The sequence below is a fragment of the Flavobacterium bomense genome (assembly GCF_003970355.1).
The window spans coordinates 57,672-152,181 of sequence record NZ_RYDJ01000007.1 but is presented as its reverse complement, the minus strand read 5'-3'; the positions used below and the strand labels follow the sequence as shown (position 1 = coordinate 152,181).

The following is a 94,510-nucleotide window of genomic DNA, read 5'->3' as shown; positions in this document are numbered from 1 at the left end:
CCAGTATTTTAAAGAACTTCTAAACCATTACCTCACTATAATTATATTCTAATTGGTGTTCGGTAAACTTGTTTGCGCGTGCAAAACTACACCCTTTATTCGCTTTTACAAGCTTTTTAATCCCTTTTTTTTATCCTTTTCTTAACTTTGTCTTTAACTAGCTGATATCTCGTTTTTTGAAGATCAAAGTTTTTTAAATAATCCTAATTCTTAACTCCCCTTTTAATCCGTTTCAATCCTAAATCACCTTTTTATCTATCCTCACAAAGCTTTAATCTCCATTCCCTTTTTTGAAACCTATCCAAATCACGCTTTATTACACTTTTTATGCGCTTCCTTCTTTTTCATTTACTGAAAATTAACGCCACCATACACTATCCTAACAAAAAATCGCAACACAGTAAACGATTTTATACTATACCATATATAATGACTGAACAGCTCTTTGCTTTGCTTTGCTTTACTATAACACATACAAGCTACAATTACTTGCGGCAAAACAACAAAATATTCTGGTTTCCAAATCTTCGCGTTAGGGATAGTAGTGGAAAGTCAATAAAAAAACTGAAATTGCATCATTATTTAGTCAGTAGCATCTTCTAAAACTAGTAAAACAATCTCATTAACAAAAAATTCATGTCGTTAAAAATAATACACACCGCCGATTGGCATCTTGGACAAACCTTTTTGCAAAAATCAAGAATAGAGGAACACCAATATTTTATAGAGTGGTTGTTAAAAACCATACAAACGCAGGCTATTGATGCCATTATTATTGCAGGTGATGTTTTTGATGTTTCGAGTCCTTCGGTAGAAGCTATAAATAAATACCATTATTTTTTATTGGAGGCTTATAACTTAAATGTACAGGTCATCATTATTGGTGGGAATCATGATTCGGCGTCTCGATTAAATTCTTATAAAGATATTTTCAAAATTTTAAATGTAAGTATTGTCGGTGGAGATCTGAACAATGTGGGAGAATTAATCCCAGTTTACAAACGCGGAACAACAAATGCCGCAGCCGTTATTGCCGCAGTGCCTTACCTTCGTGATGGTGATATTCGTAAAATTATCGAGGGCGAAACCGTCAATGAAGCCCATGGTTTATTTACATCGGAAGTAAAAAAGCACTACGATAATTTGTTGAAACAGGCAAAAACGAATTATCCAGGTGTACCCGTTATTGGCACGGCGCATTTGTATGTAACCGGCTGTATTCTAAGTGAACCCGCCGAAAAAAGAATGCATTCTTTAGTGGGCACACTCGGACAAATCCCATCGAGTGTATTTTCAGCCGGATATGATTATATTGCCATGGGGCACATTCACAAACCTCAGATGGTCCAACATCCGGATAATGTGATTGCAAAATATGCCGGTTCCCCTATTCCACTCAGTTTTAACGAACGCAATGATCTTAAAGAAATAACTGTTTTGACGATTGCCGATAATAAAATAGCCCATGAATCTCTGTCCATACCTTTGCAAAGGAGTGTGATACGATTTGAAGGAAAGGCTGATGAAATTATTGAAAAAATAAAATTACATAAACCGTCACAAGTATTGCCAACTTGGGCAGAAATCATAATTACTGAAGCTGTCAATTTTATTGACTTTAATAACGAGATAAATGATTTATGTATTGATAGAAAAATAGAAATTTTGAACCGAACTACTAAGTATACCTCAATTAATAATCAATCAATAAGAGAAGAATATATTGCCGGTACCGATAATAATCCTTTGGATAATATCCCAAAAATCTTTACTATAAGATGCGAAAAGAAAGGAATGAATGAAGAAAGTATTGCCGGAATAATGCCGTTGTTTATGCAGATATTGAATGAAATTAATAACACACATTAGGTTTTCAAAAACATTTTTTGACCCAAGCGATAACCCACCGGCGAAGCATTACAGAATTCTGTCCGATTTCAATAAAAAAATAGCATCTTCTTATGAAATCGCTATGATTCCAAATCACAAACAGGAATGAAGAATGGCGATACCATATTCCTTTAAAAAGCAAATATTATCTTAGTATGAAAATTTTAAAAATAAACATCAACAACATACAGTCTTTGAAAGGGGTTCAACCCGAAATTAATTTTACCGATGGAATTTTAGCCCATGCGGGTTTGTACGCTATTACCGGTCAAACTGGTGCTGGAAAATCGACCATTTTGGATGCAATTACTTTGGCGTTATACGGTAAAATAAATCGATATGGTAATGACAAACCGAGTTCTGAAATAATCACCAGCAATCAAAAAGAAGCTTATGCAGAGGTTACATTCGAAGTAAATGACATCGTTTATTTGGCCAGATGGGCAGCTTCATTCAATAAAAATAACAAAATAAATGCGACGGATGACAGAAAATTGTCTAGAAAAGAGAATGGTGAATTTCGGTTAATTGCCGAAAAAGTATCAAACGTCAATCCAATGATAGAAGAAATTATTGGGCTAAAATACGAGCAATTTACCAAATCCATTTTATTGGCTCAAAATAATTTTTCGGCATTCTTAAAAGCAAAACCGGATGAACGTGCCGAAATGTTGAGCAAAATAACGGGAACACAAATTTATGAAGAAATCTCGAAGAAGGTTTTTGAGCATACAAAAGCCTTTGAAACTGAAATTAATAACCTAAGAACCACCATAAACGGAAATATTTTAAATGAAGAAGAATTAAATGCTATTGCCGTTTCATTTGAAGAAAAAGAAAATACGATTAAGGAAATAGAACCGAAATTAACCCGAATTCTGGCGGAAATTGCTTGGTTGTCGGCTGTTGAAAACACGAAAACAGAAATCAATCAGCATAAAAATTCGCTTGAATTGGTGAAGCAACATTTTTTAGATAATATCGAATTATATCAAAAATTAGAGCATTACAGCAAAGCAACACTAATTGAAAAAGATTGGCTAGCTTTTCAAAACAGTGAAAAGGAGTGCACTAAAAATACCGTAAACACGCAAAGAACGACTGATGAAATTGAAAGTCTAAATAAAAATTTGGCTACCATTGCACCCGAATTAGAATCTGCAATCAAAAAACTAGAAGAAACTCAAAAAGAGCAATTACTTAAAAAACCATTAATTGAAAGTGCCAAAACAACTTTTGGAGCGATTGCAAATAATAATGAAACCCTAAAACAAAATGCTAAAGATTTAGTAACAGCAAAAAGCAATTTCGATTCAAACCTAGAAGATTTGAAGGCTCAAACATCCAAAAAATCAATCTTAGATTCTGCAATTGAACAGAACCAAAAAACCATTGTACAACATGAAAAATATGGCTCATGGGAAACAGAGAAGGGAGCTGTGATTTTAAAACGGCAGGATATTGAAAAATCTCAAAAAGAAATTGAATCGTTTAATATTGAAAGTTTACAAAAACAGATTTCTGATTATGATACAAAAAATATTGGGATAGAAAAGTTATTGCAAAATACAAGACACGAAAACACTACATTAAAATCGGAAGTTGATTTATTAGAATTACAAAAAAAGGATTCAGATACCTTAGAAAATTTATCGAAACTAAAAGACAATACAAAAACCGATTTAGAAAACTGGAAGAAATTATTAGAGTATTTTCCAAAATTAGAAAGTCAAAATGATCAATTAAGACTAAATTCTGCCGAATTAATTACCGCTAATTTATCCAGGGAAACTTTAGAAACAGCAATTTTTGACAAAAAAAAATCGCTGGGGATCTTACATGAAAATAAAAACTTAAAACAGTTATTGGCGAGTTTTGAGGAACACCGACACAATTTAAAAGAGGACGAAGATTGTCCGTTATGCGGTTCTAAAGAGCACCCTTATGCCATGAATTTACCTGAAATATTTTCTAAAAATGATATTGACGATGAAATCAAAGATCTAGATTACGAAATTAAATTAAAGGAAAATGAAAAGGAAGAAGCTGTAAAAAAAGTGGCAAGTTCCAGTCAACAAATCATAAACACGAATGCAACTATTGCTGAAATGCAGGAAGCTATTGCTAAATTAAAATACGTTTTACAAGTTGAAAAAGAGTTGAAAATGGAGGATATTGAAGCTGCAATTCTCAATTTGGAAGCTGAATTTGACTTTGTTCAAGCCCGGATTAATAAACTATCGGAATTGAATGCAGCTTATGACCGTGTTAATAAATTGTATTCCAATAAAACCAGCCATTTAAATGAAATTCATTTGTCCGATACTGCCTATCAAACTGCCAAAAAACAAATAGACGAAAAGGAAGTTAACATAGCCGAAAATTTCGCTTTTATAAAAAAGATATTCTATTCATTTGATGAGAATTTAGAAGAAAATGACATCGCAGCCGTTTCTGAAATCGGCAAGAAACTAGGGGACAATTTAAGAAAACTGAATGCCGGTAATGAAATTTTAAAAGCCAATCAGACTGAAATTGTAACCGTAAACAATGCCATAACGGCGTTTTCAACAAAAAATACCAGTTTAGAAGAGAGCGTTTCAAAGTATATAAAAGAAGATGAAGCGCTTAACACTAAAAAAGGTTTGCTAGAGAATGAATTTAGAAATCAAACGGCCAATTTTGAATTGAATTCGCCACAAGAGGAAGAATCCCGTTTGCAAATAAAAGGTAAAACGGAACAAGATTCGGTAACCAAATGGAAAGGTAAAAAGGAAATCACCTTGGCTTCCATCAAAAACAAACACGTTGATGTAGGGCAATTGGTTGCCGAAAAATCAGAACTAGATGATGTATTTCGTTTGGCTACAGCCCAATTGAATGATAAGCTGACTGAAAATGGTTTCGAAAACAGTGTCCAATTACAAGAAGCATTAAACTTAGAAAACAGTGCTTTGTTGATTATACAAAAACAAACTTTTGAGACTAAAAAACAACAAATTGAAGGAGCATTGAATGCTAATTTACTCAAACAAGAGGAACTCAATTCCAATCCTTTAACGGCTAAATTAGTAGAAGATTTAAATCTCCAAAAAGTGGCTTCAGAGCAAGAAAAAACAAAAATAAATCAAGAAATTGGACAATTAAAGGAACAAATTAATAATGACAATAAAATAAAAGAGGAAAATCAGCTGATAATTGATGTAATCAAAACAAAAAACAATGTATTCCAGAAATGGGATTTATTAAATAAAACGGTAGGTTCTTCTGATGGCAAGGCTTTTAAAAAATTCGCTCAAGATTTCACCCTTTCCTTATTGGTGCAACACGCCAATAAGCATTTAGAAACCATGTTCAACAGATATGAACTTTTTAAAGATGACACCTCAGATGAAATGGAATTGCAAATAAAAGACAATAATTTTTTTGGTGAAATTCGCAATATTAATTCGCTTTCTGGTGGTGAAACTTTTTTGGTAAGTTTATCGTTAGCGTTAGGATTATCCGACCTTGCGAGTAAGAATACTAAAATCCGTTCCCTTTTTATTGATGAAGGTTTTGGTTCACTCGATCCCGAAAACTTGAATAATGCATTAGACACGCTCGAGTTGCTTCGCCAAAATGACGACCGCCAAATTGGGATCATCTCACATGTGGAAGAATTGAAAAAAAGAATTACCACTCAAATTCAAGTAAAAAAATATACGAGTGAGTTTAGTACTATTGAAATTGTGGATTAACAACGATGAATTAGCACCAGTATAAAGTACCATTTTGTCGCAAATATCTCGTGTTTTTGCGACAAAATAAAACGATTTAAAATACTGCCAATTCGCATTCTTTTAATTAATCCTCTGCTTCTGTTGTTTTTGAAATCCACTGATTCTCGATTCCCCACTTTTTATTTGGTACAGCAGCAGTTTCAAGGATCAGAGTTCCTCCTTTGCTAATCTCCTCTTGTGTCAACCAATTTCTGTATATTGGCTGGCCGTTTAATTGAGCTGATTGAACATAAAAGTACTCTTTATTATAATTAGACACTTGTATGTGAAATGATTTTCCATTTTCCCAATTTAATTTTACGGACTCAAAGATTGGAGCTGTCAAATAATAAATGGGGCTGCCAATATTTGCCGGAGACAGACCTATACTTCGCATTACAAACCAAGAGGACATCGTACCGGCATCATCATCCATAGTGCGGACATAGGCTTGGGGTTCGTTTTTATAAATCCTCCCAATATAGGAATCAATTCCCTTGCTATTGTCATTAAAATAAGCCTGAACTACAGTATCCAACATAATATTCCGAAACAGTTTTTGTGATTTCCAGGGTTGGGAACTCGCATTATACAGTCCCGGAACTTGTAAATCCGGCTGATTCGCATGGTTGTAATTGTCCTCCGCAAAAAACTGGTCCAATTGGTTTAAAAAGGGAGTTTCTCCGCCCGTTAATTTTTTGAGACCTGATACATCAAAAGGAACGAACCAGCGATACTGCCAAACAGTGCCCTGATACATTCCGCGAGAAGGCATTTTATCGATATCTTTCTGGGATAAATCAGCGAAATCTTTTTCCCAATAGTGCTTATATTCTAACGCTTTATTCAAATACTTGGCACTCAAAACAGAATCGTTGGTGATTTTCAGGATTTCAGAAAGCGCCCAACTGTCATACGAGGATTCCAAAGCCTTATCAGGTGCATTATATTCCAAACGGTCCACTTCGGCGATTAAGGAATCTTTAATAGCATTAAAATTTACAGGATATCCTTTTTTGTAGCCGTCCAATAAAACAACAATCGCATGTTCCGTTCGTACTGTAGGGGAAGATTCGTATTTTGTAGCCCAATTATTCTTCCCATACGGATACAAATTTGCAATAGAATTTACAATAGGTCCAAAACGTTCTGGATAGGCCAGTGAAAGCATAGGCAATTGCTCGCGATAATTATCCCAAATAGCCCAACCGCTGTAGATTGGACTCGTAGATTTTTGAATGGATCCATCAATGGCTTTGTAAGTACTATTGGTTTCCGAAACTAAAAACGGTGCTTGTAATCCGCGGTATAAAAGGGAATAGAATAAAGCTACCCTATCTTTTTCACCATCAACTTCTATTCTGTTCAAATGATGCTCCCAAACTGTCGCAGTTTGTGAAGCCAATTCTTTCAGGGAAATTACTTCTATTTTTGCTTTGGCGAAAGCCGTACTTACAGAGGAAAAACCAACACGGACTCCCATTTCCGTGGCATCTTCGGGTGCAGTAATACGATACTGATGGTCAGCTGTTTTTATAATTGTTACCAAATTAGAGAATTCCAACACATAATAAATACGATATATTCCCTTATCACAAGTGGTTTGAGTATCTATCCAACCACTGATACTTTTGGTTCCAATTTCATGCGCTTCGGCAACAAATCGATTTACAAATGCATGGGATAAATCAATATGCAGCCCTGCTCCTTTTCTAGGAAATTCATATTGATGGAGTCCGAAATTTTGTTTTACACTCATTTGGGCCTGAATCCCATTCTCAAAAGTTACTTTATAAATACCCGGAGAAGCTGATTCCTGTTTTTTGAGTAATTCCGTTTTGTCATCTCCATCTAAAATAGGTTTAATCAAAAGATTCCCTCCACTTCCCAGACACCCGACTCCTTCTAAACGGCTGTGGGTAAATCCGAGAAATTCTTTTGCCAAATGCTCATAACCCGAATGAATATGAGGATAAGTTTGCGGGCCAATACTCATCATATTGAAGGGAGAAGAAGCAGATGGAGACATTTGTCCATGATCTCCAGAACTACCCAAAAAGACATTTACTTTTTCTAATGTCGATGAGGCTAAATTAGCGCTATTATTTCTTAAAGGCTGGCAAGCTACTGTAACGATTGCTAATCCTAGAACGAGTATTTTTTTCATGGTATACATTTACGGATCTAAGGGATCAATTGGATTTTGATGCAAAGATTCCACATTGGGTAGAAATTCTATCGCAGTCGAATTTAGTCTTTTTAAAATAACTGCAGGCAAATAACCCAATTCTTCCATACAACGCGCATTAAAATTTGCATTTCCTACATAATTACTATGGCTACTATTTGTAACGACGATGCTTTTTTTGTCAAGCGGCATTTGATATGCAATCATTAACCTGGTTGCATTACGCAAATTAGTTGTGGTATGCCGGGCAAAAGGATCAATTAGAATATTTTCTTCAGGAATATGATGCACATTCATCAGTTCTTTTTTCATTTCGATCGCCTCACAATAAGTCGCTCTAAAAGGATGGGCATGACCTCCAGAAACAATGATTAGTGGGGCTTTCTTAGCTTCATATTCCAATACTCCTAATTGCAAATTTAATTTTCCAATGGCAGACAATCGGTCTTGATAATTTTCCGGCCCGTTACCTAAAATTAGAACAGAAGCATAATCAAAAGCATCGAAATTGATTTGTTTTATATGAGCGATTGCTTTCTTGTTCTCCTTTTCCTCCAAGGGTTCGTAGCGTTCCACCTCATCCCGATGGTTCATATACATGAGTGCTAAGCTAAAATCTAAGCTTTCCTGAAAAAACAGGGCATTCTCTTTCGGCTTCTTATTATGAAGAAAATCTGACCACATAAAGACCGATCCTTTATAAAATTCAGACTGTACATCATAGGAAACTGAATCCATTTTAGCATATTGCGGGGCTTCCCCAAGGCCATAAACTTTCATAATGCGGTTCATTCCTACGGTACAAACTTGCCATGCTTTTAGTAATAATTCGGTATCTGTACTGTTTTTAAAATTCTCGTATTTCCCAGAAGGACGCAAATTATTTTTTACAAAATCTTGCAGTGCCTTTTCGTCTTTCATCAAAATTAGAAGTTCCTCATCAATACTTAGGATGTCTTTTTCTTTAAACAGATAATCTGTAATCAAGCAGGAAAGACTGTCTTTGCAAGACTTTAGTTTAGAACCAATCGCTTGTTGCTGTTTCTTAAAAATTGTTTTCAAAACAACATTGTTTTCTAGTAATTGACTGACGGCTTTATCGTTTTGAATGGCAGTCAATAAATAAAAATTCTTGTCCTGAATCACCGAACCTGAAATAGACGAAACATACCCCAATTCAAATCCTTTCGCTTTTTGGCAATAGCCTGAAATAGTTACAAACGCTAGTACTAAATAAATTATTTTTCTCATCTTTTTGTATAAAAAATTGGGCAACCTGGTCGATTGCCCAATTTACTTAAATTTATTTTTAAAAACCGTTATTCTGAGTTACTGTGCCTATTGGCAGTGCATCAATATACCGCTGTGGAATTGGGAAATATTCGTTTTTCCCTTTGGTAAAGATCGCATTAGTCAAATGCGTTCTTCTTGTTTTTTCAACTTTCAAATAAGCATTAAGGACAGTATCTGCTTCTCCCCATCGAACTAAATTAAAAAAACGGTGGCCTTCCATTGCCAATTCTAAACGGGTTTCTAAATGTACTGCAGCTCTTGCGGTAATTTTATCAGTCCAAATAGCGTTATAAGATTTAATATTGTAGTTTGCTGCGTTTGCGCTTCCGTCTAAAGTCTTTACATAAGTAGAGGTAGCAGCACGATTCCGAATTTGATTCACTAAAATTCGCGCATCATCTATTTTTCCAATTTCAATAGTGGCTTCTGCTCTCCATAAAACAACCTCTGCATATCGAAGAATGTAATAATTCAAAGCATTTACATACGGCCAAACAGTAACATGAAAAGCAGATTTAGCAGAAACAATTCGCTTTTTAGGAGCAAATGCCCCGTAAGTTGCTAAATCTCTTGCCCAGCTGTCTTGGTATAAAACACCCAAGTCCTTATAAGGAATTCCTGGACGGCCTATTGTGATATCGATACGTGGATCTACATTATCACTAGATACAATGTTGATGTTATTTTCTAAAGGTAAACCAGAAGCGTCCGTTTTAAAAGCATTCACAAGATTCTGAGTAGGACGGTGAAAACCATATTGGGAATAAAATGGACCTCCGGGTGCTGATAAGCGATCTCCAATACTCCCGTTATACGAACTAGGTTGACCATCTTTTACAGAATGCTGTATCGCAAAAATAATTTCCTTATTATTATCATTTTCCGGCAAAAAGAGTTGTTGAAAATCAGCCAATAAACCATAATTACTACTCATTATTTCAGTCGTAGCATCATAGGCTAATTGCCATTTGTTTTGGAAAACATAACATTTAGCCAAATAAGATTTAGCTGCGATCTTGGTTGGTCGCCCTAACTCTGTTTGTGTAACGGGTAGATCGGCATAGGCCAATTGAAAATCGGTTTCGATTTTAGTCCACAATTCCGCTGAGCTGAAAGTCGTATTGGATTTAGCGTAATCAGCCACTGTAGCTGCCGTTTCATCAATATACGGGATACGATTGTATATTTTTTTTAACTCAAAATAAAAATGTCCTCTTAAGAATCGCAATTCTGCCATTCGTTTAACTTTCAAACTGGCTTCAAAATCAGGAGAAGCATTTAACAATCGCATGGCTTCATTTGCCCTTTTCACCCCTTCGTACAGTGCCACCCATTTACGTTCTATATCCAACGTGGTCGAGTTTTCATTGTAAATCTCCATTTGGTGAATATTGTTCTGATCTCCAGTTCCACCACCGCCTTTGTAACTGTCGTCCGAAGTGACATCTCCAAAACTCCAATTCGAACTGGGTGAATTAAGGGCATTTGAGGCTCCGTCAATTTGTCCGTTTAAAACGCTGTACGCGGATATAATGGCGCGTTCTACATTAGCCGGCTTCGTCATTTCGGAAGGATCAACTTCACCGTATGTAACTTCTTCTAAAAATGTATCAGAACAAGAACTCATTTGAAGTCCTAAAGCCAGAAAAGCTACTATTTTTATTGTGTTTTTTATTCGCATCATTTTTAAATTTAAAAGTTTAAATTACAGCCAAAAGTAAATGTTCTTGAAGTGGGATAAATTCCTCTATCGATACCTATATCAAGATTTCGGTTGCTTGAAGAATAACTTTGCAGCCCAATTTGTGGTGTCAAACCGCTATATTTGGTAATTGTAAATACATTACTCGCCTGACCATACAAACGCAATTTCATTCCGGCTAGAACTTCTGGAGCAAAAGTATAACCCATTTGTAAATTGTTTAGTTTAAAATACGAACCATCCTCTACATAATACGAAGAAGGTCGAATGTTGTTATTTCTGTCATCTAAAGACAATCTTGGAATAGAAGAATTAGGATTGTCAATCGTCCAGGCGCCTAATAATGCACTGTCTTTATTATAAGCAGCCTGATTAAAGAAATTAGTTTTGTATTTTGTCAGATTATATATGTCATTTCCAAAACTTCCGTTAAAAAACATTCCTAAATCAAACTGTTTGTATTTCAAATTGATATTAAAACCCAACATGATATCCGGATGGGGAGAACCAATAAAAGCTCTGTCATTATTGTTAATTACTCCATCACCATTTACATCTTTAAATTTAAGATCTCCTGCTTGTGCATTGGGCTGCATCCCATAATCGGCAACTTCTTGTTGACTGCGAAATAAGCCTTCGGAAACAAATCCATAAAAAGATCCAATAGGTTGCCCAACGGCACTTCTGGATATTTCCTGACCAAAATTTACTGTATGCAGGGAAGAACTAGGAATTCCCAAATAGGCAACACTGTTCAAAGTGGTCAATTCATTTTTGTATCCCGTCAAATTCAAAGCAAGATCATAGGAGAAATTACTAATTTTATCGGCATAATTTAAATCCAATTCAAAACCGTGGTTTTTCATTTGCCCATCATTAATCCATTGTCCGTCATTTGTACCTCCATAAGTTAAAGGAATTACATTATAAACGAGAATATCATTAGTCTCTTTGTTGTAATATTCTGCCGTTACATTTAATTTATTATTAAAAAAACCAAGATCCAATCCAATTGTTTTTTGAGTTGTAGTTTCCCAAGATAAATTCGCATTCGAAACTCTCGTTTGTGTCAATCCTGTTGCAATCACATTTTGCCCTCCGATGGCATAATCAGAATAATTATTATTGTTAGAATAACTATCCACCGTAGAATAGGACGGTAATTCTTGATTGCCGGTTTGTCCCCAACTCGCACGAAGTAAAAACGAAGTAAATGTGTTTCCAAAATCAAAAAATTCTTCCTTGTCTAATCTCCATCCACCAGAAATTGCAGGAAAGGTACCCCAATTATTATTGGCTAATCTAGAAGTCCCATCTCTTCTAACTGTGGCACTAACTATATATTTTTGATTGAAATTATAATTCACTCTACCAAAATAGGAGTTCAAAGCCCATTCATTTGCAGTTCCCATATTTAATTGATTTTCAGTGCCATAACTTAAATATCTGAAATTGGGATCTTCATAAAGGAAATTTTGACGAGAAGCACCAAAACCCTCGTAATAATATTTAATCGCTTCTTGTCCTAAAAGCACATCCAGATTGTGTTGACCAAATTGTTTTTGGTAATTTAAAGTATTGGATATCGTAAGTTGATAATTAAAACTATTGCTTGTAGTTAAAGCATTTTTAACATTTTGTGAAAGAATCTCATTAAAAACAGGTGAAAAATTCCTGAAATTATAATTTTGAAAGTCCAGTCCCAAAGAAGTTTTAAATGTAAAATCACTAATTTTCACACTGGCAAACACATTTCCTAAAGCCTGAATTCGCTTTTGTTTGTTTTCTTTGGCCCGCGTTAAACTGCCCAATGGATTCGGAATATCATTGATTGGGTTACCCGCAAAATTTCCGTTAATATCATACACCGGAACAATAGAAGGAAACTGTAAGGCATTGTAAACAATACTTCCCAAAGAGCTATTCGTTCCTGTTGCAACTTGCTCCGAATAAGAAGCCGTAAAATTTTCGCCAATAGTCAGAAAGTCTTTTACTTTATAACTAGAATTAAATCGTGCCGAAAAACGCTCAAAACCAGTATGCTTTATAATTCCTTCCTGATTAAAATAACCAAGTGTAAAAGCGTGTTGACTTTTTTCATCTCCTTTTGACAATGATAAATTATAGGAATGAACTGCTGCAGGTCGCATGATTTCATTAATCCATTTCACATCACCACTTGGAATCGTATTGGCAGCATTGAGAAATGCCGGTATTGTAGGCGAATTAGGATTACTACCATAGATCCCGCTTGATGGAACTTTCCCGTCATTTTTAGTTGCTTGCCAAAGCAAGTCTCCATACTGTTGCGCATTCAACATAGTAGGCAAATTAAATACCGATTGAACACCGGAATACCCATCAAATTGCATTTCAGTTTTTCCAGTTTTACCTCCCTTTTTGGTGGTTATAACGACAACTCCATTAGCCGCACGAGAGCCATAAATAGAAGACGAGGCAGCATCTTTTAATACTTGAAGCGTTTCTATGTCGGATGGATTGATTCCATTTAAACCATTGGAAGCAGGAACCCCATCAATAATTACCAACGGATCATTATTGTTAATAGTGCTAAACCCGCGTACCCGAATAGAAGAGCCTCCGCCTGGGCTATTGTCACTCATGATTTGAACACCCGGCAAACGGCCTTCCAGCATTTCAGTTACATTCGCTTTAGGCTGTGATACAATCTCTTTCATTTTTACAGACGATACTGAACCGGTAACATTTCGTCTTTGTTCTGTACCATACCCCATAACAACAACTTCGTTTAATTGAGAAGCCGATTCCGAAAGCATTACTTTAATTTCAGTCTTATTTTCTATATTGATTTCTTTCGTTTCAAATCCTACATAACTTATAGACAAGACTTTTGTATTTGCTGGAACACTAATCGTAAATTTTCCGTCAAAATCAGTTGTTGTAGCAATAGAAGTCCCTGATACAAAAACAGAAGCTCCGGGTATTGGCAAATTAGATTCGTCTAAAACCAAACCTGTAATTTTTCGATTTTGCTGATTCTTTTTCGGAATACTTTTCGGAATACTTTTTGGAGTAATATCAATAAGCTCTTTTACCAGAACTCCATTTTTTGTGACTTTAAAATCAATATTTGCCTTGGTTTTCAAAACCGCTAAGACTTGATTTAAATCTTGGTTATTTATCGTAATTGAAATTTTCTTTTGAAGAAAATTTTGGTCTGACATATAAATAAACCTATTGTTTATTTGTCGTTCTATAAGAGTAAAGGTTTGCTTTATGGAAACGTCTTTTAGATTTAAATTGATTTTCTCTTTTTTGACTGCAATCTCTTCAATAGCACTTGTATTTGAAGTCTTTGAATAAGATATTCCATTACCAAACAGAAGCAATAAGGATACCGTTAGAATAATTTTTTGTTTCATTTTACCTGTGATTATTTATTGTTATTTTTTACAAACCAAAACTGATCTTAAAATAGCTGGTTTTCTACTAATTATTAAATGGAGTTCAGCAAACCTCTTTTTTTATAGGATTCTAAAGCCCTACTAATATACTTTAGAGCAATAGCGATATGATTTTCAACCGTTTTAGGAGTGACGTTTTGAATTTCCGCAATTTCTTTGTATTTTAATCCATCGATTCTACTGAGTTCAAATGCCTGACGTGATTTTTTAGGAATAATATCTAATATTTCACGTATCAAATTAGTTTTCATTTCTTTTTGTTCATTTTCAATAATCTCCTGCTCCCTACTGGGCGAAAATATAGAGTTTATAGTTTTTGTTTCTTCGATTTGTTGGTGAAATGGCTCTGATTTTCGTATTTTTTTTAAACTATTTTTCACAATTACATAGATGTAAGATTTAGGGTTTTTAATTGTATCAAGAATATTTCTATTGGTCCACAACTGAATAAAAATATCAGCCACTTTTTCTTCAACAAGGCACGAGTTCGATTCATAACTCATTCCAAAACGACATAAAGGCGTGTAATACCTTTTAAAGAAAAGTTCCATCGCCTCGTATTGACCGTTCTGAATTTGCTTAAATAAATAATCGTCTGAAAAGCAATCACTACTAGCCATTTTTGTTGCATTAATTTTCATGGTACTTGGATATCTCGATGTTGTTTTGAATAGTTTTTGTGATGCTTACCCCTGAAATAAACTCCAGAGACGTTATAAATTCATCAATGGTTAGGTTTTTAAAAGCCCCTTTTATATGCTGATTTGCAATGGCAGCATCAGCATCCTTAATGATAAAGTTTACGCCATAGAATTGATTGATTTTCGGGAGTGCATCTTCGAATTTTTCATCATCCAATATAAGTATATTGTCCTTCCAGGCAGAAACCTTATTCACATCAAAATTTCTTTTGATCACTAACTTGGTTTTAGAATTCCAAACTAATTCTTCATTTGGCAATAGGTTAATTTCATCCTTACTTTCTTTAAGCAATACGTTTACTTTTCCTTTTGCCAAAGAAACAGTTTGATCAATGGCATTGCTACTGACATTAAATTCTGTTCCTAAAACTTTCACATCAAAACCATTTGTATGTACAATAAAAGGAGAATTAGTATTCTTCGTAACTTTAAAGAAAGCTTCCCCTTGCAACCAGATGGCTCTTTGTGTACTGAAATCACTGGAATATTTAACTTCACTGCCTGAATTTAAAATAACGGTGCTGCTATCCGGTAACTTAAAAGTTAGCCGCTGCCCTTTAAGGGCAATTTTATGATTGGTATACCCGGAAGGAGTCATTCCTATAAAATAAAAACCCAGACAAAAAACCATAAGAAAAGCCATAAAATAAACAGCCTTCTTTTTGATAGAAATTTTTCCGGATTTTATCTTTTCTGGTTTATTATATTTAGTGATGATTTCCTCAAAAGAAATAGTTCGTATAGGCACTTCACTATTGGGATAATTCATCCAAATGGTTTGAAAATTTTCAAAAACTGCAAGGAGATCATCATCTAAAGAAAGCTCAATTTCAAACACAGATCGCTCTGCTATAGACATTTCGTTGGTAAGATACCGCACACATTTTTTTTCTTTCTGACTAACATTCAACATAAAAAATTCTCTTTACTAATAGGAGTCAAAATAAGAGAAATACCCCTAGTTTTCAATACCATCAAATCGACACGATATCGTTAATGAATTGTTAATCGTCCGGTTTAAATCAGCTTCGAATAGCTGAGCTTGAGAGAACACGCAAAGTCACAGTACTAAAAGAGATATCAAAAAAAAAGCAATAACCTTCATTTATAAAAAAAGATCCATGATTAATACTTTCAAAAGAAACAACGAAAAGATATTTCCCATTGAAAAAAGCCTATAGTATTGCAACTGGGACAATGAATTTTCACCACTGGAAAAGCCAAGTCTTATTAGCGTGAAAAATAGTAAATAAGGGACTTACGTACTAATTAGATACATTAAAAAATACTTCCATTTCATAAAACGGAACAACATAATAAATAGGGTTTTAACAGCAAGACATTCATTTAACTTCTTTTTTTATCGGACAATAATGGTTACTTTTATAAAAATTATTCAGGCTAGCCTACCACCAAAAAAAATGAAATGAAATTAACCAACCTGTTTTTCACACTGCTGATCGTATTTACTAATACCAGTTTTAAACCGGTACCCGCGCAAACGATTGTACCAACACCTGTTCAAAAACCTAGGGAATTGTATCAACTCAAAACCTATATTTTCAAGACAGAACAACAAGAACAAACAACTGACAAGTACCTAAAAGAAGCTTATTTGCCGGGATTAAAAAAACTAGGAATCAAAAATATTGGGGTGTTCAAGTTAAAACCAAACGCCACAGATACCTTAAAAAAAATTGTGGTACTGATTCCGTTTTCCACTTTGGAACAATTCCTTGCACTTGACGAAAAACTAGCTAAAGACAAAACCTACATAACTGCCGGAGCAGCCTATTTGAATGCGGTTTACAATGAACCTTCATACTTAAGAATAGAATCCGTTTTGTTACAGGCTTTTTCAGACCATCCTTTCCTGACAAAACCCGCTTTGAACAGCACAAGATCCAGTCGTGTATACGAATTGAGAAGCTATGAATCAGCCACAGAAGCGATTTACGCCAACAAAGTAGCCATGTTTAACGGAGGAGGAGAAATAAAACTCTTTGATCGATTGGGATTTAATGCAGTTTTTTATGGCGAAGTGATCTCTGGTCCCAAAATGCCAAACCTTATGTACCTCACTACTTTCGCAGATCAAACAAGCCGAGAAGCACATTGGAAATCTTTTGTAGATTCGCCGGAATGGAAAGCCCTAATTGCCATGGAAAAATATAAAAATAATATTTCCCACATCGACATCACTTTTTTGTATCCAACTGATTATTCTGATTATTAGTTTTGCTTCTAGACATCTTGCAAAACCAACTACAGGTGGTTTTCTTTTAATCCTACATAGAAACCAAAAAAAAATAAAATACCTCTCTTATTTTCTGTTGGAATTTGGTTTAATGTTCAGAGGTCTTTCCTTTATGAAAACGGCTATAAAAACTCAGGTACAAGACCTAAAAACGGTTAATGCGCCTTAAATTTATATCAAAAATTTAATGCAATATTTTTTTGATTTTATACTAACTTTCCTTTTTTAAATTTTGACCTTTGTTTACTTATTCCATTTGTACTTGAAATTGCAATTCTGATTTAAATTGGTTATTTTTATCCACAAAATAAAACCACTTTTGAAAAAATATTTAAAGAAAAGTTTAAAAATTTTCCTTTGGATAATAGGATTCCTACTTCTATTGTTCTTAGTCTTGGTTGTGGCCATCCAAACTCCGTCTGTTCAAAATTATGTCAAAGAAAAAGCAGTAACCTATCTGGAAGGAAAAATCAAAACTAAGGTTACTATTAATCGAATAGAAATTGGACTTCCAAAAAAAATAATGCTGCAAGGTGTTTATTTTGAAGATCAAAAAAAAGACACCCTTTTTGCCGGAGAAAAACTAGCTGTAGATATTAGTCTTTTTCAATTGATGAATAATAAAGTCGAAATTAATTCCGTTCAGCTCGAAGGCATCACCACTAATTTGAGTCGGGATTCAAAAGCAGTTTTTAATTTTGATTATATCCTGAATGCATTTGCCTCGCCAGAGGAACAAAAGAGCGATTCGCCACCCATGCAATTCTCTGTATCCGAAATTAAGCTCGACCGAATCCAGTTAACGTATTCCGATGCGATTACCAAAAATTATCTATCTACCAATCTAAATCACTTTGAAACGAAAATTAAAACTTTCGATTTAGAACAAATGAATTTCGAAATTCCAAAGGCTAAAATCAACGGACTACACTTTAAATTAAAGCAAGGTTTGGTTCAGAAATCCGCTGCTAAAGAAGTTCCCACAGGAAATACACCGGAACCCGTTTTCAAATTAAAACTAGGAGAAATTGATTTTGCAAAAATTGATTTTGATTACCAAAGTGAGGGAACAAAGTTATCTACTGCTTTTTATTTGAAAAAACTAGTAGCTAAAATTGACCGGTTGGATATCAATAACAAATTTGCACTCCTTGAAAGTATTGAATTATCGGGTCTAAAAGGAGCTTTAGCTTTTGGTAAATCAGAACCCGCTAAAACTAAAAAAAATTCTGCTTCGGAAGAAGGCAATAACTGGCAAATCAAAATCAAGACTACGGAAATCAAGCGAGTAGATTTTAGGTATGACAACAACAATGTTGCGGCTGTTGCCAAAGGCATGGATTACAACCATTTGCATCTTACTAACTTAAACCTGCAAATTGATGCAATAAATTACGGCTCAACTAACATATCCGGAGTAGTAAATTCCTTAAGCGTTAAAGATCATAGTGGTTTGAATATCCAATCCTTCAACGCAGAATTTTACTATGGCAAAAAGAATGCGTTTCTCAAAAAACTGTATTTAAAAACACCGCAGACAGAATTGAGAAATGAAATCAGAATTGGATATCCATCTCTTGCCGCTTTGGCTGATACTCCGGGAGAATTGGGTCTGATTGCTTACTTAAAAAAAAGCAAATTGGGTATCAAAGATGTGCTGCTCTTTGTACCAACTTTAGCAAATGCAGACCCATTTAAGAGTAATCCCAATGCCATCTTGCTAATCAACGGTGACATAACCGGAAAATTGAGTGCTATTACATTCCCATCTATGGAGATTAGCGGCATTGGTACTACAAAAGTAGCAGCAAGCGGCAGCATAGTAGGTTTGCCAGATGTAAATAAAGCCTATTTTGACTTGAATATCAAAAACTTACAATCAGGATCCAAAGATTTTATTGGTTTTTTACCCAAAGGAACAATCCCAAATTCGATCCAGTTGCCTCCGCAGTTCAATGCCAAAGGAACGTTTAAAGGAACCATTGCTAATTTCAATACGAACCTGAATCTGTCAAGTAGTTTTGGTACCGCCAAGATTAAAGCGGCGTTGAATCAAAACAGAAAAAATTACGAGAAATATGATGTTCAAACCGAGTTTACAAATTTTGATTTGGGACGCTTTATCAAAAATGATTCTATTGGAAAAATCACTCTGAAAGCAACCCTAAAAGGAACTGGATTTGATCCAAAAACAGCCAATGCCTCTTTGAATGGCAACATTCTAAAAGCAAATTACAACAAATACACCTATCAAAATTTAAGCTTAAAAGGAAACGTTCGCAACGGAAATTTCAATGCTACTGCCTACGCAAAAGATCCTAATTTAACGTTTGATTTAGTGAGTAACGGAAGCTTTAGAGACAAATATCCTACCGGAAAATTAAAACTGAATGTGGATATTGCTGATTTAGAAAAACTAAATCTCCATGCAGGACCACTAAAAATAAGAGGCGTTGTAGATGCTGACATTCAATCCGCAAATTTAGATTATCTCAACGGAAGTGTAAGTGCAAACCGCATAAGCATCACTAATGCAACAGAACAATTTGAGATAGACTCGATCACTCTTGTTGCAATATCTACTGCTCAAAAGAATACATTATTGCTGCGTTCGTCGCTTGCAAATGCAGAAATAAAAGGAAAATACACGCTGTCTAAAGTTGCTACAGCACTAACAAACTCGATTGCTAAATATTATGACAAGAATCCTACTGCTAAAAAAACAGAGGTAGGAAAGCAACAATTTGCTTTTCAAATTGGTATCAAGGACAGTCCTCTTTTAATAAAATTAATTCCTAGCATAAAAAGTCTGGAACCCATTAGCATCAGCGGAAGATACAACTCTCTCAACGACTCAATTGTTCTTAATGGCGCTGTTCCAAAATTAATTTATGGCGAAAACACGATAACCAATGTAATTTTCAAACTAGACACACAAGCAAATGCACTTGTTTACAGCTTAATTATAGACGACATTCAAAACAAACAAATTCAGCTCCCACATACGAGTATTACAGGAAAAGTAGCGCAAAATATCCTGGATTACACCTTACAGCTGAAGGATGCAAAAGACGCAGAACGATATGGCATAAGCGGAACACTAAAAGCGGCAAACGGAAATAACGAAGTTCGTCTTGACCCCGCTAAACTACTGCTGAATTATGAATCTTGGACAATAGCGGATGCTAATTTGATTCGGTTTGGCAAAAAAGGAATTTACGCAGATAATTTCGAATTAAACAAGAACGGCAGCACCATTCGCATTCAATCACATTCTGAAACTCCTAATGCGCCGATCACTATTGATTTCAAAGATTTTGACATTAAAACGATTACGAGTTTTGTGGAGAAAAAGGATTTACAACTGAGTGGTAAGATCAATGGAAACGCAGTGGTGAAAAACACAACTACATCGCCCGTTTTTACTTCGGATTTAAATATTGAAAATTTTACTTTCAAAAAAGATACCATTGGAACTATCAGTATAAAAGTAAATAATGCCATTTTAAACCAATACGATGCTGTTGTTGCTATTACAGGTCAGGGAAACCAAGTCAAATTAGAAGGAAACTATAAAATAAACAACAGTAGTTTTGATATGAGTCTGGATATTGAAAAGCTGAATTTAAAAAGCATTCAAGGTTTTACGTTAAATAATATTACTGAAAGCACCGGTTTTTTGAATGGGAATTTTAAAATCACTGGGAATACCAGCCAGCCCAAAGTAATTGGAGAATTACAATTCAATGAAATTGGTTTCAAAGCCACGCCGCTCAATTCTAAATTTAAGTCGTTAAATGATAAAATTATCTTTACTGAAAACGCTATTGTTTTTGACAATTTCATTATCAATGATGAGAGAGACAATGATTTAGCCATCAACGGAAAAATTGACAGTGCCAATTTTAGTAATTTCGGGTTCGATTTAGCCCTGGATGCGGATAACTTCAAAGCGGTCAATTCTAAAGCGAAAGACAATGATTTGTATTATGGAGAGCTGTACTTAGACAACCATTTAAAAATAACAGGAAATTTAGACAATCCTATTGTCGAAGGAACCATACGTATTAATAAAGAGACTAAATTCACTATTGTTTTGCCCCAATCAGATCCTTCAATAGCTGATAGGGAAGGAATTGTAGAATTTATTGACCAAGACAATCCAAAATTAATGGAGACCATTGTTCTGGAAGAATTCAGCAGTGAATCCACTATAAAAGGGGTTAACGCATCCGTAAACATTGAGGTAAACAAAGAAGCTGAATTATCAATGGTAATTGACAAAGCCAACGGGGATTTCTTGAAATTAAAAGGCGAAGCGCAATTAAACGGAGGAATTGATCCTTCAGGAAAAACAACGCTGACCGGACGCTATGAATTGTCCGAAGGGAGTTATGAAATGAACTTTAACGCCATCAAAAGGAAATTTGACATCAAAAAAGGCAGCTACATTCTATGGACAGGAGAGCCCACAACTGCTGATATTAATATAACTGCAATTTATAAAACAGAAGCGGCTCCAATTGATTTAGTAAATGACCAATTAGGAAGTGTTACCACCGAAGTGAGAAATACCTACAAACAAAAAATCCCTTTTGAAACCGCATTAAAAATGAATGGTGCTTTGCTCAAACCCACTATTTCATTTGATATAGTTTTGCCGGAGGGGAACAATAGTGTTTCAACAGAGATTATAAATACCACTCAGGCTAAACTGACCCAATTGCGTCAGCAACCTGATGAGCTGAACAAACAGGTTTTTGCCTTACTGCTCTTGAATCGTTTTATTGGAGAAAACCCATTTGCAAGTCAATCCGGCGGAGCAACCGTTTCCTCACTGGCCAGAGAAAGTGCCAGTAAAATTTTATCCCAACAACTGAATAACCTCGCCGGTAATTTAATTCAAGGAGTAGAGCTGAATTTTGATCTGAATACGTCCGATGATTATACTACCGGGCAACGCGAGAACAAAACAGATCTTAATGTAGGCATTTCAAAAAAATTGCTGAACGACCGATTGAAAGTTACTGTTGGCAGCAGCTTTGGGATTGAAGGGCCCCAGCAAGCCAATCAAAATACCAATAATATTGCCGGCAATGTTTCCTTAGATTATCAACTCTCAAGAGATGGAAGGTATAAAATGAGAGCCTACCGCATAAACAAATACCAAGTGGCGCTGCAAGGGGAAGTCGTCGAGACTGGAATTGCCTTTATAATCACTTTAGATTATAATAAATTCAAAGAATTATTTACAAAAAGTGAGGCGAAGAAAGCAAAGCAAAAAAAATAAATAAAAGTTTTTTTACCATTAAGAAATTAGACCAATTGATTTTCCTTAATAAAAACCTAATCTCTTAGTGGTTTAATTTTTTTTAATAAATAATAAAATTAATGAACAATAACCATTTAGTATCTTTTCTTTTCTTTGCAATGTTGGCTTCATCGTGCAGCAACACTCGCTTTTTGCCCGAAGGAGAGCTGCTGTATACCGGTGCTATAGTAACCGTAGAAGGAAAAGAAACCTCTAAAAAAGAAAACAAAGCATTAAAAACCGCTCTTGGAGAAGTGGTAAGACCAAAACCCAATTCCTCGATTTTAGGATTGAGGCCTAAGCTATACATTTATAACTTGGCTGGGACGCCAAAGAAAGAAAAAGGATGGCGCTACTGGTTAAAAACTAAAGTAGGCGAAGCCCCTGTTTTATACAGTCAGGTAGACTTAGAATACAACAAAAACGTTTTACAAAATTTCACAGAAAACAATGGCTATTTCAATACAAAAACAGCGGCTGATTCAACACGACACGGAAAAAAAGCAACTGCAGAATATCTTGTAAAACCCGCAAAACAATACAAAATCAGAGCCGTCAAATTCCCTGTAGACTCCGCAGTGATTTCAAGTGCCGTGCGCAATACCAGACGTAGAAGTTTGTTAAAAAAAGAAGAAGGATACAGCCTAAATACCATCAAAGAAGAAAGAATCAGAATCGATTCCAGGCTAAAAGAAAAAGGATTCTTTTATTTTAATCCTGATTATTTAAAAGTACAAGTAGACTCAACGGTTGCAGATCATCAGGTCGATCTTATTGTAAAGATAAAAGAGGAAGCTCCTAAACTAGCTGAAATCCCGTACAAAATTAATAAAATTATTGTATATCCAAACTATTCTATTAGTTCTGACAGTTTAAAAATCAGTATCGATACCATTACAAAATATAATGATTTAACCATTATAGATCCAGAAAATTTATTCAAACCAAGGATTTTTGATCGGGCTTTATATTTTAAAAAAGGGGATCTATACAACCGTACCGACCATAATTTATCATTGAACCGATTGGTAAACCTAGGTACTTTCAAATTTGTGAAAAATCAGTTTAAGGTTTCTGATACACTCGGAAATTATTTAGATGCCTATTATTACCTGACGCCATTGCCTAAAAAATCGCTTCGGATGGAATTATTGGCCAAAACAAATTCTGCTAATTACACCGGAACCGAACTCAATTTAAACTGGAGCAATCGCAATGCGTTCCGGGGTGCTGAATTATTAACAATCTCAGCTTTTGGGGGTGTAGAAGTGCAAGTTTCCGGACAAAATAATGGTTTCAATGTGTATAGAGTTGGTACCGAAGCTAATTTAATTTGGCCCCGATTTGTATCCCCTTTTAAGCTAAACCCGTCAAGTGGTTTTGTTCCAAAGACAAAAGCAACATTGGGATATGAATTTCAAAACAGAACCAATTTATATTCCCTACAAACATTCAAAGGTTCTTTTGGTTATTTATGGAAAGAAAACGAACGAAAAGAACACCTTTTAAATGTTACCGAAATCACATACGCCAGTCCGCAAAACATAACTAATTTGTACCATGAACAAATTGCAAACAACCCTTCTCTGGAGAAAGTGGTTGAGAAGCAATTACTATTTGGACCTTCCTATTCCTATACGTACACTAATACTTTACAAACGAGAAAGAAAAACACTTTTTACTACAAAGCTAGCCTTGATCTGGTGGGAAATATAGCAGGATTAGTTTCAGGAGCAAATATTCGAAAAGGAGATACTATCAAATTATTTGATGTTCCGTTTAGTCAATTTATCAAAATAGAGCAAGATTTCAGACATTATTTGAAATTAGGAAAAGAGTCTCAATTAGCCAGCAGAATCATTGCAGGAGCCGGATTTACGTATGGGAATTCAAATGAAATGCCTTTTATCAAGCAGTTTTTCATTGGTGGGACCAATAGTTTGCGAGCCTTTAGAGCCCGTTCCTTGGGACCTGGAAGTTTTGATGGAGCTGCAGCTAACACCGGCACTTTTTTAGCGGATCAATCCGGTGATTTAAAACTAGAGTTTAATACCGAATACCGAACTAAAATATATGGACTGGTAAAAGGAGCTTTGTTTCTAGATGCCGGAAATATTTGGTTACTGAATGAAAATCCGGATAAACCGGGAGCAAAATTTTCCAAAAAATTCCTGAATGAACTGGCCGTTGGAGTTGGAGCCGGATTACGCTTTGATTTCTCTTTTCTAATTCTGAGAACAGATCTTGCTTTCCCGTTACGCAAACCGTATTTACCAAATGGAGATCGCTGGGTTTTAGATCAAATCAGTCTGGGAAATAGTGCCTGGAGAAAAGAAAATTTAGTTTTCAATCTAGCAATTGGTTATCCTTTTTAGAAAAACAATGAAACATAAAAAGAGCTCGATACCTCGTGCTCTTTTTATGTAACCTATCTTGTACACTCTTTAATTGACTAAGAACAATGCATTGCTGAACAATAGATTTCCATTTTCCCAAAAACCTCTGAATAATGGATTATCTACCATATAAATTACAGATCCATCGCCTTTTTTATCAACTGCAAAGCTCACGGTATTGTTCAGTTTCTTTTTGATTTCATTACCTACAAAACCATAACTCTTATAATCTTTAGGAACATAAGCAACATTTATGGCTTTTTTCAATAGTGAATAATGTCTGTCATCCGTTTTTAGACTGAAATATGTATCGCCTAAACCAAAAGACATGGGATGTGTTTTATTCAATAGGTTTTCAATTATGGCTCCGGGAATCGATTTAGAAATATACCTGCGTTCTGAATCCTGAAAATCTAAGAAGCGTTCTTTTAGTTCCTCTTCTTCAGCGGCTTTCTCAGAGCTTAATTTGTCTTCTTCAGTTGCAAAAGGACTTAACGCATATCCTTCTTTTGCTTCAAAAAGGGTAAGCGCACTATTCATTGCAATCACTTTTCCACCGTTTTTAATCCATTCGCCAATTTTCTTTTGTTGGTCATCTGAAAAATCATAATATCCGTCTGCTAAAATCAGTGTGTTGTAGTTAAAAAGATTAAATCTATTGAAATTATTTACTTCAACCACACTCACCGGATATGCAATAGTTTCTTGCATATAATACCAAGCGGCACCAAACTCTGTAGAGCCCACCCCTTTTCCGGATAATAAAACTACTTTAGGCGCTTTCAATAAATTAAAATTTTCGCCGCCTACATCTTTAGAATTAGACGAAAAACCTGTAAGTATGTAATTATAATCGGTTTTTATTTTTACGAGTTCACTAATCGTTTTTTCAAAATCAACCACTTTGGGATTATCCGCTTTGGTCACTAACAGTCCACCCGGCTCTACAATCACATCTCCAAAAATGGCTTTTTTCATCGCAGACCTCACTTTGATATTATTTTGGTGCAACAAAGACAACACCTGAGCTGAAATTCTGTTATTCCAAGGAATATGAAACGCATAAGCATTTTTAGGAACGATCTTTTCTTTCACTTCAATAGTTGCTTTAGTCTTTATGTCCAGACTATTTTTTAACGCATAGCCTTCAACACCGTACGCCAAGGGCAAAGCCCAAGAGGTAATATCATACGATAAACTGTCATTCAACTTTTGGTCCGGTTCAAAAAGCACTTGTGCTAAAACAGCTTTTTGTTGATCTACTTTTACAATTAAATCATTGGGTTCAATCGTAAAACCTTTATCTGTTTTTGTATTGTAATTGAATCCGGATACTTTTTGACTGGCATCAGCGTAACTGAATTCTACATTATTTTTTTTTAACAAATCCGCCATTTGAACCAACTTCGGATTATTTTTCATCACATACATTTTATAATTTCCCTTCACTGTTTTTCGGGAATTATTCATAAAACCTCTGAAACCTTTCAGTAAAACATCCGCTTGTGCGGCGGCTGATTCTACAACCGTCAGGACTGCCGTAGCGTGATGTGTCAATCGGTCTTGTATCGTCAAGGTGATTCCGTTGCCCATAGTAACGGCTCTCCCCGCACCTATTCCGCCTTGTTCCATCGTCATACCAACCGCGCCATTGTATGTAGGATACGTATCCCCATAACTTGGATAAAACAAATCAAAACGTTCACCGGTGTTATACATCCAGTTTTGAGCATCAAATTTTTTAGAAATATTTTTACCTAAAGTGTAGTGAAAATCTTTCTGGTATTTCTCAATATATTCGTGCAAAGGTTCCGCTGAGGGTGGAAAAAAATACGGAGAATCGTATCCCATTTCATGCACATCTGTATGAACTTGTGGCATCCATTGGTTGTACAACGCAATACGCTGTTGGGTTTCCGGTTGTGTTTGCCACGCCCAGTCTCTGTTTAAATCAAATATATAATGGTTGTATCTACCGCCCGGCCACACTTCCATGTGCTCTCTGTCTGACAATTCCGGATGCGTTTTTTTACCTGAAATTTCTCTTAACCAATTTCCGTATCTGGAATATCCATCGGGATTGATGCATGGATCCAGTATTACAATGGTATTCTCTAACCACTTTTTAGTATCGGCATTCGAAGGATTTACTAATTCGTACGCCACGGTCATAGCACTTTCGGTTCCGGCAAATTCATTTCCGTGCACATTAAAACTCAACCAAACAATTAATTTATCGCCAATCATTTGTAATTTATTTTCGGATAAACCAATGGCTGCCAAATTGTTATTCCTAATTTGTTCCAAATTAGCCAAATTCTCCGGGCTCGATATAAAGTATACATTCAAATCCCTTTGTTCCGGCGTTACACCATATTTCTGGTGTTTGATAAAAGTAGACTTTTCCGTAAGATGCTTAAAATAATTTTCAGTCTGATGGTAATAGGTTATTTGTTTTCCGTAATTGGGTATAAATTCAGAAGGACTTTGCACTTGCGAATGAACACTCAGTACCAAAGTTAGCAGTAGATAAAAAGAAAAAATAATCTTTTTCATATTGTTTTGGGTTAGTTAAGCTTCAAAAATAGCCATTTACAAAGTATTGCACAAGCTAAATTTTGGATTAAAGAAATATTGATTTTAACAAAGTATTAGTTTAGTTAAATCCTTTTTTTTTGAAGAATACTAACAATACAGCAATATTAATTATTAAAAAAACAATATTATTATATTTTCAATTCGTATCCTTGCTACATTCTATTATATTTGCAGGTAACAAAAATTCACACTTAACATGGAAGAATGTATCTCCGTTTTTGATATGCTAAAAATTGGTGTTGGACCTTCGAGTTCACACACACTTGGACCTTGGAGAGCTGCCGAACGCTTTCTTAGTGAATTGCGAAACGAAAATTTACTTCATGCTGTCAGCAGGGTAAAAATAGATCTATACGGTTCCCTTTCCTTAACCGGTAAAGGACACGCCACGGATTTAGCCGTAATGCTGGGTTTGAGCGGACAAGATCCAGAATACATTCCCATAGAAAATATTGATGCAATTATCAAATCCATTGAATCAAAAAACAAAATCAACTTAGGAAACGAAAAGCCAATTGCTTTTTATTTCCTCCAAGACATCGTTTTTAATAAAAACTTCCTTCCCTTTCATGCCAATGGAATGACTTTCACAGCCTATATGACTGATGATCGTCAATACGTTTCTACCTTTTATTCTATTGGTGGCGGATTTGTAGTAAAAGAAGAACGCATCAACGCTAAAAAGAAAATTAAAATAAAATGTGCTTTTCCATATCCAATTGAGAAAGCGGCAGAACTACTGGATTATTGCATAAAAGAAAACAAATCGATATCGGAAATCATTTATGAAAACGAAAAATCAATGCGTTCCGAAGCCGTTATCGATCAGGAACTAATACGCATTTGGCACACGATGCTCGAATGCATGTACATTGGTTGTCATTCCGAAGGGATTCTTCCCGGCGGACTAAACGTGCGTCGCCGTGCTTTTGACATGCACCAAAAACTAATTGGTTTATCCAATTATAATTCCCCTCAAACCTGGCTTGAGGAGATCAGAAAAACAGAAGTGAAATTCCGCCAAATCCTGAAATGGGTTTCCTGTTTTGCCCTTGCGGTAAATGAAGTAAATGCCGCTTTAGGACGCGTGGTCACAGCCCCAACAAATGGAAGCGCAGGCGTAATTCCGGCCGTTTTAATGTATTATTTAGTGATTGAAAACCACAATGCAGGAGAAAAAGAAATCAAACAATTCCTGATGGTTGCCGGTGAAGTAGGCAGTATTTTCAAGAAAGGTTCTACCATTTCTGCGGCAATGGGCGGTTGTCAGGCCGAAATAGGCGTTTCATCTTCCATGGCTGCTGCCGCTTTATGCGAATTGATGGGCGGAACTCCTGCACAGGTTTTAATGGCTGCCGAAATTGCCATGGAACATCACTTGGGGTTGACCTGTGATCCTATTGGCGGTTTGGTTCAGATTCCCTGCATCGAAAGAAATACTATGGGTGCCATAAAAGCCATTAATGCCGCTGAGTTAGCCCTGGAAACCGATCCGAAAAATGCCAAAGTCCCTTTAGACAAAGTCGTGGACACGATGTGGCAAACCGCCAAAGACATGAACAACAAGTACAAAGAAACCTCCGAAGGCGGATTAGCCATCACCGTGAATATGTCAGATTGTTAATTTACGTATTAAACAAAAAAACAATGAAAATCAATTGGGTAATAGTTGGACTTGTACTCTTCTTCGGAATTGCTTTGATAGTATTTCTCATCAGAAAAAATCAAAAAGACAAAAAGAAATACAAACAGTTCTTGAATAAAGATTTCAAAAAAACAACTGAAGAAGATTCTGACTGGAATGATGATACGCATTGATGAATATTTTAATCATTTTAGAAAAATTTAGAAATAAAATCCAATAACGTATTATTAAAAACAAAAACTGCTTGCAAACAGATCCGTAAAACGGTTACAACCAAAGGAAATTTCACTAGTACCATATTTTCTCTTTTAAACTTAAAATAATCCAGAAAAGCACCCTTTAAACACTTGGCAGATGGCGACTCGCTTAAATTATAATCGACTTTAACGAAAATTTACAACTATTAAGCAAGAAAATAGTGTAATTATGCAAAATGATTAAACAAATTCGACATACTCTTTTAACTCGATATTTTTGGGGTTTCATGTCGTTATACCTGCTGAACTGCTTTGTTGATTCCCCGGATGCGCAACCAAATTATTTACCTGAGGATCTGACCCACAATGATCTGGAAAGCATTATTGAAATAGTGGTTGAAAAAATATTAGGATTCAAAAATGCCATACCTGAATACGATGATAATGATACCAATCAAGATTTTGCTGCAAAAAGTGCTTTTTTTATAGATTTTTTTGTAGTACCAAACAGTGCAATTAGTCTTTATAAAAAATATTTATATTTAAAAAAGGGGAAATTAGCTGAACAAAATTCGATTCCTCCGACCCCGTATTTTGAAATACACACGCCTCCCCCTAACATTTAATTTGTTATTTAGATCATTAATCCCTGCCTTATTTTCTCATGAAAACTAGGGTTGCAATTCGTATACTAAAACATAAAACAAATTAAAATGGCTCTTCAATATTTAAAAACAGCGGTATTTACTCTGCTATTAACGGTACTTACGGGTACACATTCTCAAGCACAAACAGAAAAAAACCAACAAAATACGATCAAAGACAGTCTTTACATTCAAGAAGTTGAAGGCAAAAAAAAACGTCCAAAAGTGTTACATGCTGAACCTCTGTACATCGATCTCATTAGAGATTTGGGAGCCCGAAAAGGAGAAAAAGAATGGAATTTAGGTCTCGGTTTGACAGACAATATCACTCATGATGAATATACTGCACTGCTAGAATATGAATGGGCTCCAATTGATCGATTAGGACTTGAAGTAGAATTGCCTTTTTCAATTTATTACCCTACTTCCGGCAACGGAAATTCGCCGGGAAGTAACCTGAATAGTATAAAACTAGCGGCACAATATACCTTTTTTGTTTCAGAAAAAAAGAAAATATCAATGGCTGTTGGCTATATTCACGAATTTCTATTACCCAATTTTAACAACTACAGCAATAGTACTTTGATAACCGGAAATGGATATAATCCGTTCTTGGTGATTGCTAAACGCTGGGGACAAAATTTTCATACCCTTTTATACACCGGGCCACAATTTACGCACCACTTTTCAGATAATACAACACAGACGAACTGGCAGATTAATTCAAATATCCATTACATGATCCCCGGAACGCGAAATTTTATTGGACTGGAGTTTAACAAAGAAATTAATAATGCTGATTTTGATATGACAATCCGACCTCAAATGAGAGTAGAAATTACAGATAATTTACTAATAGGCATAGTAACCGGAATTCCTATAAATAGAGAAAACCAGCGGTTTAGTTCCTTTTTACGACTCATTTATGAACCTTCGTCGCATTAAAAAAACAGTGCTTTTTTGATGCAAGTTAATAGGATCCAATACTAAAACCTTAAAATAAAGCGACCTTTCTTTAATTAATATTACCACTAGACTAGCCGGATTTTTTTAAACACAATCCGGTTAATCAGTGATAATTAGCGGGATAGTGTCAAGAGTCTTTTTTTTTAGCTATTGTAAAACTCTCTCTTAATACAACAACGCACAAAAATGAAATCCTATTTGTTTTCATAGGATTAAATTATATATTTACGTTCGTAAAGAACCTTAAAATTCTTGAAAGCACATGTTTTTAGCTGATTTTACGCCATAAAAACGAAAAACATAATATTCTAAAAAACAGGCCTGATATGAAATGGACAATATCCTTTTATCTTATACTAGCACTAAATTTGGTAGGTTATAGTCAAAATAATGATGAATCTGAGAGCATCAAAAAACTACTTGAAAAAGAGTCTGCCACATGGAGAGCTGGCGACAGCAAGGGACATACGGACTGCTGGTACATTCAGCCCTACAGCCGAATATTAATTTCAACTGGAGACGGAACCGTACTCGACATTCCGCCTACGGCTATGATTAATACAAATCCGGAAGCAATGGGTAACGGTGGCTATTCTGTAAATACAAATTACAAAATGAGTATTCATAAGGACAACGCCTGGGTAAGCCACAACGAAGAGTCAACGGCCAAAGATGGCAAAAAAACGTTCTCGTATGAAATTCGGTTATTAGAAAAAATTGATGGACACTGGAAATTAGTGGGGCAATCCATTCATATTTCTAAACAAACAGGTGAATAACTTGTAATTGAACTGCAGCTTACACTTTTTTTTTAATTAACACTCGGCAACTGTCTATTAATCACAAAAGACAAATACATCAACATTAATCAAGGTTCTGAATCTGCATTATGCTTTTTTAAAGCGCGCTTAATCATGGAAAAATATGCAGAAAAGCCATCGATTTCATTATAAATATCCAAAACTAGGTGTGTAAATACGTTAATACTACTGAAGAAACTACTTTACAGCAGATTTTTTATATCGTTTTCAAAGCTGCAATAAGCAAATCGATATCTTCTTTAGTATTATAATGGCTGAATGAAATGCGCAAACTTGGTTTCTTTAAATCGTCATTCGAAAGCATTTCGGCTAATACATGAGACGGTTTTATACTCCCGGACTGGCAGGCGCTACCGCGGGAAACTGCTATCCCTTTCATGTCTAAATGAAACAAAATCATCGCTGTCTTTTCGTCTGAAAAAGGCAGTAAAACATTTAAAACCGTGTAAAAACCATCGCTATTCCCATTAATTTCGAAACCTGGAAAATCAATTTCAAGCTTGGTAATTAAATAACTCCGTACTTCAGAAATGTGCTTTCGTTCCGTTTCTAAATTGGTGTATGAAAGTTCCAGAGCTTTTGCCATTCCTGCAATTTGATGTAGAGCCTCAGTCCCGGCGCGCAATCCTTTCTCTTGTTCGCCACCAAAAAATAAGGGTTGCATTCCTGAATTTTTTCGAATAAATGCAAAACCAACGCCTTTAGGTCCATGAAATTTATGCGCACTGGCCACGATAAAATCTATAGATAAATTTTGCAAATCTATGCCGGTTTTCCCTATGGACTGTACGGTATCCGAATGAAACAAAGCACTGTGCTCTTGACAAATACGGCTTATTCGTTCTAAATCTAAAACAGTTCCAATTTCATTATTCACATGCATCAAACTGACTAATGTTTTCTTATCCTGTGATAATAACTCCACTAAATCAGTAATATCAATTGCTCCATTTGACTTTATTGCTACATAATCAATCTGAATTCCATACTCTTTTTCTAAAACTAAAGCCGTGTACAAAACCGCATGATGCTCGATTTTACTGGTAATGATTCGTTGCACTTTCAAGTCCTTAACGGCTGACCGAAGAATCCAGTTATTGGCCTCGGTACCACAGGAAGTAAAAATTATTTCCTGCGCAGTGGCATTCAGGTTTTTGGCAATTGACTTTCTGGAAAGCTCCAGAACATTTTTTGCAGAACGCCCTAAGCTGTGCGTTGAAGATGGATTTCCATAATCTTCCGTTAATACTTTAGTCATTTCCTGGATTACTTCGGGACGAATAGCAGTTGTAGAAGCGTTATCGAGATATACTTTTTTCATTTTTTAAATTATAAAATTATTTTAAAACTGGTATTTCTGAAGGGACGAGTTTTAATTTTCGGGGAAAAAGCAGTTTTTCATTAAAAACAACAATTGAAACCAAAATCAGCAAATAAGAAAACAATTGAAGCGAGCTAACCTGCTCGTTATAATAAAATATAGCCAACAAGAAATTAATAATCGGGTTAATATAAATCATAATTCCCACCGCGGAAGAGTTGATTCCTTTGAGCGCATAAAGATTTAGAAACAAAGGGATAATCGTAAAAAAAAACACAATCAGGAACATGTAGCCGTAAAACAGAGGCTCTACAGGAATTGTTCCACTGTATTTTGGATAAAAAGGGAGCAGTACAAGTGCCGTAAAAATCAATTGAATCGTCAGGCTGAGGAATTTATCTAAATCATTATTTTTACGTTGACTCACTAAATACAGTGCATAAGTAGCAGCCGTAATAAGACTGTAGAATATATCCTGAAAATGATTAAAGGATAATAAAACGCAACTAAATACACTAATTAAAACAGCAATCCACTGCCATTTGCTCAGCGTTTCTTTCAACATGAAAAAGGCAAAAACAGTTGTTACAATTGGACAAATTAAATACGCCAACGAAGCCGCATTTACACTTACGTGATTCATCACATAAATGTAAACAAACCAGTTTGAGGAGAGAAATATACCTCCGCCAAGTGTTAGCATAACAACACTCTTCTGTTGTTTGGGAGGTATCGTCTTGAAGTGATTCCAGTTTTTACGCATTACATTTCTACGGAAAACAACATTGATCAACACCATGGTAATGGCACTAAAAAACACTCGGTAAAATAATATATCCAGCGACGGATAATTGTGTAAAGGCTTTAAAGCAAAACTAAAAAAACCCCAAACAAAAAAAGCTAAAAAAGCAGCCGAATAATATTTGTTAAGTCTCATCTATCGTATTAAATTTAGACAAAGATACTGATTTCAATCGGCTTTAAATTCTCACTATCTTTCAATTTTATAACTATTAAAACAGGTACTTAATCACTTAATTGATAGTTGCTAAAACACAATATCCTGTTAAATAATCTATTTTTAAGCGGTTATGCATTTGGAATAAATTAAAAATTCTATTTTTGTTTTAAATTTTATAAAATGAAAAGAATTGTTAGCCTGTTGGTTTTTGCATTGCTCCTAAACGGATGTGATGATGGAGATTTAATTCAAGAAACCATCACTTTTGAAGATGTAGCCACACAAAATTGCACGACAAATGGGATCATTTATAAATTAAAAGATAGCGAAGCGTTAATTCTTGAAATAAAAAATGTTGTTTTTCCGACAGAAACAAGTGTGCAAGAACTGGATATCAATGGTACAAATCGAGTTTTTTACCGTTTTTATAACGGAACTGTCACAAATGCTACAATTTGCGAAACTATTCCTCCGGCAACACCTACAGTTACAGGCCAATGGACCGCAACTGGCGGGAAAATTGTAATAACTACAACGGCAATAAAACCCCTAAATCCTGATGATAACAGTACTAAAATTACAGGATACAATCATAATATAAAGTTCAAAAACATCACTTTTGATAAAGGAAACGGAACGCAAGTGTACGAAACATTCTTTTTTGGAGACTATCAAATAGCAGCAACACCGCTGCCTTTTAGTTTCAATAAAACATTGGAACAATGTGCTACTTCCAAACAATTATACGATTACAACAGTAGTGAAGCGCTAATTCTGGATATTGATGCCAGTTTAATCGTGAATGCCGTAACACCGCTGAACACTCCTAGAACCGGATTGATAGGCGACACAGAAAACAAACTGACGTATCGTTTATTCTCTGGCTTGGTTACAGGAAATTATTTTTGTAATACTACTTTTCCTACTACTCCGACATTTAGTGAAGAATGGATTGGAGTGTCAGGAATAGCAAATACCAGCGGTATTATAGAAGTAACAACTACAACAAATGGATCAGGTTTTAGACATACTGTAGTGCTGAAAAAAGTAAAAATGAAGAAAGGAAACAGTGATTTTATTCTAGGTGATGCTTATATTTATGGAGATTTATTGACTACCAATTAGGGGCCAAAAAACTTATAATTTCAGATAAGAAAAAGTTGTTTTCATGGTTACAAAAAAGGGTCTAATTTAAGAGAATTTCAAAGGAGAAATCATCTTAAATCAGACCTTTCGTTTTGGAATTAAAAATTAAAAATGAGCTTACATAGCGCTTTGCTTAATGAAAACTTCTGTTGCTCCTTGACCGTATTTTTGATAATTACCTTCTTGAAAAGCGATGTTATCATACCGTCCCAATAAGAAATCTAGCTCTGCTTTCAAGACTCCTTCCCCGACTCCATGTATAAAAACAATCTTTGGAATGCGATTTTTAATCGCAAATTCAATATGGCGTTTTGCTGTTTCAGTCTGTAGCGTCAGAATATCATAATTCGACATTCCGCGTTTATTAGGCACCAGTTTTCCAATGTGTAAATCAAATTCAGGAGCTGGAATTTCGTGTTTAGATTTCCTTTCTTTTACAAAACTACGGGGTTTTGGAATCTCTTTCTCTTTTGCAATTTCACTTACATTTATTCTTCTGATTGAATCCATTAAGTTACTGGAATCGTTTATTTTAAGTAATTCATTGACAATAAATGTCATCGTAAAACCATCCTCCGTTTCTATCGTAACCTGCTGGTCTTTGACTGACAACACTATCCCATTCATCGCTTCATCCAGCACGGAAACTTTATCTCCTTTATTGAACATTTTCGTCTTCTTTTTCTTGATTTTTACTCGGAGTTTTAGCACTCAACTGCATCATTCCAATCATAAAAACTACAATTGCAACAACCATGATGTACACGTTTTTTTCGGCACTCACCTGCTCGTATAAAGCAACTGTGATGGCGAGAATCATTATGGGGATTATATATTTTTTCATCTTTTAAAATATCAGATTCCAAAAGTACTGAATTTAAAATTACTCTATTTACTCTTGATAAAATTTCTTACTTTTACGTATACTTGTAAAAAAGAAAAAAAATTGAATATAGAAAAATACATGCTCCCGTGTTTCAGTAAAACACTCTTTGGAATAGAGTGTTTGGGCTGTGGTTTTCAGCGAGGATTTTTATTGCTTTTACAAGGCGATTTTGGAGGTGCCTTCGATAGGTATCCGGCAATTTTCACGACCTTATTATTTCTGGGAATTCTGGCTTTGAATTTCATAGACACCAACAGAAACTACAAAAAAATAATTATCGGCGCCGCTGTCCTTAATGGTGTTTTTATGATTGCAGGGTATTATTTTAAACACTACTAATGAGTTTCTTTTTATCCCCTTTACAGCAACAACAATTATTTGATTCGGGCTAGGATATCATTCATCATTTCGATTTGTACTTTCTGAATTTCAATTAATTCTTCTTGCTGATGCATAATCAAATGATCCAGTTTTTCATGAAGCATTCTGATTTCAAGTTCTGATTTCAAATTAATCATATAATCTTTTTTAGCTCTTTCCCGATCTTTTTCTTCCTGACGGTTTTGGCTCATCATAATTACCGGTGCTTGAAGTGCAGCCAAACAGGACAAAATTAAATTCAATAAAATAAATGGATACGGATCAAAACCTTTATTCAGCAGAATATAAATATTAGCCAAAATCCACAACAAGATAAACACCCCAAAAAGAATGATAAATTTCCAGCTTCCGCCAAAAGCAGCTACCTTGTCTGCCACTTTTTGCCCTACGGTTCGATCACCATTTTCATCCTCTACAGTATTCACCAGCGATTTATCTTCGCTTAAGGAACCGATTACTTTAGCCTCCAGATTAGACAATTCCCCTATTTCGACCAATAAATAATTCGAAATATATTTTTCCCGATACCTATTAAGTTCACTTATTGCTAATAATTTATTGGCATCAAAATCAGGATAATCATTTTGAATAAGTGCTAATATTGGGTTCCGTATGGTCTTAGCAGCTACTTTATCCGCTATTGGGAATACCTTTTTAGAAATGTCACTTATAAAAGTCGAATTACTTTTCATAGCTAGTTATTTATTGGCTAATTTAAAAAACACTTCTATCGAAACTAATAATCAATTTGTATACCTTGAAAATATAAACAGTCTAGCAATAGCTGTTTATATCTTAAAATTGTAAAAAAAGCTATTGATTTAATTTTTATTAATTCCAATTAACGGATATAACAAAAATTTCAATTGCATTCAAAAGCGATAAATTTAACAAAAATGTGGCAATAAACAAGATAGCTTTATTGACTAAAAACAAATAATCCAAAATTGTTCAATACCTTTACCATTCGTTTTAAAAACCATGAAAATGCCACTGAATTATAAAAATATTCCTTTCTGCTATTGTTGTTGCTATTTTTAAAATAAGCTTGTTAAAAATAGTTTTTATAAACGAATACTTATCAAATTTAGTCAATACTCGGATTATTACAAATCAAACACAACACACCCAATAGCATGAAATCTCAAACAATACTAGATTTAATAGGCAATACACCTTTAGTTGAATCTACCCATTTGATACAAAATGACAAGGTAAAACTTTTACTGAAACTCGAAGGAAATAATCCAGGCGGAAGCATAAAGGATCGTGCGGCATACAACATGATCAAATCAGCATTAGAAAGAGGAGAAATCAAAAAAGGAGACAAGTTAATTGAGGCAACCAGCGGCAATACCGGAATTGCTTTGGCAATGATTGCCCAATTATTCAATATCGAAATCGAATTGATACTCCCGGAAGATTCCACTATAGAACGTACGCTTACTATGCGTGCTTATGGAGCTACGGTCATTCTAACGCCTGCTGACACCGGAATAATTGGTTCCAGAGATTATGCTGATAAAAAGGTAGCCGAAGGCGGATACATAATGCTCAATCAGTTTGCTAATGATGACAACTGGAAAGCACATTACAAAACCACAGGTCCGGAAATATGGAATGATACGGAAGGAACGGTAACCCATTTCATATCAGCAATGGGAACTACAGGGACAATTATAGGAACGTCAACGTATTTGAAAGAGCGGAATCCAGAAATTCAAATTATTGGTGCGCAACCCAGCGACGGTTCGCAGATTCCGGGAATCAGAAAATGGCCTCAAGAATATTTACCTAGAATTTTTGATGCTTCAAAAGTAGATACCATCATTGAAATTTCGGAACAGGAAGCACGTGCTATGACCAAACGTTTGGCACTTGAAGAAGGCATTTTTGCAGGAATGAGTAGTGGCGGTTCCGTGGCTGCAGCACTAAAAATAGCAAATACAATAGAGTCCGGTGTGATTGTCGCTATCATTTGCGACCGAGGCGATCGGTATTTGTCTTCCGATTTATTTGATTAAATACCAATACACTATAAAATCAACCTTCCTTTTCTCTATCTTTCGGATAAGAATGGAAGGTTGTTGCGTTTTACTGCACTACCACTTATTTACTGTTTTCAAAATTTCTAATCCGGTTACAAATGAAAAACATCCAATTTATTTACAGCATCTTATTTTTATCAATCGTTATGGGAGAAACAATACAGGCGCAGGACTGGCCAAATTTAAGCAAATACCAAGAGCAGAATGTTGCGCTGAAACCACCAGCAGCTGGACAACAACGAATTGTCTTTATGGGTGATTCCATAACCGAATTCTGGAGTGCAACCAATTCTGAATACTTTTCAGGAAAACCATATATAAATAGGGGTATTAGCGGTCAAACAACCCCGCAAATGCTCATCCGTTTCAGAGCTGATGTTATTGCTTTACAGCCAGCCGCAGTACTCATTTTAGCAGGAATCAATGATATTGCCGGAAATACAGGCCCCACAACATTAGATAGGATTGAAAACAATATTATTTCGATGGTTGAATTGGCACAAGCAAACCAGATCAAAGTTATTTTGTGTTCCGTATTACCCGCTTTTGATTTTCCTTGGAAACCCAATCAAAATCCGGCTGAAAAGGTTATGGAGCTTAATCAATTACTAAAGAAATATGCTGATGCGAATGGAATTATCTACCTGGATTATTTTTCAGCTATGGTCGATGAGAGCAACGGATTAAAAGCTGCCTATTCCGGTGATGGAGTACATCCTAATAAATTGGGCTATCAGGTAATGGCGCCTCTGGCTGAAAAAGCGATTGCGCAAGTTCTAGCAATGAAACACTAAAGCACAATTTTGTGCCTAAAATCTTTTCCTTTTCCCTAACTTTGAGAAAACTAAAAAAAATTAGATGAAATCAACCTCAATTCTCTGTTTGTTCCTACTATTATTCATTACTCATGCCAATTACGCACAAACCACCGTCGATGATCCCGAAATAAAAAAAATGGTGGCTGAGGTACAATCGGAAAATGTGGAAGCTACGGTCCGAAAACTAGTGTCTTTTGGAACCAGACATACCCTAAGCGACACAAAAAGTAACACTCGCGGTATTGGCGCAGCGCAACGCTGGGTTAAATCGGAATTTGATAAATATGCTTTGGCTTCTGGCGGCAGACTAACTTCGGTTATTGACTTTTTCACCATCAAAGCAGATGGAAGACGTATTGCCACCGACAGCCAATTGGGTAATGTCATGGCAACCTTAAAAGGAACTGATCCTACGGACGATCGTGTATTAATTATAAGCGGCCATTTAGATTCTCGTGCTTCGGATGTCATGGATGCTAAAATTGATGCGCCAGGTGCTAATGACGACGCTTCCGGAGTAGCCGCCATGATGGAACTGGCCCGTATAATGAGCCAAAGAGAATTCCCTTTTACACTGATTTTTGTGGCTGTAGTTGGTGAAGAACAAGGATTATACGGAGCTAAGCATTTAGCGGATGTTGCCAAAGAGGGAAAATGGAATGTTATTGCCATGATCAACAATGATATGATTGGAAACAGTTTATCCAGCGGTACTTTATTACGAGACAATACTAAAGTGCGCGTTTTCAGTGAAACAATTCCATTCTTAGAGACAGAAGCCGAGTCAAAAATGCGTAAATCGACCAATCGTGATAATGACAGTCCATCCAGACAACTAGCGCGATACATCAAAACGGTTACCAATCAATATGTGGAGCAACTGGATATTAATTTAGTGTATCGCAACGACCGTTTCTTACGTGGTGGGGATCATACTCCTTTCAGTCAAAATGGATTTACAGCTGTTCGTTTTTGTGAAATGAACGAAAACTACGACCACCAACATCAAGATGTTCGAAAAGAAAACAACATCCAGTACGGCGATCTTGCAGAATTTATGGACTTTGAATACATGAAGAAAGTAACCTGTTCTAACTTGGCTACGTTCAGTAATTTGGCTTGGTCTCCAAAAGCACCAACAAACGTAGGAATTGAAGTAAAGGATTTGACTAATTTTTCTACTTTAGTTTGGACCGCACCTGAAGGGAAATCGGTTTATGGATACAACATTCTTATTAGAGAAACGGCATCCCAACATTGGGAAAAAACAATTTTTGTACAAGATACTAAAGCTGAAATCCCATATTCTAAAGACAATTTTTTCTTTGCTGTTCAAGCAGTTGATGCATTAGGACATTCCAGTTTACCGGTTTTCCCTTTGCCAATTCGTTAAAACACTAGAAGGTTTTAAACAATTAAAGTAATTTTTTATAGACACGTTTTTATTAATGAATCTTACTTGATGGTTCAACACAACAATAAATAAAAAAGCGTTTGCTTATGCAAACGTTTTTTTTTTATGTTTCCCATTTATAAATTAAGTATAAATGGTAAATATCAATGATCCGAAAATAATTAAATCAACTCTTTAAAATATTGCAGTAAAATACTGTCGTTTTTCAAGGTTGGTGTGAAAATTTCCAAAATACTTGGTTTTTCATTTTGAGCATACAAAGCAGTCAAACTTATTGCTAAACTCGCCTCATCACTGGCAATACAGTATTCAAAACCATACATTTTAGCCAAATGTTCCGCAGTTAAACAATGTGAAGTTTCAAAGAAGGTATTAAAAACCGGTGTTTCTTTGTGTCCGGGTAAAATCCTAAATATTCCTCCTCCACCGTTATTAATCAATATAATCTTGAAATTTTTTGGAATGTAATTGTTCCATAATGCATTGCTGTCATACAAAAACCCTATATCACCTGTTATAAAAACCGTTTGTTTTTCATTGGCAACAGCCGCACCAATAGCCGTAGAAGTACTGCCATCGATTCCGCTGGTACCGCGATTGCAATATACTTCAATTGAAGGATCAACAGCTACTAATTGCGCATACCGAATTGCTGAACTATTACTGATTTGCAATTGACTGTTCGTTGGTAAACACTGCATCACTTTTTCGAAAACTTTAAAATCTGAAAAAGGAATTTTGTTTAAATAAATATCACTTTTTAGCTTTCGCAGCACTTTAACTGCGTCTAATTGCTGAAAATAATTACTTTCTGTTGCTTTTGTAAGTGGCAAGAAAGTATCAAAAAAAACATTTGGGTCTGCTTCAAAATGTTTGGTCAAAGCGCCAAACGTGTCGTAAGCTCTTAAAGAATCAATATGCCAATGGTGTTTTGGTTTGTGTTTTCTTAAAAAAGCCTTGATTCGTTTTGAAACGACCATTCCTCCAAAAGTGACTAAAATTTCCGGACTAAAATTTTCAAAATCGGCATTCGTAAAAGGCGTTATTATCGTGTCTATAGTATTGATGAAAGTATCGTGATGCAGGTTAGAAGTCGTTTCGGTCAAAACTACAATCGAAGCGTCTTTGGCGAAAGCCTCAATTATTTTTGTATTGATAGCATTTGGGGTATTCACACCAACCAAAATCATTTTTTTAGTGGAGTTGTTCCAAATTGTTGCAAATTCCGAAACGTCTTCTATGGAAATCGTCTGAGTCACTTTTGCGGAAGCGATACTATTCACTTCGATTGAAAGTTCCGAAACGGTTTCATACAATGGTTCTTCAAAAGGCGCATTGATGTGAACGGGGCCTTTTTGAGTGATGGCCGCATTGATCGCCGCATTGATTTTTAAATCATTTGCCACCGAAACATTCTCAAGTAAATTAGCATTGTATAGCGAATGGTTTTCGAATACATTTTCTTGCCGAATCGTTTGGCCGTCACCAATATCAATCTTGCTTTGGGGCCTGTCTGCCGAAATCACAATCATAGGAATCTGGCTGTAATATGCTTCCGCAAAAGCCGGATAATAATTCAATAAAGCCGAACCGGAAGTACACACTAAAGCCGCTGGTTGCTTGGTTTGTTGTGCTATTCCCAATGCAAAAAAAGCAGCCGAACGCTCGTCAGCAATACTGTAACATTGAAAAGCGGGATTGTTTACAAAACCAATTGTGAGCGGGGCATTACGAGAACCTGGAGAAATAATTATGGTAGTAATTCCTTTGGCCAAACAGATTTCAATAATGCTTTGTGCCAAAGGTATTTTAGGGTAAATCATTGTTTTAGTTTGAAAAAAACAAAGATACAAAGATGTGAAGGTTTTTCTCTAATCTTAAATAGTTTTCTTAAATTTGAAGCAAAATATATTCTTTATGGAAATCAAAATAAGACCGGCAGTTTTTACCGATTTAGATACAATATTGGAGATCATCAATCACCAAATACTGCACAGTACTTCGATTTATGATTATGAGCCCCGTGATTTTGAAACCCATAAATTGTGGTTTGAAGACAAAATAACTAATGACTTACCTGTTATTGTTGCTGAAACTGAAAATGGAACAATTGGGTACGCTACTTACGGAACTTTTCGTCATAAAATAGGATATCGTTTTACGGTAGAACATTCTGTTTATGTTGCGGAGGAGTTTTTAGGAAAAGGCGTTGGGAAATTATTACTGGCTGAACTAATTCAATTGGCAAAAAAACAAAAATACCATACAATGATTGGCGTTATTGACGCCGAAAATAAGGGCAGTATCGCTTTTCATAAAAAATATGGGTTTGAAACCGTTGGCGTTATTAAAGAATCCGGTTATAAATTTGATCGTTGGTTGAGTTCCGTTTTTATGCAATTGATTTTAGAATAATTGAATTTGTACCAGCATATAATAGTTTATTTATTAAACATGTTAGGCTTTAAAAAATTTATACCTTTAAGACTTGCCACTTTATAGTATATTTGCACAACTAAAAATTTCATGGACTACACCTTACTCTCCTCGCCTTTACAGGGATTTACTGACTTTCGTTTTAGAAATGCCCAAAACAAACTTTTTGGAGGAATTGATACATTTTACTCGCCTTATATTCGATTGAACGGAAAGATGGTAATAAAACCTTCGTATGAACGAGACCTGCTTCCTGAAAATAATCTTGATTTAGAAGTTATTCCGCAAGTGATAACAAACGATGCCGATGAATTTTTATTTGTAGCCAAGTACGTTCAAGAATTGGGATATAAAGAATTAAACTGGAATTTAGGCTGTCCGTATCCTATGGTTACTAAGTCTGGTATGGGTTCCGGATTGATCAGCAATCCCGATAAAATAAATACTATCCTTCACAGAGCGCATACTGAATCGGATATTATTGTCTCTATGAAAATGCGTTTGGGGTATGAAAACAGTGAAGAAATACTGGATGTTTTACCTATTTTAGATACCTATCCAATCAAGAACATAGCGATTCATGCGCGTATTGGCAAGCAATTGTACAAAGGTGGCGTAAATCTAGATGCATTCCAGCATTGTGTTGACAACACCAAGCATAAATTGTATTACAATGGCGACATAACCTCCGTGGCTAAATTTCATGAAATGCAGCAACGCTTCCCAACCATTGACCATTGGATGATTGGCCGAGGATTAATATCAGATCCTTTTTTACCAAGTATGATAAAAAACAATACTTCAGAATATCCTGCAAACAAAATAGAATTATTCAGTGCGTTTCACGATACTTTGTATGCTATTTATAGCGAATCACTTTCTGGATCAACCCATATTTTACTAAAAATGTACCATTTATGGGAATACTTTTCGGCTACGTTTTCAAATCCGCACAAAGTTTTAAAGAAAATAAAAAAAGCACAGAGTATTCGGAATTACGAAGCAGCTGTAGCCGAAATTTTCAAAAATGAAAAATTCTAAGGAAAAAAATAAACGATTAAGAAATTAAGAAAAACTAAGCTCTGATTCTTAATGTAACTTAATTTCTTGATAGTTAAATTTAATCGAAGCTACATTAATACTATAAACAGCAAAAAAAAGAGATTTTCATTTGACTGAAAATCTCTTTTGATTATTTACATAATAATTAGCAAATTAGTTACATAAAATTATGCTTTAATCCAATTCAATACTTCCGGATCCGTTACTAATGTTCGTGGAGCGATCACTTTTTCTAATTCACCTTTTTCATTGATTAGGTATTTTTGAAAATTCCATTCTACAGTGGAATCTTGTAATCCGTTTTTAGATTTTTGAGTCAAAAACTGATAAATAGCAGCCATATCCTCTCCTTTTACAGAAACTTTGTCCATCATAGGAAACGTAACACCGTAATTCATTTGACAAAAAGTAGCAATTTCATCATTGGTTCCTGGCTCTTGTGACGCAAAATTATTAGCAGGAAAACCCACAATCACTAATCCGTTGTCTTTGTATTCTTTATATGTAGCTTCAAGATCTTTGTATTGAGGAGTCAGTCCACATTTTGAAGCCGTATTCACAATCATGATTTTTTTTCCTTTCAAAGAAGCAAAATCAAAACTGTTTCCTGATAAATCTTCTACTTTAAACTGATAAATGGTTTCTTTTGCAATTGGAGTTGTGTTCATATTTATTTCAGATTTTTTAGGTTGTGCCTGATTTTGGCAACTAAATAACAGTAAAGCGCAAGTAGCTATAAATACACTATTTTTCATAATTGAAATTTTTTATAAAATTAGATAAATATTTGTTTTGTCAAAGTAATTTTTTGTTAAACAACAGTTAAAAAAACAAGGAGCCTAACATTATAAAAATGCTAGACTCCCAAACAAATAAACAACAAATCTTACTGTGGTATTTAAAAAGTATACGTTATTTTTCCTTTCATGAAGAAAGGCGTTCCTGGAGTTAAATGAATTTCTTCGACACTTTGTGGTTCATTTTGTAATCTGGATTCAGTGGCAAACTGGGTTTCGTTCCATTCAGTATCAAAAATATTTTCTACTGAAATTCCAAAATTCATATTCTTATATTGATAGTTAACATTCAAATCGGATATAAAATAGCCTTTGGCAACAATCGAATTATCTTCATTTGCCGGGCGATTTTTTAGATACCGATACCGAATTCCTCCCGAAAAACCATTCACTTTTTGGAAACTTAATCCTCCAGTTGTGGTAAAATCCGGTGCTAACGGAATGTAATCCTGCCCTTTGGGCTCATCAATACTTCTGGCATAAGTATAATTAGCATCCGTATCAAAATACAACCAATCGTTCAATTGATACCGCAATCCTAGTTCAGCACCCATGCGTTTTGATTGTCCGCTTGGTTCAACAATTCCGGCATCTCCCACATAAACAAATTCTTGTTCTAAGTACAAATACCATAAAGCGGCATTGACAATCAATTTTGGAAATGGTTTAAAAATGGTCCCTATATCCGTTCCTATTGCAGTTGGTAGTATTTGTTTCCCATTGTTTTGAACCACCACACGGGCATCATTCGAATGGAAACCCATTCCTGATTTTATAAAAAACTGCAAATTGTTATTTTGTGAATAAATAAAATTCAGTTTTGGAGAAAACTTTACTTTCGATTCGGATGCTGTTTTATAATTTTCCATCAATTTATCCTGATAATTGAATTTGAAATAATCCAATCGAATGGCCGGATTAATTATCAGTTTTCCAAAAGTAAACTCAGAGTTCAAATACGTAAACAAATTAGACTCATCAATATCTCCTAATTGTATATTTTTAAGAACGGTCCTTCTATTCAACGTATGCGAAAGTTCCGTATCAGTAGTGGCATCCGCACGGAAACCAGCTCCAAATTGGAACAAAACATCGGTATCATTCCATTTCGTTTTCTTGTTCAACTCAGCATTCATTCCATAAATATCCCTGTTTTCCTTCTGTTTAATCTGGTCCCCATTGATGGGGTCATTTAGGAAAAAAGTAAAGTTAGAATACAATTCAAATTCATATTTTGAATAAAAAGCATTTGCTTTCAGAACTGTATTTTCGTCAATAGATTTACTCAAACTGGCATTGAAGTTCGTTCGGGATGTATTTCCGCCTTCAGTATCGTCAACAGAGCCAAATCTTGAAATCGTTCCATCATCAATCAGCCGTTGCGGAATTTGGCCTGAAGCATCCCATTTGCTGGAAAAGCGAGAAGCCAAGATTGAAAACTTGCTGTTATCTTTCAAAATAGCCGAATATTTTCCTAATATGTTAATTCGGTTAAAATTCTGAGGAGATTCAAAGGGACCGTCTGTCAGGATATACTCTGTGGCAATATAAGCACTTTGTGTTTTTTGATTCCCTAAAAGGTTAAAAAGCCCAACTGTTCTTAAGGTATTGAATTGTCCGACTTCGATACCAATACTACTTTTTTCAATTTTGTCTTTAGTTTGGAAAGCAACGTATCCCGCCGTAGCAAAATCCCCTTTGTTGGCATAATACGTTCCTTTTCCAAAATCTATTTTTTCTACTGTTTCCGGAATTACAAAATGCAAATCGGCATAACCTTGACCGTGAGCGTGAGACACCATATTAACCGGCATTCCGTCTACTGAAATAGCAATGTCTGTACCGTGATCAATATCAAAACCTCTTAAAAATATTTGCTCTGCTTTTCCCCCACCAGCATGTTGTCCGATAAATAATCCCGGAACTTTTCGAAGAATTTCTTGCGACGAATTTACAGGAGTGGTTTCTAAATCTATTTTTGAAATGACATTCATCGCCGAAAGTTTTGGTTGAATAACAATTTCATTCAATCTAAAAATATCGTCTTCCATCACAATTACCTCCTCGGAAAAATTCAGGATGAAATTTGTTTTTTTATACCCTAAAGCAGTTATTTTGATTACATCTCCCAAAATCGTTTTATCCAAACTAAACAATCCAAATTCATTAGTGTGGGCATGACTCTCAGAATTTGTATTGACTAAATAGGCATTTTCAATTGGATTTCCATCACGATCCAAAATTTTTCCCTTTTGAATTTGGGCGTAAGAAGACAGCCCAAAAAGGGATATCAATACTAAAACAATATTTTTCATAATGAATTATAATTGGTTTACCTTTTTCTCAAAGTTAGGCCCCAATTCATATAAACTAGAAAGTAATTCGTCCTTGATAGGTTTGGTTTTGAGTGGTAAATTATTCGATTTATAAATCATCGCTAAATGGTATTGAATCTTTGGCTCAAAGGATTTCCCTGCTACATGAAGCTGAGCAATTTCTAAAGCCTTTTTATTATCGCCTACATTTAAGTACGCCCAGGCCAATAAATCATAAGAATCAGCAGTGGGCCTGTGTGCTACTTCAATCTTAGCAATTTCTATTGCTTTTTGCGCCGTATTTTTGTCCTCAGCATAAATCAAAGCATTGTATTTGTTGTACATTGCACCATAATTATTTTTCTCCATCATCGAAAAATAAGCGTTTCTATTTTTTATTTCTTCACTTTTATTTCCATCAAATTGAGCAATTTGAGATTTTAATAAATAAAAATCTGGAGTGTTGTGTGTGGTGGCAATAGCATCAATAATTCGATTCGCCTCTTCAGTGTTTCTTTCTTTCGAAAAAACAATCCAGGCAATTCCTTTTAGAGCATAGGAATAATTAGGATCTAGTGCTACTGTTTTTAAGAAACTGTCATACGAATCCTGAATTCTGCCAGCATGACCATAAAAATCACCTAAGTTCGAATAGGACCAAATTTTAAGCACCTTATTATCTTCTTTCTCAGCAATATCTCTGGCTTTTTCCATAAAAGTAATAGCTGTTTCAAGATCGCCTTTGTGATCGTTCCATTTTGCCAAGCGAATCAAATAATCAAAACTATTCATATCCCTAATCACATTCAAATTTTTGACTGCTTCCGGATAATTCCCAAGTTCCATTTGAACGTCGAAAAGTAATTTTTGAGTTTCTTTTTTTCCTTCACCTATAGCTAATGCTTTATTAGCTAATACCAACGCTTCTTTAAAACGATGCTGAGAGATATAATTTCTTGCTAAAGATCGAACCGTTGACACTCTGGAATAATCGTAGGCTTCGTTCGATTGTATTAATAATTCTTCCGTTTTATATAGGTTTTTAATATCGCCTGTATATTCAAAAAGGGTACTGTAATTAGCCGCTATCTGACTTAAATAACTAATTTGATTGGGTGCTGCATCGAATTTTTTTTGCCAAAAATCAATTTCATTCTGAGCAAAAGTCACTGATTTATTATCTTTTAAACCCAGATATTTCGTGTAATCATCTGCATTTGTAATTTGTTCTGATTTAGTCTCGCAACCGAATATTAATAGGATTGTGAAAACCAAAAATGGAATTATTTTTAAAGTTTTCATACTCTAATTATTTTGTTTGTTTGTTTGTTTGTTTTAAAAATAAAAAAACAGAGCGAAGATTATTAAATAAAGTGCTCTGTTTTTTTAAGAAAATACTACCAAGCAGAAGCTAGGTATGGGAAAGTTGTGCTAAATGTTTTATCATTTGAATTCACATTATCTTTAGTAAGCCCTGGATTTGAAGTACCCGCTGATCCACCAAAAACCAATAATAATTCCACATCGATTACATCATCAGCCAAAGCTCTTCCTGTCAAAATATTAGTCCCATCAAAGAAAGTTGTTTTTGCTGTTTTAGAAACTCCTAATACATCTGTAGCTAAAAGACCGGTAAACTGAGCAGCCGTTTGTCCTAATGCATTTGTGGTATACCCTGGATTCAAGGCCATTAATCTAGATTGAAAAACAGATTGATATTTAGCACCCATTGCTGAAGGAATGGTACCGTTAAATTCATCTTTAGGAGATCCTGAAGCAATAAATACAGTGTTTATTGCCGGTCTAGCCATTTGATCTTGCTGTACAAAAGTACCTGTGAAATTAATACTTGGTTCAGAAACAGAATCTGAATCGTTATTATCACAATTTACTGAAACAACTGCAGTTATTAATGCGATTGTTATAATTTTGAATTTATTTGTTTTACTCATGACGTTTGTATTTAGTTATTTTAAAAATCGTAGATTCCGATTTCATACTTTAAAATTAAAATAGTTATTGTTTTTTCTTGGTTTCTGCCCAAACATTTACTGTTCCTGAAGTACCTAGCATTGCTTTAGGAACTTCTACAACTACTGAAAGCACATTAGTCCCTGCAAAAGTATCTGTTCCAGGATTCTTGAATCCAGTTGCTGTACCAGCAAGAATAGCTTTAAATTGACCTAAGTCAAAAAAGAAGGGATCGTCTCTTGGTCCTGCAAAAAATTTCATTCCATTATTCTCTGCCGTTAATGCAGCAGCTCCATAAGAAGATATGGTAACACTTCCTGAGGCAGCAGCCGTTTTAATCGTGCTTGAAGTTCCTGGAGTACCTGGAGCTACCGGACCAAAGAAATACATCTTGTCATCTCTTTTGATAGCTTGGATCACTAAATCCTCAACATTGTCACCATTGTTGTCAATATTAATTTCGATCATTGTGTTTTCATCGAATTTTGCAGCACCCGTTGCATTTGGACTTAACAAGCCTTGTGTATTTACAGCAAAAACTAAATTATTAGTGTCTTGCCCTTGAAAAGCGTACACGTCAGTAATATCATTTGCACCACCCGATGCTGTAGCAGGAGCATCAATGTGATCCGCAGCTACTAAAATTAAGCCTGAAACCGCCACTAGCGAAAGACCTAAAATCATTTTTGATTTTTTCATTTTATTATAAATTTAAAAGGTTATACAAGCATTTACGGGATTGTACTTGATTTGGTTTTTTTTAACCCTAAAAAAAAATAGACTTTTATTTAAGTTACTTACAATCAATATTTTAAATACTTAAATAAAATTCAATTATTTTAAAAATTATTTTTTTTGGTATTACTAATCATAAAAAAGGTCAATTGTAAAGTAAGATTGTATAAATTTGTAAGAGATAAATAAAAAATAGTATGAGCCAAGAAGAATTGTTAGTCTTAATTTACAAGAAAGATGAAAGGGCATTTACACATCTATATGATATGTATTCGAAAAGCTTATTTTCCGTGATCAATGTTCTCGTAAAAAACAGAGAAGAAGCTGAAGATGTACTTCAGGATGTATTTGTCAAAATCTGGAAAAACATTGATTCCTATCACGAAAGTAAAGGTCGGTTCTACACATGGATTCTAAATATTGCCAGAAATACCTCTATTGATAAATTACGTTCTAAAAATTTTAATAACAGTCAAAAAAACCTTTCTTCAGATAATTTCGTAAATCATTTTGAAGACAGCAACAAACTGTCTGACAAAGTGGATACAATAGGGTTGCAGGAATTTGTAAAAAGACTGAAACCAAAATGTATTCAAATAATAGATTTACTTTTTTTTAAAGGTTACACCCAGCAGGAAGCTTCGGATGAGTTGGCAATACCTTTAGGAACTGTAAAAACACAAAATAGAAATTGTATTAATGACCTACGAAATTATTTGAAAGTATAATGGAAACAAAAGAATATATTGAATCAGGAATTCTGGAGCTTTACGTTTACGGTTTACTGAGTGAACCCGAAAACGAAGAAGTTACCACTATGGCGAAAAACAGTCCGGAAATAAATGCAGAAATTATTGCTATTGAGAAAGCGATTATTGCTATATCATCCAGCTTTTCACCCTTTCATTCTGTAGCTAATTTCGAAAAAATAAAAGAAAAGCTAGAACTTAAACATGCTCAAGTCATACCATTACAACCTACTAACAATAGAGCTCAGTACATTGGTTGGGCTGCAGCTATACTATTATTAGTTGGTATTGGGTACCAATACAATCAACTGGATCAGACCAATACACAAGTTGCTACTACAGCAATTGAGAAAGCTAAATTAGAAAAAGAATTTAATGTCTTAAAATTAAAAAATACAACAATTGAAACGAGTTTAGCCGTTGTAAGGGATACTAAAAATACAGTAGTAGCTCTTGGAGGGCAAACTGTAGCTCCGGAATCCTTTGCAAAAGTATACTGGAATCAAGACACCAAAGTGGTTTATATTGATGCTGCAGGCTTGCCAGAACCGCCAGAAGGAATGGTATATCAGGTTTGGGCGTTAAAATTAAGTCCGCTGACTCCTACCAGCATTGGATTATTAGAAGATTTTGATGTAAATGAACAAAAATTATTTGCAGTAAATAATGCTAATGAAGCGGAAGCCTTTGGAATTACATTAGAACCCGCAGGCGGAAGTTTGACTCCTACAATGGAACAATTATACACCTTAGGAAAAGTATAACTAATTCCTTTTTTGGATCAATATAAATAGGCTATCTCAAAAGGACAGCCTATTTATATATTCAAATTAACAGAATAAGCATTCTATTTTTACGATTTTCTGGTTTTTAATCCATACTATGTAATTTCAAAAACCTGTTTTTAAAGCCTTTCATCAAAAGCAAATAAAGCTTTAGCCTTCTTCAAGACAAGACTTAGTGCCGCTAGGCCATCTATTTGACGAAGTAATTGAAGTGAGTATACATCAAATTATCCTCAAAGCACAACCAAATCCGAAAAACAAGAAGTTATTCCGGGAGAAAGAAATTCCTATTCCATCGCTGCTTTTTACTTTTTATCAAACTCACCTCCTTGAGAGTGAAATAGATCTTTGGAAATCATAGGTTTTCCCAATTCGAAATACAAACAATAGTGACTGGTTTATTTTTAATTTGAGACAACCCTTTTTTTATATCATTTATTCTCCCTAAATTTAGTCTTTAAAACACCTTATCATGGCAAATCTTTATGATGGAAAAATGGCCTCAATTTTTGACGCCATGTACCAAACCTTTATTGATTATGATGCAGAATATCAATTCTATACCAATTTAATTAAGGAACACGAGTGCAAAACAGTTTTGGAAATTGGCAGTGGAACAGGCAATCTAGCCAAACGGTTTTTACAAAATTACATCGATTATATTGGTTTGGATTACAGCCAAAGTATGATTGCAATTGCCAAAAAAAGAAATGAAAATGGGATTTTTATTCTGGGAGACATGAGGGATTTTAAACTACAAAAACCTGTTGATTCCATATTAATTACGGGACGCTCTACCAGTTATTTGATAACAAATCAAGATCTAAATAATACGTTCTGTTCTATTTATAAAAACCTGAGTAAAGAGGGAATTCTCATTTTTGACTTTATAGATGCTAATAGATTTATCCCTTTTATTAAAGAAAATCCTGTAACACTTCACGAAGCTACCTACCAAGGAATAGACTTCTATCGCAACAGCAAGTGGAGAACAACTGCCTTAGAAAATTTCATGCTGGATTGGACAGCACTTTATTACACCATGAAAAATGATAAAAAAGAAATAATTGCCGATGATTTTTCTACCGTTCGTGTTTTTACCTTAAACGAAATACAACTATTTTTATATTTAAATGACTTTGAAATCATTCAAACCATCGATAGAAAAACCTACGCTTACGATACGTATGTTATTGTTGCACGAAAAAAATAGAAAAAAAAATCCCGAGCATCAGACTCAGGATTTATATCAATACAAAATTATTTGCTATTCGTTGTGTAAAAACGCTTGTCTGTTCAGTAAAGTCTCTTCGCTTTCTACATGATTGTCATCCGGAATACAGCAATCTACCGGGCATACGGCCGCACATTGTGGCTCATCGTGAAATCCTTTACACTCCGTACATTTTCCGGGTACAATATAATACACTTCGTCAGAAATTGGAGTTTGAGCTTCATCGGAATCTACTTCGGACCCATCAGGCAAAATCACTTTCCCTTTCAGTTTTGTTCCGTCTTTGTATCTCCAATCGTCTGCTCCTTCATATATTGCGGTATTTGGACACTCGGGCTCACAAGCACCACAATTGATACATTCGTCTGTTATAATAATTGCCATCTTTTTATTGTTTTAAAGTCAAAATATCGAAGGTAAAATATCAAATGTTCTTTTGACATTAGGACTTTTGACTTTCGACATAATTATGCTTATTTTTGTGCAAAATTACAATCAAAACTATTCATAAGCAAACATTATGACATTAGAAACAAAAAAAAGTGTTTTTGTTGAATTAGGGAAATTTTTAAGTCAGTTTTCCGAAAACAACACGTTAAAAAATCCGACTGTTTTGCACAACGAAGCGTTTTTTGATGCTTTTGTTGACTTGATACAATTATCGCAATCGCATAATGGCTGGTACACCCCAGAAAACGTCTATTTCTCGATACATTCTTGGGCAGAAGCTCTGACAGAAAAGAACTTAAACCAATGGCTTTCCAGTTATACTATTCCAATACAAGAATCTGAAAACATCGCCTTAATTCTTGCCGGAAATATTCCGTTGGTGGGTTTTCACGATTTTCTATCGGTTCTAATTACAGGAAATAATGTGTTGGTTAAAACATCGTCAAATGACCAGCATTTATTACCTTTTTTAGCTAAATACATCATTGCAGTACAACCAGGATTAGCTAAGAATATTACCTTTGTAGATGGAAAATTAGAGAATTTTGATGCCGTTATTGCCACAGGAAGCAACAACACAGCCCGTTATTTTGAATATTATTTTAAAGACAAACCGTCTATTATTAGAAAAAGCAGAAATTCAGTAGCGGTTTTAACCGGAAATGAAACCCAAGAACAACTTACTGCTTTAGGCGAAGATATTTTTCGCTATTTCGGATTGGGTTGCCGCAATGTTTCTAAACTTTTTGTGCCAAAAGGATATTCGTTTGTTCCGTTTTTTGAAGCCATATTTGTGTACCAAGACGTCATTCATTACGAAAAATATGCTAACAATTACGATTACAATAAGGCGGTTTTTCTGATGAGTAATTTCAAATTACTGGACAATGGATTTCTGACTTTAAAAGAAGATCAAAGTCATGCCTCGCCAATTTCAAGTGTCTTTTATGAGTTTTATGACGACATTAATGAATTAAAAACAAAATTAAAATTAGAAAGTGAGCAAATACAATGTGTTGTAGCGGATAGAACGATTGATGACAATGTGGCTTTTGGACAAACTCAAAATCCCCAATTATGGAATTATGCAGATAATACCGATACTATTTCGTTTTTGTTAACAATATAGCTGAAAAAAGTACAATTATTCCGAATTAATTAACGTTTTTTAAACTCCTATTGTCGAAATTTGCACTTTAATTTTTTGGACATAAACTACACCATGAAAAAACACAACTACAGCGCAGGACCTTGTATTTTACCGCAAGAAGTTTTTGAAAAATCAGCACAAGCTATTTTAAATTTTAATGATTCCGGATTATCCCTTTTAGAAATATCACACAGAAGCAAGGATTTTGTTGCCGTTATGGACGAAGCGAGAACACTGGTTATTGAACTTTTAGGACTTGAAGGCAAAGGCTACAGCGCCTTATTTCTGGCAGGCGGAGCGAGTCTAGAATTTATTATGGCTCCCTATAACTTGATGAAAGAGGGCGGAAAAGCGGCGTATCTTGATTCCGGAACCTGGGCAGCTGGTGCTATAAAAGAAGCTAAGCTTTTTGGTGACACAGTAGTTGTTGCTTCCTCAAAAGACGAAAATTACAATCATATTCCAAAAGGATACGCAGTACCAGCAGATGCTGATTATTTTCACTGCACGAGTAACAACACTATTTTTGGTACACAAATGAAGGAATTCCCGGCATTGGACATGCCAATTGTATGTGACATGAGCTCTGATATATTTTCACGACAATTAGACTTTTCTAAATTTGATTTGATTTATGCCGGAGCCCAAAAAAATATGGGACCAGCAGGAACTACCCTGATTGTTGTAAAAGAAGAAATCTTGGGTAAAAGTGGTAGAATAATCCCAAGCATGTTGGATTATACTAAACATATCAAAGCAGAAAGTATGTACAATACACCCCCTGTTTTTCCGGTTTATGCTTCCTTGTTGACCTTACAATGGTTGAAAAATCTTGGTGGTATTGCCGCTATTGAAAAAATAAACAATGCTAAAGCAGCGTTGATTTACGGAGAAATTGACAGAAACCCATTATTCAAAGGCGCTGCAGCTGTTGAAGATCGTTCGAACATGAATGCTACTTTCTTATTAAATGATGAAGCACATGCTGCCACATTTGATGCAATGTGGAAAGCAGCGGGAATTTCAGGTTTGCCCGGACACCGTTCAGTAGGTGGTTACAGAGCTTCTATGTACAATGCACTCCCGTTAGAAAGTGTTCAAGTATTAGTGGATGTAATGCAGGCTTTGGAAAAAGGAATTTAAAAATTAAAATATTGAATGATTTAAAGATTTGAAAAATCAATTTTTAATCAATCACACATTAAACAACATAGATTGAATCTTTAAATTTTTCAATCTTTAAATATAAAATACAAATGAAAGTATTAGCCAATGACGGAATTTCTAAAAGTGGAATTCTAGCTTTAGAAAAAGGTGGATTTGAAGTAATAACAACAAAAGTAGCACAGGAACAAGTGGCTAATTTTGTAAACGAAAATAATGTAAGTGTGGTCTTGGTACGAAGTGCAACTAAAGTTCGGAAAGATATCATTGACGCTTGCCCAGGGCTGAAAATCATAGGTCGTGGTGGTGTAGGTATGGATAATATTGATGTGGATTATGCTAAAAGCAAAGGGATTCACGTGATTAATACTCCAGCTTCATCCTCAGAATCAGTGGCTGAATTGGTTTTTGCACATTTATTTTCCGGCGTTCGTTTCTTGCATGATTCGAACAGAAATATGCCGCTTGAAGGAGATACCAACTTTGATGGTTTGAAGAAAGCTTATGCGAACGGAATTGAACTAAGAGGAAAAACACTGGGAATTGTTGGAATTGGCCGTATTGGTCAGGCTACCGCTAAAATGGCGTTAGGACTAGGAATGAAAGTGATTGCTGCCGATAGTTTTATCCCGCAAGTAGATGTTAAAGTCGAATTTTTTGACGGACAATCCATCACGACCACAATCGTTTCTCAATCATTAGAATCTTTATTCAAAGAAGCTGATTTCATTACGTTACACGTTCCTGCACAAGATGGTTACATCATTGGAGAGGCAGCACTTGCTATTATGAAAGAGGGTGTAGGAATTGTAAACTGTGCCCGTGGCGGTGTTATTGACGAAGTTGCATTAGTAAAAGCATTAGACAGCGGAAAAGTATTATTTGCAGGATTAGACGTTTTTGAAAATGAACCAACTCCTGAAATGGCTATTTTGATGCATCATAAAATCTCGTTGACTCCACATATTGGAGCGGCAACAGGAGAAGCACAAGATAGAATTGGGACTGAATTAGCTTCCCAAATTATTAGCATATTAGGTTAGTATTTTCAAATTAAATATTTAATGAGAGGCTGTTTGATACAAACAGCCTCTTTTTTTGTTTAAAATCCTACCAATCAATGATTTGTTTTTCGTAACTTTATAATTCAATTTTTTATCATGAAAAAAAGTTACTGCATCATTATCGTCATTTTTTGTGTGATTTTGGGATGCACATCTTCTAAAACTGCATTTCCAAGTACCGAGAAATCTGTTGCCGCTCAAGGCGACACAGTTCGTATTGCAAATGAGGAACTGGAATACGAGGTGATAATTATTGATCCTGGTTTTAGCCTTTGGCTTAACTCAAGGGCTTTTCCAAGAAATTATCATTCCCAACCTTTTTTGGAAAGCAAAAACCAACTTTATGTGATGGAATGGAACAGTCGGGTGTTGCAACCGCAACGCTATGATCCCAATTTGTATGAATTGACAATCAATTATGACCATAACATTGATTATGGGTATGAAGTAAATTATTTGATCTACAATTATATGATTTATTTTCAAAACACGCATAAACAAAAATTCTTTGGTTTTGTCCCCATCAGATAATGTCACTATCTTTGTATTGATTATAAATAAAAATGAACAAACTGAAACAGCGTTGGGGGATTGAAACTAATTTCCAACTTACCCTTATATTTATTGTTTTTGCAATAACCGGATCCGCATCGGCATGGTTGTCCGAACCTTTTTGTTTTTGGCTGGGAATTACTTCCGAAGAATTAGGGCATTGGTTTACTCCTGTTCGGTTAGTTCTAATTTTCCCCATCTATCAAGTATTATTAGTGTTAATAGGCTTTTTGTTCGGACAGTTCAAATTCTTTTGGACTTTCGAAAAAAAGATGCTTAAACGCATGGGATTAGAATTTATTTTTAAGAAATAACTAAAAACGCCTCGAATTACGAGGCGTTTTTGTTTTTAATTACATACTTGTAAATCCAAGTTAAGGTAAAGGTGGGAATAAAATCCGAAAACGGTAAAATTTCTTCCAGAAAAGTAATCACTCCTCCTACCCGTCCAATTGTTCCTTTATACATCCATGTCATCAAAAAACCGGCTAGAGGAGCCCAAATTACATCTGAAAACTCCCCTATAAAAGGAACAACGAACGAAAGCATACCGATGGCATCAAACAGAATTCCTAAAAAGAGATTTCTGGTCTTACTGCTTTCTGCGCTAACGGACACCTGTTCTGTCATAAAATTTTGATTTTATTTTGGAATGCGTACAAATCTCTAGTGCCAATTATTTTTTGAGTTTATCCTGATATATTTTTTTTAATTTATCAATTTTGGGTGTGATCACATAACTGCAATATCCTTGTGTTTTGTTCTGATTGTAGTAGTTTTGATGGTAATCCTCCCCTACATAAAACTTCGTTGCTGATGAAATTTTAGTAACAATTGGTTTTCCAAATGTGTTCTCAGTAGTCATCAAAGCCATATAATCCTCGGATAACTGTTTCTGGAAAGGATTGTGGTAAAAAATTTCACTTCGGTATTGCGTCCCAATATCATTCCCCTGACGGTTCAAAGTTGTAGGATCATGTGTGGCAAAGAATATTTCCAATAGCTCTCCAAAACTTATTTTATTAGGATCAAACGTAATTTCAATCGCTTCGGCATGACCAGTGTCACCAGTACCTATTTGCTGATATGTAGGATTTACTGTGTTTCCGCCTATATATCCTGAAACTACCTTGCTCACGCCGTCTAGTTGTAAAAAAACTGCTTCGGTACACCAGAAACAACCTCCCGCAAAGGTTGCAACTTCCATTTTGTTTTGTATTTCCATATTTTTTGTTTCTATACTTTTAGGCAAAGTACTATTTTTTTCTTTTGCACAAAATGAAAAAGGCAATAGTGCTAAAAAAATCCCAATTATTTTATTCATAACCTATGATTTAAGATCAAATTTATTCATTAAATCGTTGTGAATATCCACTCTTAACTAAAGTTTATAGTTTGTCAAAGGAAAATAAACGGTGTTCCAATTCATAATCATGAAAATCTTTGTTTCTTTGTAAAAATAGATTATAATGATACAAGCCAAAAATTTACATAAATATTACGATCAACTCCATGTGTTAAAAGGAGTTGATTTACATATTCAAAAAGGAGAGATTGTCTCTATCGTTGGTGCTTCAGGAGCCGGAAAAACAACACTTTTACAAATCCTTGGTACTTTAGACAAGCCAAGCCTTGAAAACGGAATTGAATTACGCATCAACAATGAGGACATTCTGACGATGAATGACAAAAACTTATCCAAATTCAGAAACTTAAATTTAGGTTTTATATTCCAATTTCACCAATTGTTACCAGAATTTAGCGCATTAGAAAATGTGTGCATACCTGCTTTCATTGCTAATAAGCCCAAAGTTGAAACGGAAATTGAAGCTAAAAAACTACTGACTTATCTTGGTCTTTCCCATAGAATGAATCACAAACCCAACGAGCTTTCCGGCGGGGAACAGCAACGTGTGGCGGTGGCCAGAGCGCTTATTAATAAACCTGCTATCATTTTTGCTGATGAGCCTTCCGGGAATCTAGACACGGCTTCTGCTGAAAACCTACATCAATTATTTTTCAAACTGCGTGATGAATTGGGACAAACGTTTGTAATTGTAACACACAACGAGGAATTAGCCAATATGGCCGACAGAAAACTAATAATGGTAGACGGTTTGATTAGTAATTAGGAGCTATTTCCAGCTATACACTCTATCTTTTTATTTTTAAAGAAAAAATAAAAAGGATGCCGTTTCTATCTGGGCTATACCTTGAAAGAACTAGCTGTACTTCCTAAAACAAATTAGTATCCAAAGTCATCCTCTATAATGAATCCATCAGAACTTAAAGATTTCCTCGACGAAAAAGTCCTACAATACAACACACTCGATTTCATAGAAAGTGATCCGGTACAAATCCCGCATTTGTTTTCACAAAAAGAAGACATTGAAATTGCCGGTTTTCTCAGCGCTACCATTGCTTGGGGAAACCGTAAGATGATTATCAAAAATTCACATCGCATGATGGATTTAATGGGAAATGCACCGTATGATTTTGTCATGTCACATACAGAAAATGATTTGGAACAATTGGAATTGTTTGTACACCGCACTTTCAACGGACAGGATTTTGCTAGTTTCATCAGAAGTTTGCAGCACGTTTATGCCAATCATGGTGGTTTAGAAGTGGTTTTCAGCAAACATCAGGAAACTCATTCGATGCAAAAAAGCATCCATGAATTCAAGAAAATATTTTTTGAAATTCCGCATCCGCACAGGACCCAAAAGCACATCTCCGATCCGCTGAACAATTCAGCAGCAAAGAGAATTAACATGTACCTCAGGTGGATGATTCGTCAAGATAATAAGGGAGTCGATTTAGGAATCTGGAAAAGCATTTCTCCCGCTTCATTATCTTGTCCCTTGGATGTACATTCCGGTAATGTAGCCCGAAAATTAGGTCTCTTGACACGCAAACAAAATGATGGAAAAGCCTTGTCTGAATTAGATACAAACCTTCGTAAATTAGATGGTATAGATCCTGTTAAATATGATTTTGCTTTGTTTGGACTGGGGGTTTTCGAGGGATTTTAGCAGGGGGTAAAAGTTAATTTAATTTTAGGGGATTTTTTTTCTATGGTGTAAAATAGTTTACATTAAAATAACCCGAAAATTTCATCTGTCATAAATAGCCTTAGAAAAATCGAACTTAAACTTGATGAAAACCTACTTGCGTATCTTCGCTTAAAATATTTATCCTTTACAATTGTGTTTTTAAAATTCTATTTATTGGATCTTGAAAGCCACCTATTCTTTTGTCTTCTTTTCGATTAAAATGATGGCTCCAAACCAAAAATTTTGACTTTAAAAAAAACAAAAAATTTGTTTGGATAAAAAAGTATTGAGGTCAGTATTAAATTTCATATATTTAAAGTCTATAAAAGACCGATAAAATGGTAATTCCCAAAGGTCAAAACCTTATAGAGTTTGCTGAACGCTTTAATAGTGATTAAATTTGTAGATAATACCTTTTAAAAATAAAATGCTCAGAGAAGTATGTTTGTAGAAACTGTAGTCATACTAAAAGTCAAATTCGCAAAGACTATGCAAGAACCTAAAATATTTGTAATGATACTGAATAAACTATGGCTAATACGCTATTCCATAAAGTGAAATTTGGATTAAGAAAAGCATTTTTCATTTGCTTTGAAATGGCTACAACCACAAAAAGTCTTTCTGCATCTCAAATGGCTGTTCAATTTGGAGTTCAAAAAAAAATAGCAAGAATGTTTATGTAAAAAGTTCGAGAAGCAATGAAATCAAGTAAAAATTTTCCATGAAAGGGATTATAAATGTAGATGAATCCGTTGTTGGTGGTTTGGAGAAAGGCAGATAATATTTGTCATAAAGAAATAATATGCGGTTAGATACCGACCTCAAGAAACTAATTCATTAAAAATAAAAACTATTCAATATGCGATTGCGTATATAAGTAATAGGAACGATATATTGTTGCGTATTATAATGTCAAACCTATAATAAAGACTGAGGTTGAGTTAAAAACAAATACAACATTATTTTAATCTCATTACTTAATTAAATATTAATAATAATTTTAATTTAGATTTTCCAAATATAATCCATGAAACAAAAATTTATAACAGTACAAAAACTAAATAAAATGGACGAACTTATACTGTTTTTCCCCTTAAAAATAAAAGACAAAAACCGTACTTTATTCCCAAAATTAAAAGCAGTAGACAATGAGTGATTTGAAAAAAATCGTCTTGGCTGAAGATAATTCTATTTTTTTATTATTATTAAAGTTTCGATTGGAAAAAGAGGGCTATAAAATCCTGACAGCTGTAAATGGAAAAGAAGCACTTGAAATAATAGAAGAACACAATCCTGACTTAATTTTGACTGATATCATGATGCCTTTTATTAGTGGTTTAGAAGTTATCAGCTATGTAAGAAATAAATTGAACCTACAAATCCCAATCATCGTTTTTTCATCGGCGGGACAAGAGGAAATTGTTCTTAAAGCATTTGATTTAGGCGCTACTGATTTTATGAGTAAGCCTTTAAGTCCTAACGAACTAGTGATTAGAGTAAAAAGATTGTTGCGCTAACAAGTCCCTATAAAGAACCCTGGGGTTGCTATATGAATACAAATTATTACTTACTTGACTATTTCAATGGGTCACCACTTATCATTCAAGTGGCATGGATGATAAGTGGTCTTTTTATTCTTATTCTTCTTCCTCTAATACTATACTTGAAATATTTGAGAAGCCATCTGAGAAAAAAAGAACGGATTACGGCTGAATATGAAAGCAAATATGAAACGCTTCTAATCCGATATCTATATTCTGGAGATGAAGAACAAGAGATCAGTCCGGAACAGCAAGTGATAATAGATGAATTAAAAGACTCTCTAACGGATCTATTCAAACGAAAAATTTTAATTGCTGTTTTGCTAAAGTTAAAAAATGAGGTTTCAGGAGAAATTGATGAATCTATTCAAAAACTCTATTTTCAAACTGGTCTTATCAACTACACTTTATCGCAATTAAAGCATAAAAAATGGTATATTATTGCCAAAGTAATCCGGGAATTAAAGCAATTTAAGGTAAAGGAAGCACATGATGAAGTGATTGTTCACATAAACCATCCCCGAAGAGAGGTTCGAAAAGAAATGCAATTGTATATGGTCAATTTATTTTATTTTGAAGGACTGAATTTTTTAGACATTTTAGAAACACAACTGTCTGAATGGGATCAGATTCAATTATTAGAAGTCCTACAAAGACTGGAAAATCAGAATATCTCTAATATTAAATCCTGGTTGGGTTCCTCTAATGATTCAGTAGTCATATTTTCTTTGAAACTAGCAAAAACGTACAATCAGTTTGAAGCAAAAGAGGAACTAATCCATTTGTTGTACCACATTAATAAAAAAATAAGACTAGAGTCCATTCAAGTATTGAGTTATTTAAATGCCTCAGAAGCCAAAGAAATTTTGAAAATTAATATAGAGCAACGCAGTCCGGAGGAACAAATTGCTTTTTTTAAAATGATGGAAAATTTATATGAAACCAGTGACGAATTGTTTCTGATGCAATACATACATTATACAATTTTTGAAATTAAGGTTTCCTCATTAAAAATTTTAAAAATCCTTAATACCGAAAAATTCAATCTGCTTAAATTAGAATCTTCTGATCCACAATTTTTGAAAATTGTTAATTTTATTGAAAACAATTAAGTATGGGAAACAGTACCGAACAAATTATATTTGAAACAATCCATTATTTGTTTTTTATTTATAGCATGACGGCTATAGTGTCTTATCTCATACTTGCCGCCATTTCTGCTGTAGAAACAATAGAATACAAACGAAAAAACAGTTTTGTGAATTACATAGAAATATTATCTTCAAATAGCTCCCCTTCCATTTCAATTATAGCTCCAGCCTATAATGAAAGTTTAAATATCGTTGAAAACGTACGCTCTTTATTGTCAAACCACTACGTAAATTATGATGTAATTATAGTAAATGACGGTAGCAAAGATGACAGTTTAGAAAAACTCATTCTGGTGTATGAACTAGTGCCCGTATCCTTGCTTATTAACGAACAAATCCCAACCAGACCGCTCAGAAAAGGAATTTACAAATCAACAAATCCTGCATTTGAAAAATTAATTGTTGTTGACAAAGAAAACGGAGGAAAAGCAGATGCTTTGAATATGGGCCTTAATATAAGCAACAGTAAGTATGTTGCCTGCATAGACGTCGATTGTTTATTGCTTGAAGATTCACTCCAAAAAATGATTAAACCCTTTCTTGAAACTACTGACAGAAGAGTTATTGCTGCTGGAGGAGTCATTAGAATTTCGAATTCATGCATTGTCAAAGAAGGCAAGTTGCAAGATATCAATTTTCCTAAAAAATTACTAGAGCAAGGCCAGATCCTAGAATACATTCGTGCTTTTTTATTAGGAAGAATGGCCTGGAGCAGACTTAATGGGTTGTTAGTGATTTCCGGCGCTTTTGGCTTGTTTGACAAAAAAATTGCGATCAGGGTAGGCGGTTATGACATCCGTACGGTAGGAGAAGACATGGAACTTGTAGTACGAATGAGAGGCTACATGGAAGAACAGAAAAAAAAATACAAAGTTGCCTATATTCCTGATCCGCTGTGTTGGACGGAAGCACCTGATAATTATAAAACATTTATTTCACAAAGAAACAGATGGACTCGCGGAACTATTGAAACTTTGAGAAGACATCGAAAAGTTGGATTTAATCCAAAATACAAGGCGCTGGGAATGCTGAGTTATCCCTATTGGTTTTTTTTCGAAAGAATGGCTCCTATCATAGAAGTGGCAGGTCTGCTCTATTTTGGAATTCTTATTGTGTTTAATCAAGTACGCTGGGATTATTCACTTGCCTTTTTACTTTTAGCCTATTTATTTACCGTTTTTTTTTCTTTAATATCCTTAATTACAGAAGAACTCACCTATCATCAGTATAAAAAGAAAGGAACAGGCGTTCACTTATTGCTAATTGCTTTTTTAGAACCATTTGTCAATCATCCCTTTATTTTATATGCAGCGATTCAAGGGAATAGCGATTACTATTTTAATAAAAAGAAAAAATGGGGAGAAATGACCCGAAAAGGAATGACTAAAGCATCTAATTAAACGCAAATGAAAACGAAATTTACTTATAAAAAAAGTTTAGAATATATTTACGCTACGGTTTCGTTGATCCTTATATTTTGTCTGTTGAGTTTCATTGATGTATTCAAAAATTTTGAATTACTGTCATTTATTTATAAAGTATTTAATGATTTTTTTACGGGAATACTCCTCGGAATATTATTTTTTCCACTGTATTTAGGATTAGAATATATAAAAAATACTATTGGAATACTGGTTATCAGAATACTATTCTCCAGTATCGTACTCATCCAAGTTGGATTAACGGGATACAGCCTTACCACTCATATCAATCTTGGAGCAGACCTTCTAGGTTATTCATTGAGTGATATGTACACCACTGTTTCTGCATCTTTATCCTTATCCTTGCTGACATTTTTACCTTTTGTAGTTATACCTGCAATGTATTGGGGACTGAACTGGTTGTTCCATTTATTTGGACATAAAATCAACACAAAAATTTTACTTCTAGTGGTATTCTTTTTTGGAAGTTTGAATTTATTAATTGCCAATAGCAATAAAACTGCTTCTCAAAACAAATTAAATTTTTTGTTGAGTGATATTCTAAGAGCTAAAAATGACATCGCTTTAGCGTCTCAAGGCGACTTCTCTTTTAAGAAAGAATACCCATTAGAACGAGCCTCTGAAGAAACTAAAGATGTCCTGGCTTCGTTTTTTAACATTCAAAAAGAGAAACCAAATGTGGTTTTTATAATTGTTGAAGGACTTGGTAGCGATTTTACTAACAATGGCGATTATAAAGGTTTCACGCCTTACCTTGACGCCTTGGTATCAAAATCGCTTTACTGGGAGAATTTCGTGAGCAATGCAGGTCGAACATTTGGCGCACTCCCTTCATTAATAGGTTCGTTGCCGTTTGGAGAAAATGGCTTTATGGAATTGAATCCCTTACCCAAGCACAATTCACTAATCAGTATTCTGAAATCAAATGGATACACTACCAATTATTTTTGTGGCGATGACTCCAGTTTTGACAAAAAAAGTAATTTTCTGGAATACAATGGTATCGATAAAATTGTAGATATCGATAAATTTGGCCCAGGATATACAAAAACAAAGAAAAATGCAGGCGGTTTTTCCTGGGGCTATCCTGATGCGGAGATTTTTCGTAAAACATTATCTGAATTAAAAGATACTAAACAACCTCGCCTGGATATCATCATGACGCTTACCAATCACGAACCCTTTAATTTTCCTTCTAAAAAAGCGTATTTAGAAAAAGTAGAACGCATTTTAGAAACCAAATCATATTTTGAAAAAGACAAATGGAACGATTACAAAGATATTTTTGCGTGTTTGTTGTACACAGACAATGCGATACAGAATTTCATGCAAGCCTATGCTAAAAGACCCGAGTATGCAAACACCATTTTTATTATTACGGGGGATCACAGGTTAATTCCAGTTCCTCAAAAAGATAATTTATCCCGTTTTCATGTTCCTTTTTACATTTACAGCCCCATGTTGAAGAAAACGGCAACATTCAAATCTATTTCTTCCCATAGCGATGTTACGCCAAGTTTAATTTCTTTTTTGACAAATAATTATGAATTTAATCCATTAGAAAAAACGACCTGGCTTGGTCAGGGACTCGACACCGTGCGAGAATTCAGAAATATCCATAGCATTCCGCTGATGCGATACAAAGGAAGCATCAATGATTATATTTATAAGGACTATTTCTATTCTGATGGGACTGTATTTAAGATTGATGAAAATTTAAATCTTAGTGAAGCAAACAACGACATGACTGAAACGATAAGCAATTTTTTTACTGATTTCAAAAAATTAAATGCTTATTTAACTACAAAGAATAAAATCACAAAGGCTGCTACAAGCTTTAAGAAACCTGCTTATACGTTTACTGCTGAAGAATTTTTGACCATTAAAAAATTAACAAAAGGATTGAATCGTGATCAGGTTTTCTTTTTAGCCAGAGAATTAGCATTTACAAAAGAGCGTGAAAAAGCCCGATTATTATGTGATTACATCTTGAATGAACTTCCTAATTATGGCGAAGTAAGAACACTCAAAGGCCGAACGTTAGCTTGGGATGGCGATTATAAAAACGCCGAAAAAGAATTATTGGAAGTTATCAACAGAACCCCTTTTTATAGCGATGCCTATTTAGCACTGATGGATGTGTATTGGTGGTTAGGGCAAAACAATAAAGGGGTCGCAATTGGCAAGCTAGCATTGGGTAATCAAATAAATGATGCAGAATTGGGTTATAAACTGGCACAAGCATACTATAGAATTCACAATCTAAAAAATTCAAACACACTGATTGACAGCCTATTGATACTATATCCTAAAAATAAAGAATACTCTAATTTTAAAAAAAATCTGAAAAAATGATTTCAAAAATAATGCTAAAACTACTTTTTCTAGCCCTGTTTTTTGGCGGCTTTCAAATGTCCGCACAAGAAACTAAATTTGAGGGAGATCCTGATGCTTCTTTTGAAATTGCTCGCAATTTAGCTTTTAATCAACAACGCAAGCAAGCACAAGACACCTTGTTATTCATTTTGACAACATATCCTAATTACCATGATATCCGCTCTTTTTTAGCGACAACCTATTCTTGGGACGGCGACTATAAAAAAGCAAGAAAAGAATTTAATTATGTCCTCGAAAAAGACATTGAGAATAAAACTACCTGGATAGCTGCCATAAAAAATGAATTGTGGGGAGATTTGCCATTTGCCGCATTAGAAATGACAAATAATGCTTTAAAAATATTTCCAAAAGACACTGAACTATTGTATTTGAAGGCGAGCGCACAAGAAAACAGCAATAATACATTAGAAGCATTAAGCACGATTCAGCTCCTATTAGATACAAATCCGGAGGATCAGAAAGCCAAAGACTACAAGGCGAATTTAAACAATGGCTTGAGCCAAAATGCCATAGGAATAACTTCCTCCGTAGACCTTTATTCCGATGTTTTTGATCCAATGCAATACCATGCGCTAATGTACAGGCGGCAAACGAAATACGGAAGCATCATAGGAAGAGTAAATTTCAACAGGAGATTCAACGAAAATGGAGTGCAATATGAAGTAGATTTATACCCAAAAATTACAAAAGGACTATATGCCTATGTGAATTTTGGCATCGCCAGTACTTTTTTGTTTCCAGATATAAAATATGGTGCTGAATTATTTAAATCACTACCTAAAAGCTTTGAAATTTCCCTAGGATTCCGCACCTTGAAATACAATACTACCACCAATATTTATACTGGATCTCTGGGCTGGTATACCGGAAACAGTTATTTATCTTTCCGTCCTTACTTTACTCCCGGAGTAACAGGAACCAGTATATCCGGGACTTTTACCTATAGAAAATACCGAAGTGACGCTGATAATTATTTAGGAGTAGCCGTTAGTATGGGTTTCTCTCCGGAAATTAATCAGTTCGCTATTGATGAAAATGCAGCTAAATTTGTCGCCTTAGAAGCCCAAAGAATTAATCTTGGGTATTATTTTACCTCATCTAATAAGCAAAATGCCTGGGGAACACAATTAGCGGTTACACACCAAGAAATAATATTTGACCAAGGAAATTTCTTTTGGATTTATTCTCTAGTACTTTCATGGGAATTAAAATTCAAATAACCGATTCCCATTTCTAATTTAATTTTCCAAATCTTTTTTTGCTTCAAAAGAAGGATTCTTCATGTATAAAAAATCGAACTCACTGTTTCTAAAAACCAATAAAACAAATGCTGAAAAACTGCTTTTTGTTAAAAACGATTCTGCTTTTTTAAGATTATGTGTTTTGAAGCATTTTAATGCAATACATCAAAAATATTTTTTTTTGATGTATTTTATATGTAATATTATAGTGCAAAATATTAATAATCAAATACCTATTAAAAAAAATTCCACTTGACAAACATTAATTTAAGTAAATGATTGTAAATAGTATGATTCGCTTTAAACGCAGTTTAAAAGGAAAAACATCCGAGCAAATCAATATTTTTTATCAAGCACTATAACTTGATAAATATTCAGCTGGTTTAATTCTTCATTTCAGAAGCTTTTACAGATGCCTAAATTTTTATCATTATCCAATTTGTTATTGAGTAAAGTCGAATAAATAGTATAAACGATATTCAGGATTAATTTAAATGTATAGATTTGCAGTAGGATTTTTAATCAATAAGTGTAATTTTTTTTCAGGACGAGACACGGCTATGTAAGAAAAGAACTTTTAATACAATTAGTTCTCATGATTCATCCGCCCAAACGCTGCGATGAAATAGACGGAATTGCTTGTGAAATATTAAACGGAGCGCCAGATTTTTGTTCTGTACCATTTATTGTAAAGTCCGGCATACAATTTTTTGTGGAAACTAAGGTATCACAGAGTGTTTGGCATGGTAAACGGATCATTTTCAGAGTCAGCTAAAGATATATCTCAAATGAAACTATCAGAAAAAAAATTTTTAAAAAAATTTTATCTCAATCCATCTGCTTGTAGTTTAAGCGATTTGGTTACAGGAGAATATATTGAAGTGAATGACGCATTTTGCAATTTGCTCGGATTTGATAAAAATGAAGTCATAGGTAAAGCACCTGTGGAATTTGGTATTTTAACACTTGAAAGTCTAAATACCCTATACCTGAAGATAGATACCAATCAAAAAATATCTAACCTGGAAGCAAATCTGATAGCGAAGAATGGAGATGTGAAGCATGTGCTGTTATCGGCAGATAATGTATATATCCGGAATAAAAAATGCCGTTTTACTGTTGTCCATGACATTACCAATCACATACAGGCCAAGCAGGCGCTGGAAGTAAGCGAAGGAAAATACAAAACCTTGCTAAATGCATCTCCCGATGGTATTTTATTAATCAATATGAAAGGAGTCATTACTGAGGTTTCTGAAATCGGGCTTGAATTATTTGGCACCGATACCAAAGATGATTTGGTAGGCAAAAAAATTTTCCGATTCATTCCATTTGATGAAAAAAATACGATAAGAAAAATCATTGAAAAGACAATGAATGAAGGACTATCACAAAATATTGAATTAAAAATTAGAAAGCTAAATCAATCGTTATTTGCCGGTGAAACGAGTGTCACTTTAATACAGGACCCGGATGGGGTGTCCTTATCATTCATGATCATCATCCGTGATATTTCACAACGTAAGAAGATAGAGGCAAAACAACTTCATGCCGACCGGATGGCCAACCTTGGAGAAATGGCCACAGGTATTGCACATGAGATCAACCAGCCATTAAATATCATTTCTATGGTAATGGATAAGATTTTATTTGAGTCTGCCAAAACCGAAACTATCAACATTGAATTCCTTGAAAATAAATCAAGCAAAATTTTTGAAAATATAATCCGGATCAGGAACATTATAGATCATATCAGGGCATTTTCAAGAAACGACAGCGATTACATATTGACAGCTTTCGATATTAATTCAAGCATCGAAAATGCCGTTACTATATCAATAGAACAGTTGAAACACCTTGGAATCAACCTGAACCTCCAACTTGATAAACAAATTCCTCATATAGTTGGCAATACCTACAAATTTGAGCAGGTTATTATTAATCTGCTGGCCAATGCCAAAGATGCAATAGAAGAAAAGCAAAGCATACAGGAAGATTATTTTGAAACACTCATTGGGATCAGAACGTATCAGCAGAATCAATTTCTAATCGTAGAAGTTACAGATAATGGTATTGGCATTGGAAATGACGATATCAATAATATTTTACTTCCTTTTTATACTACAAAAGATGAAGGAAAGGGAACCGGAGTTGGATTATCAATCTGTTATCAGATAATCAAGGAAATGAACGGAACCATAGACATAACGAGCGATCATTTTTATGGAACGAAAATAAAACTAGTTTTGGATACTCAAAAGAAAAAGTAAAAATGGAAAAAAAAGAGAAAATAAAAATCTTGATCATTGATGATGAGAAGCAATTCACAGAAGAATTGATTGGTTTTTTTCTGGATTCAGACTTTGAATTTTATGAGGCCAACACAGCCGCAGAAGGGAAAAAAGTATTAAAAAATAATAAAATTGATCTTTTAATCCTTGACGTGCGGTTGCCTGGTGTGAATGGCCTTGATATTCTGAAAGAGGTAAAAATCCAATACGCTGAGATGGAAGTCATCGTCATTTCGGCTCATGGCGATATGGATACGGTGATCAAAGCCATGCGATTTGGGGCATTCGATTATTTGCGCAAACCTTTCCGGTTTATTGACATTCAGATTGCGATTGAGCGTACCCGAAAATATCTTCAGATGCAACGAAGGCTGAAGCAGATGGAAGAAAAGAACTCATTAATATCCAAAACCCTCGAAGATAAAATCAACCGACAGTTTATCGGAGTCAGCCCACAGATTTTGAATGTATTTGAACAAGCCATCATCGCCGCAAATTATCCCGATGCTAATGTGCTGATAACCGGCGAAAGTGGAACCGGAAAAGAAAATATTGCCAGAATCATACATTATTCGAGCGAAAAGAAGGATCCTGTTTTTTGTGCCGTTAATAGTAGTGCCATTACAAAATCACTTTTGGAAAGCGAATTTTTTGGCCATAAAAAGGGATCGTTTACCGGTGCCATCTCCGATAAAATGGGTTACTTTGAAGTGTGTAACGGCGGTACCCTATTTCTTGACGAAATCGCAGATATGCCATTAAACCTACAGGCGAAAATTCTGCGTGCCACGGAAGAAAAGGTAATCACCCGGGTGGGGGATACAAACCCGATACATACTGACTTCCGGATTATTTCTGCCACCAATCATGATATTTATAAAAAAGTGGAGCAAAAAAAATTCAGGCTCGATCTGCTTCACCGGCTCAATACACTGCATATACATATTCCGCCCCTTAGGGAAAGGCCAGAAGATATCAAACCTCTGTTGATCCATTATGTTGATGACTATGCAACGAAATTTAAAAAACCAAACATTCATATCTCCAAAGAGGTTTTTGATGCGCTCCTGAAATATGATTTTCCTGGAAATGTCAGAGAATTGAGAAATATGACCGAAAGGGCCCTCATTCTTTGCAAAGGCAACCTGCTCGGGATAAATGACTTCCCTGTAAAATCGCAAAAAACATCCTCATCGGAAGCTCATTCTGATTCAGTCAATCTGAGAACCCACGAAATTAAAATGGTACGTAAAGCTCTACAAAATTGTAAATGCAATCAGACGGCTGCAGCTGATATGCTGGGAATTACCCGCGATGCTCTCTTGCGAAAAATGAAAAAGTACAATATATCTGTTAATAAAAACGAAGAGTAAAAAACGATAACCAACAATACTTCTGATATAAAAAGTATCGTTCTATTCAGGAGATCTCAGATCAGGTCCGGGAAGGCTCAATGTCATTATCAGATTCGGGAAGGACGGTCGGGTTAGGAATGCTCCTTGACTCAGGAAGTCTCGGACTTACAAATTTACCTATCCGTTTTGTAAGTTGAATTCGTTAACCTTTTTGTGGATAATGTAACTGACGAAGTTAATTGCACTTAACCATTTGTTGAGAGCCTGCCTACCAGATGAAGTTCTCCCATTTCCGCACATGTGTGCGATAATTTCAATTATTATCCATTTTTACTAATCTTTTCGTAAAAAATATATTAATATAATTTATTTTTTTTATAAAAAATCACAATTAATTAATGATATTGAAATAATGTCTTGTTTGTTTTTAACTCAACCCCAGTCTTTACTGAAGGTTTGACATTATAATATGCAACAATATATCGTTCCTATTACTTATATAAACACCTATATACCTCAATTACAGCATACTGTACTGTATAATACAATGCAATATTCCTGTTTACTTACTTTTCGGCACACTACTTGTAATACGCTCAGGACAAGAGGTAAGCCGTCCCTCTAATTTGTAAAGCACGGTTTTATTAATAACTTAATTTAATAAAAAATGGCAGTAGAAAAAACAATTGGATCATCTAGCCTCGTAGAGGTTATTGATCGTATCTTGGACAAGGGTGTTGTAGTTGATGCCTGGGTAAGAGTTTCGTTGGTAGGTATTGAGTTACTTGCTATTGAAGCAAGAATCGTTGTTGCCTCAGTTGAAACATACTTAAAGTATGCAGAAGCAATTGGATTAACTGCTAAAGCCGCTTAGGCATTTGTAGTTAAAAAATAGGTGTTCTTGCTAAATCATCCTTACGGATTAATGCTCGGAAGCATGATTTACCAAGAATTTCTATTTCAAACTCATCAATCCCTATTTTTCATCAACCTATTCAACCACAATGAATACTCAACCTGAATTAAATATAGATGGTTTTTTCGACAATATTATAACATCTTATGAAAGCCGGATTCAAAAAATTCAAACTGTCTTTCAATCATCCGAAAATATTACAGAATCATCTTATTCCTTGTTCGGGAATGTCAATAATTCTCTAAACGAACTTACAAAGGAAATAGAGATATTAAATTCCAGACTTAGCGAAACTCTGGCAAAAAATGGTTCCCTGCGAAAAAAAGATTACAATACAATAATGTCGTGTATTTTTGATATAATCGATGAAAAGAGAAGCGAAGCCGAAAGCCAGTTTTTGAATTTTGTTGAAACCCAGAAAGAAACTGCCCAATCGCTTAAGAATGGTCTGTTAGGTCTTAAAGACATTACCTCACCAGATGCGCTGGAAAGAATAAGCATCATCAAAGAGCAGCTTTCTCAAATCCCCAAACTACAGGAAATGAGAAAGGAAAAGGTAATGAAAACATTCTTGAATTTTCAGAAAATACATAACAGTATGATAGAATGCCTTGAAAACTTACTTAAAAAAGGCGATAATATTCTGGTAAAGGATATAAAAAAAGTTAAAGATCAAATAATTAAAGAGAATCAAGGCCTTATGTCAAGTATCCAATAGGGTAAATAACCATAGGGAATTAAATATTCATTAATAATTAAAAAATAAAAAATGAGACTATCATCAGAAATGAAAAATTTAAGCGAAGACATACTTGCTTCATTCAAAAAAAGAAACAAGGAAAATGAAGAGCTTGTAATTGAAGTACAAAAAACCCTTGATGGATTTCAAAAGGATCATCAAGAGATGTCAGTGGCTTTAAATGCCAATGCTGTAGCTTTAAGAGTAAAACTTGAAAAGGACGAACAAAAACGGTTAAAAGATTCAGATATTTCCTTGAAAAAAATTAGTAAAGAAAATAAGAATATGGCAACAGCTCTAAGAGCAGGGTTAAATGAGGGTGAAAAAAATAGAATGAAAGAATTTGTTGCTCTTATGAAAAGTATCAACAATAAGATTTCAGAGATTTTTACTTACACGGATAATTTGCTTGAAACTAACGAAACAGAAAGGCTCAAGGAATTTGCTAGTCTTATGAAAAACATAAATACAGAAGTTTCAGATATTTTTACATATACCCATAGTTTGCTTGAGAAAAGCGAAACGGACAGGCTTGAAGAATTTTCCATCCTTATGAAAGGTATAAATGGAGAGATTTTAAGGATTTTCACATATACTCATAATTTGCTTTCTAACGGCGAAATAGCCAGGCTTAAGGAATTTGATGTAGTAATGAAAGGGATCCAAAATGATGTAAAAAACCTTAAAAAAGCAATTAAAGCGCTACTTGGTGATTATGCGAAAGACAGAGGTGATGCATCAGCATCATGGAAAAAAATGTCGGAAATTCTTACTCAATTACGAAATAAAGTTGTTGCTCAGCCTAAGGAAGTAGCTAAAAAAATTGAAAAAAAAGAAGTTAAAATAGAAACTCCAGTTAAAGAAGTAAAGGTAATTCAGGTTGAAGTTCAGCAAAAAGTGGAAACCAAAGCAGTAATCCCAATAACTTTGGAAGAGAAAGTAACGGATTATATCAACAACCATCCACAAGGTGTAAGAATTTCAGAAATGGAAGAGCCACTGGGAGAAACACGCATGAAGCTTGGGTTTGTAGCTAAAAATTTATTAGATGAGGGGAAAGTTCAAAAAGTTGAAAATATTTACTTCCCGATAAAATAATATCCTGTACTGAGCAAGAGTTGTGGGGCATTTTCTTCAACTCAGCATTTTTAATTTATAATTGATATAAAAACCATGTCAAAAACAATCAGTTGCACCTTTTGTAATGGTCTTGGAAAGGATCCTTATGATTTACTCTCACCAATGTCGGGTTGTCAGGTTTGTAAAGGAACTGGACAGGTTGAAGTGGAGAATCCTGCAATAGCCTGTGTTTTTTGTTCGGGTACAGGTAAAAATCCGCTGGGAGCCAGAGTCCCTTGTATTGTATGTGGTGGAAAGGGAAGTAATTATTGCCAAAGCAATACAAAATGTTCGCAATGTAAGGGTACAGGAAAATCAAATGACGGCTTGCCTTGTACACGTTGTAAAGGCAAAGGATATGAAGGTAATTAATAATGAACAATACCAGCAACACAATAAGGAAAGGTCTTACGAAAAGATTAGAGGCCATGGCTAAGCATTATGCCCGCAAGGAAGAATTTGTAAAAACAAGGGCAAGAATGATACAAGACATTGAAGAGGCGAGGAACATTTGGAAATTGACTCTGGAACAATTACCTAAACAGGAGTTTTAATCAAATAATAAAGGTGAAAATTATGGAGAATAAAATAATGAACAATGAAACTAACACGGTCCTTGAACCTAAGCCCATGTCGGATTTTGTTGAGACAGCGTACATTAAAGATATTACAGAGCGTAGTCTTACCTACATAAAAGCAGGATTTCCAGTACATTTTAGAGGCCCATCTGGAACTGGAAAAACAACTGTGGCTATGCATTTAGCAAGTAAAATTGGAAGACCAGTAGTCATTATTCATGGCGATGCGGAGTATAAAACATCCGATCTGGTTGGTAGCGAGTCTGGATATAGATTTAAAAAATTAGACGATAGATTTATACATAGTGTTCACAAAGTTGAGGAAGACATGGAAAAAAAATGGGTGAATAATCGTTTAACAATAGCAGTTAAAAATGGTTTCACACTTATTTATGATGAATTTACCCGCTCACGTGCCGAAGCAAATAATATATTACTGCCCATCCTTCAGGAAAAAATGATGAGCACCTCGGCAGGAAAAGAAGAGGATTATTATATGAAAGTACATCCAGAATTTCGTGCCATCTTTACTTCAAATCCTGAAGAATATGCGGGTGTTAACCGGACTCAGGACGCATTGCGCGACAGGATGGTAACCATGGATCTCGATCATTTTGATTACGAAACTGAGTTACAGATTACCAGGGCTAAATCAAACCTTACATTGGACGATGCTGAAAAAATCATAAAGATTGTGAGAGGCTTACGCGAATCTGGGAAAACAGAATTTGACCCAACCGTTCGTGGCTCTATTATGATTGCAAAAACTTTGGCAACCATAAATGCAACTCCTTCTAAAAACAACGAAATGTTTAGATTAATATGTCAGGATATACTTACTTCTGAAACCAGCAGGGTTGGCTCAAAAACCAATCAGGAAAAGGTTAGATTAATTGTTAATGAACTGATCGAAAAAAATTGCTAATTACCCATCAACTAATATAATATATTATGCCAACTTCAAATGCAGTAAAAGGGATTGGAAGTATCAAAACAATGTACAATACAAAAAAATCAGCCATTTCAAATAATGAAGGTTCTGATTTTTTAAAAATGTATATGCTTGAAAAGGAAAGAACTCGTTTGCGAAGCGAAGAAATATTGATTTCGCGAAGACTTAATATCATTCAAATTAGGCTAAACGAAATTCAAGAGTTTTATAATGGACAATCTATACTGCTCCAAAATCCAGATAGGACAGAAAGCTATCAAACAAACAAAGATGAGGAGAAACCGAATTTTAAAACCATGTCGATAGACTATTAAAAACAATACGCTTATTATGTCACAAACACAACCCACCCATTCAATTAATGCGACTGGCCTTGCTGATATTCTTGAAAGAGTACTCGATAAAGGGATTGTAATAGCAGGTGATATTAAGATACAAATAGCTGATATTGATTTACTTACTATAAAAATCAGACTACTGGTTTGTTCAGTTGACAAGGCCATGGAGATGGGTATCAACTGGTGGCAGGAAGATACTTACCTGTCCACTAAAGCTAGAGAAAAAGAGCTGATGCAACAACATGAAACTTTAGAGGCTCGTCTGGAAAAGCTTGAAGCTATTAGTAAACCATTATAATTTACAGAACCTAATAAATTATCAATAAAATGGAAAACGATAAAAATAAAGGAAAAAGAGACGAAGCTGATTTTGAAATTTTCGGGCTTGGCGGTTTGTTCAAAGGCATCGAAAAATTGGTTGACCTTGCGGGAAAGCTCGAAGAAAAGGCCGGAATAAGTAAGGAAGGGGAGATCAATTTTGATCATATCAAAAAAGGCATGAAAGGCGTTTATGGCTTTACCATCAACACGGCAGGTGGTGGTACCCCAAAAGTGGAAACTTTCGGGAACATAAAAAAAACACCCGAAGGGCCTAAAGTAGATGAAGAGCGGGAACCGATAACAGACATCTTTGATGAAGAGAATGAAATTGTTGTCATTGCCGAAATGCCTGGAATAGAGGAAAATGACCTTATAATCGACTTGAAGGAAGACATTCTTGAAATTTCTGCGATCAGCAAAAGCCGAACATACCGAAAAGAATTACTGCTTCCGGTAAAAGTCATTAAAGAAAATTTAAGTCACAAATTCATCAACGGTATCCTTGAAATCAATATTAAAAAATAAAATCATGGCACTTGAGTGCTTAGAAAACAAGGACTTAAAACTCATTATTTTCGGAGGAAAAGGTGGTGTTGGAAAAAGTGTTTGTGCCATAGCTACTGCCCTGGCATTATCTAAAAATTTTAAAACGCTACTTATATCTACCGATCCGGCTCATTCCGTATCGGATTGTCTCGAACAAGAAATTGGTTTTAAAGTAGTAAATGTTGACGGTACAGCTAACATGTCGGCCCTTGAAGTAGATGCCGACAAAGCACTTTCCAATTTTAAAACAGAACACCGGAATGAGCTGAAAAAACTTTTTGATACCTCTACAAATCTTGACAGCGAGGACATCGATGAAATGCTGGACTTATCAATACCCGGCATTGATGAGATGATGAGTTTTAAAACCATCATTGATTTTATTGAAGAAGGTGGATACGATAAATATGTGGTGGATACAGCACCCACCGGGCATGCATTGCGATTGATTTCATCTCCAAAGTTATTGGATGATTGGATAAAAGTTGCAGCCAGAATGAGATGGAAATACCGCTATATGGTTACCAGTTTTTCGGGGTCCTATCAACAGGATGAGGTGGACGCATTGTTATTCAGCCTGAAAAAAATAGTAAAAAGAATCCAAAACCTGTTGCGGGATAAAACCAAATGTGAATTTATTCCTGTATGTATCCCCGAAGCGATGGCTACCATGGAAACAGACAGACTGCTTGCTGATCTTAGCGCATCCGGAATAATTGCGAGGCAGATTATCGTGAACAATGTAATGGTTTCGGATGATGGTGATTTTTGCAAAAGAGTAAAGGCTAATCAATTACCTTATTTACAAGAGATTAAAAAAACGTTTAGCAATTTAAATATAGTTCAAGTGCCAAAATTTGCTGAAGAAATTAAAGGACTGGAAGCGTTGGATAAATTGAGACAAGTATTGACAAGTTAATAAAGCGGTTGAAGAGTTTATGAAATGTCCCTTTGAAAATTTTGAAGTTTGGAAAACGCCAATGAAACTGGTAAATATCGAGCAAATAAACTTATAAATCAATAAACCTATCAACAAATAAATAACCCAACATATTAACTTTTTCACCAACCTTTTATCAACGAAAATGAAAGACGAAATAATATTACGTGTAAAAGAAGCCCCGGTAAAGGATGTTGGAAGGGCAATTGCTAGGATTGACCCAAAAGACATGAAGTTGATGGGTTTGGAAAGTGGCGATGTGATTGTTATAGAAGGCAAACGTGCCACGCCTGTTAAGATTATGCCTTGTTTTCCAGAAGACAGGGACAAACGTATTATTCAGATTGATGGCATTACCAGAGAAAATGCTCAGGCTGGGATTGATGAAAAAGTGAAGATCATTAAAACTACCTGCCGCCAGGCTTCAAAAATAAAACTCAAACCTGATACAAACTCTGGTTCTTTATTTAAGGCCGATGACGCAAAATATATTGGTTCGCTCATCAATGGTCTTTCGGTAACAAAAGGAGATAAAGTGAGAGCCACCCTTTTTGGTTCCCGGGCGGTTAATTATACCGTAACCGGCACCAACCCTGATGGGGTGGTACTGATACACCCAAATACCACGTTTCAGCTTGAATTGACCAAGCAAGAAGGAGAAAATAAAAGTAAGGTTTCGTACGAAGACATCGGCGGACTTGGAAATCAGGTACAGCGCATTCGGGAGATGATAGAACTGCCCTTGAAGTATCCTGAAATTTTTGAACGTCTTGGTGTTCAGGCTCCCAAAGGTGTATTTCTGTATGGCCCTCCTGGAACAGGGAAAACGCTCATCGTTAGAGCGGTGGCTCATGAAACAGATGCTTATTTTATCAACATCTCCGGTCCGGAGATCATGGGGAAATTTTATGGGGAAAGTGAAGGCCGGATAAGGAAAATTTTTGAAGAGGCTCAGGCACATGCACCATCCATCATTTTTATTGATGAAATTGATGCTATTGCGCCCAAGCGGGAAGATATGGGTGGCGAAAAACAGGTTGAAAAGCGTGTTGTAGCCCAACTATTATCACTTATGGACGGATTGGAATCAAGGGGGAAGGTCATTGTAATTGGCGCAACCAACATTCCTAATTCCATTGATCCGGCATTGAGAAGGCCGGGACGTTTTGATCGCGAAATTTCTATCTCTATTCCCGATAAAATAGGCAGGCTGGAAATTCTTCACATCCATACTAGGGGAATTCCTTTGTCGCTGGATGTAGATATGGAAAAACTAGCAGAAATTACCCATGGTTTTGTGGGTGCTGATTTGGAAGCTTTAGCCAGGGAAGCCGCCATGACTGCTTTGCGGAAAATACTCCCACAAATCGATTTCGAGATGGCCGAAATCCCTTACGAACTTTTGATGTCGCTCGAAGTAACCATGGATAACTTTTTTGACGCAATGAAAGAAGTAGAGCCTTCGGCCATAAGGGAGGTTTTTGTGGAGGTACCCAATGTGAAATGGGATGATGTTGGCGGCCTCGATGAAATAAAAGAGGCTTTAAAGGAAACCGTAGAGTGGCCACTGATATATGACGACCTGTTTAAAAAAGCCGATACCAAACCTCCCAAGGGAATTATCCTTCACGGGAAACCTGGCACAGGTAAAACCTACCTGGCAAAAGCGCTGGCAAGCGAGAGCGGAGTTAATTTTATCTCTGTAAAAGGGCCACAAATTTTAAGCCGCTACATCGGTGAATCGGAAAAAGGGGTAAGAGAATTATTCAGGATGGCAAAACAGGCATCGCCTTGTATCTTGTTTCTGGATGAAATAGATAGCCTAACCCCCAGACGCAGTAGTGACGGTTCAGGTTCCGGGGTAATCGAAAGAGTGATTGGCCAGTTCCTTACCGAAATGGATGGTATTGAAGACCTGAAAGGAGTGATTGTGCTGGCCGCTACCAACAGAATCGATTTAATTGATCCAGCTTTGCTAAGAAGTGGCCGGTTCGATCTGATATTTGAATTGCCGTTCCCAGATGTAAAAACAAGGGAAAAAATATTCGGTATTCATACCCGGAATAAACCACTTGGAAAAAAAGTAAGCCTAAATAAACTGGCCCTGAAAACAGAAAGCCTCACCGGATCAGATATCGAATTTATTTGTCGTAAAGCGGCCATGCTTGCTATTCGCGAATTGATTGATAAAAGCAAAGGAAAATCGAAGGAAGTTACCGGAGAAATCATCATCATGGAGAATCATTTCGAAGAAGCGATCGGGCTGGTATTACAACAAAATTCAACGAAAAAAGGTTGATAGAAAGGTTGATAAGTTAAGGCGTTTATGAAATATTCATTTGAAAATATGGAAGTTTGGCAAACGTCAAGGAAACTAGTTAATATCAACAAATAAACCCATCAACCAATAAACTAATAAAATGACAACAAAAGGAATATACATCTATGGAATAGTGCCGAATTTTTACAGTACGGATATATTTAAATCATTTGAAAATTCAGGGATTTATGCCATCCCCTTGCAAAATATATCTGCCATTGTTTCCGACAGGGAGAGTGCACACATTGATTATTTAGACAGGGAAAGCTTGGGATACTTGCTGGTTCATCATCAAAAAACCATAGAAGAACTCATGGAGAAAGGATTCAACATGCTTATCCCTATGCGGCTCGGTACGATTGTAAACTCAAAGGAAGAGGTTATTAAAATACTTGCAAATGGCCATGATTTAGTTATTGATACCCTAAATAAAATTGAAACCCTGACAGAAATTGACTTAGTGGTTACTTGGGCTGATTTTTCTAATACCCTCATAGAGATTGGAAACCACCCCGAGATCATCGCAATAAGAGATGATATTCTAAAAAAGACAGATACGCTTTCACAAATCGACCAGATAAAAATAGGGATGCTAGTTCAGGAAAAAGTAAAAGATAAAAACACAAAGGTTGAAACGAATATTTTGGATTCGCTGTCATCAATCAGTCTCGATATAAAATCACATGAGGTGATGAATGACGAAATGGTGACCAACTCTGCTTTTCTCATTAACAGGAATAAAAAAGAAAAATTTGAACAGATAATTGACCAACTTGATGAAGAATACAAAGGCTTGTTGAACTTCAAATTGGTTGGACCCTTGCCCTGCTATAGTTTTTATACTATTGAAGTTAAAGAATTAAATCAGGAGAATGTGGCACAGGCAAAAATAGAACTTGGCTTAACAATAGAAACTTCTGACTCTGAAATAAAAAGGGCATATCAAGAAAAAGCAAAAGAATTTCATCCCGATACAAATCAGAATAATCATAATAAGGAAAATTTCAATAGGATTAATAAAGCCTATCATACATTGCTCGAATATTCAGAAGCGGAAAGGCAATCTTCAAAAGAGAGTTTAACCTTTAAGGGAAAACAAAAAGTGAATGAAAATTTGATTTTGATAAAAATAAAGGAATAATATGCAACGTGACGGGAAATATATTTATTGCATCATTGCAACGGATTACGACATCAATCTGGGTCCAATAGGAATAGGCGGACGCGGCGACCTAGTCTCCACTATCAGTTTCGATGGCTTGTGTATGGTGGTGAGTGATCATCCCCTTAACACGGTAGTGGCTAATCCAGAAAACATGCTTGCACACCAAAAGGTTATAGAAGTGGTGATGCAGGAATTTAAGAGCATACTTCCCATTAGGTTTGGCACCATTGCGGCAACTCCTAACGAAATACGAAATCTACTTAACCGGAGATACAACGAATTTATGGAATTGCTCAAACAGTTTGAAAATAAAGTGGAGCTTAATGTGAGAGGAACATGGAAAAACATGCGAATGATATACAAAGAGATCGACAAGGAACACGTTGAGCTACAAAAAATAATGACCGAAATTGAAAAACTACATGATCAGGAAAGGAAGAACATGGAAATTGCAGATGCCGGAAATCTAGTAGCAGATGCACTGATTGAAAAAAAAGTAGAGGAAACTGAAACGATTATCGATGCTTTGCGCAGATCAGCATTCGAGTATAAACATAACAAAACAAATGGTGATGCCATGTTTATGAATACTGCATTCTTGGTGAATAGTGGCAGGGAGATCGAATTTGACCACATAATGGCCGACCTTGGTGCCAGATACGAGGACCGAAGTGATTTTGTATATACAGCTGCCTTACCTATTTATAATTTTATTGACCTGAAAATATTTCCAGAGAAATGGGAATTGTAATAGAAAAACAAAACGCTGATGACGCAGATTAATTAATAAAATAGTAACAACATATCTGAAGGATTTTATGGAAAAAGAAGTTGATATACCGAAAGAAGGAAAATATATTTATGGGATTATCAGGCATTCAGATCCATTAGACTATGGTCCGATTGGTATGGGTAAACGGACCGACCTGGTTTATGGGATAAATTTTAAAGATATTAGTGCTATCGTCAGTAATTCGCCGATCATCGAATACGAAGTCCGTAGAATAAACATGATCACTCACGAAAGAGTACTTGAAGAGGTTATGAAACAATTTACGGTTCTTCCTGTTCGGTTTTCAACTATTTCCGAACATAACGATGACTCTGGTATCCTGAGAATTCTTGAGAAAGATTACAAAAAATTTGATGACTTACTTACTAAAATGGAAGGCAAGAAAGAACTGGGTCTCAAAGTACTGACAAAGGAAGCTGTGATATATGAAAGTATCATTGAAAAATATGACGAAATTAGGTTACTCAGGGGAAAATTGATGAGTCTTCCGGCCGATAAAAGCCATTACCAGCGCATGAAAATAGGCGAAATGGTAGCAGAAGCACTCAAAAAGGAGACGGAAAATTACAAAAATAGCATTCTCGATATTTTAAATCCACTTTCTGTTGATGTAAAAATAAACGATAGCTACGGAGAAATGATGATTATCAATGTTGCCTTTCTTGTTAAAAACTTAGCTGAATCTGCATTTGATAAAGCTGTGAATGATTTAGAGGAGAAATTTGGCCGCTTTATGATCTTCAAATATGTAGGAACATTACCACTCTATAATTTTGTCACCCTTGTAATAAACACTAAAGGAATATAATATGTTTTTAATCGATAGCATACTGTTAGCACCCCTAAAAGGAGTAGTTTTTATCGCTAATAAAATCAATGAGATTGTTGAGAAAGAAACGTCGGATGAAGGCTCCGTCAAAGAAAAACTGATGCGACTACAGTTGAAATTTGAATTGGATGAAATTGATGAAGAAGAATATGACAGAAGAGAAGATGAATTGTTGAAATTACTGGAAAATATAAGGAAAGATAAATAAGGAGTGAAAAATATGAGCAACATTATTGAAGTTAAAAAAGTAGTGATTAAGTTCCTGAGAGAGAACATCAAAAGTTATGATGTAACGGTCATAAAAATTGAAAAAGTGAAAGAAATCTGGAATGCTGTGGCAGAGGTATATGAAGACGATTCATTTCTAAAATCAATGGATCTTCCGTCAAAAAAAGTGCGGCTTTTCTATGCGGTCAAACTGGATGAAAATCTTGAAATTACATCCTTCGAACGGCATGGTTCCTTGGAAGGAATAGATAGCACTGACGAATATATTAATTAACAAATTTCTGTCATGATAAATGATCTGATATATGTTTATTGCATATCACGTACTCCTCCCCGGCTTATACCGGGCATGGGGTATAGTACAGTGGAATCACTTATGTTCGATGATTTTCACGTGATCGTTAAATATGTTTCCAAAAGTGAATTCTCTGAAGAAAATTTCAAAAAGAATTTATCAGATATTCAGTGGGCGGAATTAAACGCACGGAATCATATCAGGGTAATCAGCATGATTATGGAACAGAGTACTGTGATTCCTTTTAAATTTGGCACCATCTATCATACTAAAGCCAGTTTGAAAACCTTCATTATTGATTACGCTGACTCATTGATTGAAAGCTTCAATCATATCGAGGGAAAGGAAGAATGGTCGATTAAAATTTATTGCGATCGTAAAACACTGTGCGAGCAAATTGACGAATTAAGCGAGGAAGCTGCTGCGCTTGAAAAGCAGATTATGGAAAGTTCGCCTGGGAAAGCCTTTTTGCTGGGAAGAAAAAAAACTGACCTAATCGAAAATGAGATGGACAGGATTTGTAAGAACTACGGACAGAAATATTATGATGAATTTAAAAAACTGAGCGAATCAACCAGCCTCAACAATCTACTCCCGAAAGCGTTTACCGGAAGAGAAGAGACCATGATCCTCAATACCACCTTTCTTGTAAGTAAAAACAAAGTTGCTGATTTTATAAGTACAGTTGAAACATTGAAAAAAAAAGAAGGGGATTCCGGCTTTATTATTGAAGCAACCGGTCCCTGGCCACCATTTAGTTTTATTTCCATTAAAGAAAAACAATAATGCACAATAATGTAATCGACCGGTCTAAAGACATTACCATGCTTGAATTGCTTGACAGAGTATTGAACAAAGGGGTTATCCTCAGTGGGGATATTATAATTTCAGTAGCAGATATCGACCTGGTATATGTAGGAGTGAAATTGCTTCTAAGCTCTGTTGAAACCATGGAGCAGTTAAAGTCTGGAAAGCCAATAATTTTGTAGAAATGAAAAAAATGATTTATTCCATATTATCCGTAAAAAGAAATCCAGAGAAGTTAAATGCTCTGCTGGTTGGGATGAAGGGCATTTCTGGTTCTGACTTATGTGCTGTTTCTTTTGGTGAAATTACTGCTGTAGTAAGCGATGTAAAAAGAGCTGAATTAATTGCAGATAGATCCAATGCTATTGAATATGCAGGTGTGATCGAAAACCTTGCGCAACAATTTACAGTTCTTCCCATGCGATATGGCTCAATAATGGAATCAGCCGAATTAATTAATAAAATGCTCGAAAGAAACTACCATGAATTTCAACAAAATCTCCAGGAAGTTGAAAATAAGTATGAATTTGGGCTAAAGATTTTTTGTGATTCCGAAAAATTAAAATCAGAACTGAAGATAAAATCAGAGGCAGATACCCAAACAACCGAGAATTCTGCGACGGAAATCAAAAATTCAGTTTACAAGGATTATCTGGATAAAAAACTTAAAGAGCACAGGCTTGAGGAATTGATGCTAACTTATGTTAATTCGGTCATTGAAATGATCACTGGATACCTTTTCCGGTTAAACACCGTCAATAAATTCAAAAAAAGGGCAATAACAACAACAGCTATCATTGATGCCGTTTTCTTACTTGATATGGAGCGGAAAGATGGACTAATTCATGTAATTGGGGATTTGCAAAACCAATATCCAAGGCTTAACTTTGTCCTGACTGGACCTTGGCCTCCGTATAATTTTGTTGAAATCGCCATAAAATAATCGGTATGATAAGTGAAAATAAAATACTGTTTAATACCGGATCGCTTGATGAGCTTTCGGAGGAGATCGGGAAACTAACAAACAATGAAGAATCCAGGCTAAAGCTAGGCCCAGACAATGCTGATTCCGGCTTGGCAAAACTGGTACTAACCCTGGTTGAACTCATTCGTAAACTGGTTGAAAAGCAAGCTATGCGCAGAGTTGACGGGGGATCATTGACTGAAGATGAGATTGAACGGCTTGGTGAAACCCTTATGAAACTTGAACTAAAAATGGAAGAGCTGAAAAAGCACTTTAATCTTACCGACAGGGATTTAAACATCAATCTTGGCCCATTAGGCAATTTAATGTAATATAATGAGTAAAATTTTAGGTATAGATTTAGGAACCACAAATTCCTGTATAGCTGTTATGGAAGGTAATGAACCGGTCGTAATCCTTAACAGTGAAGGTAACAGAACAACGCCTTCTGTAGTAGGATTTACTGACAGTGGTGAGCGTAAAGTTGGTGACCCGGCAAAACGTCAGGCCATTAGCAATCCAGTAAACACGATTTTTTCCATTAAACGGTTTATTGGTGAATCATACGATCTGGTTGAGAAAGAGATTAGCAGATTGCCATATCAGGTTTCAAAAGGCGAAAATAATACACCCCGTGTAAACATTTCCGGGGAACTGTATTCGGCTCAGGAGATTTCGGCTATGATTCTTCAGAAAATGAAAAAAACAGCTGAAGACTACCTTGGACAAGAGATCAAGGAGGCGGTGATTACCGTTCCTGCCTATTTCAGCGATTCACAGCGGCAGGCAACCAAAGAGGCTGGTGAGATTGCAGGGTTAACAGTCAGACGTATTATTAACGAACCTACGGCGGCAGCTCTTGCCTATGGATTGGATAAAAGGCATACAGATATTAAGGTTGCAGTATATGACCTTGGTGGCGGAACTTTCGATATTTCGATACTCGAACTCGGAAATGGTATTTTTGAAGTGAAATCTACCAACGGGAACACTCACCTTGGTGGCGATGATTTTAATCAGCTGATCATTGACTGGTTGGTTGATGAATTCAGAAAAGACGAAGGTATAGATCTCCTTAGAGATTCTATGGTACTTCTGCGGTTGAAAGAGGCGGCCGAAAACGCAAAGATCGAATTGTCTGGATTGATGGAAACTGAAATTAACCTACCCTATATTATGCTGGTTCAAGGCATACCCAAGCACTTGGTAAAGAAGCTTACCCGTGCCAAATTTGAACAGTTGGTTGATAACCTGTTGCAGTCAACTATTCTATCTTGTCAGCAGGCACTTAAGAATGCCCGATTGAAGGTCTCCGATTTAGATGAAATCATCCTCGTTGGCGGATCAACCAGAATACCTGCTGTTCAAAAAATTGTGCGTGACTTTTTCGAGAAAGAACCTTCCAAAGGTGTTAACCCAGATGAAGTTGTCGCTATTGGCGCTGCCATCCAGGGTGGAGTTCTTGCTGGCGAAGTAAAAGATGTATTGCTACTTGATGTTACACCGCTTTCATTAGGTATCGAAACCCGGGGTGGTGTGATGACACGGCTGATCGAAGCCAATACAACCATTCCTACTCAGCAATCAGAAGTCTTTTCTACGGCTGCTGATAGCCAACCCTCTGTAGAAATACACATATTACAAGGAGAACGGCCAATGGCTAACGATAACAAGAGCATCGGGAGGTTTCATTTTGATGGAATTCCGCCTTTCCATAGGGGTATTCCTAAAATCGAAGTTACCTTTGATATTGATGCTAATGGCATTCTTCATGTGACTGCCAAAGATCAGTTAACTGACAAATCGCAGCAGATTCGCATTGAGGCCTCTACCGGACTTTCGCATGAGGATATTCACCGGATGAAGGAGGAAGCCAGGCAACACGCTGTTTCGGATAGAGAGACAAAAGAAAAGGTGGTTCAAAGCAATCAAGCCGACACTCAGATCTTCCAAACGGAAAAACAGTTAAAGAAATTTGGGGATACAATTCCAGGTAACAAAAAGGCTGCTATTGAAAATGCACTTGAAGAGTTGAAATCAGCGATTAAAAACCGAAGTTTTACCGATATTGAACAGGCTATGGAAACTCTGAGTACCGTATGCCAATTGGCTAGTGAAGAGTTGAGTATAGATCAAAGCTAAAAACCTTTCACAATGAAGACACTAATATATGTTCCCATCATTCATACAAGTGCCGACATGGGATCCATGGCAGCCGAGCTAACCCAGAAGGGTATTGATGAATTTGGGAGAGAATTTTGGGAAACACATGTTGATACCGTTAACAAATACTGGGAGATAATAAGCCAATATTGTGATACTATTGGGCTTGGCGGAAAAGTTGTAAAAATATACCAGGATGGAATGGTTGCGGATGGAGAGATCGCAATAAAAATCATGGAAGATAGCATAAAGGCAGGAAGTAAGAACTATGAAATTATTTCAAGACTGGTCAAACGGGGAGCTATTATCGTGCAAACCGAGGATATTTCGATGGTTAAAAAAGAATTGGAAATGCTAAAATTGATACCCTCTTCCGGCCCATTAATCATGAAACTGATCAGGATTATTAGGTTTAAAATTAGCCGATCCAAACTGTTGAATCAACGGGATGAGTATATTGCTGGCAGGATTTCGGCAACACTCGGCCCAAATGAAACGGGTATAATCTTTCTTGGGGCTTATCATAATATTTTAGATAAACTGCCGAAAGATATAAGAATAAATGAACAAAAAGAAATCCATAAAGTAAGGGAATACCAAAAACTCCTTCCGTTCTATGCTATAAAAAAACAACGTTTTGAAGAACTCTCTCAGTACCTCATAAAACCTATAGTGAGCAAGTGACAGCAGGGTATTAACAAAGCCCTTATTTAGTATCTGATGGTGGAGAGAACAAATCAAAATTCTGGGTTTGGCTCTCCACTTTTTTATCAATAGTTATTACATTTATTTGTTATGTTGTATAAATAACCTTTATTTACCCAAGGTTGTTGCACTAAATTGTATGTTGTTCCTGATGTTGGGTTTGAAGCTCCTACCCCATCTTGTCATTCCGTCCACATATTCCAAGTATCTAAAGCTACTCCAACAAAAGGTTATCCTTTTCCCTAAGATGAAAAATATTATACTACACCAATACTTCCTACAAAACTTTTTGTTTCCAATAATTTCAGGATTTAATTCAATTCTTTATTAGGTTAAGAAAGTAGCTCAATCCTTGGCTTTGTAAACCACCGCATCAAGTTTCATTTGCTTTATCATGCTCTCCAATCCTCCGGCACGTTTCATCGAAAGCATGCTTTTAAATCCTATCCTTTCAATAAAATTAAGCGGGGCTTTAATAATTTCATCAGGTGTATGCCCCGAAAGTACATGAATCAACATGGCAACAAGCCCTTTAGCATAATCGGCATTTGCATCTGCATAAAAAATAATTTTACCATCTTTTAATTCACTATATAACCACACATGTGCCTGGCATCCTTTTATCATACAGTTATCCGTTTTCAATGAAACGTCTAATGGTTTTAGATTTTTACCTAAATCAATCAGGTATCCGAATTTATCAAACAGGTCCTCAAACTCCGAGAATTCTTCCACGAGTTCCTGCTCTATATTTTCTATTGTTTTCATCTCTATCATTTTTGGTTTATTCGTTTAATTGATTTCACAATTGCGTTTGCAAAAACATCTATTTCCTCCTTTGTATTATAAAATGAAAAACTTGCACGCACAGTCCCCGGAATTTGATAATGTGCCATTAGTGGTTGCGTACAGTGGTGCCCTGTTCGTACTGCTATTCCCTGCGCATCCAGGAGCATGCCTAAGTCAAGCGGATGGATCCCATCCACAACAAACGAAATTACACTTGCTTTTTCTTTTGCCGTGCCGATAATTCGCAAATTATCAATCGCTGAAAGTTTTTCTGTAGCATACCCAAGCAGTTCGTGTTCATAAGTAGCAATATTTTCAAGACCGAGTACGTTGATGTAGTCCAGTGCCACTGCAAGACCAATTCCTCCTTCTATATTCGGAGTGCCTGCCTCAAATCGAAGAGGCGATTCTGCGTATTCTGATTTATCGAATGAAACTGTTTTAATAGTTCCTCCACCTACTTGATAATTCGGGAGTTTATTAAGCCATTCTTCTTTACCATAAAGTATTCCTACTCCTGTGGGAGCATAAACTTTGTGCCCGCTAAAGCAATAAAAATCTGCATCTAAATCTTGCACATCCACTTTTATATGAGGGATTGATTGGGCTCCATCCACAAGCACAGGAATATTTTTCGAGTGAGCGATAGCAATCATCTCTTTTACGGGATTTACCGTACCAAGTGTGTTTGATACGTGTGTAATGGCGATCAGTTTTGTTTTTGCAGAAAGTAGTTTTTTATATTCGTCCATACACAATTCTCCGCTATCAGTGATTGGGATAACTTTAAGTACTGCATTTTTTTCTTCGCATAACTGTTGCCAAGGAAGAATATTACTGTGATGCTCCATCTCACTAACAACAATCTCGTCGCCAGCATTCACATACTTTTTCCCAAACGCAGTGGCTATAAAGTTGATGCTATCAGTAGTTCCGCTTGTAAAAATTATTTCGTGTTCCTGTTTAGCACCTATATGTTTTTGAACAGTAATTCGGGCATTCTCATATTCATCAGTTACATCCTGACTCATTCGATGAACTCCACGGTGAATGTTAGCGTTCTGCACCGTGTAATATTTTATGAGGGCATCAATCACTTGTTGCGGTTTCTGTGTAGTAGCACCGTTATCAAAATAAATCAATGGCTTATTATTCACCATCCTTGAAAGGATAGGGAAATCTTTTCGGATTTTATGAACATCAAAAAGAATTATTTTTTCTAAGTTTTTTGGCAGTTTCATTTATTCCTTTTTATATGTTTATTTGTTCTTTTTTTTTCGAATCTTGTTAGACTATCTTGACCTACAACATTTACATAACCCAAGAAGTTATCAATAGCCGGTTCCTCAATTATGATTTCTATCTCTTCCTTTAAATCTTTCAGAATCATGCCTTCTTTAATTAGTGTTTGAATTTCTTTAACCCTTGAGATTTTTATAGGTATTAAATCATCTTCATTCGGGTAACTAAACCACATTATATTTTTTTCAATATCTGTTTTTTGACGGCTGGCGATACCTTTAAGCGTTTTTATTCTATTGAGATCATTGTCCTTCAAAGAAGATTTGTTGTTTTCTCGATCTTCTATTAAGCAACATTTGAATTCAGTCCATTGTTTATCTTTATTCCTGCCGTATAATGTAGCCCTAGTATTAAAATCTGTTAACCAGGCAGTATGACAAAACTCTCTTCCACAAGTACCGATACCACCTAAACGGGCGGCTTCCTCGAACAGGCTAATCTGACGCATTACTATTTTGATATGAAACGCTGTAGCCATTACCAGAATTAGTTCCCGGAAATCTACCCGTCCTTCAGCGGTATAATAGAAGGTGGCACTTGACTTATCCCCTTGATAATCAACATCACATATTTTCATCTTCAAGTCCAAATCTTTAGCTAAAATTCGGGCTTTATACATCGTTTCAGATTCCAAACCCTTCGCTGTTTTCCATTTTTCAATATCCGCTGATGTTGCCTTTCTATAGATTTTTTTAATGACTTCTTCCGTCTGGATATTGTGTTTTTTTAATTGCAACCTAACCAGTTCTCCTGTTAATGAAACATGACCTGTATCGTGTCCTCCAATGGTTTCAACAACTACTATATCTGTTTGTTTAAGAGATATATTTTCATGCTTCAAATAAAAATCTTTACGTCCTCCTTTAAATTTTACTTCAACAATGTTGAATGTTTGTTGATTGGGTGGCAATGGTATATCGGCAAGCCAATCATATATATTTAATTGACTATAACCACTGATTAGGGATGGTACATCATTTTTGTGTTTTGTAGTAGTATCCATAGCTATTGTATAAATTCCTTTTTCATGTTTGTCAATATATACTGTTTTGTTCCTTTTGCTGAGCATATTAAACTTTAATTTTTTATCTAAAATTAATTCACCTTTGCTCAATTACTTTAATAAACCGGTTCAACAATTATCTCTGTTAAAACCGAATTGGCTATAAAACATTCCCGGTGAGCACGGTGGTGCATTGCATTAATTATTGTTTTATCGGGTATATTATCTCCTTTAAAGCTGATGTTCGGCCTTAGATACACGGTTGTTACCGCCATTTTTAATTTCTCATTTTTACCCAGTATGGCTATTGCATTATCTTCATACATTGCCACCGTATATTTTTTCATGGAAGCTATAGCGAGAAATGTGAGCATGTGACAACTTGCAAACGATGCGGCAAAGGCTTCTTCCGGGTTCACCAACTCTGACCTACCCAGATAATCTGGAGCAGCAGAAGCTTTTATTAAAGTTTCTCCTTCAAATTTCCACAAGTGACTGCGGTCATACGTTTTGTATGATAAATCATCTTCTTTGTTTTTCCAGTTTAAATAAACTTTATGTTCTGACATGTTTTTATGTTTTAAATTATTTTACACTATTTTATTTTTTTGCAAGAACTTAAGATGAACAGGAAACACTATAATTTTCTTTTCTGTAGGCGTTGGTTTTGAATACGATTCATATTCTGGATGTTCGGCAAATGGCGAATACAAAATTTCTAACCATTTTTTTAATTTTTCATTCCCTCCTTTTTCTACCTCCTCAATTATTTCCTGAGCAATATAATTTCTTAATACATACTTTGGATTTACGCGTTTCATTTCCATCTGGCGTTTCATTTCGTCAGATAATTCTCTTTTCAATCTTTGGTCATAAAGTGAAAGCCATAGTATCACTCTTGAGGCAGGAATTCCTAAACCGTACATGGTTTCTGAGCAAAGATATTCTCTGACTGATGAACGAATTACGGCTTTGCCATCTCCCATTCTGGAAAAAGAAGTTTTGCCTGATCCTTTAGTTTGTATTTCCCATCGCTTTCCATCAGAAGTTAAAATTTCGCACTAGGAAATTGCCCTGCCATCGCCTAACTGTCCGGCATAGCTCCCAAATTGATGACCGGTATAACGGGTAGCAATTCTCTGCTCATTACTAATCTTGATTTAACCATTTTTGTAAAATGGAATCACTAAGTGAATCAAGACCAAGTTCTTTTTTTAACACCGTTACATGAATAAGAGTAGGATCTTTTAATGGGGTAAGCGCAACATGTTCATACAAAAATGCAGGAAGTTTTTGGAAAGAATTATCAAATTAATAGCAACGTCGAACATGATGTTTGTTTAATATATTATTTTTTTGGAGGCAATCCAAATGCAACAGCCTCATGTTCAAAGTACCCGTTATGAGCACCATCACAAAAAGGTTTATTTTTAGAAAGACCACAACGGCAAAGTGAAAGCATCTCTCGTCCTGCTAAATCATATACATTCCCATTTTTATCTACAATCTCAAAGTCATTTTCTATTCTCAGGGAACCATTATTGTTTACTGTAATTTTTGTTTTAGCCATAATTATTTTTGTGAGCGTAAATATTAAATCTATTTTATTTATTAAAACAAGTGTCTTTCTGCATGATAAGATGATCTTATTAATGGTCCGCTTTCAACAAAACGAAAACCCTTGTTCATGCCTATTTCTTTATACTTTGCAAATATTTCTGGCTTAATAAATTCTATAACGAGTAAATGGTTTTTAGTAGGCTGCATATACTGGCCAATAGTTAATATATCAACACCAACGCTTCTCAAGTCGTCCATAGTTTCATATATTTCTTCTTCTGTTTCACCTAAACCCAACATGATACCTGATTTAGTTTTCATCCCTGCTTCCTTTAATCTTTTGAGAACCTCTAGGCTTCTGTCATACTTTGCCTGTACCCTAACTTCTTTCGTTAATCTGCGTACGGTTTCAAGATTATGTGAAACTATTTCGGGATGCGCATTAATAATTCGTTGGAGATTTTCCCATTTACCCTGAAAATCCCCAATAAGCGTTTCCATGGTAATTCCCGGGCATGCTTTTCTTACTTCATTTACGGTTTCTTCCCATATCATAGAACCACCATCTTTCAAGTCATCTCTATCAACCGAAGTTATTACGGCATGTTTCAACTTCATTAGGCGAATAGATTCGGCCACCATTTTAGGTTCCTCCGGATCAGCAGGCAGAGGTTTACCAGTATGTACATTACAAAATCCGCAGGATCTTGTACAGGTATTCCCCAATATCATAAAGGTAGCCGTTCCATTTCCCCAACATTCGCCCATGTTAGGACAACTGCCGCTTTCACATATCGTATGTAGTTTATGTTCGGATACTATTTGTCTTACTTCGGCATATTCTTTTCCTGTGGGTAGTTTTACACGAAGCCAATCTGGTTTTTTAGTATATTTACTTTCTTCTTCAATTATTTCTGACATAATCTAAATTTTAACCAATATTAATTTTTTATTTTATTACATTGGTATTATAATTCCCCATAGCATGATAGTTTTATCATCACCAGTTGAAATCAAATAATTATTAAAATCACTCCATAAAAGTTTATTTACCGAATGGGTATGGCCTCCGTGTTGAGACTTATCTATTCGATAGGGTAGTTCAAAGTTTTCTGCATCCCATATTTTAATTGTTTTATCTCTGCTACCCGTAGCAAAAAACTTTTTATCAGGACTGAAAACGATGCTGTAAATAGCGTAATTATGGGCAGGAATATGATGGATCAACGCATAATTGTTTTCAATATCCCATACATTCAAATAGGCATCTCTAGAACCAGACAAAAGGTATTTCCCGTTTGGATGATAGCGTACTGTATTTACCGAAAAATCATCAAGATGCCCCTTAAGGATTTTCTTTTCTTCATAGGTTTCAAAATCAAAAATTCGAATAGACCCATCACCGCATC

General features: G+C 35.3%; 85 protein-coding genes and 2 pseudogenes (1 of these 87 running past the window's edge). 58 read left to right on the top strand and 29 right to left on the bottom strand.

Annotated features, from left to right (window positions below; genetic code table 11):
- Positions 1–636 precede the first annotated feature (636 nt).
- Complete coding sequence (gene sbcD / locus EKL98_RS08340) at positions 637–1,869, top strand: exonuclease subunit SbcD (protein WP_126554293.1); 1,233 nt, start codon at positions 637–639, stop codon at positions 1,867–1,869.
- A 176-nt stretch (positions 1,870–2,045) separates the two neighbouring features.
- Positions 2,046–5,630 carry an AAA family ATPase gene (locus EKL98_RS08335; protein WP_126562021.1) on the top strand — a complete coding sequence of 1,195 codons (3,585 nt, stop codon included), beginning with the start codon at positions 2,046–2,048 and terminating at the stop codon, positions 5,628–5,630.
- Positions 5,631–5,736: 106 nt separating this feature from the next.
- On the opposite strand, the gene EKL98_RS08330 is transcribed toward EKL98_RS08335, so the two are convergent.
- From EKL98_RS08330 to EKL98_RS08305, 6 genes are all read right to left on the bottom strand, one after another.
- A complete protein-coding gene (locus tag EKL98_RS08330; RefSeq protein ID WP_126562020.1) occupies positions 5,737–7,818 on the bottom strand; it encodes a glycoside hydrolase domain-containing protein in 2,082 nt (693 codons plus the stop codon).
- A 9-nt stretch (positions 7,819–7,827) separates the two neighbouring features.
- Positions 7,828–9,090, bottom strand: a complete 1,263-nt coding sequence (locus EKL98_RS08325; RefSeq protein ID WP_126562019.1) for a YdcF family protein — start codon at positions 9,088–9,090, stop codon at positions 7,828–7,830.
- A gap of 58 nt (positions 9,091–9,148) precedes the next feature.
- Positions 9,149–10,813 (bottom strand): RagB/SusD family nutrient uptake outer membrane protein, encoded by a 1,665-nt coding sequence (locus EKL98_RS08320; protein WP_126562023.1) that lies wholly within the window; start codon positions 10,811–10,813, stop codon positions 9,149–9,151.
- A gap of 11 nt (positions 10,814–10,824) precedes the next feature.
- Entirely contained in the window at positions 10,825–14,238 is a 3,414-nt protein-coding gene (locus tag EKL98_RS08315; protein WP_126562018.1) for a SusC/RagA family TonB-linked outer membrane protein, read from the bottom strand.
- Positions 14,239–14,312: 74 nt separating this feature from the next.
- Positions 14,313–14,900 carry a sigma-70 family RNA polymerase sigma factor gene (locus tag EKL98_RS08310; RefSeq protein ID WP_233589397.1) on the bottom strand — a complete coding sequence of 196 codons (588 nt, stop codon included), beginning with the start codon at positions 14,898–14,900 and terminating at the stop codon, positions 14,313–14,315.
- Positions 14,901–14,910: 10 nt separating this feature from the next.
- On the bottom strand, positions 14,911–15,894 hold the full coding sequence (locus EKL98_RS08305) for a FecR family protein (RefSeq protein ID WP_233589395.1): 984 nt from the start codon (positions 15,892–15,894) through the stop codon (positions 14,911–14,913).
- 513 nt (positions 15,895–16,407) lie between these two features.
- Between EKL98_RS08305 and EKL98_RS08300 the strand changes: the two genes are divergently transcribed.
- The 3 genes from EKL98_RS08300 (at position 16,408) to tamL (ending at position 24,924) form a co-directional block, all read left to right on the top strand.
- Positions 16,408–17,217, top strand: coding sequence for an NIPSNAP family protein (locus EKL98_RS08300; RefSeq protein WP_126562017.1), 810 nt, complete (start codon positions 16,408–16,410; stop codon positions 17,215–17,217).
- Between the two features lie 340 nt (positions 17,218–17,557).
- On the top strand, positions 17,558–22,528 hold the full coding sequence (locus EKL98_RS08295) for a translocation/assembly module TamB domain-containing protein (RefSeq protein WP_126562016.1): 4,971 nt from the start codon (positions 17,558–17,560) through the stop codon (positions 22,526–22,528).
- A gap of 101 nt (positions 22,529–22,629) precedes the next feature.
- Entirely contained in the window at positions 22,630–24,924 is a 2,295-nt protein-coding gene (tamL, locus tag EKL98_RS08290; RefSeq protein WP_126562015.1) for a translocation and assembly module lipoprotein TamL, read from the top strand.
- A gap of 69 nt (positions 24,925–24,993) precedes the next feature.
- On the opposite strand, the gene EKL98_RS08285 is transcribed toward tamL, so the two are convergent.
- Entirely contained in the window at positions 24,994–27,501 is a 2,508-nt protein-coding gene (locus tag EKL98_RS08285) for a M14 family zinc carboxypeptidase (RefSeq protein WP_126562014.1), read from the bottom strand.
- A gap of 238 nt (positions 27,502–27,739) precedes the next feature.
- On the opposite strand from EKL98_RS08285, the gene EKL98_RS08280 reads away from it, so the two are divergent.
- The 5 genes from EKL98_RS08280 (at position 27,740) to EKL98_RS08265 (ending at position 31,774) form a co-directional block, all read left to right on the top strand.
- Complete coding sequence (locus tag EKL98_RS08280; RefSeq protein WP_126562013.1) at positions 27,740–29,167, top strand: L-serine ammonia-lyase; 1,428 nt, start codon at positions 27,740–27,742, stop codon at positions 29,165–29,167.
- Between the two features lie 23 nt (positions 29,168–29,190).
- On the top strand, positions 29,191–29,361 hold the full coding sequence (locus EKL98_RS17845; RefSeq protein WP_197037241.1) for a hypothetical protein: 171 nt from the start codon (positions 29,191–29,193) through the stop codon (positions 29,359–29,361).
- 260 nt (positions 29,362–29,621) lie between these two features.
- The gene (locus tag EKL98_RS08275) at positions 29,622–30,011 is read left to right on the top strand and encodes a hypothetical protein (RefSeq protein WP_126562012.1); all 390 of its coding nucleotides are present in this window, start codon (positions 29,622–29,624) and stop codon (positions 30,009–30,011) included.
- Between the two features lie 87 nt (positions 30,012–30,098).
- Positions 30,099–30,974, top strand: coding sequence for an HAEPLYID family protein (locus EKL98_RS08270; RefSeq protein WP_126516561.1), 876 nt, complete (start codon positions 30,099–30,101; stop codon positions 30,972–30,974).
- A 347-nt stretch (positions 30,975–31,321) separates the two neighbouring features.
- Complete coding sequence (locus tag EKL98_RS08265) at positions 31,322–31,774, top strand: endo-arabinase (protein WP_126454498.1); 453 nt, start codon at positions 31,322–31,324, stop codon at positions 31,772–31,774.
- Positions 31,775–32,012: 238 nt separating this feature from the next.
- On the opposite strand, the gene EKL98_RS08260 is transcribed toward EKL98_RS08265, so the two are convergent.
- Positions 32,013–33,137: a cysteine desulfurase family protein gene (locus EKL98_RS08260; protein WP_126562011.1), complete on the bottom strand. Its 1,125-nt coding sequence runs from the start codon at positions 33,135–33,137 to the stop codon at positions 32,013–32,015.
- 16 nt (positions 33,138–33,153) lie between these two features.
- Entirely contained in the window at positions 33,154–34,074 is a 921-nt protein-coding gene (locus EKL98_RS08255; protein ID WP_126462217.1) for an EamA family transporter, read from the bottom strand.
- A 204-nt stretch (positions 34,075–34,278) separates the two neighbouring features.
- Between EKL98_RS08255 and EKL98_RS08250 the strand changes: the two genes are divergently transcribed.
- Positions 34,279–35,223, top strand: a complete 945-nt coding sequence (locus EKL98_RS08250; RefSeq protein WP_126554266.1) for a hypothetical protein — start codon at positions 34,279–34,281, stop codon at positions 35,221–35,223.
- A 138-nt stretch (positions 35,224–35,361) separates the two neighbouring features.
- Here the strand turns inward: EKL98_RS08250 and EKL98_RS08245 are convergent, their stop codons facing one another.
- Together EKL98_RS08245 and EKL98_RS08240 are read right to left on the bottom strand one after the other, a co-directional pair.
- Positions 35,362–35,913, bottom strand: a complete 552-nt coding sequence (locus tag EKL98_RS08245; RefSeq protein ID WP_126562010.1) for a Smr/MutS family protein — start codon at positions 35,911–35,913, stop codon at positions 35,362–35,364.
- The gene (locus tag EKL98_RS08240; protein ID WP_126462226.1) at positions 35,903–36,088 is read right to left on the bottom strand and encodes a hypothetical protein; all 186 of its coding nucleotides are present in this window, start codon (positions 36,086–36,088) and stop codon (positions 35,903–35,905) included. The genes EKL98_RS08245 and EKL98_RS08240 overlap by 11 nt, the downstream gene beginning before the upstream one ends.
- Positions 36,089–36,190: 102 nt before the next feature.
- On the opposite strand from EKL98_RS08240, the gene EKL98_RS08235 reads away from it, so the two are divergent.
- Positions 36,191–36,469, top strand: a complete 279-nt coding sequence (locus EKL98_RS08235; protein WP_126462229.1) for a DUF2752 domain-containing protein — start codon at positions 36,191–36,193, stop codon at positions 36,467–36,469.
- A 35-nt stretch (positions 36,470–36,504) separates the two neighbouring features.
- On the opposite strand, the gene EKL98_RS08230 is transcribed toward EKL98_RS08235, so the two are convergent.
- A complete protein-coding gene (locus EKL98_RS08230; RefSeq protein WP_126462232.1) occupies positions 36,505–37,203 on the bottom strand; it encodes a DUF1003 domain-containing protein in 699 nt (232 codons plus the stop codon).
- Between the two features lie 444 nt (positions 37,204–37,647).
- On the opposite strand from EKL98_RS08230, the gene cysM reads away from it, so the two are divergent.
- The 3 genes from cysM to EKL98_RS08215 all read left to right on the top strand — a co-directional run bounded on the left by cysM (position 37,648) and on the right by EKL98_RS08215 (position 40,770).
- The gene (cysM, locus tag EKL98_RS08225; RefSeq protein WP_126454514.1) at positions 37,648–38,535 is read left to right on the top strand and encodes a cysteine synthase CysM; all 888 of its coding nucleotides are present in this window, start codon (positions 37,648–37,650) and stop codon (positions 38,533–38,535) included.
- A gap of 122 nt (positions 38,536–38,657) precedes the next feature.
- Positions 38,658–39,353 (top strand): SGNH/GDSL hydrolase family protein, encoded by a 696-nt coding sequence (locus tag EKL98_RS08220; protein ID WP_233589392.1) that lies wholly within the window; start codon positions 38,658–38,660, stop codon positions 39,351–39,353.
- 64 nt (positions 39,354–39,417) lie between these two features.
- A complete protein-coding gene (locus EKL98_RS08215) occupies positions 39,418–40,770 on the top strand; it encodes a M28 family metallopeptidase (protein WP_126562009.1) in 1,353 nt (450 codons plus the stop codon).
- A 182-nt stretch (positions 40,771–40,952) separates the two neighbouring features.
- Here the strand turns inward: EKL98_RS08215 and menD are convergent, their stop codons facing one another.
- Positions 40,953–42,614 carry a 2-succinyl-5-enolpyruvyl-6-hydroxy-3-cyclohexene-1-carboxylic-acid synthase gene (gene menD, locus EKL98_RS08210; RefSeq protein ID WP_126562008.1) on the bottom strand — a complete coding sequence of 554 codons (1,662 nt, stop codon included), beginning with the start codon at positions 42,612–42,614 and terminating at the stop codon, positions 40,953–40,955.
- Positions 42,615–42,708: 94 nt separating this feature from the next.
- Here menD and EKL98_RS08205 point away from each other — a divergent pair, with 94 nt between their 5' ends.
- Both EKL98_RS08205 and EKL98_RS08200 read left to right on the top strand, forming a co-directional pair.
- Complete coding sequence (locus tag EKL98_RS08205) at positions 42,709–43,206, top strand: GNAT family N-acetyltransferase (RefSeq protein WP_126562007.1); 498 nt, start codon at positions 42,709–42,711, stop codon at positions 43,204–43,206.
- 111 nt (positions 43,207–43,317) lie between these two features.
- Positions 43,318–44,268: a tRNA dihydrouridine synthase gene (locus EKL98_RS08200; RefSeq protein ID WP_126562006.1), complete on the top strand. Its 951-nt coding sequence runs from the start codon at positions 43,318–43,320 to the stop codon at positions 44,266–44,268.
- Positions 44,269–44,456: 188 nt separating this feature from the next.
- On the opposite strand, the gene EKL98_RS08195 is transcribed toward EKL98_RS08200, so the two are convergent.
- From EKL98_RS08195 to EKL98_RS08175, 5 genes are all read right to left on the bottom strand, one after another.
- On the bottom strand, positions 44,457–45,044 hold the full coding sequence (locus tag EKL98_RS08195; RefSeq protein ID WP_126562005.1) for a glutathione peroxidase: 588 nt from the start codon (positions 45,042–45,044) through the stop codon (positions 44,457–44,459).
- 143 nt (positions 45,045–45,187) lie between these two features.
- On the bottom strand, positions 45,188–47,401 hold the full coding sequence (locus EKL98_RS08190; RefSeq protein ID WP_126562004.1) for a TonB-dependent receptor: 2,214 nt from the start codon (positions 47,399–47,401) through the stop codon (positions 45,188–45,190).
- A 6-nt stretch (positions 47,402–47,407) separates the two neighbouring features.
- Complete coding sequence (locus tag EKL98_RS08185; RefSeq protein ID WP_126562003.1) at positions 47,408–48,703, bottom strand: tetratricopeptide repeat protein; 1,296 nt, start codon at positions 48,701–48,703, stop codon at positions 47,408–47,410.
- Positions 48,704–48,798: 95 nt separating this feature from the next.
- Positions 48,799–49,353 (bottom strand): DUF4331 family protein, encoded by a 555-nt coding sequence (locus EKL98_RS08180; protein WP_126562002.1) that lies wholly within the window; start codon positions 49,351–49,353, stop codon positions 48,799–48,801.
- Positions 49,354–49,417: 64 nt separating this feature from the next.
- Positions 49,418–50,071: a DUF4331 family protein gene (locus tag EKL98_RS08175; protein ID WP_126462256.1), complete on the bottom strand. Its 654-nt coding sequence runs from the start codon at positions 50,069–50,071 to the stop codon at positions 49,418–49,420.
- Positions 50,072–50,304: 233 nt separating this feature from the next.
- Here EKL98_RS08175 and EKL98_RS08170 point away from each other — a divergent pair, with 233 nt between their 5' ends.
- From EKL98_RS08170 to EKL98_RS08160, 3 genes are all read left to right on the top strand, one after another.
- Entirely contained in the window at positions 50,305–50,835 is a 531-nt protein-coding gene (locus EKL98_RS08170; protein WP_126462259.1) for an RNA polymerase sigma factor, read from the top strand.
- Positions 50,835–51,620 carry an anti-sigma factor gene (locus EKL98_RS08165; protein ID WP_126462262.1) on the top strand — a complete coding sequence of 262 codons (786 nt, stop codon included), beginning with the start codon at positions 50,835–50,837 and terminating at the stop codon, positions 51,618–51,620. The genes EKL98_RS08170 and EKL98_RS08165 overlap by 1 nt, the downstream gene beginning before the upstream one ends.
- Before the next feature lie 493 nt (positions 51,621–52,113).
- The gene (locus tag EKL98_RS08160; RefSeq protein ID WP_126562001.1) at positions 52,114–52,854 is read left to right on the top strand and encodes a class I SAM-dependent DNA methyltransferase; all 741 of its coding nucleotides are present in this window, start codon (positions 52,114–52,116) and stop codon (positions 52,852–52,854) included.
- A 54-nt stretch (positions 52,855–52,908) separates the two neighbouring features.
- Here the strand turns inward: EKL98_RS08160 and EKL98_RS08155 are convergent, their stop codons facing one another.
- Entirely contained in the window at positions 52,909–53,259 is a 351-nt protein-coding gene (locus EKL98_RS08155) for a 4Fe-4S dicluster domain-containing protein (protein WP_126454541.1), read from the bottom strand.
- 136 nt (positions 53,260–53,395) lie between these two features.
- Here EKL98_RS08155 and EKL98_RS08150 point away from each other — a divergent pair, with 136 nt between their 5' ends.
- The 5 genes from EKL98_RS08150 (at position 53,396) to EKL98_RS08130 (ending at position 57,569) form a co-directional block, all read left to right on the top strand.
- A complete protein-coding gene (locus EKL98_RS08150; RefSeq protein WP_126562000.1) occupies positions 53,396–54,454 on the top strand; it encodes an acyl-CoA reductase in 1,059 nt (352 codons plus the stop codon).
- Positions 54,455–54,547: 93 nt separating this feature from the next.
- Positions 54,548–55,618 carry a 3-phosphoserine/phosphohydroxythreonine transaminase gene (gene serC, locus EKL98_RS08145; RefSeq protein WP_126462272.1) on the top strand — a complete coding sequence of 357 codons (1,071 nt, stop codon included), beginning with the start codon at positions 54,548–54,550 and terminating at the stop codon, positions 55,616–55,618.
- Between the two features lie 113 nt (positions 55,619–55,731).
- Positions 55,732–56,682, top strand: coding sequence for a D-2-hydroxyacid dehydrogenase (locus tag EKL98_RS08140; RefSeq protein ID WP_126554246.1), 951 nt, complete (start codon positions 55,732–55,734; stop codon positions 56,680–56,682).
- A gap of 117 nt (positions 56,683–56,799) precedes the next feature.
- The gene (locus EKL98_RS08135; protein ID WP_126561999.1) at positions 56,800–57,234 is read left to right on the top strand and encodes a DUF6146 family protein; all 435 of its coding nucleotides are present in this window, start codon (positions 56,800–56,802) and stop codon (positions 57,232–57,234) included.
- Positions 57,235–57,266: 32 nt separating this feature from the next.
- A complete protein-coding gene (locus EKL98_RS08130; protein ID WP_126462279.1) occupies positions 57,267–57,569 on the top strand; it encodes a DUF6787 family protein in 303 nt (100 codons plus the stop codon).
- Between the two features lie 16 nt (positions 57,570–57,585).
- Here the strand turns inward: EKL98_RS08130 and EKL98_RS08125 are convergent, their stop codons facing one another.
- Both EKL98_RS08125 and msrA read right to left on the bottom strand, forming a co-directional pair.
- Positions 57,586–57,885: a hypothetical protein gene (locus EKL98_RS08125; RefSeq protein WP_126462282.1), complete on the bottom strand. Its 300-nt coding sequence runs from the start codon at positions 57,883–57,885 to the stop codon at positions 57,586–57,588.
- A 46-nt stretch (positions 57,886–57,931) separates the two neighbouring features.
- A complete protein-coding gene (gene msrA, locus EKL98_RS08120) occupies positions 57,932–58,579 on the bottom strand; it encodes a peptide-methionine (S)-S-oxide reductase MsrA (RefSeq protein WP_126561998.1) in 648 nt (215 codons plus the stop codon).
- Between the two features lie 145 nt (positions 58,580–58,724).
- Here msrA and EKL98_RS08115 point away from each other — a divergent pair, with 145 nt between their 5' ends.
- The 33 genes and pseudogenes from EKL98_RS08115 (at position 58,725) to EKL98_RS07965 (ending at position 88,426) form a co-directional block, all read left to right on the top strand.
- Positions 58,725–59,387, top strand: coding sequence for an ABC transporter ATP-binding protein (locus EKL98_RS08115; protein WP_126454557.1), 663 nt, complete (start codon positions 58,725–58,727; stop codon positions 59,385–59,387).
- A 138-nt stretch (positions 59,388–59,525) separates the two neighbouring features.
- Positions 59,526–60,290, top strand: a complete 765-nt coding sequence (locus EKL98_RS08110) for a TIGR02757 family protein (RefSeq protein ID WP_126554242.1) — start codon at positions 59,526–59,528, stop codon at positions 60,288–60,290.
- Positions 60,291–60,709: 419 nt separating this feature from the next.
- Positions 60,710–61,089 (top strand): annotated as a pseudogene (locus EKL98_RS08105) (IS1595 family transposase); the annotation flags it as partial.
- Positions 61,090–61,338: 249 nt separating this feature from the next.
- A complete protein-coding gene (locus EKL98_RS18425) occupies positions 61,339–61,467 on the top strand; it encodes a hypothetical protein (protein ID WP_255416239.1) in 129 nt (42 codons plus the stop codon).
- Complete coding sequence (locus EKL98_RS08100) at positions 61,460–61,828, top strand: response regulator transcription factor (RefSeq protein ID WP_126462291.1); 369 nt, start codon at positions 61,460–61,462, stop codon at positions 61,826–61,828. The genes EKL98_RS18425 and EKL98_RS08100 overlap by 8 nt, the downstream gene beginning before the upstream one ends.
- A 32-nt stretch (positions 61,829–61,860) precedes the next feature.
- On the top strand, positions 61,861–62,964 hold the full coding sequence (locus EKL98_RS08095) for a hypothetical protein (protein WP_126561997.1): 1,104 nt from the start codon (positions 61,861–61,863) through the stop codon (positions 62,962–62,964).
- 2 nt (positions 62,965–62,966) lie between these two features.
- Positions 62,967–64,403: a glycosyltransferase family 2 protein gene (locus tag EKL98_RS08090; RefSeq protein ID WP_126462297.1), complete on the top strand. Its 1,437-nt coding sequence runs from the start codon at positions 62,967–62,969 to the stop codon at positions 64,401–64,403.
- A 6-nt stretch (positions 64,404–64,409) separates the two neighbouring features.
- Complete coding sequence (locus EKL98_RS08085; protein ID WP_126561996.1) at positions 64,410–66,800, top strand: LTA synthase family protein; 2,391 nt, start codon at positions 64,410–64,412, stop codon at positions 66,798–66,800.
- On the top strand, positions 66,797–68,062 hold the full coding sequence (locus EKL98_RS08080) for a YaiO family outer membrane beta-barrel protein (protein ID WP_126462303.1): 1,266 nt from the start codon (positions 66,797–66,799) through the stop codon (positions 68,060–68,062). Before EKL98_RS08085 ends, EKL98_RS08080 begins: the two co-directional genes overlap by 4 nt.
- Before the next feature lie 809 nt (positions 68,063–68,871).
- Entirely contained in the window at positions 68,872–70,353 is a 1,482-nt protein-coding gene (locus tag EKL98_RS08075) for a PAS domain S-box protein (RefSeq protein WP_158614920.1), read from the top strand.
- 2 nt (positions 70,354–70,355) lie between these two features.
- Positions 70,356–71,747, top strand: a complete 1,392-nt coding sequence (locus EKL98_RS08070; protein WP_126561994.1) for a sigma-54-dependent transcriptional regulator — start codon at positions 70,356–70,358, stop codon at positions 71,745–71,747.
- 649 nt (positions 71,748–72,396) lie between these two features.
- Complete coding sequence (gene gvpA, locus EKL98_RS08065; RefSeq protein ID WP_126462316.1) at positions 72,397–72,603, top strand: gas vesicle structural protein GvpA; 207 nt, start codon at positions 72,397–72,399, stop codon at positions 72,601–72,603.
- 130 nt (positions 72,604–72,733) lie between these two features.
- On the top strand, positions 72,734–73,363 hold the full coding sequence (locus EKL98_RS08060; protein ID WP_126462319.1) for a hypothetical protein: 630 nt from the start codon (positions 72,734–72,736) through the stop codon (positions 73,361–73,363).
- A 51-nt stretch (positions 73,364–73,414) separates the two neighbouring features.
- Positions 73,415–74,482 carry a hypothetical protein gene (locus tag EKL98_RS08055; RefSeq protein ID WP_126462322.1) on the top strand — a complete coding sequence of 356 codons (1,068 nt, stop codon included), beginning with the start codon at positions 73,415–73,417 and terminating at the stop codon, positions 74,480–74,482.
- Between the two features lie 75 nt (positions 74,483–74,557).
- Positions 74,558–74,875 carry a hypothetical protein gene (locus EKL98_RS17590; protein ID WP_158614853.1) on the top strand — a complete coding sequence of 106 codons (318 nt, stop codon included), beginning with the start codon at positions 74,558–74,560 and terminating at the stop codon, positions 74,873–74,875.
- A gap of 56 nt (positions 74,876–74,931) precedes the next feature.
- Positions 74,932–75,057 (top strand): hypothetical protein, encoded by a 126-nt coding sequence (locus EKL98_RS18420; RefSeq protein WP_255416378.1) that lies wholly within the window; start codon positions 74,932–74,934, stop codon positions 75,055–75,057.
- A gap of 22 nt (positions 75,058–75,079) precedes the next feature.
- Positions 75,080–76,006, top strand: a complete 927-nt coding sequence (gene gvpN, locus EKL98_RS08045; RefSeq protein WP_233579299.1) for a gas vesicle protein GvpN — start codon at positions 75,080–75,082, stop codon at positions 76,004–76,006.
- A gap of 26 nt (positions 76,007–76,032) precedes the next feature.
- The gene (locus EKL98_RS08040) at positions 76,033–76,347 is read left to right on the top strand and encodes a hypothetical protein (protein ID WP_126462325.1); all 315 of its coding nucleotides are present in this window, start codon (positions 76,033–76,035) and stop codon (positions 76,345–76,347) included.
- Between the two features lie 16 nt (positions 76,348–76,363).
- Positions 76,364–76,669, top strand: a complete 306-nt coding sequence (locus tag EKL98_RS08035) for a gas vesicle protein (RefSeq protein ID WP_126462327.1) — start codon at positions 76,364–76,366, stop codon at positions 76,667–76,669.
- Positions 76,670–76,698: 29 nt separating this feature from the next.
- Positions 76,699–77,217, top strand: a complete 519-nt coding sequence (locus EKL98_RS08030; protein ID WP_126462330.1) for an Hsp20/alpha crystallin family protein — start codon at positions 76,699–76,701, stop codon at positions 77,215–77,217.
- Between the two features lie 4 nt (positions 77,218–77,221).
- Positions 77,222–78,157 carry an ArsA family ATPase gene (locus tag EKL98_RS08025; RefSeq protein ID WP_126462333.1) on the top strand — a complete coding sequence of 312 codons (936 nt, stop codon included), beginning with the start codon at positions 77,222–77,224 and terminating at the stop codon, positions 78,155–78,157.
- Between the two features lie 166 nt (positions 78,158–78,323).
- Positions 78,324–80,477: a CDC48 family AAA ATPase gene (locus EKL98_RS08020; RefSeq protein ID WP_126561993.1), complete on the top strand. Its 2,154-nt coding sequence runs from the start codon at positions 78,324–78,326 to the stop codon at positions 80,475–80,477.
- 121 nt (positions 80,478–80,598) lie between these two features.
- Complete coding sequence (locus tag EKL98_RS08015) at positions 80,599–81,639, top strand: GvpL/GvpF family gas vesicle protein (RefSeq protein ID WP_126561992.1); 1,041 nt, start codon at positions 80,599–80,601, stop codon at positions 81,637–81,639.
- A gap of 1 nt (position 81,640) precedes the next feature.
- The gene (locus EKL98_RS08010) at positions 81,641–82,414 is read left to right on the top strand and encodes a GvpL/GvpF family gas vesicle protein (RefSeq protein ID WP_126462343.1); all 774 of its coding nucleotides are present in this window, start codon (positions 81,641–81,643) and stop codon (positions 82,412–82,414) included.
- Positions 82,415–82,481: 67 nt separating this feature from the next.
- Positions 82,482–83,264, top strand: a complete 783-nt coding sequence (locus EKL98_RS08005; RefSeq protein WP_126561991.1) for a GvpL/GvpF family gas vesicle protein — start codon at positions 82,482–82,484, stop codon at positions 83,262–83,264.
- A gap of 1 nt (position 83,265) precedes the next feature.
- Positions 83,266–83,493: a gas vesicle protein GvpG gene (locus EKL98_RS08000; RefSeq protein ID WP_126462349.1), complete on the top strand. Its 228-nt coding sequence runs from the start codon at positions 83,266–83,268 to the stop codon at positions 83,491–83,493.
- A 12-nt stretch (positions 83,494–83,505) separates the two neighbouring features.
- Entirely contained in the window at positions 83,506–83,787 is a 282-nt protein-coding gene (locus EKL98_RS07995) for a gas vesicle protein GvpO (RefSeq protein WP_126462352.1), read from the top strand.
- Positions 83,788–83,799: 12 nt separating this feature from the next.
- Complete coding sequence (locus EKL98_RS07990) at positions 83,800–84,594, top strand: GvpL/GvpF family gas vesicle protein (protein ID WP_126462354.1); 795 nt, start codon at positions 83,800–83,802, stop codon at positions 84,592–84,594.
- The gene (locus EKL98_RS07985; RefSeq protein WP_126462357.1) at positions 84,594–84,797 is read left to right on the top strand and encodes a gas vesicle protein; all 204 of its coding nucleotides are present in this window, start codon (positions 84,594–84,596) and stop codon (positions 84,795–84,797) included. The genes EKL98_RS07990 and EKL98_RS07985 overlap by 1 nt, the downstream gene beginning before the upstream one ends.
- 2 nt (positions 84,798–84,799) lie before the next feature.
- On the top strand, positions 84,800–85,558 hold the full coding sequence (locus tag EKL98_RS07980) for a GvpL/GvpF family gas vesicle protein (RefSeq protein WP_126462360.1): 759 nt from the start codon (positions 84,800–84,802) through the stop codon (positions 85,556–85,558).
- Positions 85,559–85,563: 5 nt separating this feature from the next.
- The gene (locus tag EKL98_RS07975) at positions 85,564–85,911 is read left to right on the top strand and encodes a gas vesicle protein K (protein ID WP_231507434.1); all 348 of its coding nucleotides are present in this window, start codon (positions 85,564–85,566) and stop codon (positions 85,909–85,911) included.
- 4 nt (positions 85,912–85,915) lie between these two features.
- On the top strand, positions 85,916–87,721 hold the full coding sequence (gene dnaK, locus EKL98_RS07970; RefSeq protein ID WP_126561990.1) for a molecular chaperone DnaK: 1,806 nt from the start codon (positions 85,916–85,918) through the stop codon (positions 87,719–87,721).
- Positions 87,722–87,733: 12 nt separating this feature from the next.
- Positions 87,734–88,426, top strand: coding sequence for a hypothetical protein (locus tag EKL98_RS07965; RefSeq protein WP_233579300.1), 693 nt, complete (start codon positions 87,734–87,736; stop codon positions 88,424–88,426).
- A 366-nt stretch (positions 88,427–88,792) separates the two neighbouring features.
- Here EKL98_RS07965 and EKL98_RS07960 read toward each other — a convergent pair whose 3' ends face one another.
- From EKL98_RS07960 to EKL98_RS07925, 8 genes and pseudogenes are all read right to left on the bottom strand, one after another.
- Positions 88,793–89,215, bottom strand: coding sequence for a SufE family protein (locus EKL98_RS07960; RefSeq protein ID WP_126462366.1), 423 nt, complete (start codon positions 89,213–89,215; stop codon positions 88,793–88,795).
- Between the two features lie 5 nt (positions 89,216–89,220).
- Positions 89,221–90,477 (bottom strand): aminotransferase class V-fold PLP-dependent enzyme, encoded by a 1,257-nt coding sequence (locus EKL98_RS07955; protein WP_126561989.1) that lies wholly within the window; start codon positions 90,475–90,477, stop codon positions 89,221–89,223.
- A complete protein-coding gene (locus tag EKL98_RS07950) occupies positions 90,474–91,652 on the bottom strand; it encodes a PSP1 domain-containing protein (protein WP_126462372.1) in 1,179 nt (392 codons plus the stop codon). The genes EKL98_RS07955 and EKL98_RS07950 overlap by 4 nt, the downstream gene beginning before the upstream one ends.
- A 5-nt stretch (positions 91,653–91,657) precedes the next feature.
- Complete coding sequence (locus EKL98_RS07945) at positions 91,658–92,110, bottom strand: OsmC family protein (RefSeq protein WP_126561988.1); 453 nt, start codon at positions 92,108–92,110, stop codon at positions 91,658–91,660.
- Positions 92,111–92,131: 21 nt separating this feature from the next.
- A pseudogene (locus EKL98_RS18555) lies at positions 92,132–92,677 on the bottom strand (protein adenylyltransferase SelO family protein).
- A 212-nt stretch (positions 92,678–92,889) separates the two neighbouring features.
- Positions 92,890–93,111: a CDGSH iron-sulfur domain-containing protein gene (locus EKL98_RS07935; protein ID WP_126561987.1), complete on the bottom strand. Its 222-nt coding sequence runs from the start codon at positions 93,109–93,111 to the stop codon at positions 92,890–92,892.
- Between the two features lie 41 nt (positions 93,112–93,152).
- Positions 93,153–94,022 carry a lipoyl synthase gene (gene lipA / locus EKL98_RS07930; protein WP_126462377.1) on the bottom strand — a complete coding sequence of 290 codons (870 nt, stop codon included), beginning with the start codon at positions 94,020–94,022 and terminating at the stop codon, positions 93,153–93,155.
- Between the two features lie 36 nt (positions 94,023–94,058).
- Positions 94,059–94,510: the final stretch of a WD40 repeat domain-containing protein gene (locus EKL98_RS07925; RefSeq protein WP_126462380.1), read on the bottom strand. 490 nt of this gene lie beyond the right edge of the window; the window shows 452 of its 942 coding nt (coding positions 491–942); the start codon falls outside the window, past its right edge — the gene reads right to left on this strand; it ends in the stop codon at positions 94,059–94,061.

Bases quoted from the DNA above. Each gene is read 5' to 3' on its own strand.
- dnaK (WP_126561990.1), top strand. From the start codon at position 85,916: ATGAGTAAAATTTTAGGTATAGATTTAGGAACCACAAATTCCTGTATA.
- EKL98_RS08250 (WP_126554266.1), top strand. From the start codon at position 34,279: ATGAAAAGAATTGTTAGCCTGTTGGTTTTTGCATTGCTCCTAAACGGA.
- sbcD (WP_126554293.1), top strand. From the start codon at position 637: ATGTCGTTAAAAATAATACACACCGCCGATTGGCATCTTGGACAAACC.
- EKL98_RS08085 (WP_126561996.1), top strand. From the start codon at position 64,410: ATGAAAACGAAATTTACTTATAAAAAAAGTTTAGAATATATTTACGCT.
- EKL98_RS08315 (WP_126562018.1), bottom strand. From the start codon at position 14,238: ATGAAACAAAAAATTATTCTAACGGTATCCTTATTGCTTCTGTTTGGT.
- EKL98_RS08115 (WP_126454557.1), top strand. From the start codon at position 58,725: ATGATACAAGCCAAAAATTTACATAAATATTACGATCAACTCCATGTG.
- EKL98_RS08325 (WP_126562019.1), bottom strand. From the start codon at position 9,090: ATGAGAAAAATAATTTATTTAGTACTAGCGTTTGTAACTATTTCAGGC.
- EKL98_RS08020 (WP_126561993.1), top strand. From the start codon at position 78,324: ATGAAAGACGAAATAATATTACGTGTAAAAGAAGCCCCGGTAAAGGAT.
- EKL98_RS17845 (WP_197037241.1), top strand. From the start codon at position 29,191: ATGAAAATCAATTGGGTAATAGTTGGACTTGTACTCTTCTTCGGAATT.
- EKL98_RS08130 (WP_126462279.1), top strand. From the start codon at position 57,267: ATGAACAAACTGAAACAGCGTTGGGGGATTGAAACTAATTTCCAACTT.
- EKL98_RS08230 (WP_126462232.1), bottom strand. From the start codon at position 37,203: ATGAAAAGTAATTCGACTTTTATAAGTGACATTTCTAAAAAGGTATTC.
- EKL98_RS08025 (WP_126462333.1), top strand. From the start codon at position 77,222: ATGGCACTTGAGTGCTTAGAAAACAAGGACTTAAAACTCATTATTTTC.
- lipA (WP_126462377.1), bottom strand. From the start codon at position 94,022: ATGTCAGAAATAATTGAAGAAGAAAGTAAATATACTAAAAAACCAGAT.
- EKL98_RS08215 (WP_126562009.1), top strand. From the start codon at position 39,418: ATGAAATCAACCTCAATTCTCTGTTTGTTCCTACTATTATTCATTACT.
- EKL98_RS17590 (WP_158614853.1), top strand. From the start codon at position 74,558: ATGTCAAAAACAATCAGTTGCACCTTTTGTAATGGTCTTGGAAAGGAT.
- EKL98_RS08175 (WP_126462256.1), bottom strand. From the start codon at position 50,071: ATGAAAAAATCAAAAATGATTTTAGGTCTTTCGCTAGTGGCGGTTTCA.
- EKL98_RS07975 (WP_231507434.1), top strand. From the start codon at position 85,564: ATGATAAGTGAAAATAAAATACTGTTTAATACCGGATCGCTTGATGAG.
- EKL98_RS07955 (WP_126561989.1), bottom strand. From the start codon at position 90,477: ATGAAACTGCCAAAAAACTTAGAAAAAATAATTCTTTTTGATGTTCAT.
- EKL98_RS08100 (WP_126462291.1), top strand. From the start codon at position 61,460: ATGAGTGATTTGAAAAAAATCGTCTTGGCTGAAGATAATTCTATTTTT.
- EKL98_RS08040 (WP_126462325.1), top strand. From the start codon at position 76,033: ATGCCAACTTCAAATGCAGTAAAAGGGATTGGAAGTATCAAAACAATG.
- EKL98_RS07965 (WP_233579300.1), top strand. From the start codon at position 87,734: ATGAAGACACTAATATATGTTCCCATCATTCATACAAGTGCCGACATG.
- EKL98_RS08190 (WP_126562004.1), bottom strand. From the start codon at position 47,401: ATGAAAAATATTGTTTTAGTATTGATATCCCTTTTTGGGCTGTCTTCT.
- EKL98_RS08060 (WP_126462319.1), top strand. From the start codon at position 72,734: ATGAATACTCAACCTGAATTAAATATAGATGGTTTTTTCGACAATATT.
- EKL98_RS08195 (WP_126562005.1), bottom strand. From the start codon at position 45,044: ATGAAAAATAGTGTATTTATAGCTACTTGCGCTTTACTGTTATTTAGT.
- EKL98_RS08150 (WP_126562000.1), top strand. From the start codon at position 53,396: ATGACATTAGAAACAAAAAAAAGTGTTTTTGTTGAATTAGGGAAATTT.
- cysM (WP_126454514.1), top strand. From the start codon at position 37,648: ATGAAATCTCAAACAATACTAGATTTAATAGGCAATACACCTTTAGTT.
- EKL98_RS08140 (WP_126554246.1), top strand. From the start codon at position 55,732: ATGAAAGTATTAGCCAATGACGGAATTTCTAAAAGTGGAATTCTAGCT.
- gvpN (WP_233579299.1), top strand. From the start codon at position 75,080: ATGGAGAATAAAATAATGAACAATGAAACTAACACGGTCCTTGAACCT.
- EKL98_RS08170 (WP_126462259.1), top strand. From the start codon at position 50,305: ATGAGCCAAGAAGAATTGTTAGTCTTAATTTACAAGAAAGATGAAAGG.
- EKL98_RS08260 (WP_126562011.1), bottom strand. From the start codon at position 33,137: ATGAAAAAAGTATATCTCGATAACGCTTCTACAACTGCTATTCGTCCC.
- EKL98_RS08155 (WP_126454541.1), bottom strand. From the start codon at position 53,259: ATGGCAATTATTATAACAGACGAATGTATCAATTGTGGTGCTTGTGAG.
- EKL98_RS08015 (WP_126561992.1), top strand. From the start codon at position 80,599: ATGACAACAAAAGGAATATACATCTATGGAATAGTGCCGAATTTTTAC.
- EKL98_RS08095 (WP_126561997.1), top strand. From the start codon at position 61,861: ATGAATACAAATTATTACTTACTTGACTATTTCAATGGGTCACCACTT.
- menD (WP_126562008.1), bottom strand. From the start codon at position 42,614: ATGATTTACCCTAAAATACCTTTGGCACAAAGCATTATTGAAATCTGT.
- EKL98_RS08285 (WP_126562014.1), bottom strand. From the start codon at position 27,501: ATGAAAAAGATTATTTTTTCTTTTTATCTACTGCTAACTTTGGTACTG.
- EKL98_RS07995 (WP_126462352.1), top strand. From the start codon at position 83,506: ATGAGCAACATTATTGAAGTTAAAAAAGTAGTGATTAAGTTCCTGAGA.
- EKL98_RS07945 (WP_126561988.1), bottom strand. From the start codon at position 92,110: ATGTCAGAACATAAAGTTTATTTAAACTGGAAAAACAAAGAAGATGAT.
- EKL98_RS08305 (WP_233589395.1), bottom strand. From the start codon at position 15,894: ATGTTGAATGTTAGTCAGAAAGAAAAAAAATGTGTGCGGTATCTTACC.
- EKL98_RS08030 (WP_126462330.1), top strand. From the start codon at position 76,699: ATGGAAAACGATAAAAATAAAGGAAAAAGAGACGAAGCTGATTTTGAA.
- EKL98_RS08180 (WP_126562002.1), bottom strand. From the start codon at position 49,353: ATGAGTAAAACAAATAAATTCAAAATTATAACAATCGCATTAATAACT.
- EKL98_RS08055 (WP_126462322.1), top strand. From the start codon at position 73,415: ATGAGACTATCATCAGAAATGAAAAATTTAAGCGAAGACATACTTGCT.
- EKL98_RS07985 (WP_126462357.1), top strand. From the start codon at position 84,594: ATGCACAATAATGTAATCGACCGGTCTAAAGACATTACCATGCTTGAA.
- EKL98_RS08200 (WP_126562006.1), top strand. From the start codon at position 43,318: ATGGACTACACCTTACTCTCCTCGCCTTTACAGGGATTTACTGACTTT.
- EKL98_RS08090 (WP_126462297.1), top strand. From the start codon at position 62,967: ATGGGAAACAGTACCGAACAAATTATATTTGAAACAATCCATTATTTG.
- EKL98_RS08330 (WP_126562020.1), bottom strand. From the start codon at position 7,818: ATGAAAAAAATACTCGTTCTAGGATTAGCAATCGTTACAGTAGCTTGC.
- EKL98_RS08010 (WP_126462343.1), top strand. From the start codon at position 81,641: ATGCAACGTGACGGGAAATATATTTATTGCATCATTGCAACGGATTAC.
- EKL98_RS08205 (WP_126562007.1), top strand. From the start codon at position 42,709: ATGGAAATCAAAATAAGACCGGCAGTTTTTACCGATTTAGATACAATA.
- EKL98_RS08275 (WP_126562012.1), top strand. From the start codon at position 29,622: ATGATTAAACAAATTCGACATACTCTTTTAACTCGATATTTTTGGGGT.
- EKL98_RS08035 (WP_126462327.1), top strand. From the start codon at position 76,364: ATGTCACAAACACAACCCACCCATTCAATTAATGCGACTGGCCTTGCT.
- EKL98_RS08320 (WP_126562023.1), bottom strand. From the start codon at position 10,813: ATGCGAATAAAAAACACAATAAAAATAGTAGCTTTTCTGGCTTTAGGA.
- EKL98_RS07935 (WP_126561987.1), bottom strand. From the start codon at position 93,111: ATGGCTAAAACAAAAATTACAGTAAACAATAATGGTTCCCTGAGAATA.
- EKL98_RS08185 (WP_126562003.1), bottom strand. From the start codon at position 48,703: ATGAAAACTTTAAAAATAATTCCATTTTTGGTTTTCACAATCCTATTA.
- EKL98_RS08080 (WP_126462303.1), top strand. From the start codon at position 66,797: ATGATTTCAAAAATAATGCTAAAACTACTTTTTCTAGCCCTGTTTTTT.
- EKL98_RS08310 (WP_233589397.1), bottom strand. From the start codon at position 14,900: ATGGCTAGTAGTGATTGCTTTTCAGACGATTATTTATTTAAGCAAATT.
- EKL98_RS08265 (WP_126454498.1), top strand. From the start codon at position 31,322: ATGAAATGGACAATATCCTTTTATCTTATACTAGCACTAAATTTGGTA.
- msrA (WP_126561998.1), bottom strand. From the start codon at position 58,579: ATGAATAAAATAATTGGGATTTTTTTAGCACTATTGCCTTTTTCATTT.
- EKL98_RS08110 (WP_126554242.1), top strand. From the start codon at position 59,526: ATGAATCCATCAGAACTTAAAGATTTCCTCGACGAAAAAGTCCTACAA.
- EKL98_RS08245 (WP_126562010.1), bottom strand. From the start codon at position 35,913: ATGTTCAATAAAGGAGATAAAGTTTCCGTGCTGGATGAAGCGATGAAT.
- EKL98_RS08000 (WP_126462349.1), top strand. From the start codon at position 83,266: ATGTTTTTAATCGATAGCATACTGTTAGCACCCCTAAAAGGAGTAGTT.
- EKL98_RS07980 (WP_126462360.1), top strand. From the start codon at position 84,800: ATGAAAAAAATGATTTATTCCATATTATCCGTAAAAAGAAATCCAGAG.
- EKL98_RS08280 (WP_126562013.1), top strand. From the start codon at position 27,740: ATGGAAGAATGTATCTCCGTTTTTGATATGCTAAAAATTGGTGTTGGA.
- EKL98_RS18420 (WP_255416378.1), top strand. From the start codon at position 74,932: ATGGCTAAGCATTATGCCCGCAAGGAAGAATTTGTAAAAACAAGGGCA.
- EKL98_RS07960 (WP_126462366.1), bottom strand. From the start codon at position 89,215: ATGAAAACAATAGAAAATATAGAGCAGGAACTCGTGGAAGAATTCTCG.
- EKL98_RS08335 (WP_126562021.1), top strand. From the start codon at position 2,046: ATGAAAATTTTAAAAATAAACATCAACAACATACAGTCTTTGAAAGGG.
- EKL98_RS18425 (WP_255416239.1), top strand. From the start codon at position 61,339: ATGAAACAAAAATTTATAACAGTACAAAAACTAAATAAAATGGACGAA.
- EKL98_RS08165 (WP_126462262.1), top strand. From the start codon at position 50,835: ATGGAAACAAAAGAATATATTGAATCAGGAATTCTGGAGCTTTACGTT.
- EKL98_RS08125 (WP_126462282.1), bottom strand. From the start codon at position 57,885: ATGACAGAACAGGTGTCCGTTAGCGCAGAAAGCAGTAAGACCAGAAAT.
- EKL98_RS07990 (WP_126462354.1), top strand. From the start codon at position 83,800: ATGATAAATGATCTGATATATGTTTATTGCATATCACGTACTCCTCCC.
- EKL98_RS08240 (WP_126462226.1), bottom strand. From the start codon at position 36,088: ATGAAAAAATATATAATCCCCATAATGATTCTCGCCATCACAGTTGCT.
- serC (WP_126462272.1), top strand. From the start codon at position 54,548: ATGAAAAAACACAACTACAGCGCAGGACCTTGTATTTTACCGCAAGAA.
- EKL98_RS08220 (WP_233589392.1), top strand. From the start codon at position 38,658: ATGAAAAACATCCAATTTATTTACAGCATCTTATTTTTATCAATCGTT.
- EKL98_RS08300 (WP_126562017.1), top strand. From the start codon at position 16,408: ATGAAATTAACCAACCTGTTTTTCACACTGCTGATCGTATTTACTAAT.
- EKL98_RS08135 (WP_126561999.1), top strand. From the start codon at position 56,800: ATGAAAAAAAGTTACTGCATCATTATCGTCATTTTTTGTGTGATTTTG.
- EKL98_RS08070 (WP_126561994.1), top strand. From the start codon at position 70,356: ATGGAAAAAAAAGAGAAAATAAAAATCTTGATCATTGATGATGAGAAG.
- EKL98_RS08160 (WP_126562001.1), top strand. From the start codon at position 52,114: ATGGCAAATCTTTATGATGGAAAAATGGCCTCAATTTTTGACGCCATG.
- tamL (WP_126562015.1), top strand. From the start codon at position 22,630: ATGAACAATAACCATTTAGTATCTTTTCTTTTCTTTGCAATGTTGGCT.
- gvpA (WP_126462316.1), top strand. From the start codon at position 72,397: ATGGCAGTAGAAAAAACAATTGGATCATCTAGCCTCGTAGAGGTTATT.
- EKL98_RS08255 (WP_126462217.1), bottom strand. From the start codon at position 34,074: ATGAGACTTAACAAATATTATTCGGCTGCTTTTTTAGCTTTTTTTGTT.
- EKL98_RS08270 (WP_126516561.1), top strand. From the start codon at position 30,099: ATGGCTCTTCAATATTTAAAAACAGCGGTATTTACTCTGCTATTAACG.
- EKL98_RS08075 (WP_158614920.1), top strand. From the start codon at position 68,872: ATGAAACTATCAGAAAAAAAATTTTTAAAAAAATTTTATCTCAATCCA.
- EKL98_RS08005 (WP_126561991.1), top strand. From the start codon at position 82,482: ATGGAAAAAGAAGTTGATATACCGAAAGAAGGAAAATATATTTATGGG.